This is a genomic window from Microbispora sp. H11081 (assembly GCF_012999535.1).
Classification (GTDB): domain Bacteria; phylum Actinomycetota; class Actinomycetes; order Streptosporangiales; family Streptosporangiaceae; genus Microbispora.
The window spans coordinates 109,201-224,207 of the sequence record NZ_JABBWV010000007.1 but is presented as its reverse complement, the minus strand read 5'-3'; the positions used below and the strand labels follow the sequence as shown (position 1 = coordinate 224,207).

Sequence of the window (115,007 nt, the reverse complement as noted above, 5' to 3'; positions counted from 1 at the left end):
GTAGTGGAAGGACAGCAGCGTCGAGTTGAAGCGGCTGTCGTTGCAGATGTCCCGGAGGTCCTGGCTGAAGCCGGTGCCGCCGATGAGCACCCGGCCGGGCACCGCCGAGGTGTGAGTGCTGAGCCAGTTGGCCGCTACGTTGCGCCACTCCGCCGATGAGTAGCCGTGCGGCTCGTTCATCGGCTCGAAGTAGACGTTGCCGTTCGAGCCGTACGTGCTGATCACACTGGACCACATCGAGTTCCACGCGGCGAGGTTCGTGATCCTGCCACCGGAGGCGGCGCCGTCTTCCCAATAGGCGAGGATGACCTTGAATCCACGGTCGGCGGCGGCGTCGATGGCGCCGCGGTAGGCGTTCCACCAGGTCGTGTTGGCCACAGTGTGGGTGTTGATGGGCAACCGGACGGTGTTGACCCCCATGACGTATTCCATGACGTCGTAGAGCGCGTTGGCCTTGGCCCGCACTGTCGCGTTGCTGTCGGACTGGCTCAGGCCCTGCACCACGAGCGTGCCGGTGCTGAAGTTGTCGCCCAGCACGGCCCAGTTCATGCCTCGGAAGTGGTTGGTGGCGGCATTGGCCGACGAGGAGGGGACGAGGGCTGCCATTGTGGTGAGCGCGGTCACCACCAGGGCGATCAGCAACCCGCGTAACGACCGGCTGCTCCGCGAGGGTCCTGATGAGTGACCATCAGGCGCCATGCTCAGTGCCATGAAATGTCCCATCGCTAGATCTGAATGGCTGGGTCACGCTTTCACTCGCGCCTATTGTTAGCGTTAACATTCATGTGCCGATCACCCACGGAGGCTTCACGCTAGGGAGGAGGCGGAAGTGCGTCAACCGAAAAGGGGGGCGGCTTACTCGAACCGCTGGCCCGTGACGGACACCGCTGTAAATTTCAGGCAGACCTTCTGGTCACGCCAACGCCCCGACGGCGCCAACGCGATTCCACCGCACCATGCAGAACCAAGTGAAGCGGACGAAAGTCCTGGCTGACATGCGGTGCCGGAGGCGCGCTCGCTACGCTCCGGCACCGCGACACCGTTGGCTCGGCGGCACGCCGGCGGGGTGAATGTCAGGCGGTCAACTGCCGGAGCATCTCAGCCGAATCATGCAGCGCCGTCATCTGCACGAATCGGCCGTCCTCGACCTTGTAGATGGCGTACTCCACGATCTCGAACGAGGCGCCGGAAGGCGGGACACCGAGCCATTCCTTCACCGGAGTGCCGGTGTTGACGGCGCGCACCGCGATGCGGTCTCGGTCGAACAGTAGCTCCTTGACTTCCCAATGGAGGTCCGGGACGGCATCGATGTCGTGCTTCTGAACCGCGATGACGTCGTCTCTGGTACCGGGCTCTCCGTTCAAAATGACCTGGTCGTTGATGAACTCATCCATACCGTCGAACTCGTGCGCGTTGAGTGCGGCCACGTAACGCAGGTACCAGGCGCGCAGGTTGTTGTCTGTCATCGGATTCTCCTCACCGTCTTGCGAAGCCGACGGTCCATTTTTGTACCGATCGGTTGCTGCTCCGCCACACTAGCAGGTTCTGTACCGATCGGTTGCAATGTGGCGCGCGAATCTGCACCGATCGGTATCGCGACTGGCGAGGAGCGCCGCTGCCCTGAGGCGTGCGTACTCGGCCGGCACGGGCGACCGACGCCGGTCGCGGGTGCGCAGGTGGACAAGCCTTAGCGGGGGCGCGTACGGGGCAGCACCATGAGGACATGAGCCCCAGGCGGTTGGATCGTTGACGGGGGTCCTGGCCTAATCCGGCCCGAGGGCGTGCGGTGACGCGCCGGCCTGGCCGTCGGTGCGCTGGGCGCAGGTCTTGGGCAGTACGGCGGCGACCCCGCCGCCGACGACGACGGCGGTGTCGAAGGCTACGCCTCGGCGGTCTCCGCCGCTGGGGTGACCGGACTCCCCGAGGGCAGGTAAGCGGCGACCGCCCGCAATGCGACGTCCACCGCGGCCTGCAGATCCTCACGCCCCGCGCCGGCCGCGGCATGGACGGCCAGACCCTGACCCAGGGTCACAACGAAACGGGCCAGAGCCGCGGTGTCGGTGCCGGGCGCGAGGTCACCCTCCTTCTCCGCCCGGGCCAGCCGCTGCGCGAGCTCACCTTCGAAGACCGCCCGGAAACCGGCCAGGTGCTCGGAGATACCGCTGTTCGACGGCGCGCAGGACAGACCACCCTGGATGGTCAGGCAGCCCGGTGGGTGATCGCTGCCGGTCAGAGCATCGACAGCGGCGCGCAGATAGCTCTCGATCACGGCATACGCGGTCGGCTCCTCCAAGGTGCCCGCCGCGTACGCCACGTAGGTGTCCCTGTAGCGGGCGACGGCACGCTTGAACAGCTCTTCCTTGCTGCCGAACACGATGTACAGGCTCGGCTTGTTGATGCCCATGGCCGCGGTGAGGTCACTCAGGGAAGCGCCCTCATAACCGTGCTCCCAGAAGACCCGGATCGCCCGGTCGAGCGCCTCGTCCTCCGCGAAAGCGCGTGGGCGTCCCCTGCCGCGATAGGAAGCGGTGCTGCTCATGCGCCGAGCCTACCATCCGGTACAAAAATCCGGCCTCCATGCAACCGATCGGTACAGAAAGCTGCTAGCGTGGCTCTGCAACCGAACGGTTCAAAAAAGGAGTCACCTCATGGGACAGCTCGACGGCAAGACCGCCCTCGTCACCGGCGCCACCTCCGGCATCGGCCTGGCGTCGGCTCGGACGCTCGCGGCCGAGGGTGCGTACGTCTTCCTGACCGGGCGGCGCAAGGAGAAGCTGGACGAGGTCGTGGCCGAGATCGGCGCCGACAAGGCGACCGGAATCCAGGCCGACGTCACCGACCTCGCGGACCTCGACCGGGTCATGGCGGCCGTCGCGGAGACCGGCCGGGGCCTCGACATCCTGTTCGCCAACGCGGGCATCGCCGAAACCGCCCCGCTGGATCAGATCACCTGGGAGCACTACACGACCACGTTCAACACCAACGTCGGCGGCATCGTGTTCACCCTCCAGAAGGCGCTGCCGCTGCTGAAGGACGGCTCGTCGGTCGTCCTCTGCGGTTCCAACGTCGCCATCAAGGCGTCGCCGGCGATGAGCGTCTACGCCGCCACCAAGGCCGCCATCCGCTCCCTCGGCCGCACCTATGCCGCGGAGCTGACCGGCCGGGGCATCCGCGTCAACACCATCGCCCCCGGGCCCACCGAGACCCCCGGCCTGCTCGGGGTGACGGGTCACAGCGATGAGCGGCGCGCGGGTGTGATCGCGAGCGTCCCCATGAAGCGCCTTGCCCGGCCCGAGGAGACCGCCGACGTCGTGACCTTCCTCGCCTCCGAGCGCAGCAGCTTCATGACCGGCACGGAAGTCCACGTCGACGGCGGCGCCAGCCAGTTCTGACGCGACGGCAGCGCTGGCCTCGCGGGAACACGCGGCCGGGCCGCAACCCGGCTGATGCCGGCCCCGTCGCCGGCGTGCCCGTCGGCGCCTGCTGGTCGGTTTTGTCCCCGCGCACGGCCGCCCGGCCGAAACCAGGCCGGGCGGCGGCGCGATCGTCCCACCGGAAGTCGAGGTAAGGATCCATGACCGTAATCGGCATCATCGGCGCAGGTGAGGTCGGCAGTACGCTCGCGCGTGCGGCGATCGAGCACGGCTACGACGTCGTCATCGCCAATTCCCGCGGCCCGCAGACACTGACCCGGCTCATCGCCGAACTCGGCCCCTCAGCGCGCGCCGCGACCGCCGCCGGCGCCGCCGCGGCGGCTGACTTCGCCATCGTGGCGGTCCCGCTCAAACTGGTCAACAACATGCCCGTGACACAGCTTGCGGGCAAGATCGTGCTCGACACGAACAACTACATGCCCTGGCGCGACGGCCACTTCCCCGTCGTCGACTCGGGTGAGAAGACCGTGCACGAACTGCGTCAGGAGCAGCTTCCCACCTCGAAGGTGGCGAAGGCCTTCACGCACATCCAGGCCCCACGGCTCTTCGCCTCGGGCAGCCCGGCGGGCACTCCCGGCCGCCACGCGCTGTCCGTGTCGAGCGACTTCCCCGAGGCCGTGGAACTGGTCACGCGCCTGTACGACGAGTTCGGCTTCGACACCGTCGACAACAGCCCGCTGAGCGAGTCGTGGCGCAGCGGCCCCGGCCAGCCCGCATGGAACGCGCACCTACACCAGACACGTGAGGAACTGGCCGCCCATCTCGCCCAGGCGCGTCCGATCGTGGCCCGACCCCGCCGTACTGGGAACCCCAGATGACCAACCTCGGCCCAACCGGCTGAAACGCCGGCTGCGGCCGACGAGGCGGGAGACCTCTTGTAGGGAAGGCTGGCCTCTCGACTATGGACCGGACAACGAGGCCCTCGCCATGCGCGAGTTCGAGCGCGCGGCACAGGAATGGCTGGACATGCCGCGTACGGAACGGCATCAGGGAGTATGTGCACCGGTGGAAGATGCGCATAGCTCGGGACAACCGGCCGGCACCCGGGGGAGTCCACCGGCGGCAGCGGCGGGCCCTGCCCGACTGAATCTTGATCGAATCTGTCAGTCGGGATCGCTAGAGTGAGCGCCTCGTCTTCCCTGCTCGATCACCTGGATATAACGCGTGAGCCGTTATTGGCCGATCCTTCCCGCCGTTCTCGTGACCGGTGGATATGTGACGGCGCTGGTGGTCGCCGCCGTGCTCGCGCTGACCGGTGGCGACGTCGGCTTCCTGTGGCGGCTGTCGCTGTTCTCCACAGCGGACGACGACATAGCGGCCACGTGGGCGAACGTGCTCATCCTCGTCCTCGCCGGCGCACTGTGGGCCTGGGCGCTGTGGCAGACCCTGCGGGGCCTGCCGTACTGGAAGCCTCTCTCAGTCGACCTCGAGACCCGCGCGCTACGAAGGGCGCTGTACGCGACGGTGGCATTCTGGGCGTTCTACGCGCTCATGCCGATCTGGCCGTGGTGGGCGGTGGTGCTCGACGCGCTCCTGATCTCGGCGGTCGTGGTGCTGTTCCACCCGGTGCTGCGCCGCACCATACGCCACGCCGATCTCGCCCTGGGCGCCGGCCTGCTGGCCCTGACGAGCCTGGCGGCGACCGAGGTGTTCGACGTGCTCGACTGGCACAGGGCGGAGCGGGTGGCGGCGCTCGGCGGGTTCGCCGAGGCCGGAAGTCTGGTGTGGTCCGTGCTGGTGCTCGTGGCGCAGTGGCGCGACGGCCGCTGGGGGCGGACGACCGTGTGGTACGGCATCGCCTCCCTGGCGGTGCCTGCCGTGCTCCTCGTCGTGGGCCTACCGCTGAGCGGCGCCGGCGACCTCCACGACGTCTACGACGAGGCCATCACGGCCGCCGACGCCCTGTTCGTGATCTGGCTGGCCCGATCCGCCCACGAACTCGGCGGCACACCCAGCCAGCCTGCGCCGTACGTCCTGCCAGCCGGCCGAGGGGCCTCGTTCACAATCGCGGCCCGCCTCACCGCGTGCCTGGTCCTGCTCCTCCCCCCGCTGGCCAACCGCCATCCGGCGTGGATCAGCCCGCACGTGTCGGTCGAGCGGCTGTCCCGTGTCCTGGATGGCGCGCTGGGGGTCGCGTTCACGACGCTCTGGCACGCTTTCGAGCTGTTCGTCGGCATCGGCGGCCTGGCCGTACTGGTGCTCGTCGCCCTGCACCGGCGGGCCGTGTTCTGGGTGGCCATGAGCGGTCTGCTGCTCACCGCGCTCGGCGGGCTCGCCGCCGTGTCCCTGGCCGACCGGCGCGCCCTCGGCCTCCCCGGCGGCTGGTTTCTCACCCGGCCGGGCGACCTGTACGGGATGACCATGGTCTTTTCGCGGCCGACCGTCTCCCCGTTGTGGTTCACCGCCGCCTGCCTGGTCTCGGCCGCCCTGCTCTGGTGGTCACGCCGGCCCGCTCACCGCGCCGAGCCGGGCACGCGTTCGCCGCTTCCACCGCGCGAGGCGGCCTCCTGACACCTGTCGCCCGACCAGCCCGATTCGGGCCGCGCGCTCAGGCGGGGCACCAGCGATTCATGAAACCGACACTCACCATCTTTCCGTCGCCCGCGTCGGGCGGAGAAGAACGCGCGCGGAAAATGGCGCGGGTGGCCGAGCGGTGCGGCTACCTCGTTCGCGTCAGCGAGGAGACCGACATCACCGCGGGTGTGCGGGCGGCCTTCTCCGACACGGCCGTCATCTACGACCTTCCGCCGCACGAAGGGCCGTTCTCCCCGCTCGACATCGGGGGGTACGGCAAGCTCGCCGGGGCGAACATGTTCCACCACGTCCTGATCGTCAGCACCGGCTATCTGCCGCTGAACGTGGCGCCCGCTCGCAGAGGCGGTAGCCCGGCCTACCCCTTCCCCCATCGGCGCCTGCCCGACGGGACGGTGGTCGACCCGATCCGGACACCGGGACCGCCGCCGGCTCGGACAGGTGGGTCGCCGAGGACGACCGGACCATCCTGGAATGGGTGGAGCGGCAGCTTCGTGGCGTGTGGAGCGCACACTGTTCAGGCTCGGGCTGGGCGGCGCCTACCTGCGGTTGATGCGCAAGGCGATGACCTCGGAGAGCACACAGGAGTTACGCCGGGTCATCGACGGCATTGCCGCACCGGAGGGGGATGACCCGCAGGAGTTGCTGGCCGCACACGTCCGTGACCGGAAGGCGTACTGGGCACGCATCAACCACCCGTCGCACCGCCCCGAGTTCTGGAAGGACCTGCTGCTCGCTCCCTCGGGGCCGTCCGCCAGGAGCCTGTCACCCACCGTCGAGGCGTTCATCGGCGCGCTCGGCGAGATGGTCCGCGTTCCCGGCAAGGAGGCGGCCGCCGCGGTCGCCGGGGGAAGGCCTGCCAGGGCCAGGGACGGCTCGCGCGTGACATCGTCGAGTTCGCCCCGCGTCACCTCTGGCACCCGGCACGGATGGGCGGTCTCCTGGGCGGCCGGATCGAACGGCTCCCGACGTACTACGCGCTCTGACGTCGCCGTCGGAAGCGGAAGTCGTGGCCGGCCATCAGTGAACACAACCGCTCTGGTACGCCTGTCACCTTTTTGCTTTGCTGATGGCATGGAGATCCAGCGCCGACCGGCATGGCGGTTCCTGCTGGTGCTGCTCGTGGTGACGCTGATCGCGAGCGTCGCCCTCAGCGTGGGGGTGGTGTGGCTGCTGACGCTGACCCGCGATTGGCTGCTGGGGCAGATAGCGATCGTGCCCTTCGACCCGCACTGGTAGACGGCGGATCATGCGTGCGACGGCTTCTCAGGCCGGGTACGCGTGGGTCTCCGTGGCCTTGACGGCGGCCCAGATCTCCTGGCCGGGGGTGAGATCCAGGTCGGCGGCGGCCGACGGGGTGACGTCGGCGGCCAGCGGGATCGGCCCGTGGAGGTGCACGCGGACGTTGTCGCCGTGTCGTTCTATGCCATCGATGGTGGCCCTCCACAGGTTGCGGGGGCTGCCGTCGGGCCTTGTCCGGTAGAGGGCGACGGCGGACGGCGGGAAGGCGACGAAAACGGGTCCGGTCAGGCGTTCCGCGCTGCTGAAACGCGCCTCGCCCACGGTGACGTGGTTTCCTTCTGCCTCGCCCCGGTAGAGGTTCAGGCCGACGAGGCGGGCCACGTAGTCCGTACGGGGGTGGCGGGCGATCTCGCTCGGGGTGCCGGTCTGGACGACGGCGCCGTTCTCGATGACCACGAGCCGGTGGGCCAGGACCATCGCGTCGAGCGGATCGTGGGTGACCAGGACGGTCGCGCCGTCGAAGGCGGCCAGGTGGCGGCGGAGTTCGGCGCGGATCTCCAGACGGGTGTGGGCGTCCAGGGCGGCCAGCGGCTCGTCCAGCAGCAGCAGGCGGGGCCGTACGGCCAGGGCGCGGGCGAGGGCGACGCGCTGCGCCTGACCCCCGGACAAGTGTGCGGGCCGGGCGTGGGCATGGTCGGCGAGGCCGACGCGGTCGAGCAGTTCGGCGGCCACGCGGCGGGCGGCGGCCCTGCGCAGACCCTGGCACCGCGGCCCGAATGCGACGTTGTCGAGGGCCGACAGGTGCGGGAACAGCAGGTAGTCCTGGAAGACGACGCCGATCCTGCGGCGTTCCGCCGGCAGCCGGTGCACCTCCGCGCCGTCCAGTTCTACGCGTCCGCCGCTCAGGGGGGTGAGCCCGGCGAGGCCGCGCAGCGCGGTCGTCTTGCCCGCGCCGTTGGGGCCGAGCAGCGCCACCACCTCGCCCGCCGCGGCCCGCAGTTCGACGTCCAGGCGGAAGCCGGGACGTTCGACGACCAGGTGGGAGTCTAGGCTCATGCCGTGCCCGTCCAGCGGTCGCGCAGCCCGGCCAGCACGATCACCGACACCGCGAGCAGCACCAGGCTGAGCACGATGGCGGCGTCCGGGTCGGTCTCCAGCGCCAGGTAGACGGCGAGCGGCATGGTCTGCGTCCGGCCGGGGAAGTTGCCGGCGAAGGTGATGGTCGCGCCGAACTCGCCGAGCGCGCGGGCCCAGCACAGGACGGCTCCCGCGAGCACGCCGGGGGCGACCATGGGCAGGGTCACGCGGTGGAAGACCGTCCATCGGGAGGCGCCCAGGGTCGCGGCGGCCTCCTCGTAGCGCTGGTCGGCCGCGCGCAGCGCCCCCTCCACCGCGATGACGAGGAACGGCATGGCGACGAACGCCTCCGCGAGGACGACTCCCGCCGTGGTGAAGGGCAGGGAGACGCCGAAGGCGTCGTACAGCCACTGCCCGGCGAGCCCGCGGCGGCCGAGCACGAGCAGCAGCGCGACGCCGCCGACGACCGGCGGCAGGACGAGCGGCACGGTCACCAGCGCGCGCAGCACACGCCGTCCCGGCAGGGTCGTACGGGCGAGCAGCCAGGCCAGCGGCACGCCGAGCAGCAGGCAGACGGCGGTCGCGATGGTCGCGGTCACCAGGGAGAGCCGCAGGGCCTCCAGCACCCGCGGTTCGGCCAGCCGTTGCGGCAGGGACTGCCAGGGTGCGCGGGCCAGCAGCCCGGCGAGCGGCAGGACGAGGAAGGCCAGTCCGGCGAGCGCGGGCACCAGCAGCGGCCACGGCATGCGCGCCCGCGGCGTCCGCGCTCGTACGGGCCCGGTCACGGCACCTGGAAACCGGCCGTGGTCAGCACGTCCCTGCCCTCCCGCGACAGCACGAGATCGACGAACTGCCTGGCCAGATCGGCTGCGGGGGCCTCGGTGAGCGCCGCGATCGGATAGTCGTTGACCGCCTGGTTCGCTTCTGGGAAGTCGATGCCCCTGACCTTCCCCCCGGAGGCGATCACATCGGTGCGGTAGACGAGCGCCGCGTCGACCTCGCCGAGCCTGACCTTGGTGAGCGTCGCCTTGGCGTCCTGCTCAAGGGTGACCGGCGTGACCTCGACGCCGGCCGCGTCCAGGGCCTTGACCGCCGCGGCGCCGCACGGCACCTGCTCGGCGCACAGGGCGACCTTGACCTGCGGGCCGGCCAGGTCGCCGAGCGACTCGATCTTGGCGGGGTTGTCCTCGGGCACGGCGATCTGGAGGGTGTTCCTGGCGAACACGGCGGGCGCGGAGGCCAGCCCGGCGTCGGTGACCGTCTTCATCGTGGCCGGGCTCGCGGCGGCGAAGACGTCGGCGGGGGCGCCCTGCGTGATCTGCTGCGCCAGCGTCGCGCTGGAGCCGAAGCTGAAGGTGACCTCCGTCCCCGAATGGGCGCTCTCGAACCGTCTGCCCAGCTCGGTGAACGTCTCTGTGAGGGACGCCGCGGCGAACACCGTCAACGACGCGGGACCCCCGGATCCGGACGCGGGAGCGGCCGTGCCCGGGGAGGAGCCGCACGCCGTCAGGCACGACACCGCGACGAGAACGGCGGCGACGGCGGGGAACAGACGGGTGAGCACCACAGCTCCTTCTACTGACTCGCGACGCGCGCGTGGTCGGGGATCTCGACGACGACGTTGGTGGACTTGACCACGGCCACCGCCATCACCCCCGGCTCGAGACCGAGCTCGTCGGCCGCCTGACGGCTCATCAGCGAGACCACGCGGAACGGCCCCGCGGCGATCTCCACCTGGGCCATCACCGCGTCCCTGATCACCTCGGTCACGATCCCGCGCAGACGGTTGCGCGCCGATGACGCCCCGGTGCGCTCGTCCGCCTCGGTCCGCTCCCGGGCGAACGCGGCCAGGTCGGCCCCGGCGATCAGGCGGTGGCCGTTGTCGTCGCGGTGCGCGGCGAGCCTGCCTCCGTCGACGAGACGCCGTACGGTGTCGGCGCTGACCCCGAGCACCGCGGCGGCCTCGCTGATCCGGAACATCGTCACGGGCACCACCCTAAGCCGCAGCCGCGAATCTGGCGAGCTGGATTCCATCGCGAGTGCATCATCATCTAGCGCTTGATCCTCTCATCTGCGAGCCAGCGCCAGATAGCGCTCATCCGTGTCGTCGATGGCGACCAGGGTCCATCCGGCGCTGTCCAGCAGCGGACGGATGTTGTGCCGGGCCCGTATGTCGTCGGAGGTCAGGGCGCGGCCCCGCCGCGCCGCGAGCACCGCCCGGCCCACGGGATGGAACAGCGCCAGCTTTCCGCCGGGCCGGGTCACCCGGGCCAGCTCCGACAGCAGAGCGACCGGCCGGAGGACATGGGAGATCAGCCCGGACGCCAGCACGCCGTCGGCCACCCCGTCGCGGAGCGGAAGCCGCCCGGCGTCGGCGACCAGCAGCCTGCCGTACTCGCCGCGTCCCCGGTCGCGGGCCGACCGGATCATCTCCGGGGTGACGTCGACGCCCACCACGCGTCCTGCCGTACCGACCGCGTCCCGCAGCAGGGGAAGGGCGCGGGCCGTTCCACAGCCGGCGTCGAGGGCCAGCCCTCCGGCCGGCAGGTCCATCTCGGCGATCGCGGCGGTGAAGGCCGGGCCGTCGTCGGGATACTTCTCCTCCCAGGTGGCCGCCCTCGCGGCGAAGAACTCCCTGGTTTCCCTGAGGGATCGCTGGTTCATGGTCTTCGTCTCCTCTGCGGAAGAGGTGGAGGAACGATTCGACCACGAAGTCCTCCCCCGCACCTGGGCGGCCCGCACCGCTGAGCTCGTACGGACAGGTGGGGCAGGTCGTCCCCATCTGGCCGGTTTCCAGGTGGTGGCCTGACGGCCGCGGAACCCCGCCCCCGGTCTTGATCGTTCAGGGGGCGGCGGACACACCCATCAAGCCTCACAGGGAGAGACACGTGGTCTTCAAGCGGATGCTCGGCGCCTTCGGAGTGGGCGCCCCGTCGGTGGACACCGTACTGGCCGCTTCGCGGGTCCGGCCGGGCGGCGTGCTCACCGGCGAGGTGAGACTGAGCGGCGGCGACTTCGACGCCGAGATCGAAGAGATCACCATCGGCCTCGTCGCCGGAGTGGAGCTCGAGCACGGCGACGGCCAGAGCTCGGGGATCGGGGAGTTCGCCCGCGCCCGCGTGTCGGAGCCGTTCACCCTGCGCGAGGGCGAGAACCGGACCATCCCCTTCCAGATCCCGATGCCGTGGGAGGCGCCGATCAGCGAGATCGCCGGGCAGCACCTGACCGGCATGGCACTCGGCGTACGCACCGAGGTGGCCATCGCCAAGGCCGTCGACAAGGGCGACCTCGACCCCGTCGCCGTCGAGCCGCTCCCCTCCCAGCTGCGCGTCCTTGAGGCGTTCCTCCAGCTCGGCTTCGTCTTCAAGTCGGCCGACCTGGAGGCGGGCCACCTGCACGGCGTACGCCAGGAACTGCCGTTCTACCAGGAGATCGAGTTCTACCCGCCGCCGCGGCAGACCGGTGTGGTCGGGGAGGTGGAGCTCACCTTCGTCGCCGACCCCGTGGGTCTGGAGGTGATCCTGGAGGCCGACAAGCGCGCCGGACACTACTCCGTGGACGCCATCGGCCGTTTCCGCGTCAGCCACGAGGACGCCGTACGCATGGACTGGGCCGGGGAGATCGAGCGCTGGCTGACCGGGCTGGTCCAGTACGGCGACCCGTACGGCGGCCAGGGCGGCCCCGGCGGCTACGGCGGTTACGGGCACGAGGCCCACCATGGGGGCCACTACGGCGACCACTACGGCGACCACTACGGAGGCCACCACGAGCAGCGCAGCGGTCCTGGCTGGGGCGCGGTGGCCGCAGCCGGCGCCGCCGGAGTGGTCGGCGGCCTGGTAGCGGGCGAAATCATCGAAGAGGTCTTCGAGGACGACGAAGACGAGGGCTAGACGACCGGTGGGTTCCGCCCACCGCCTCTCCGGCCCCTGCCGGGACGTCTCGGGTGCGAGGTCCGCCGGACACCCGAGGCGCCCCGCCCGGGCACCGCCGCCCGGTGCGCTGTCCGGTGCGCTGTCCGGGGGAACCTCTCCGCCGGGAAGGCGGAAGGCCGCCCGCGACATTGCCGTCGCTTGAGGTGTCGCCGTCCATAAGCGTGATCGTCGGCGTTGTACCGTGTCAGCGGTCACAACAAGTGACATCCACGCAACTGGAGGTTACGCATGATTACGCGACTGCTCCTGGCCGGCGCTGCCTGCGCCGCCGGACTCGTCGTCATGGCGCCGATCGCCGCCTCGGCCGAGACGGCCGCTCCGCAGCAGGTGGCGACGACCACACAGGCCGGCGCTCCGGCCCACGCCTCCGACTGGGGCCGCGGGTGGGGACGCGGCTGGGGTTACCCTGCGGGTCACCGTTGGGGCGGCGGCTACTGGGGCCGGCCGCTCGGCTACTTCAGCCGTCCGCTGGCCTACTACAGCGCCCCGGTGGTTCTGGTGAACAGCGCGCCCGTCAGCGACTGCGGGGTCGTCGACCCTTACCTCGGCACCGTCGGCACCGTCGGCACCGTCGCCACGGTCGCCACCCCCTGCGGCTGATCCACCGCCACAGGGGCGCCGTGATGCAGCGTCCCTGAGAGTCGCCGGTCAACCCTCGATCGAGCACGCACTCGACGAGGGATTTTAAAACCCCAGGTTGTCAGCAGATTCTGCTGACAACCTGGGGCCAAACCCGGCCGGGATCTCCAGATCTTCGGATACCGTTCGTAGTCATTACGTCTCTCTTCGTGCATGACACGACTTCCCCGGATCCGGAGCACGTGATGAACGGCCAGGACAGACCACGCCCGCACCACCCCAGGAGGCGGGCCCCCTACGGTCCCGCCCGCGCGGCCGGGCCCAAGCCGCCGCCGTACCCGCTCCCTCCTCCCGGACGGCACCGGGGCGCCGACGGCGGCCCTCCCAGCCGGCCCGGCAGCGATTCGAAGCCCACCCCTTCCTCGCCGCCGGGCCGGCATCGCTCCCTACCCCGCCCCAAGCTCATCCGTTCCGTGCTCGTGACCGGGTTGGCGGTCCTGGCCGCCGTGAGCGTCTGGGCGAGCACCGACGCCGCCGGCCCCACGCCGGGCACGCCTCCGCCCGGCGCCGTCGTGGCCACGACGGCTCAGGCTGGAACGTTCCAGCCGATGACCGCTCCGTCGAGCCCCGCCCAGCCCACGGCCGAGGACGACACCCGTTCGAGGCGTGAAGAGAGAACCCGGCCGGCGAAAGCCCGGCGGCGCCACGGCCCCGCACACTCGTCCAGGCGCACCCGGCCCCCCTCCGCGGGCCCCCACCCCCGCCCGGCCGGCGTCTGCCGCCTGCTCCCCCCGCACCGGTGGCCGGCCTGCGGCAGCGCGCCGAAGCGCTGACACCGCCGGTCTCGCCGGCCGGGACCGGCGACCCTGTCGCACCCCGAGGCACCCCGCCAGGCGCGGCATCGGCGTTCCGGGGCTCATTGCGTACGCCGGACGAAGGCGCGGGTGACCGCGGTACCGGCCTCACTCAGGTAGGCGGCGAGCTCCTCCGTGATGAGCGTCTTCTCGACGCCGACCGTGATCTCCTCTGTCGCGAACTCGGCCACCGCGAGCTCGTGGCCGAGATCTCCGCTTCTCCTGACCCGGACGCGGAGCGCCGGCACCGGGCGCGTGTCCTCGACCGGTTGGAGCCGCTGCAGCGTCGCCGTGCCGATCTCGTCCATGGGGATCGTCAGCTCGGGGGCGAACTGTCGCTCATCGACATAGGCGATGATCCGGTTTTCCTCTAGGGCATGGACGATTACCGCGGGACAGCTGTGCAGCAACTTGGTGCGACGGAATTCCACTGATGGTTGCGAGGGCGATGACACGAATCATCCACCATATCCTTTCCGGCAATCACGTCCCCGATCGTTTCGCTGCTCATTGCCAGGAAAGTTTGACGCATCATCCCCACCGAAGGCGACCGCACATCCGGAACATCACCTTTCCTCCCTTTCTGGATCGGCCGGCTCGCTATTGATCGCGTGCATGAGTTGATCGGCCAGCTGGGTGCACTGTTCGCTCGTGTACCCCTTGGGCACGCGGAAGATCAGTCGCTCTCCCCCTGTGCGGACGTCGGCGATGTCCCAGCCGATCCACTGGCTGATGGCCAGCGCCTTGACGCTGTCCGGGTCCATCTCCAGGCCGGCCGCGAGAGCCTCCAGACGCCAGAGGTCAGGCATCCGCGAAACCCGTCCACTCAGCACGTCGGTTATCCATTGGGCGGTGAGGGATTGACCTGTGCTTCCGCTCACCGACCTCAGGGCGAGCGTACGGATGCTCACCCCTCGGTCCGCCACATAGTCGCGGATGCAGTCGCTCAGGGGGGCAGGGGGTTGCTCGGGTGTCACGCGCTGCGACGGCATTCGGTTGTCAGCTCCTCAGATGTTTCTTGCCGCGATGCCCCCCATCATGCCCGCTAGATCCTGACGACATGGAGCAAACCTCGACGGAGGAGGGGATTGCCTCTGTCAACAAGATGCGTCATATAAAGCACTCGCGTTCAAGATTTATTCGCGGGAACCTTCGTTTCACGTGCGGCCGTACGCTCGTGCGGATTAGAGTGCGACCTGCAGTCGAGACGTCAGCAGAATCTGATGATGCAGTTTCCATCGGAGAGGTTCGCTATGGCGGGAAAGCCGCAGATGCACCTTCGGAGTGTGGCGCTCTTGCGCGCCTTGATGGTCGGTCACAGTCGTAGCGTGGCCGATTTCGCTCGCCGGGCGGCACTTACCAGACAGTGCATCGACGGTCTGCTCAAACGAGGCACGTGCCGCCGTACCACGGCGGACGCCATCGCGGCGGCAGCGGGGGTGCGAACCCTCGACCTGTTCAAACCCTCCGTGTCGTCAAAATTCGCTGACACAGAAGAGAGTTCGTGACCCCTTTCCATGTCCCCGGTCGGGGGTCACCCCCTGATCCTCTTCGGAGGCTCTCACGGGGAACCCGGCTCGAATCACCTCGACTGCGGTCCTGCGCGTCCCGCTCGCCGGCACCACATCGCCGGCTGCCGGGGTGCGTGTTCGATCCGAAAGCAGCACATCTCAGGAAAGGAATCGTCATCTTGACGATGAAGAAAGCCCTCCTCACGGGGGCACTCGCCACCGCTTCCTTGATCACCCCAGCGGTGCTGGCCACCCAAGCCGCGAACGCGGCGAGCACGGCGTCGCAGGCGACGAGCACCATCTCCCGCCCGGGCGACAACATCAGGCGAGGACCGGATCCGCGCGCGGACATCCGCGTCCACCACTTCGTCCTGAAGGGCAAGACCTACGTCCTCCCCAGCTGCCAGTACGTCGTGAACGGCGGGATCTACGTCTCGCCGTCCTGCGGCGCCGGCCTGACCCGGCCGGTCTACATCCAGGCCGGCCGCACCCTCGCCCTGCCGGGCGAGTGGTGCGACCAGGTCGTCAGCGGCCTGCCCGGCCGCTGGTACGGTCTGCCCGGCTACCAGCTCGGCACCGGCGTCCACGAGTACGTCGTGGGCACCCGCACCTACGTGCTCCCCAGCTGCCAGTACGTCGTCAACGGCGGGGTCTACGTCTCGCCGTCCTGCGGGGCCGGCCTCACCACGCCGGTCTACATCCTCAACGGGCGCCGCTACCCCCTCCCCGGCAGCTGGTGCGACCAGTCCGTGGGGCTGCCGGGCCGCTGGTACGGCCTCCCCGGACGCGGCTTCGGTAACCCGGGCCACAACTGGGGCGGCAGCCACTGGGGCGGCCGTTGGGGCGGCGGCCTTCCCAGTCGCGGGCCCGGCGGTCCGAGGGGTGGTTCCTGGGGCGGCCACGGGGGCCCGGGCCAGGGCTTCCCCGGCGGCAACCACGGCGGTCCGGGTCAGGGCGGTCCCGGCGGCGGCAACCACGGCGGTCCGGGTCAGGGCGGCCCCGGCGGTCCGGGCACTCCGGGTCAGGGCGGCCCCGGCGGTCCGGGCACTCCGGGTCAGGGCGGCCCCGGCGGCGGACGCGGTCCGGGCCAGGGCGGCCCCGCGGGCCCCGGCGGCACCGGTGCTGCCGGCCACAGCGTCGCCGCGGGCGCCAGCTGGGGTGGCCCCAGCGGCCCCGGCGGCTGGCACCGCCGCTAACCGCTCGCCCTGACGTCGCCGGCGCGGTGAACGGACTCCCACCGCGCCGGCGACGGCAGCACCACGAAGCTCTCGGCGGATGCGCGCCATCCCCGAGAACGACGAGGGGCGTGGGGGTAGCTAGTGGACGTCCCTCGTCCAATCCGCGGCGTAGCCGCCGTCCGGGACACCGGATGGTCGTTTCCATCCACACCCCGCCACCTGGGGCAGGGGCGGGGTGGAAACACGCCGCAAGAGAGCGGCTGCGACCGGCATCGTCGCAGCCGCTCTCCTTTGTTCCGTCTCACCTCGGTCCGTCTCCCCCCGTGCCCTTCTCCCCGGCTCCGTCTCTCACCTGCGTGTTCTCCCCCGTATCTGACTCACCTGTGGACCGTACCCGCGGCCCGTTCCGCCACCTCCGCCACGCGGCGGCCTGACGACCGGCGGCCGAGCCTCCCGCCCGGGGACGAATCCCCGTACGGCCTGCGACGAAGGGAAGCCCCCGATGACTCTCGACTGGTGCGTCGAGGTGGCGCTGCTGAGCCTGCTCACCTTCTCGGCCTGGCCTCCACCCCGTGCCGGCCTGGTCCGGCGGCAGCCGCGCCTGCTCAGCGACGTCGCCGAGGCCGAGTTCGACCGGCACACGCGCCTGTACGTGCTGACGCACGTCCGCGCGGGAGGCCCCACCACCACCACACCGCTCGTCGCCACCTGGGACCAGGTCACGGCGTACGCCGCGCACTGCTCCACCGAGGCCGACACCCTCTATGTGTGCGTGCTGCACGGCCTGCGGAAGTGGTACTGGCAGTGCGGCCTGACGATCGACGCCCCGGTCGACCTGACCGGGGGCGCACGGCCAGGGAGCAGGCCGCACGCGAAGCCTTACGAGTGCCTGCACAAGATCGACGCGGTGCTCGAGGCGCTGGAGGACCGGCGTGCCCCCCAGGCCTGCCGGTTCCGCCGGCGCCCCAGACCCATCGGATGACGGACGCGCCGCCGCAGCCGTCGCCTCACGCGCCTCTCGCGTGGCCTTCCGTCAGGCGTCGAGCAGCGCGGCGACCGCGCCGGTCGTCGCCGGGTGCCGGGCGAGCAGGGCCGCCACCTCGCCGGTCCTCTGCCCGGTGCTCCCCCACTCCTCCGTACAGCCGAGCAGTGCCGCGACGGCGTCGCACGCCCCCGGATGGCGGGCCAGCAGCGCGGACACCGGCCCGCTCGGCGCGGGCACCGCGCGAGCCTCACGAGGCGGCGCGGCAGGCCGTTCCCACGGCGGGGTCCAGGCGTCCAGCTCGGCCAGAGTGCCGGGGAAGGTCCGTCCGGCCTCCCGGACGAGCACGGGGACCAGCTCCGGCGCGTGCTGCCGCAACGTGCGGATCAACATCGGCAGCCACGGCAGCAGGACGGGGTCGGGCAGCCGCGCGAACGCCTTCGACAGCGCCTCCACCACGAACGGCGCGAGACCCGGCACGGGTTCGAGCGCCTGGACGAAGCCGCTCACGTAGAGCGGGTACGCCGGCACGACGAGCGGGTTGGCCAGCAGCTCGTCACACCGGACGCGCAGCTCGTCCCTGGTCACCAGGCCGAGTTGCGTCTGCGCCGCCCACAGCAGTGCGACCTTGGCCGGCTCACCGGGATGCGACTGCCGTACGGCCAGTTCGAGCTGGGCCCGGTCGCAGCCGAGCGAGAGCGCGAGGCTCTCCAGCGTGAACAGGAAGCCGAGCATGGCCCCGACCTGGCGCACGCCGGTGTCCTCCCCGGCGAAGGCGCTGGGCAGCAGCGTGCAGTAGTGCGCGTAGCCGGCCGTGACGAAGGCCTCGCACCAGGCGGGCAGCGCCGGCTCGCTCGCGCGGTAGTAGGTCAGCAGCCGCCTGATCCGGCGCAGCACCTCGGGAGCGTCGTCGACGGTGCGTTCGGCGGCCAGCAACTCGACGGCGCGGGCGCCGAGCTCGCCCGGCAGGCGGCGGCCGCCCACATGGAGGATGGCGTCCTCGACGGCCGCTAGCGCCGCCCCGGCCGTGGCCTGGGGGTCCCACGCCATGCGGCGCAGCCGCTGCTCAAGCACCTGCTCGACCGTGACGCCCTCGTAGCCCAGCTCGACGATCTCCCGCTGGTGCCGGCCGAGCGCCACGTCCCAGCTCTCCTGGATCGGCCGCTCGCCGAGGCGGCGCTCCCCCATGATCGGCCGGAGCGCGCCGTCGGGCAGCAGGTAGCGCAGCGTCCACAGCAGGTCGGAGCACGGCTCAAGCTCCGGGTCGGCCCTGAGATCGAGCAGCACCCGCTGCTGGGTGCGCCTCGTCAGGTCCAGCCCGAGGGGCTCCAGCCGGTCGTACACGTCGCGAGCCAGCGGGGGCAGCGCCTCGTAACCGACCATCCCGATCTTGTCGCCGCCGAGCAGGATCTCGCAGAGGCGCCGGACGTCCCGGCGGCCAGGCACGACGTCCTTCTCGATGCAGGTGACGGCGGCGTCGGCGAAGTCGTACGGCGTGGGCCTGGCCCTGCCGCGCACCCCGGCGAGCAGGATCGACGTCTCGAACACCGAGATGGCGTCGGCCGTGCTGGCCAGGTAGCCGTTGCGGCGGGCCAGTCGCACGATGTCGACGCACCATCCGCGTAGTTCGTCCTCGTCCAGGCCGTCGAGCGCGGGCGGGGTGGCGAGGAATCCCGACAGCCGGTCGGCCGCAGGCTCGGCCGCGACGGGCGGCTTGGCCTTCAGGGCCTGCCTGCCGCGGCCGGTCCGCTGCCCCTCCAGCCGGTACGGCGTGACGCCTCCGCGCCTGACGGCCTTGGCCCAGGTGGCGGCGGCGATGGACACCGAGCCCTGGGCCAGGCCGAACTGCGCCTCGATCGCCGAGTGGCTGGAGGGGATCAGCCCGTAGAGCCACCGGGTGCCCGTGCGCGGAGCGATGGCGTACGGCGGCGCCTCGGACCGCAGGCCGAACTCCGCGACGGTGCTGACGGCGTGGAAGGCTCCGCAGACGTACAGGCAGTCGGCGGGGTCCGCGCCCGACTCCGCGAGGTGCTCGCGGATGCGCGTCCACATGTGGCGCTCGCGTTCCTCGTCCACCGTCAGGTGGGCGTCCCCGTCGGGGCGGAGCCGCCGGAACAGGCTGCCGATCAGCGCCATCGCCTGGCGGTAGGTGTCGTGGTCGGCCCCGGTCAGCGGCTGTTCCACGTACTGGTCCCACCACTCCGACCAGTGCCGCACCTTGCCGTGGTGCAGCAGGTGCTTCTCCAGTTCTGCGAAGCGCGGCCGCAGGTCGCCGATCTCGACGCCGACCGCGTCGCCATGCAGCGCCGCGTCGTCACTGTGCGGGGCCGCCTCGTCGCCCTGGCCGGCCTGCTCCTGCGGAGACGGGTCGTCCGTCTCCTGGGGCAGCCACTGGAAGACGTGGTCCACCGAGCGGTCGACCAGCACGATCTCGACGCCGGGGGTGTCGAGCGCGTACGCGATCGCCTGGTACTCGGCCGACGCCTCCGTGACCGGCGCGATCACGCTGAGCGGCCCGGCTCCGGCCGGGAACCCGTCCAGCGCGGTGGCGAACGCCTGCAGCGCCACCGGCAGTTTGCAGTTGCGCAGTTCGTCGAGGAGCGGGCGCAGGTCCTCGCACAGCTCCAGGTAGACGACCTTGGGCCGCTTGTCGCGCAGCCGCCGGGTCATGGCCAGTGCGGAGGCGGGCGAGTGGTGGCAGACCGGGAAGATCTCCAGTTCCTCGCGGAGCATGCGGTCGACGTCGCCGACCATGCCGGTCAGGATGCCGGCGAGGGCGTCCCCTCCTCCGGAGAACGCCTCGGCGGCGTTGAGAAGCTGCCCGCGCAGGGCGTCGAAGGGGCTCATGACAGCGTCGAGATCGCCTGACGGCCGCCGTCGAGGAAGCGTGTCCACTCGCCTCCGTCGTTCCTGCTGCGTGGTTCGACCACCCCGTGCCAGTACTTGTTGAGGATGGCGAGGTCCTCGGGGGCACGCCTGGCCAGGGAGCCGACCAGCGCGCCGGCCAGCGTCTCGGCGCGCAGCGTGCGGTCGCCGAAGAAGTTGCTGTGCAGGATGGCGTCCTCCAGCACGCCGATCTGCTCGGCGGTGGACAGGGCCGACTCCAGCTTCTCGTCCTCGCTCGTCGCGGAGGCCGCCGCGGCGCGCAGGTCGGCGAAGCTCTGCAGCAGGATGTCCAGCAGCGCGGGCGGCACGTCCAGTTCGATGCGGTGGCGGCGCAGCAGTTCCGTGGTGCGGAAGCGGACGATCTCCGCCTCGCTGGCCTTGCTCGTCACCACCGGGATGCGGACGAAGTTGAACCGCCGCTTCAGCGCGGAGGACAGGTCGTTGACGCCCCGGTCGCGGCTGTTGGCGGTGGCGATGATCGAGAACCCGGGCCTGGCGAACACCGTGTTGTCGGTGTCCAGCTCGGGAATGGAGACGTACTTCTCCGAGAGGATCGAGATCAGCGCGTCCTGCACGTCGCTGGTGGCGCGGGTCAGCTCCTCGAACCGGCCGATCATGCCCTGCTCCATCGCCGTCATGATCGGTGAGGGGATCATCGACTCGCGGGACTGGCCCTTGGCGATCACCATCGAGACGTTCCACGAATACTTGATGTGGTCCTCGGTGGTGCCCGCCGTTCCCTGCACGACCAGGGTGGAGTTTCGGCAGATGGCGGCGGACAGCAGTTCGGCCAGCCAGCTCTTGCCGGTGCCCGGGTCGCCGATCAGCAGCAGGCCGCGGTCGGAGGCGAGCGTCACGATGCTGCGCTCGACGAAGCTCCGGTCGCCGAACCACTTCTGCGAGATCTCGCGGTCCAGTCCGTCGGACCGCTCGCTGCCCAGCACGAACAGCCGGACCATCCGGGGGCTGAGCCGCCAGGAGAACGGCTTGGGGCCGTCGTCGATCGACTCCAGCCAGTCGAGCTCCTCGGCGAACTTCACCTCGGCGGGCGCGCGGAGCATCTCGTTGGTCATGTGGGGGTCTCCTAGGCGAGGAAGTTCTTCAGTTCGAACACGAGCTTGCGAATGTGGCCGGAGATGACGGGCGTGCCGAGGTCCTTGAGCTTCTGCCGGAACCACGGGTTCACGCTCTGGTGACCCGAGCTGTTCACCGAGCCGACCGGGATGAACTTGACCCCGGAGCGGTGCACCGCCTGGATGGCGTCGAAGAGCGGCTGCGACCGGTCGAACTCGTAGAAGTCCGAGATCCACACCATCACCGTGTTGCGCGGGTCGGCGATCTTCGGCTGGGCCATGGCCATCGCGACGGGGCCGTCGTTGCCACCGCCCAGGTTGGTGCGCAGCAGCACCTCGAACGGGTCGTGCACCCACGGCGTGAGATCGAGCGCCCTCGTGTCGTACGCGATCAGGTGGACGTCCACCTTGGGCAGCCCTGCGAAGATCGACGCGAGGATCGTGCAGTTGACCATGGAGTCGACCATCGACCCCGACTGGTCGACCACGACGATCAGCCGGGCCGGGGTGGTCCGGCGGGCGGTGTGCCGGTAGTAGAGCCGGTCGACGTAGAGCCGCTGGTCCTCGGGGCTGTAGTTGGTGAGGTTCTTCCAGATCGTCCGGTCGAGATCCAGGTTGCGGAACACCCGCTTGGGCGGCACCGACCTGTCGATCGTGCCCGCGCCGGCCTTCTCGACCTGGGTGCGCAGCACCTCCGCGACCTCGTCGACGAACCTGCGGATCAGCGCCTTGGCGTTGGCGAGCGCCACCCCCGAGAGGTTGGCCTTGTCGCGCAGCAACTGCTCGACCAGCGACATGCTGGGCGTGAGCCGCCTCGCCAGGGCCGGGTCCGCCAGCACCTCGCGCAGGCGCATGCGGCTGACCAGCCCGGCCTCGATGTCGGCCAGCACCTTGGCCAGGTCGCCGCTCAGTCCCGCGTCGATCTCACGGCCGGTCCCGCCGCCGGGACCCTGCCCGGACCCGGCCGCAGGTCCGGCATCCGGCCCGGTCCCGGCCGCCGCGCCGGACGCGCCGCCCGGCTCTCCGGCATCCGTTCCCAGGCCCGCGCCCGCTCCCGGTCCTGGCACCGGCCCCGCGCACAGGGCGCGCTTGAGCCAGGCGGCGTCCTGCTGCCAGGTGGCGAGCTGGGTGGCGCTGACGTCGCCCGCACCGGTGGCGAAGACGTTGAGCAGCAGCTTCGAGACCAGCGCCGCCCTGCGGACCTCACCGCCCTCCGCGTGCTCCATCGGCGCGCGCAGGCTCTCGAACTCGGCGGCGAGTTCGGGGAAGCGCTGCACCAGCGAGTCGACAGACACGGCCGGGTCGAGCAGCCCTGCGGGCAGGCCAAGGTCGCCGACGACCGCGACGCTCGCGGTCTCCAGAGCGGGCTGCTCCTCGTGGTCGAACAAGCGGGCCAGCAGCCGCCAGTAGAGCAGCTGACGCCGGTTCCTGTCGGCGTTCGCCCGGCCGTCCCCCGCCGTGGAGACGACCGGTGACACGGACCCGTGGGCGTTTGTGGAGATGTCGTCGCTCATCGTCTCAGCAACCGCCCCGCTCGCTCCCGCAGCACGGCCACCGCGTCCGCGGCCCTGGCCTCGGCCTTGGCCGCCTTGGGGTCGGTGGGGCCGAGCGCCCAGTCGCCGGTGGCGACGACCATGGCCTCCCGCTTGACCTTCGTCCGCACGGCCAGCGGTTGCAGCGTCCAGTGGCCGCCGTCCCACCGGACCAGCCCCACGCACGCCGACGAGGCCGCCACCAGCCTGGGCGTGAGCGGGCCGCAGTCGGGCAGCCGTTCCGTGTCCACGGCGACGACCGTTCCGCCGAGGTCGAAGGAGCCGTCCTTGGTGACCTTGTAGCCCTCCACGAGCACGGGTTCCGCGATCCGCACCGGCGCCCGTTCGAGGGGCGGCACCGCAGGGGCGAGCACCCCTGGCAGGCACAGCCGGGCCGTGGCCAGCGGGTCCGCCGACTCGCCCAGGGCCGCGCGGTCGTCGTCCCAGACGAGGTCGCCGCTGTCGAGCAGGGGCAGGTCCGTGATCTCGACGCTGCGGCTTCCCGCCAGCGCCGCCAGCAGCACCTTGTGGCGCCACGGCAGCTTCCACAGCGAGGGCCCGGCGATCGTGTCGACCTTGGCCACCGTGACGGAGGTGCGCACCAGCCGGGACCGGCCGCCGTCGGCGGGCTCCAGGACGGCGTGCACCTGGAACTGGACGGCGGTGCCGTGCTCGTGGACGTCGACGCCGAGCAGCAGCAGCCGTCCCGACACCGTGGCGGCGGGGGCGGGCTCATCGGTCAGGACGCCGTCCTGCGACAGCAGCACGGCCCGGGCCCACAGGTCGGCCCAGCGCCGTACAGGCAGGTGCTCCGCCGAGCCGATCGGGCAGGACGCGCGCAGTTCGGCGGCGAAACCGTCCAGCAGCACCGCGAGCCTGCGCAGCGCCGGAGTGCCGAGCAGCGCCCCGATGACCTGGTCCGCCGTGGAGACGAGGTCGTGGTCTACGCCGCGCCAGCCGGTGATGGCCAGCTCGCGCAGCCACGACCGGACCCCGTCGAGCGCGGCTACGGCCGGCTCGGCGGCGGAACCGCCGGACGTCGACGGCCACTCCGCGCGCTCCCGCCCCAGGGCGGCGTCCAGGCCGCCGAGCAGGGCGTCGTGCACCGCGCCTGACAACGCGATCCGGCCGCCCGCCAGGGCCGTGAGATGCTCCTGGGCGATCGATCCGGACACGACCGCGCCGGCGGCCTCCGCCAGCCGGCCGCCGAGGGGAGTCGCGGCGAACGCCGCGGCCAGCGCGGCCACCGCGTCCGCGCGTTCGTCGGCGAGCCGGGCGAGGCCGTGCACCAGGGCGTCGTCGAATCCGTCCAGCAGGGCGAGCGCCTCCCCGGTCCCCTCGCCGGAGCCGCCCGGGCCGCCCGCGTCGCCGAGCAGGGCGGCGGCCTGTACGGCGAGCATCAGCGCACCGCCCCGGTGGCGGGGAACCAGTGCAGCTCCGGGATGGGCAGGGTGGTGTCTGGCACCTCCAGGTAGGCCAGGTGACGCAGGAACCGGCTGAACACGACCGCGGCGGGGGCGGGCTCGTGGACGCCGTGCAGGCAGTCGGCCAGCTCCGCACCCTCGGGGACCTCGGCCCGCAGATAGCGGGCCACGCGGCCGGTGCCGTACTGCACGACGGCCTCGGCGACCAGGGCCCGCAGGTGCTTGCACGGCGAGCCGTACAGGCCGCCGCAGGGGCGGTTGTTGTTGGTGCTGCAGTTGTAGTTGTGGGTGCCGGCGGCGATGGAGGACACGTAGACCCGTTCGATGTCCGAGCCGCTCGACACCACACCCTGCAGCCGGCCGTCCGCCAACTCGACGAAGGGGACCTTCGCCAGCTTGCGCGGCTGGACCGGCGGCACTACCCGCAGCCTGCTGTTTCGCGCCCAGACGAGCGCGCCGTCGGGGGAACGGTCTGTCATGATCCGGAACGTATCCGAGCCGTCCGACAAAACCGTACGCCCACGGCGCGAGCCCTGATCAGGCGAGCGGAATGCCCGCGCCGTGTTCCGACTCGGGGCGCGGGCCGCGGATGCGCCGCTCGCTCTCCTCGATCGGCACGTCGTTGATGCTCGCCTCCCTGCGGCTCATCAGGCCCTCCGCGGTGAACTCCCACAGCTCGTTGCCGTAGCTGCGCCACCAGCGGCCTTCCGCGTCGTGCCACTCGTACTGGAACCGCACGGCGATGCGGTCGCCGCCGAACGTCCACAGGTCCTTGCGCAGGGCGTAGTCCCGCTCGCGCTCCCACTTGCGGCGCAGGAAGGCGACGATCTCCGCACGTCCGGTCACGAACTCCGACCGGTTGCGCCACACCGAGTCCTCCGTGTACGCGAGCGCGACGCGTTCAGGGTCTCTGCTGTTCCAGGCGTCCTCGGCGGCCTGCACCTTCTGCCTGGCGGTCTCCTCGGTGAACGGCGGAAGCGGCGGGCGTGTGCTCATGGTGGGTTACCTCCCGTACGACAACGAGAACGATCGTTCTCTCGACGTATTGTAGAGAACGATCGTTTTCCTTGGCGAGGAGGGGATGGTGGACGGAATCCGGCGCGGCCGGATGGACGCGGACGAGGCGCGCCGCCGCGTCCTCGACGCCGCCGAGCGCCTGTTCTACGCGCGCGGCATCCAGGCCGTGGGCATGGACGAGGTCCGGGACGCGGCCGGGGTCTCGCTCAAGCGGCTCTACCAGTGCTACGCCTCCAAGGACGCGCTGGTGGGGGCGTATCTGGAACATCGAGACCTGCGGTGGAACGCGGCCCTGGCCGATCACGTCGGCCGTGTCGCCGATCCCCGCGAGCGCGTGCTCGCCGTCTTCGAATTCCTGTCCGAGTGGTTCCGCACGGCCGACTTCCGCGGCTGCGCCTTCATCAACGCCTTCGGTGAGCTCGGCCCCGCGTCGCCGCCCGTCGCGGCGGCGGCACGGGGGCACAAGGGCGCGCTGCGGGCCCGGCTCCGCGCGCTCGCCGCCGAGGCGGGCGCGGCCGACCCCGACCTGCTCGCGGACCAGCTCCTGCTGCTGACGGAGGGTGCCATCGTCGCCGCCGCCATGGGCACGGCCGACCGCCCGGCGGAGCGCGCCAGGTCGGCCGCGAAGGCGCTGCTCGACGCCGCGACCATGTCCGATCAGCCCCTCAGCGCGCGCCGGCCCGGCTGAGGGCCCCGCAGGTCCCGGAAGACGACGGGGAGGCGTCGCCGGTGCCGCCTGCGGTCACGTCCGGCTCTCAGGTCGCCTCGCCTCCGGCCCGCCTGCGGGAAGACCCGGGAAGCGGGCGGATCGGGGTCGGGCCCGGCCCGTGGGAGACGGATGGTGAAGACGGCTCCGGCGCCAGGCCGCCCGTCGATCTCGATCTCGCCGCCGTGCGCGTCCATCACCTCGCTCACGAGAGCCAGACCGATGCCCAGACCTCCGGCGTGGGGCGCGCCGACATGTCTGGTCAGCAGGCGGTCGCCGTCACGCGGGTCCAGGCCCGTGCCGTCGTCCCGCACGCCGAGCCGGATGGTCTCCGGCTCCGAGCGCACGGTCACCCAGATGTGGCCACCGGCGGGAGTGTGGCGGAGCGCGTTGTCGAGCAGCGCGGAGATCACCCGGCGCAGCGCGGACGGCGCTCCGTACACGACGTGATCGCCAGGATCCCGGCGCAGGGCGATCGTCACCCCCTGCTGCCCGGCCCGGGCCGCCTCGGCGTCGGCCGACTCCTCGGCGAGCGCGGCCAGGTCCACCGGCCGGAACGACCGCCGTCGCTGCCTGAGCTCGTTCGACAGCAACAGGTCCTCGATCACCTCGCCCAGTTGCCCGATGCCGGTGGCGAGCCGGTCGACGTCGCTCACGGCGACGAGAGGATCGGCCTCCCGCCGCATGCGCCGGGCGGTGAGCTGCGCGCGGACGTGCAGGCGGGCCAGCGGACTGCGCAGTTCGTGGCTGACGTCGGCGGTGAACCTGCGCTGCCGGTCGAGTGCCTCGCCCAGCGGCTCGATCGCCCTGCGGGCGAGGACCTCGCCGATCAGGAACGCCGCGAGCAGGGCCGCCACCTCGGCCGCGCAGAGCGTGCGCAGCAGGCGCTCCCGTTCCCTGAGGGGGAAGTACAGGTCCATCGCCGCCTGCGTGGGCATGTCCCCGCGCCACTGCGTACGGACCAGGTACGTCTGGCCGCCGGCCTCCACGACGTCGACCCGGGTGCGTCTGTCGGCGGCGACCAGGTCGAGGGTCTCGCGCACCGGAAGGCCCTCAGGCGCCCCCAGGGTGCCCCGCACCGTGCCCGCCCGGAGTTCGAACAGCCAGACGCAGGGCGGCGGGTGGTCCATCGGCGCCGACACCGCGGCCACGGCCAGGTCGCGCTGGGCGGTGGCGTTCTGCTGGTCGACCACGAGGCCGTAGACCAGCGCACCCAGCAGGGCGATCGCGAGCGAGAACACGGCCGCCACCTGGGCGGTGATCCGGCGGCGGGCGTGGGCCAGCAGGCGCCGCTCCGGATCGAAGGCCCGTGTCTCCGTCACAGCTCACCCAACCGGTATCCCACGCCCCGCACGGTGCGTACGACGCCGGGCCCCAGCTTGTTGCGCAGGTAGTAGACGTAGGTGTCGACGATGGCCTCGGTCCTGGCTCCGTCGAAGACGCGCTGCCGCAGCGACGCCCGCGTGTGCACCTGCCTGGGCCTGGCCGCCAGCGCGTGCAGCAGCCGGGACTCCCGCCCCGACAGCGTCACCTGCTCGCCGGACGGCAGCCGTACGGTGGAGGACGCGGAGTCGAGCCAGCCATCGCCGAGCGGCAGCAGCGCGGCCTGGTCCAGGTTCCTGCGGTGCAGGGCACGAACCCTGGCCAGCAGTTCGTCGATCTCGAACGGCTTGACCAGGTAGTCCTCGGCGCCCGCGTCGAGTCCCGCGACCCGGTCGGCGAGGTCGCCGAAGGCGGTGAGCATCAGCACCGGCACGGCGACCGCCTGCCTGCGCAGCCGCCGCAGCAGGTCGAGCCCGTCGACCACGGGCAGCCCGCGATCGATGATCAACGCGTCGTATCGGCGGCTCAGCGCCAGGTGCAGGCCACGCTGGCCCTCCAGTGCCCGCTCGACCGTGTATCCCTGGTCGACGAACACCTCGGCCAGCATGTCTCCCAGCTCGCGGTCGTCCTCCACGAGCAGCAGGCGCAGTGAGCGCGGTTCGGATGTCCCCGGTATCCGTGCCACCGGCCAACCGTGGCACCGCGCCGGGGAGATTTCCAGAGACCGGTACGCCGCCCCCGGGAACCTCCCCGTGTTCTGCGGGTTTTCGAACGCACGGATGAAACTAGTTGAAACTGGAATCGCTGGCGGCGGTCACGGGGGTCGCCGCGGGCTCCGCGCGTGCCACGCCGGCCCGCTCGTGACGCTCCGGCAGCGCGAGTTTGTACAGCGGCATGGCCGCCGCGGTGGTGATCACGGCCACGAGGACGAGAATCGCGAAGAGCTCCTGCGTGATCATGCCCTGCGCCAGGCCGATGTTGATGAAGATGAGGATCATCAGCCCGCGGGCGTTCATCATCGCGCCCATGGCCCAGGATTCTCGCCAGCCGAACCCGAGGCCCCGCGTCACCAGCGCGCAGCCGAAGTACTTCCCGCAGAAGGCCACGCCCAGGATCAGCGCGAACGCCATGAGCGTGGAGCCGCCGGCGATGCCTTCGAGGTGGGTGTTCAGCCCGGAGAACGCGAAGAAGACGGGGAGCAGGAGGGTCGATACGACATCCATCATCTTGGCGTGCAGGGCGGCGCGGAACTCCGGCTGACGCGGCATGGCCAGCCCCGCGAGGAAGCCGCCGAACACCGAGTAGACGCCGATCGCGTCGGTGATCCACCCGGCCACGAGCGGCACCAGGACGACCACGTACACGGCGCCGCTGCCGAGGGTCCCGGTCCGCGCGACGCGGCGGCCCAGGGGGCGAAGCAGCGGAGCCACCACCCCGAGCATCACCACCGCGAACCCCGCGGCGAGTGCGATGGTGCGCAGGGTGTCGCCGGCACCCCCGCCCAGGTGCACCGCCGACAGCGCCGCGAGCAGGCACCAGGCCACGGCGTCGTCGAGGGAGGCGGCCAGCAGGGCGACCCTGCCGATCCGGGTGTGCTGCAGCCCGCGTTCGTACAGGATCCTGGCGAGCATGGGGAACGCGGTCAGCGACAGCGCGCCCCCGAGGAACAGGGCGAACTCCACCCGGCCGACGTCGGGGCGGGAGAGGCGCTCCCACAGGACGAGACCGGCGGCGCCGCCGAGGAGCAGCGGCGAGAGGATCCCCGACGTCGCCAGCACGCTCGCCTTGCGCAGTTCGCCCGGCGCCCGGGCGTCGTGGTCGATCCCCGCCCCGACGAGGAACATGTAGAGCGTCAGGCCCAGGGTGCTCAGCACGTACAGGACCGGCCTGACGTCGGCGGGGAACAGGGCCGCCTGCGCCTCGGGGAACAGCGCGCCGAGCAGCGTCGGGCCGAGCAGCACGCCGGCGACCATCTCGCCGACGACGCGCGGCTGCATCACGAGGAGCGCGAGCCGGCCGCACAGCGCCGCGGCCAGCAGGATGACGGCCAGAGCCGGCAGAACCTTGAGGACCAGAGTCAGGTTGGGGTCGGCGGCCTGCGCCGCGGCCGAGACGGAAACGGGGACAGAAGCAGGGAGAAGAGCCGGAACGGGCACGGCTGCGCCTCCGTTCGAGGTCGGGGAATCCGGGAACGGCCTACGCGCCCTTGGGGCGGGCGTCGCCGCTGAAGTGGCGCTCGCACAGCCGCAGCCGGCGCGCGTCCCACACCATGTACGTACCGAGAACGAGTTGCACGAAGCTGAGCCAGACGGCCTCCCATCCGTCCCTGAGCCGCATGGACAGCAGTGTCAGGCGCCGTCCGGGACCGCGCCGCGCGCCCACCGGGGTGAGGAGACACGGCCCCCGGTTGGGCATCGACCGGGTGTGCGCCACGGTGGATTCGAGCTCGTACGCCCGCAGGACCTCCCGCACCGCGACCCGCATGGCGAGCGGCGCGAGCCGCCACGCCGGGCAGGGTCGGTTGGCCGGCATGCCGAACGGGATGTGGTTGAGCTCTCTGACCGGGGCGTGCCCGGGGGCGAAGCGTTCGGGATCGAAGCGGTCGGGATCGGGGAAGCCCGCCCGGTGGAACGCGGGGTAGTCGAAGCACAGCACGGAGCCGGCCGGGATGGCGGTCCCCTCGCCGAGGGGGATGTCGCCCTTGGTGACGCGATGGGCGATGCCGAAGAGGGGGTAGAGCCGCAGCGTCTCCGAGATCACCTGGTCGAGGTAGCGGTCGTCGCCGTCCCGCACCCTGGCCTGTACGTCCGGGTGCTTGGCCAGGGCGAGCAGCACGTGCGCCGTCGCCTCGGACATCTGCACGACCGCGGTGGTGTAGAAGGCCCCGTGGAGATAGAGCGCCTGCTCCCTGGGCGTCAGGCCCGCGGGGAGCTCGTGCCTCACCCTGGGCAACGACTCGAGGAGATAGGCGGTCAGCCGGTCGCGCCGGTCCATGTGCCGCAGGCCGCAGCACTTGAGCGCGGTCGAGACGTCGTCGGCGTTGCCGACGATGAGGTCGCGGGCGTGCGGCGGGCACCGCTCGCCGAAGACGAGTTCGTAGGAGAACTCGGCCCAGGCCGGCATGATCAGGTCACGCAGCCGGACCACTCCGCGCCTGCCCTCCAGGGCCCGGCCGACGCACCGGCGGGTGAGCTCCTCCACCTGTTCCTTCGGCAGGGAGAGGATGCGGCGAGTGGCCAGGGCGACGGCGTCGTACCGCTCCCCCGGCTCCAGGTGCTCCTGGTGCATCTCGGGCCCCGGCGACAGCCAGTACCAGAACAGGTCGGAAAGGACGGCGCCCTCGCTCCGGCCGGAGGCCGCCGGGTGGGAGTAGACCTCCCTGAACCGGTCCACGCCGACCACGTCGCCGGGGACCGCGATGCTCTCCTCACCGTTGATCCTGGTGAACACCCATCCGCGCAGGGCGATGACCCGCCCGGGAAGCCACCGGGGCAGGCTGATCACAACGGCGGCCACGGCCGCCCACACCACCTTCAGCATGGCCGCACCAGCCCCGGCTCCAGGTCGCCCAGCGAGGCGAGGCCGCACAGGGTGAGCGTGTGCTCGATCTCGTCCCGCAGCAGGCCGAGCACGCGGGCCACGCCGCACTCGCCGCCCGCCGCCAGGCCCCAGACGACCGGGCGGCCGACCGCGACGGCGGACGCGCCGAGCGCCAGCGCCTTGACCACGTCGGTGCCCCGCCTGATCCCTCCGTCCACCAGCACCGGTACGGCCCCGCCGACGGCGGCCACGATCTCCGGCAGCAGGTCGACGGCGGCGGGAACGGTGTCGAGCTGGCGTCCGCCGTGGTTGGAGACGTACAGCGCCGACACGCCGTGGTCCAGGGCGAGGCGCGCGTCGGCGGGATGCGTGACGCCCTTCAGCACGATCGGCAGCCTCGTCATCCGCCGCAGCAGGTCGACGTGCTCCCAGGAGATCGCGGGCGACATCACGATCGGCCGCGCCTGCTCGTGGTCGCCGTCGCGCATGTTCTCGCAGCACAGGCCGTCGGGCAGGTCGTCGAAGCCGTGGCGGACGTCCCTGTACCGGCGTCCGTGGGCGGGAGAGTCCACAGTGACGACCAGCGCCGTGCACCCGGCCGCCTCGGCCCGCCGGACGATCGCCTCGGTGAAGGCCATGTCGGGCTGGATGTAGAGCTGGAACCACAGGGTGGCGCCCGGCGCGGCGGCCGCGACGTCCTCGACGGCGACCGTGGCGGCCATGCTCACGATCATGATGGTCTGCGCGGCCGCCGCCGCGCGGGCCGTGGCCTTCTCACCCTCGGGGTCGGCGAGCCGGTGGAAGGCGGTCGGCGCGACCAGCACCGGCATCGCCACGCGACTGCCGAGCAGGGTGACCCCGATCCGCGGGCTCCCCGCGCCGCACAGGACCCGCGGCAGCAGCGCGAGCCGGGCGAACGCCGCCTCGTTGGCCTTCACCGTGACCTCGTCGCCGGCCCCGCCCGCGAAGTAGTCGTAGTGGACGGGGTCCAGCCGGTCGCGGGCCACCGCCTCGAACTCCCGGATGCTCGTCAGCACGGTCGTCACACCGAGGCCGGGAAGGTCTGACGCTTGAAGAAGTCCCTGAGCGGGCGCAGGTGCACCTCTTCCGAGGTCCAGTCGTTCTCCAGGTTCTCCGTGATGTGGTGGACGGCCTCCACCACGTCGCCCCGGCGGTGCCGTACGACCGGGTGGAGGTAGTGGCCCTCGTGTGCGCGCTCCGCGTCGCTCTGACTGGGCCGCCCCACCGAGAGGTCGAAGGGGTCGACCTGGTCGTGGTGCGGGCCGTACTCCAGGGTGATCGTGAAGTGGCCCGCGTCGCCGATCGGCGGGCCCTGCAGGCCGATCGGCAACTCCTCCAGGTAGCGCATGCCGCCGGGCCCGTCAGGGACGATCACGTCGGCCAGCAGCCCGAACTGCTGCCACAGCGCCGAACTGCGGTTGACCCGTTCGAGCACGGCCGCCGCCAGCGCGTCGGGATCGGCGGGCAGGTCGCGGCCCGGCCAGGGGACGCCGTGATGCCGCTGCTCCAGCAGCCGGTGCAGGGCGCGGACGCCGTACCGGAAACCGTGGATGAACCCGCTGGTGCCACGCTTGAAGTCGAGCGACTGCGTGATCGTCCCCGCGCAGTGGAGATCGGGCACGTTGACCGACTCGTACGCCGGGGTCAGCGCCGGGAACCTGCCCCCGATCGTCATCTCGGGACGGCACTCGGGCGCGAAGACGGAGTCGTCGAACCGGAACCCGGCACAGACGATCACCCGGTCGTACGGGATGTCCTTGGTCACCTCGTCGGCCCTGACGAAGGCCACCGTCACCAGGTAGGTGCCGTCGGCCTGGCGCTCGATGCGCCTGACGTCCCCGTCCAGCACGGCGTTCTGCGACTTGAGCTGATAGGTGTCGAGGAAGTTGTTGTTGACCGCGCGCAGGTGCCCGACGAAGTGGGTCCGCCACGCCAGGCGCAGCGGGCGAGGTCCGGCCACGTGGACGACCGCGGCCGTCTCCATGAGGTTGTCGGCGGTCTCGAAGGCCGAGTTGCCCTTGCCGATGACGAGCACCCGCATGTTCGTGTAGTCCGCGGGGTCGGTCGAGTGGGTGCCGTACTGCTCGGCGGTCTCGATGCCGGGGATGGGCGGGATGTTGGGCCGGGACACCCCCGTCGCGACGATCACCCGCCGTGCCCGGTACGTCCGGCCGTGCGCGTCGGTCACGACGAACGGGCCCTCGGCGTCCGGGCGTGCTACCTCGGCCACCCGCGCGTCGTACGTGACGTGCAGGCCGTGCGCGGCGGCGAAGTCCCCGAGGTAGCGGACCATGTCATCGGCGGCGGGGAAGTAACGGTCGCTGTAGCGGGTGAAAAGGAGACCGGGGTCGTCCGACAGCAGCGAGTTCCAATCCATCCGGAGGTTGAGCTCCGGGTCGTCCCATCCGGTGTACTTCTTGTTGATGGAGATGAGCGTGCGATGGCGGGGGAAGGTGCGGAAGAACGCGCCGGGCTCTGGCGCCGCCTCGAGAATCCGGTAGCCGCGTCCCGTCCGGTGCAGGAAGTGGCCCATCTGCAGACCCGCCGGCCCGGCACCGATCACCAGGTAGTCCAGGATGTTGTCGTCCGGCACTGACGCCTCCCTCACTGAGCTGGTCGAAGTTTCACCAGTGTTGGCGGGCGATTCTCAGAGACGGATCAGAATGCTGTCGGCAGATGCCGTTCGACCAGGGCACGCTTGTCCGGCTTTCCGCTCGGCGCGACCGGCACGGAGGACACCGTCGTGATCGTCTGAGGGACGCTGTCCGCGCCGAGTTCGGCGCGTACCAGCTCCGACAGGGCGGCGTGGTCCGGAGCGCGGCCGGGAGCGGGGACGACGAACGCGTGGACGGCCTCCCCTGTCCGCTCGTCCGGCGCGCCGGTCACGTACGCCTCGGCCACGTCGGGATGGTCCGCCAGCACCCGCTCGATCGGCCCCGCGTAGACGACGATCGCGTTCACGATGACGACGTCCCTGGTCCGGCCGGCGAGGTACAGCAGGCCGGTCTCGTCGAGACGCCCGAGATCACGGGTGCGCAGCCGGCCGTCCCGCAGCACCTCGCGGGTCTCCTCCGGCTGGTCCAGGTAGCCCGCCATCAGGAAGGGCCCGCGTACGTGGATCTCGCCGGTGCCTCCCGCCTCGACCGGGCGGCCCTGCTCGTCGCGGACGCTGATCTCGACGGCGGGGTGCGGGCGGCCGACCGAGGCGGGCGCGTCGCGGGCCTCCCCGGGATGGAGCATGGAGATGACGCCGGCCTCGGTCGCGCCGTACCCGACGTAGACGACGGGGCCCAGCCGGTCGAGCGCCTCGATCAGCCGGCGCGGGCTGATCGGCGATCCCGCGACCGTCAGCGCGCGCAGGCTGCCGACGTCGACGCGCTCCTCGCGGAGCAGGTCGAGCATCTGGCACAGCTTGGGCACGGTCACGATCGCGCCGGTGATCCCGTGCCGCTCGATCGCGTACGGGAACAGCGGCCGGCCGTCCTCGCCGGGGATGACCGCGGTGCCGCCGCCGAGCAGGCACGGCACGAGGAAGTCCAGCACCACCGAGCTCGACAGGGTGCCGAACAGCATGTAGCGCTCGAACGACTCGACGAACCCGGGCAGGATCGACGACCAGCCGAGATGGGCGGACCAGCGCGCGCCCAGCGCACGGTAGGTGAGCACGCAGCCCTTCGGCCTGCCCGTGCTGCCACTGGTGAAGCTGAGCAGGGCCGCGTCGTCAGGGCGGGCCGTGACGGCGGGGAAACGGTCGTCGCCGCCGCGGGTCAGGAGGTCGGCCGCCCCCGCGACCGGCCCGAGCGACAGCAGCGTGGCCGCCCCGGCGGCGTGGAACAGTTCCGGTGCCGCCGTCGACGGGTCGAGGACCACGGCGTCCACTCCCGCGCCGAGCACGTCGGCGAGCTGACCCGGCGTGTATCCGGGCTTCACGCTCACCACGCGGCAGCCAAGCACGTGGGCGGCCACCTGGGCGGCGAAGGCCTCCGGCGACAGACCGGTGCGGACGGCGACCCCCGTGCCGGGGCCGAGCCCCGCGTCGCGCATCGCGCCGGCCATCCGCCCGACGAGCTCCAGCAACTCGCCCCTGGAGACGATCCTGCCGTCCTGTTCGAAGGCGGGCGTGCCGGGCGAGGCGCGCAGCGCGTCGAGCAGCGAGCCGGGGAACGCGGCGTCGTCGTCCACGGGCCCTGGGTGAAACTCGGGGCGTTCGTGGTGCGTGGCGCTGGGTTCGCGCATGTCCGGCTCCTTCGTCTCGCGAGGCACGCGCCCGCGGCGACGGCCGGCACGACCGGCCAGGCCGCGGCGCGTGCGCCGGTGTCCCACCGGCTGTCGCGACGGTAGTCGGCCCAGATCAGAGCCGGATCAGAGCCGGATCAGAGCGGGACGAGACCCCTGCGCGCCGGGGGTTCAGCCCATCGCGAGCATCATCGGGGCGAACACGCGGGTCCGGTCGCCGGGGAGCGGCCTGCCGCCGTGCACCATGAAGGACGTCGAGAACGCCTGTGCCGCACCCCGCTCGCCGAGCCACGCCAGCAGGCCGGGCCGGCTCCGGTCCATCTCGATCCGCACCAGGCCACTCGCGTGCCGCGTCAGGTCGGTGACGAGTGCGCGGGCGCCCGCCTCGTCATCCGCGACCACAGGCCCGATGAACAGGGTGCTGCCGCTGAGCCACGACACGGCGTAGCCGGTCGGCCCCGTCTCGTCCTCGGTGACCCTGACCTCCTCGGCCATGGCGAAGAGCCGCCCGAGCAGCGCGGCCCGGTCGGCGCCGAACGCCTGCCTGTCGAGCGCGAGCAGGGCGCCGAGATCGGCGTCGAGATCGGCCGGCCTCGACAGGACGGGGGCGTCCCCGGGGCGAAGGCGCCCCACGCGCGCCTCCGTCACGCCCAGCGTCTCGAACCCGAGCTTCTCGTACAGCGGCCGGCCGAGTTCGGTCGCCCAGAGGAAGACGGTCGCGTCGCCGGCCGTGCCGAGCACGTGCGTCATCAGCCGGCGGCCAAGCCCGCGTCCGCCGTACCGGGTGGCGACGAGCATCATGCCGACGCCCGCCGCGGCCGTGCCGTACCTGGTCAGCGTGACCGTGGCCGCCAGTTCCCCCGACGGGGCGTCGATCGCGTGGACCTCGGTGTTCTCCAGGAGGAACAGCCACTTGCGCTCCTCCCGTGCCCAGGACCTGTCCTGGCTCAGGGCGAGGCACCGATCCAGGTCCTCGGGCCCGAGCCGGCGTACGGGCAACTCGGCGGCCGGGGTGCTGAGCGGGTCGAGCATGCGCGGGTGTCCTTGTCCGCGCCGGTTCACGTCACCGGCGCCTGGTGGCGGCATCCGAGGCTAGCCGCATCCGCCGTCCTGCCGATACCGGTTTTCCCCTGGCCACGGCCCGGGGAAAACCGGTGTCCGGCATGCTCCGCGTCTTGCCAGGATCGAGTCATGCGACATTGGCCGATCTTCGCGCTCCGACTGACGACGCCGCGGCTGGAACTGCGCCTGCCCGGCCTGGACGACCTGGACGAACTCGCCGACGTGGCGGCCGAAGGCGTCCACGACCCGGGCGAGATGCCGTTCGGCGAGCCCTGGACGGACGCCCCGCCGCACGAGCGCGCCCGCTCGACCGTCCAAATCCACTTCCGGCAGTGGGGCACCTGGTCTCCCGGCGACTGGGCGTGCTCGTTCGTGACCGTGTGGGAGGGCCAGGTGGTCGGCGTGCAGGAGATGCGGGCCGTCGACTTCGCCGTCACCCGGGAGGTCGCCACCGGCTCGTGGCTCGGCAGGCGCTTCCACGGCAGGGGCATCGGCACCGAGATGCGCGCGGCCGTCCTGCACCTCGCCTTCGCCGGACTCGGCGCGCGGTACGCCCGGTCGTCCGCCTTCGCCGACAATCCACGGTCCCTGGCGATCTCCCGCAAGCTCGGTTACCGGGACGACGGGATCGCCATGTTCAACCGCAAGGGCGAGGCCGTCCCGCAGCAGCGGGTGCGCCTGTCCCGCGACGAGTGGACGGCTCCCGGCGGGTTCGAGATCCACGGCCTCGCGCCCTGCCTCCCCCTGTTCGGAGCCTCGGAGGGGATCACGGATGCAGGGGGAGCCCTTTGAGCGTCTTGTCCACGGCGTTCTTCGGGCCGTACACGGCCAGCCCGACGAGCGGCATCTCCTCGGCCGTGACGGCCCGTACGGCTGCCCGGTTGTCCACGTCGTTGCCGGTCTTGAACATCTCCTCGATGTAGACGGCCACGGCGAGCCCTCGCTCGACGGCGCGGGCGCGGACCCGGGCGAGCGCGGCGGGGCCGGCGGCGTAGACGAGCACGGGCTGGCGGAACATCGGCAGGTAGGAGGTGCCCGAGCCGTCCTCGTACCGCTCCCCGATCACCTCGGGGGCTCCTCCCGCGACCGCGCTGGCCAGGAACGCCGTCACGTTCAGCTTCTGCCACACGGCCAGGTCCTCCCGGACCACGATGCCGATCTTGGTGTCGAAACGCATGCGAACCAGGCTGCCCCGGGGCGCGCGGGCCGTCTTGTACGCTCGTGCGCCGCCGATCCGCGCACAATGGGGGCGTGGCACAGGACTGGTCCCGATACTGGCGGTCCCCCGACCGGACTCTTGAGGCGATGCACGCCCACTTCACCCGGCACGTCTACCACCGGCACAGCCACGAGACGTACTCCTTCGGCGTCACCGAGGAGGGCAGCCAGGCGTTCACCTGCCGCGGGGCCGCGCACACCAGCGTGACGGGCATGGTCATGGCGTTCAACCCGGAGGACCCGCACGACGGGCACGCCGCCGACCCCCTCGGCTTCACCTACCGGATCGTGCACATCGGGCCGGAACTGGTCACCGGCGTCCTGGGCGACGTGACCGGGCGGGAGACGGGACCTCCCCTGTTTCCCCACCCCGTCGTACGCGACCCGGCGCTCGCGGCCGGGCTCGGGGCGCTGCACAGGGCCCTGCTCGGGGGCGCGTCCGCGCTCCGGCGGGACGAGTTGCTGACCGGCGTCGTCTCCTCGATCGTCCGGCGGGCCGCCACCCGGCCGGTGCGGGCGCGGGAGGCCGCCTCCGCGGACGCCCGCCGCATCGCCGAGCGGGTGCGCGGTCACCTGCATGACGCTCCCCTCGCGGAGGTGACCGCCGACGACCTCGCCTCCCTGACCGGGCGCAGCAGGTTCGCCGTCTACCGCGCGTTCCGTTCTGTGTACGGCATGGCGCCCAGCGACTACCAGCGGCTGCTCCGGCTGCGTACGGCCAGGCGGCTGATCGCGGAGGGCCGCGCGCTGGGCCAGGCGGCGGCCGAGGCCGGATTCGCCGACCAGAGCCACCTCGCCCGGTGGTTCGTCCGCTGTTACGGCATGAGTCCGGGGGAGTACCGGGCCGCCGCGCACACGCCTCAGGCCAGACGGGCCGGGAATCCGCCGGTGGCGATCGGCCCCCAGGACGTGGGCGTGATCCGCACCAGCGACTTGCCCTGACGGATCATGGCCGCGCGGTACTCCTCCCAGTCCGGGTGCTCGCCTGAGATCGAGCGGTAGTACTCGACCAGCGGCTCCAGGGCCTCCGGCAGGTCGAGCACCTCGGCGGCGCCGTCCACCTGCACCCACGGCCCGTCGAAGTCGTCCGACAGCACGACCACGCTCGCCCTCGGGTCGCGGCGGGCGTTGCGGGTCTTGGCCCGCTCGGGGTAGGTCGACACGACGATGCGGCCTTCGGCGTCGACTCCGCAGGTCACCGGGGATGCCTGAGGGCCTCCGCCACTCCTTGTCGTGATCAGGATCGCCCGGTGGCGATCACGGACGAAGTCGAGCAACTGCTCGCGGGAGACCTTCTCTGCGGTCGCGATCCTCGGACTCATGCGCCCACTTTAATCACCGTTCTGAGGCACGCTCCGCTCCACCAGGCAGGTGACGCCGTCGAGCAGGAGCCGCATGCCGAGCTCGAACAGGTCGTCGAGGCGGAAGTCGTACCCGTCCTCGCCCAGCTCGCCGAGGACCTTGGCGAAGGCCGGGTAGCGCCCCGACCCCGCGATGGCGCTCAGCGCCGGTCCCTGAACGTCCATCCACTGGTCCTCCGACAATCCGGTCGCCGCCGCGATCTGCGCCTCGCGTTCCAGGTTGATCGCGAGGCCCTGCACGTGGCTGTAGAGCAGGATGTGGAGGTCGAGCGCGGTCGCGGAGTCGAGGCCGAGGCCGTCGAGCGTGGCCAGCGCCCAGTCGGCGTGCGCGGCCAGTCCGGGCAGCGGCAGCGGCCTGCCGAGCGGGCTGAGCTGCGCCAGCCAGGGATGCCGCCGGAAGATCGCCCACAGCGTCCGGCCCGCGATCTCCAGCCGTTCCCGCCAGCCCTCAGGGTGATCGCCGGGATAGCCCAGCTCGCCGAAGGCCGCGTCCGCCATGAGCAGGATCAGGTCGTCCTTGCCTCCCACGTACCGGTACGGCGACATGGCCGCGACCCCGAGCCGGGCCGCCACACCGCGCATCGACAGCGCCTGCAGCCCTTCGGCGTCGGCGATCTCGATCGCCGCCCGCACGACCCTCTCGCGGGTCAGTTCGCGTTCGGCCCCCGCGCCGGGCCGCCGCCGCGCCGCCGCCGCATCGCGTGCGGGTGGCGCCTCAAGGCGCGCCCGATCTCCCGGCCGCGTGACGGCTCCCGGCGGGGGCGGGAGGGCCGGGGGCGGCTCCGCGACGACCGTGCCGACGCGGGGTTCGGCCCGGACCAGCCCTTCCCTGCGCAGCTCGGCGAGCGCCCTCGTCGCGGTGGCGAGCGCGACTCCCCACTGCGCGGCCACCTGCCGGGTCGAGGGCACCCGGTCGCCGGGCGCCAGCTCGCCCTTGATGATCCTGCGCCTGAGGTCGGCGGCGATCCTCGCGTACGGCGGCGGCACGTCGATCTCCTTTCTGTACTAGGACACAACCTAGCTGTCCTAGTACAAATTTCCCCCATAATCGCAGCTTGCATGCGCTTGCGCTTACACCGTACATTCACCGCATACGGCATCCACACCCCTAGGGAGCTTCCATGACCGACGTGCTCGTCTCCGGCGCCGGTGTCGCGGGGATCACACTCGCCTCCTGGCTGCACCGCCGCGGCTTCGCCCCGACTGTGGTGGAGCGCGCGCCCGGCCTCCGCGCCGGAGGGCAGGCGATCGACATACGCGGCGTCGCACTGGAGGTCGCCGGCCGCACCGGCGTACTCGACGAGGCGCGGCGCCTGCGCACCGGCCACCGCGGCATGTCCGTGTACGACGGCGAGGGCAACGAGATCATGCGCTCGGAGGAGTCGACCTACAGCAGCGGCCGTATCGACAACGACGACATCGAGTTGCTGCGCGAGGACCTCACCCGCCTGCTGTACGAGCGGACGCGCGGAGAGGTCACATTCCTGTTCGGCGACTCGATCACCGCGCTGGAGCAGGACGAGCAGGGCGTGCTGGCCCGGTTCGAGCACGCCGAGCCGCGCCGATATGACCTCGTGGTGGGCGCGGACGGACTGCACTCCACGGTCCGGCGGCTGGCCTTCGGGCCCGAGCGGGAGTTCGTCCACCACCTGGGGACCTACCTGGCCGTCTTCGGCATGGACAACTTCCTCGGGCTGGAGGACTGGCAGGTCTGGATGCAGGACGCGGAGCGCGGGTACGGCGTCTTCCCGGTCCGGGGCAACACCGAGCTGCGAATCACCCTCGGCTTCCAGTCCGAGCCGCTCGACCACCACGACCCCGCGCGGCTGCGGGCGGCCGTGGCCGAGGCGTTCGCGGGCGCGGGCGGGGAGACGCCGAGGCTGCTGAAGGGCATGGAGGAGGCGAGCGACTTCTACTGCGACTCGATGGCCCAGATCCACCTGGACCGGTGGTCGTCGGGACGGATCACACTCGTCGGCGACGCCGCCTACTGCCCTTCCCCTCTGTCGGGCCAGGGCACGAGCCTCGCCCTCGTGGGCGCGTACGTGCTGGCCGCCGAACTGGCGGCGGCGGGAGGCGCGCACGAGGCCGCCTTCGCCCGCTACGAGCGGCGGATGCGGCCCTTCGTGGCGCTCAACCAGGCGCTGGCCACGGAAAACCCGGGCCGTGGGGCATCCGAGGAGTCGGTCGATCGAGCCAAGGACGCGATCTCCCTGGACGAGTAAGGAGCCTCGAAGCGCTTTACCTTTCTTCGAACCGGCCCCCACCCAGTACGTACGTATCCCTGGAACAGGTATCGATATGGGTGTTTTCCCCCTCCTCTCCCCAAGGCATGAGAAGGCAGTCTGAGAACGTCTAGAAGAGCGCATGAGAGTCAGGGGGACCGATCATGTGCCAGCACCACCCTCAGTGCCCGTCGGCGGACGCACCCGACCGCGACGCGGCCTGCCTGATCGCCTTCCACCCCGAGCAGGGATGGGGCCTCCTCTGCAACGGCGTCGTGCTGTTCGACGACAGCGGTGAGCTCATGCCCGACGGCCGCAGCATCCCGGCCCGCGTGGCTCTGGGATGTGCCGCATGACCGAGCCGACCAGGGCCCACGGCCCGGCGCGGACGCCGCTTCGGAACGAAGGCGAGAAGAAGGGATGAGCATCATGTACTGCCCCGTCACGGACACACCGCGGACGCTCGCCCACGGCGGCGACACGCCCTGGCACCGCGCGGTCCTCCAACGCTGGGAGACCCTGGTGCAGCGGGTCGGCGACCTCGCGATCCGGCTCGTGGACGAGCCCGACATCGAGGCGGCGACCTGGCGGCTGCCCGCCGAGCCCGCCTCGGTCGGGCTGGCCAGGCGGCTGACCAGCGAGCGCCTGAGCGCATGGGACCTGGAGAAGCTGTCCGACGTGACGGAACTGCTGGTGAGCGAACTGGTCACCAACGTGTTGCGCCACACCGGCTGCGGCGACCTCGTCGTACGGCTTTCGGTCGTCGAGGGGCTGCTGCGCTGCGAGGTGGAGGACTCCGACGACTCGCTCCCGGATGTGGCCAGGCCCACCACCGGCGACGAGAGCGGCCGCGGACTGCTGCTGCTCGACTCCCTCGCCTGCTGCTGGGGCGCGCAGCGCACCCGCAGCGGCAAGATCATATGGTTCGAGTTGCCGGCGTGCGCCCTTCGCTGACCTGCCCGTCCGCGCCCGGCCGCTGATCCGGCTGTTCCATGATCCAGGCGGCCACCTGGGCGCGGGACTTGAAACCGAGCTTGTCGAGGATGTGTTCGATGTGGCCCTCCGCGGTGCGCTGGGAGATGGTCAGCCGGCCGGCGATGTCCTTGTTGCTCAGTCCCTCGGCGACAAGGCGGGCGATCTCCGTCTCCCGGCGCGTCAGCGGCGCGATCCGGCCCTCGTGGGGCGTCGCCTCGCGGGCGGGCGCGCGTTCCCGCATGGCGTAGGCCAGGGCCTCCTCCCGTGTCAGGGCCGCTCCCCGGCCCGTCTCCGCCCGGAAGCCGCGCTCGCCCAGCGCCTCGCTAGTGGCCGCCGCGCACTCGTCGTGGCAGACGCTCATGTAGCGGAACTCCCCCAGCCGCGAGCCTGCGGCCTGCCAGGAGGTGCGTACGGCGCCGAGCAGCCGGGCCGCCCGCTCGTACTCGCGCTCGGCCGCCGCCAGCCAGGCGTGGAGCTCCAGGTTTATCCCCATCCCGATCTGGTCGCCCGCGGTCGTCACGTAGCGCAGGCTCTCGTCGCTCATCTCCCGGGCCGCCCGCATGTCACCCCTGCGCCAGGCGTCGATCGCCAGCGCCAGCAGCGCGTACGCCCGGTGCCAGCCCTCGCCGTACAGGTCGCACAGGGCCACGCACTCCTCGCCGAGGTCGCGGGCGACCGGCCTGCCCAGGAACGCGTTGGCCATGGAGAGCCGGTTGAGGGCCAGCGCCATGCCGATGGGGTTGCCGATCGCGCGGTGGGCGGCCGCGGCCTCCTCGTATCCGCGCATGCCGGTCTCCAGGTCACCCGCGCAGACGGCCGTCATGCCCGTCAGGAACGCGATGTAGCCGAGCGTCACCCGCAGCCCGAGCCGCCCGGCGATCTCCGCGGCCTCCTCCAGGCGCGCGCACGCCGTGGCGTGGTCGTCCTGGAGCAGGGCCATCCAGGCGCCCGCCCACAGCGCGTGGGCCCGCGCCTCGCCGGGTTTTTTCGCCGCGGCCAGGCTCCGGTCGAACCAGCCCGATCCCTCCGACAGGTGGTAGCCGCTCCAGTGGTAGAGCAGCTCCGCGGTCATCGCGAGGCCTGTCTCCGCCTCTCCAGGCTCCCGCAGCGACCAGTCCAGGGCCTTGCGGAGGTTGGCGTGCTCCCGCCGCAGGCGCTGCACCCACGCCTGCTGGCCTGCGCCGAACAACTCCGCCCAGGCCCGTGACGTGATCTTCCGGTAGTAGTCGCGGTGCCGCCGGTGCAGCGTCGCCTCATCCCCCGAGGCGGCGAGCAGCTCACGCCCGAACTGCTGCACGGTGTCGAGCAGGCCGTAGCGGACCATCCCGTGGCACTCCCGCCGGAGCAGCACGGACTTGTCGACCAGTCCCGCGACGATCTCGAGCACCTCCTCAGGGGCGATGCCGTCGCCCGCGCACACGTGCTCGGCCGCCTCCAGGTCCAGGCCACCAGCGAAGACCGAGACGCGCTGCCACAGCAGCCGCTCCTGCTCCGTGCACAGCTCGTAGCTCCACTCGAACAGCGCGCGCAGCGTACGCTGCCGGGGCAGCGCGGCCCGTGAGCCCCCGGTGAGCAGCCGGAACCGGTCGTCCAGCCGCTCCAGCACCTGCCGCGCCGACAGGGCGCGCAGCCGTACGGCGGCCATCTCGATCGCCAGGGGCACTCCGTCGAGGCGGCGGCAGATCTCGGCCACCACCTCCTCGTTCTCCCCGGTCACCTCGAACTCGGGCACGACCGCCGCGGCCCGCTCGGCGAACAGCCGGACCGCGTCCGACTCGCCGGGCGGCACCGCCCGGTCGCCGCAAGGGGAGGGCGTCGGCAGCGGCGCCAACTCGACGATCCGCTCGCCGTCGATGCCGAGCGCCTGCCTGCTGGTGGCGAGCACGCGAAGGCCGGGAAGCGCACGGACCAGCGTGTCCACGAGCGTCGCGCACGCGGCGAGTATGTGCTCGCAGTTGTCCAGCACGATCAGGGTCTGCCGGTCCCGCAGGCGCTCCACGAGCGCGTCCAGCGGCGGCCGGGCCGAGCAGAGGGTGACCGACAGCGCCTCGCCGACGGCCTGCGTGACAAGGCCGGGATCCCCGAGCGCGGCGAGCTCGACCAGTTGCACGCCGCCGGGGAAGCTCCTGCGGACCTCCTCGGCCGCCCGCAGCGCGAGACGGGTCTTGCCCACCCCGCCCGCGCCGATCACGGTGACCACGTGCGCGGTCCCCAGCAGGCGTTTGAGCTCGCCCAGTTCGTGCCTGCGCCCGACGAAGCTCGTCACCTCGGCGGGCAGTCCCCCCGGTCCCCCGCCGGCGCCCTCCGTCCGCGTAGTGGTCATTCGCATAGCGGTCGTTCGCATAGCGGTCATGAGCCCACGCCGCCCCCGTCGTCCGGTGCGCCACGCGCCGTGGCACATACCACCGTACAAACCGGGGCCCCGGACCTTCCTGAGCACCCCGGCGGAGCTCAGCCCTTCATCCGCCGCAGGATCTGCTCACGCCTGACCTGCAGGTCGTCGATGAGCGCCTCCTGCTGCTCGACGTTGGTCAGCAGGACGGATCTCTCCGCCATGTCCATCGGCCCGTCCCAGCGCTGCCCGATCTCCTCGCGCATCTGCGCGGCCTGCTCACGCAGGCGCTCGATCTGCGCGTCCACCTCCTCGAGTTCCTTGCCGAGCTCGGGGTCGTCCATGCCTCACCGTCCTTTGCGTCGCCCGTGTTCGCGATGGCGTGTTCGTCCACCACATTCCACGAGGACGGCGAACTATTCGGCGACGGCGGCGGGTAGATAGACGGTTTCGCCGGTGTCGCGGGCCCGCTGGGCGGCGGTCAGCCGGGCCACCAGATAGGCCGGCATGAGGGAGACGGCCTGCGCGGCGGTGAAGAACCCGTAGTCGTCCAGCTCCTCCCGCTGCAGTACGACGCCCGTTCCGTCCTGGAACGTCCCGCAGTCGAACAGGAAATGGACCAGCGGGACCGGCCGGTCGTCCAGCGGCGGCACCCACTGGACCACGAGCAGGCGGCCAACCGGCCGGGTGAGGCCCAGCTCCTCGGCCAGCTCCCGGCCGCAGGCCGCCTCGGGCGACTCGCCCTCGTCCACGTGACCGCCCGGCCAGCCCCAGTGGTCGCGGTAGCCCGGCTTCACGAGCAGGACCCGGCCCGAGGAGTCCGTGATGAAACCGGCCGCCGCGGCGGCCACCTTGAACAGCCCCGCGTAGAAGGCGTCCGCGGGGATCATCGAGGCTCCGATCTCATGCCCCGAGCCTAGGTCATCTCCCCTGTCGGGGATGTCCCCTAGATCGCGGGGATGAGAGGCGTACGCCTCCGGCAGTACCCGCGATCTGGTCTGTGCGTCCGATGTGCCGCCCTTGATCGGCTCCTACCGTCGAAGCAGACGTAAAGGGGAGGTCATGGGAAGCCGCAGGAACATCGCCGCCACCATCGGTGGCTGGAGCGCACGCCACCGGTGGTGGGCGCTGCTCATCTGGGTCGCCTTCGTCGCCGTCGCGACCGTCGCGGGCAACGCCGTGGGCACGGCCGAGATGCGTGGCTACGAGTCCGCCAACGGCGACTCGCGCCAGGCCGAGCAGATCCTCGACGGCGCCGGCTTCCCGGACGTGGCCGGCGAGGTCGTGCTGGTCCAGTCGCGTACGGAGACGCTGACGGTGGCGGATCCGGCCTTCCGCCGGGCGGTCGAGGACGTCAGGACGGCCGTCGAGGCCACCGGCCAGGTCGAGAACGTGCGCACGCCGTACGACAAGGAGCCCTCGCCGGTGACGCCGGACGGGCGTACGACGCTGGTCCAGTTCGACATGAAGGGCGACGGCGGAACGGCGGACGAACGGATCCAGCCGGTTCTCGACGCGGTGGCCGGGGTGCAGGGGGCGCACCCCGGCCTCCGGGTGGAGGAGGCCGGAGCGGCCAGCTCGACGAAGCTGGTCGGTGAGGCGATCGACAAGGACTTCGTCCGCGCCGAGCAGCTCTCGCTGCCCATCACGCTCGGCATCCTGCTCGCGGCGTTCGGCGCGCTGCTGGCGGCGGTCGTCCCGGTCGCGCTGGCGATGACGGCGATCTTCGCGGCCACCGGCCTGCTGGCATTCACCAGCCAGATCCTGCACGTCGACTCGGCCACCAGCAACGTCATGCTGCTGATCGGCCTGGCCGTGGGCGTCGACTACAGCCTCTTCTACATCATGCGGGAGAGGGAGGAGAGGTCGAAGGGACGCGACAAGAAGCGGTCCCTGGAGATCGCGGCGGCCACCTCCGGACGTGCCGTGCTCATCTCCGGCGTCACCGTCATCGTCGCCATGGCGGGCATGTTCCTCACCGGCAACGGCGTCTTCATGGGCTTCGCCGAGGGCACGATCCTCGTGGTGCTCACGGCCGTGGTCGGCTCGCTGACCGTGCTGCCCGCGCTGCTCTCGCTGATCGGCGACAAGATCGACGCGCGGCTGATCCACGGCACGGCACGCGTCCTCACCGGCGGCCGGGTCACCTGGCGGCGGATCCTCGGCGTGCGCGGCGGCGAGAGCCGCGTGTGGGGGGCGATCCTGAAGCCGGTGCTGCGGCACCCGCTCGTCTCCGCGCTCCTCGCGGGCGGACTGCTCGTCGGCCTGGCGATCCCCGCCCTCGGCCTGAAGACCGGCCCCCAGACGATCGACGACCTCCAGGGCGACTACCAGATCGCCGAGACGTTCAAGCGGATCGACGAGGCGTTCCCCGGCGGGAACCAGCCGGCCGTGATCGTGGTCAAGGCGGCCGACGTGACGACGCCGGCGTTCACCGCCAAGATCGAGGAGTTCAAGCGGCAGGCGCTGGCCACGGGCGAGGCCAACGAGCCCTTCGGCGTCGCCGTCAACCCGGACAAGACCGTCGCCAAGATCAGCATCGGCGTCAAGGGCACGGGAACCGACGAAGTCTCCGAGCACGCCGTCCGCACCCTGCGGGAGAAGGTCGTCCCGGCCACGCTGCCCGGCGCCCACGTCACCGGCGCCACGGCGGGCTCGATGGACTTCAACGAGCAACTCGGCCGCCGCATCCCGCTCGTGTTCGGGTTCGTGCTGCTGCTGGCGTTCGTGCTGCTGCTGGTCTCGTTCCGCTCACTGGTCGTCGCGCTCAAGGCCATCGTGCTCAACCTGCTGTCCGTGGCCGCGGCGTACGGCGTGCTCGTGCTGGTCTTCCAGCGGGGGTACGGCGAGAGCCTGCTGGGCTTCGAGTCGACAGGGACGATCACCGACTGGCTGCCGCTGTTCCTGTTCGTGATCCTCTTCGGGCTGTCGATGGACTACCACGTCTTCATCCTGAGCCGGATCAGGGAGGCGTACGACAAGGGCATGAGCACCGAGGACGCCGTGTCGTACGGCATCAGGAGCACGGCGGCCGTGGTGACCAGCGCCGCGCTCATCATGGTGGCGGTGTTCGCGACGTTCGCCACGCTGTCGCTGCTGACGTTCATGCAACTGGGCATCGGCCTGGCGGCGGCCGTGCTCATCGACGCGACGATCGTCCGCGCGGTGCTGCTGCCCGCGACGATGAAGCTGCTCGGCGACTGGAACTGGTATCTGCCGCGCTGGCTGAACTGGCTGCCGCGGTTGTCCCACGGCGACGACGCCCCCGAGGAGGTTCCCGAGGAGCGGGTCCCCGCCCTCGTCTGATCCTCAGCTCCTCGGCCACGCCGGAGCGGTGCCGTGTCTCCTGACACTGGCGCCGTTCCGGCGCTTTGCCGTTCACGGGCTCTGTTATGTGGACCGTTCTCACGCGAAATTCCCGGTAAGTTACCGCCGACGGGGCGCGTGAATCAGGGCAGCGACGGAGGCGTCATGACGGGGAACGGCCCGACCGAAAATGCGGAAAAGGACTTCTTCGTCACCTATAACGGCAAGGACGAGAGCTGGGCGACCTGGATCGCGCGAACCCTCGAGGACGCCGGCCACACCACCGTCATCCAGGCCTGGGACTTCCGGCCGGGGGACGACTTCATGGCGGGGATGGACAAGGCGCTGTCCGCCTGCCGGCATGTTCTGGGCGTGCTGTCTCCCCATTATCTGAGCTCCATGTTCACGCAGGCGGAATGGACTGCGGCCTATCGTCGGACGCTGCTCGGCAGAGAACGCGGATTCATCCCGGTGCGGGTGGCCGAATGCGACGTCGCCCCGCTGCTCGGACCGCTGGTCTACATCGACCTGGTCGAAGTCGACGAGGCCGAGGCGCGGGAGCGCCTCCTGTCCGGGGTCTCCCCCTCAGTGCGCCGGGCCCGCCACGCCTGACTCCGTACGCGGATCCGCCTGCCTGACGGAGTGCGGCGAGTACGGTCACGCCATGAGCGCGCAGCCGGTTCATGATCCACGGTTCGATCCGCAGACAATTCTTCAGGCGCTGCCGGAGAGGTGGCGGCCGGTTTTCCTCGCGCGGTATCAAGAGGCATGGGAGGCGGCCCGGGAGCCGGGTGAGTACCACCGGCTACCCGAGCTTCTTGATCTGTGGTGGCTGAACTCGATCGCGTTCGCCGATCCCTCGTATGAGGAGCGCGCGCAGGAAGCGGCTAGTGAGGCCGGCGAGTTCGTCTCCCTGCAGGAGGCCGTCCCCGATTGGGAAGAGCGAGTGGCACGGGCTCGTCGCTCCTGACCTGCCCGTATGCCTTGCCGCGACCGCCTCGCCCAGGCGATGGCCCCTCCACCTGCGGACCCCAGCCGTGGGGGCACTCGGAGGGCTAAAAGTGCATAAGGGTAAAATACGTGCACGTGGTGCACAGCGGTAATAATGGTCGCAAACTTCTGATCTATTGGGCCGCCGGTGTGCTCGCGTACATGGTCGCGGTCTTCCAGCGGCAGTCGGTCGGCGTGACGGGCATCGAGGCCGCGGCGAGGTTCGGGGTCGGGGCGACGGCGCTGTCCACGCTCGCCATGCTGCAACTGCTCGTCTACGCGGCCATGCAGATCCCCGTCGGCGTCCTGGTCGACCGCCTGGGGTCCAAGCGCATGCTGCTCGTCGGCGCGGCGGTCATGGCACTCGGACAACTCCTGTTCGCCTTCTCGACCAGCCTCCTGCCCGCCGCCGCTGGGAGGGTGCTGGTCGGCTGCGGCGACGCGATGACGTTCATCAGCGTGATCCGGGTGGTCAACGTCTGGTTCCCGCCCCGCCGCAACCCGCTGATCGTGCAACTCACCAGCATCATCGGGCAGCTCGGCGCGGTCGGGGCGGCCGTGCCGTTGATCAGCTCCCTGCACGCGTACGGCTGGACGCCGACCTTCCTGTGGGCCGCGGGCCTCGCGGTGGTGGCGCTGGCCGTCGTCGCCGCCGCGCTCCGCGACCGCAGACCGGAGCGCGCACCGGCGGCGTCCGGAGTGCGGGCGGCCTGGGCCGAGCCGGGCACCCGCCTCGGGATGTGGACCCACGCCGCCACCCAGTCCTCGGCCGCCGCCTTCACGATGCTGTGGGGCTACCCCTTCCTCGTGCAGGGTCATGGCCTGTCCCCGAACACGGCCGGGGTGCTGCTGAGCGCGCTGACACTGCTCGGGATGGCCTGCGGGCCGCTGCTCGGCTATCTGGCCGGGCGCTTCCCGTTGCGCCGCTCGCGGATGGTGCTCACGATCATCGCCATCACGGCGGGCGCGTGGACGCTCGTCCTGCTGTGGCCCGGTGGCCATGCCCCGCTGTGGACGCTGGGGCTGCTCACGGTGGCCCTCGCGACGAACGGGCCCGGCGCGGTGATCGGCTTCGACTACGCCCGCACGTTCAACCCGGCCGAGCGCATCGGCGTCGCCACCGGCATCGTCAACGGCGGCGGGTTCGCCGCCACCATGTGCCTGATCGCGCTCCTCGGGATCATCATGGACCTGCAGGGCGACTTCCGCTGGGCGTTCGCCGTGCAGTATCCGATCTGGCTGCTCGGTGCCGTACAGGTGATCCGTTACCGCGCCCGCGCCCGCCGCGCGGCCCTGCGCACTCCCGCCGTCCCGGCCACCGCCCCGGCCTGACTCGGAGCCCGAGCGGCGGGCTACCTCAGCGGGACGAACGGTTCGGGGAAGTGGGAGGGAGCGAGGACGACGGCCCTGGCGAGCAGGTCCTCCCGGGTCCGTACGGCGAGATCGGGGTCCTCGTCGTAGACGTAGGTGATGGTGGGATCGGCGACCTGGACGGGGTGGAGCACGGCGTCGCCGCTCATGATCACGTCTCCCACCTCGACGCACTGGTGGCCGGGGGTGTGGCCGGGCGTGTGCAGCACCCGGACCCCCGGCACGGGCTCGGCGTCGCCGTCGACGACGTCGAGCCTGTCCCGCAGGGGATCGAGGATCAGCTCGCGCACCGGGCCGGACGCCCACTCGGTCTCCGACCGCTGCAACACGTAGCGGGCCCTGGGGAAGGCGGGAGCGCCGTCCACGACCGCGCCGCCCGCGTGGTCGCTGTGCAGATGGGTCAGCACGACCACATCGACGTCGGCGGGGTCGGCCCCGGCGCCGGCCAGCGCCCCGCCGAGCCGTCCGGGCAGCGGCGCCCAGGTCGCCGGCGAGTGCGCGCCGCCGATCCCGGTGTCCACCAGGACCGTACGGCCCGCCGCCCGCAGCAGGTAGCAGTGGAAGTGCAGCACCCACTCCTCGCCGGCGGCGAAAGCGGCGCCGGGGAACATCTCGGGCAGTGGTTTGCGGACCGGCTCCTTCATCGGCCCCACGGCATCACAGAGGGGGATGATCTCGACACCGGACACGATTCTCGGCTCATGGTGCGGCATCGCCTCACACTAGAAGATCCCGAAAGCCCGCGAAGCCCACCCCCGGACAGCCGGCCGTCCGTACGGCTCACGCGACGGGGTGGATGATTGACGGGTGGATGATTGACGGGTGCTCGCCGACGTCATCCACCATCTCGCCTGCCCGGCCTGCGGGACGGCCGTCCAGCTCTCCGGCGGATCGGTCAGGTGCGCGCACGGCCACTCCTTCGACGTGGCGCGCCAGGGATACGTGAACATGCTCACCCGCCCGGCCGGCACGGCCGACACGCCCGCCATGGTGGCCGCGCGGGCGCGCTTCCTTGAGGCGGGCCACTACGCCCCGCTGGCCGGCCGCCTCGCCCGGCTGTGCGAGGGCGCCGCCGTGGTCGCCGACGCCGGCGCTGGCACCGGCTACTACCTGGCCGCGGCGCTCGGCGACGCCGCGGCGGGCATCGCGCTCGACGTGTCGAAGCACGCGCTGAAGCGGGCGGCCCGCGCGCATCCCCGCATCGGCGCCGTCGTGGCGGACGTGTGGCGGCCGATCCCCGTCGGCGACGGCCGCGTGGACGTGCTGCTCAACGTCTTCGCGCCGCGCAACGCGGAGGAGTTCGCCCGGGTGCTGCGGCCGGGCGGCTCCCTGGTCGTCGTCACGCCCGGCCCCGGCCACCTGAGCCCGCTCGTCGAGCGGCTCGGCCTGCTCAGCGTGGACGAGGACAAGGACCGCCGCCTGGAAGACGCCCTGGGCGGCCGGTTCACCCGCACCGCGGAGGAGACCGAGGAGGTCGCGCTTTCGCTGCGCCACGACGAGGTAGAGGCGGTGGTCGCCATGGGCCCGAGCGCCTGGCACACCCACCCGGAGGAACTGGCCGCGAAGATCGCCGCGCTGCCCAGCCCCGTGCCGGTGACCGCGTCCTTCCACATCAGCCGCTGGGCTCTGTCCACGTGACCCTGCGCGACGCCTGCCGTGCATGCCGGAGGTGAGCGGAGGGCCGCCCGCACGCGGATCGCCGGCTTGCACAGTTCCCGACCGGCGCTCGCGCCGATTTGTGGCCCGACATCGCCCATTTGTCAGCCATTTGCGCCCCTCTCGATACATACTGAACCCGACCCCGTAGGAGCGCAGGGGAGGGCCGGTATGAAGGCCGAGGAACGCTGGCAGGCCAGGTTCCGGGCACCGCGCGTGACCCTGCCCACGTGGGCGCGTCAGGCTCCGCACCGCGCCGTCTACCGCGGCGACGCCTCCGGCTCGTGGGAGATCTACGCCTGGGACCGGTCGAGCGGGCTGATCCGCCAGGTCACCGACGGCGCCCGCGGCGTCCGCCATGGCGCGATCGACCCCGCCGGCCGGTGGATCTGGTGGTTCGGCGACGCGGACAGCGACACAACCGGCGGCGGGTACGGCGTGTGGTCGCGCCAGCCGTTCCACGGCGGCCCTGACGAGCCCCTGGCCATACCGCCCGGCCACCCCTGCGGGCTCGCGCTCGCCTCGGACGGCGCGGCCGCCGTCGGCCGCTCATCCCGGGACGGCTTCGAGATCCTGCTGGCCCGGCCGGGCAGCGAACCGGTCACGTTGTACCGCCACGACGAGTACGCCGCGGTCGCGGACATCTCCCTCGACGGCACGCTCATCGCCGTCAACCACAGCGAGCACGGTGACGCCCTGCACCCGGCCGTACGGGTGATCAGGGCGAACGGCTCGACGGTCGCCGAACTGCACGATGGACCGGGCAGAGGGGTGACCGGCTGCAGGTTCGCCCCTGTCCCCGGCGATCGCCGACTGCTCGTCCTGCACGAGCGCAGGGGCCGCCGCGAACCGCTCGTGTGGGACCCGGTGACCGGCGAGCAGCGGGAGATCTGGCTGCGGGTGCGCGGCGAGATCTCCGCCGACTGGTACGACGACGGCCGGGCCCTGCTCATCATCCACAACGAGCGGGGACGCACGGAACTGCTGCGCTACGACCTCGCCGGCGGCGGCCTCACCCCGATCCAGAGCCCGCACGGGGTGATCGAGGCGGCGGCGCCGCGCCCTGACGGCACCATCGAGTACGCATGGTCGAGCGCCGCCCACCCACCGGTGGTCAGGTCGAGCAACGGCCACGTGGTCTTCAGCCCGGGGCGCACGCCGCCGCCGTCCGTGCCGCTGGAGGACATCGACGTGGAGGGGCCGGCCGGGCGCATCCACGCCCTCGTGTCCCGGCCCGAGCGGGTGGCGGCGCCGTACCCGACGGTGTTCCTCCTGCGCGACACGCCGCCGGGGTTCTGCGGCGGCACGGACGGCCAGGACGACGACTCGTTCCATCCGCAGGCCGCGGCCTGGGTCGACAGCGGTTTCGCGGTGATCCGGGTGAACCACCGGGGGTCGGCCGGGTACGGCTCGGCCTGGCGGAACGCCCCGCGCGGCGGCGTCGGCCACGTGGAACTGGCCGACGTGGCGGCGGTGCGCGACTGGGCCGTGGAGCGGGGCATCGCCGACCCGGACCGCCTCGTGCTCACCGGCGCGGAGTGGGGCGGCTACCTGACCCTGCTGGCGCTCGGCACCCAGCCCAAGTCGTGGGCGGCGGGGATCGCCGCCGCGCCCATAGCCGACCACGCGGCGGCGTACGAGGACGAGCCTGGGTGCATGCGCGCGGTGCACCGGGCGCTGCTGGGCGGTTCGCCCGCCGAGGTGCCCGAGCGGTACGCCGCGTCCTCCCCGATCACGTACGCCGACATGGTGGAGGCGCCGCTGCTGATCCTCGCGGGGACGAACGGCCCGCTCCGCCCGGACTCACAGATCGAGCGCTACGCACGGGCCCTGGCCGACCTCGGCGGGGAGGTGTCCGTGTGCCGGTACGACGCCGGCCCGGGGGCGCGGGTCGTCGAGGAAGGGGTGCGCAGGATGGCCGCGTCGATCGACTTCGCCGTACGCGCGCTGGACTCCCGCCGCTAGGGAGCGTCTGACAAATGCTGTCTGTGCGATTCAGGGTGCGCGCAGGACGAGGATGGCCAGGTCGTCGGCGCTCGGCACGGGCGCGAAGTCCTGCACGGCGCGGCGGATGCGCTCGGCCACCGCGCGGGCGGACAGGTCCACGCACTCCGCGAGAAGCTTGGCCAGGCCGCCGTCGTCGTCGAGCAGCCGGTTGCCCGACCGCCGCTCGGTGACCCCGTCGGTCACGCCCAGCAGCACGTCGCCCTGGGTGAGCCGCAGGCTGTCCTCCTGGAACTTCGCCTCGGGGAACACCCCGAGCAGCGACTGCGGCGAGGCCACGACCTCGACGTCGCCGTTCGGCCGCAGGCGCAGGGCCTCCGGATGCCCGGCGGAGACGAGGCGGATGTCGAGCCCCTCCGGCATGACCGTGATCTGGCCGTGCAGCAGCGTCAGGAAGCGGGCGCGCTCCCCCTCCTCCAGGATGGCCTGGTTGAGCCGGCCCACGACGGCGGCCACGCCGTACCCCTCGCGGGCGAGCAGCCGGAGCGTGTGCCGGGCCAGCCCGGTGACCGCGGCGGCCTCGGGCCCGGTGCCGCAGACGTCGCCGATCGCGAAGCGCCAGACGCCGTCCGAGATCGGGAACAGGTCGTAGAAGTCTCCGCCGACCTCGTTGTTCTCCCCAGCCGGCTCGTAGATCACGTGGAAGTCGAGCCCCGGGGTGGTGGGCTCGTCCGGCGGCAGGAGGCTGCGCTGGAGCGCCCGGTTGGCCGCCGCCTGCTGGGCGTACAGCCGCGCGTTGTCGAGCGCCAGCGCCGCGCGGCGGCCGAGGTCCTCGGCGATCTGCATGGCCTCGTCGGGGAAGCGGTCGCGCCGGCCCAGGCACATGACGCCGAGCCGCCGCCCCCGCGCGGTCAGCGGGTACGCCAGCGCCTGCCACTCGCCCATCGGCAGCACGGCCGGGTCGTCGTCGGCAGGCAGCGTGATCTCCTCCAGTTCGTCGCGCATGGCGTCGATCTGGGTCTCGTCCGCGTGCCAGAGATAGGCGGGCCGCAGGTCCCCCGACCCGTCCTGGGCCGTGTAGACGGCGCACCAGCTCGCCAGGCGCGGCACCACGATCTGCGCGACGATCGCCGGCACCATCTCCGGGTTGAGCGTGCCCGCGAGCAGGTCGCTCGCGTCGGCGAGAAAGCCGAGCCAGCCGGGGCCGTGCGCGGCCTCCAGCAGCCACTCGTCACTCTGCACCGGCTCCCCGCCCGGCAGTTCAAGGCGGGCCCAGCGGGTGCGCAGCGACGAGGTGAACGTCACACCCCAGGTGGCGACGTCGGCAGGCGGCCCGAAATCCTGGCCGTCCGCCTTCTCCTTGACCTCCAGCTGGATGGACTCGCCGTGGTGGAGCCACACCACCTCGAAGGGCGCACCGGACGCCTGGACGACGAGCTCCTCCACCAGTCGCTCGGCCTCGGGGCACACCGACATCGCGGCCCACGCCGTCATGACCTCACGCGTGAACCGCTTCGCTTCGGGTACGGCCGTCTCTCCCGGCGTGAACGACGCAGCCAGGACGGCTCGAGGGGTAATTGCCACCATCATTGTGCTTACCACACTTCCGGCTGACCGCGGGTCAGGCAAGGGGCCCCGCAACGCGTCGAACGTGACAGACTGGCATGGAGTCCGCGGCTGGACGGCCGTGTTGGGCCTATGCCTTGGTCGCGTCAGCCCCGATCGGGGTAAAGGAGGCTAAATGTCGCCCGCCAACGCCGAGCTGGCCGAGACCGAACGGGTTTATCGCGAATCGGATCTTGTCCCCTTCCTCGAGACGCTCATCACATGGCGGGACGGTGACTTCCGCCGCCGTGTGTCCCACGCCCCTCCTGGAGTCCTCAGTGAGATCAGGCTGCTGCTGAACGAGGTGGCGGACCGGCGGGAGCACCTCGCCAACGAGCTGGCGCGGGTGCGGCGCGAGATCGTCAAGGAGGGCCGCTTCACCGAGCGGCTCAGCCCCGGTCCCGGCGTCGGCGCGTGGGCGGAGAGCGTGGGCTCGGTCAACGACCTGATCGACGCCATCGTGACTCCGGTCAGCGGGGCCGCGGACGTCATAGACGCCGTCGCCAAGGGCGACCTGTCCCGCCGGATCGACCTGGATCGCGCGGCCCGGGGCGAGGTACGCAGGCTGGGCAAGGCCATCAACGGCATGGTCGACCAGCTTTCGCTGTTCACCTCGGAGGTCACGCGGGTCACCCGCGACCTCGGCACCGAGGGCAAGCTGGGCGGCCGCGCCAACCTGCGCGGCATGTCGGGAAGCTGGCGCGACCTCACCGAGGCCGTGAACACGATGTCCGACCGCGTCTCCGCGCAGGTCCGCGACATCGCCGAGGTGACCACCGGCGTCGCCCGAGGCGACCTGAGCCGCAAGGTCACCGTCGACGCCGTCGGCGAGATGCTGGAGCTGAAGCACACCGTCAACACGATGGTCGACCAGCTCTCCGCGTTCGCCGAGGAGGTCACCAGGGTGGCCCGCGAGGTCGGCACCGAGGGCAAGCTGGGCGGCCAGGCGCAGGTGCGCGGCGTGTCGGGCGTCTGGAAGGACCTCACCGACAACGTCAACTTCATGGCCAACAACCTGACCTCGCAGGTGCGGCAGATCGCCGTCGTCTCCACCGCCGTGGCCAAGGGCGACCTGTCCAGGAAGATCACGGTGGACGCCCAGGGCGAGATCCTGGAGCTCAAGGAGACCCTCAACACGATGGTCGACCAGCTCTCCGCGTTCGCCGACGAGGTGACGCGCGTCGCCCGCGAGGTCGGCACCGAGGGCAAGCTGGGCGGGCGCGCCGAGGTGAAGGGCGTGTCGGGCGTCTGGAAAGACCTCACCGACAACGTCAACTCGATGGCGAACAACCTGACCTACCAGGTGCGCAACATCGCCCAGGTCACCACCGCCGTCGCCAACGGCGACTTCACCCGCAAGATCGACGTCGACGCCCAGGGCGAGATGCTCGAACTCAAGAGCACCATGAACACCATGGTGGACCAGCTCTCGTCCTTCGCCTCCGAGGTGACCCGCGTCGCCCGCGAGGTCGGCACCGAGGGACGGCTGGGCGGCCAGGCGCAGGTACGCGGTGTGTCGGGCATCTGGAAAGACCTCACCGACAACGTCAACTTCATGGCCAACAACCTGACCTCGCAGATCCGGCAGATCGCCGTCGTCTCCACCGCCGTGGCGCAGGGCAACCTCTCCAAGAAGATCACCGTGGACGCCCAGGGCGAGATCCTGGAGCTCAAGGACACGATGAACACGATGGTGGACCAGCTGTCCGCCTTCGCCGACGAGGTCACCCGCGTCGCCCGCGAGGTCGGCACCGAGGGACGGCTGGGCGGCCAGGCGCGCGTCCCCGGCGTGTCGGGCGTCTGGAAGGACCTCACCGACAACGTCAACTCGATGGCGAGCAACTTCACCTACCAGGTGCGCAACATCGCCCAGGTCACCACCGCCGTCGCCAACGGCGACCTGACCCGCAAGATCGACGTCGACGCCCAAGGCGAGATCCTCCAGCTCAAGAGCACCATGAACACCATGGTCGACCAGCTCTCGTCCTTCGCCTCCGAGGTGACCCGCGTCGCCCGCGAGGTCGGCTCGGAGGGCCAGCTCGGCGGCCAGGCACGGGTCGAGGGCGTCGAGGGCACCTGGAAGCGGCTCACCGAGAGCGTGAACGAGCTGGCAGGCAACCTGACCACGCAGGTGCGCGCGATCGCCGAGGTGACCAGCGCGGTCGCCAGGGGCGACCTCACCCGGTCGATCACCGTCGAGGCGCCGGGCGAGCTGGCCCAGCTCAAGGACAACATCAACACGATGGTCGCCACCCTGCGCGAGACGACCAAGACCAACCAGGAGCAGGACTGGCTCAAGTCCCACCTGGCCAGGATCTCGCGCCTGATGCAGGGCCACCGCGACCTGATGGAGGTCGCCCGGCTGATCATGAGCGAGCTCACGCCGCTCGTCTCGGCCAGCCACGGCGCCTGCTACCTCTACGACGACGGCAGGCTCGACCTCATCGCCGGGTACGGCATCCAGCCGGGCTCGGCTCCCAAGCCGAGCTTCGAGCTGGGCGAGGGCATCATCGGCCAGGCCGCGCTGGAGGCCGAGCAGATCATCCTGGAGGGCGTGCCGGTCGACTCGATCACCGTCGAGACCGGGCTGAGCCGGTCGAACCCGGCCCAGATCGTCGTGCTGCCGATCCTCTTCGAGAACAAGGTGCTCGGCGTCCTCGAGATGGCCTCGTTCCGGCAGTTCAGCGAGGTCCACCTGGCGTTCCTCACCCAGCTCGTCGAGACCATCGGCGTCACGATCAACACGATCATGGCCAACTCCCGCACCGAGGACCTGCTCACCGAGTCGCAGCGGCTCGCGATCGAGCTGCAGGAGCGCTCCGACGAGCTCCAGCGCCAGCAGGAGGAGCTGCGCAGGTCCAACGCCGAACTGGAGGACAAGGCGGCGCTGCTGGCCAAGCAGAACCGCGCCATCGAGATCCAGAACTTCCAGATCGAGCAGGCCAGGCGGACGCTGGAGGAACGGGCCGAGCAGCTCGCGGTCTCCTCGCGCTACAAGTCCGAGTTCCTCGCGAACATGTCCCACGAGCTGCGCACCCCGCTCAACAGCCTGCTCGTGCTCGCCAAGCTGCTCACGGAGAACGCCGAGGGCAACCTCACCCCGCAACAGGTGGAGTTCGCCCGGACGATCCACGACGCGGGTTCCGCGCTGCTGCAGCTGATCAACGACATCCTCGACCTGTCGAAGGTCGAGGCGGGCCGCATGGACATCCACCCGCAGGGGATGTCGCTGTCCGCGCTGGTCGACTACATGGAGGCGACGTTCGCCCCGCTCGCGCAGGACAAGGGCCTGTCGTTCGCGGTCCAGATCGACCCGTCCGTGCCGGACGAGGTGCGCAGCGACGAGCAGCGGCTGCAGCAGGTGCTGCGCAACCTGCTGTCCAACGCGGTGAAGTTCACCCACCATGGCGAGGTCAGGCTGGAGGTGACCCGGGCACCGGCCGACGTCCCCTACGTGGACGAGAAGCTGCAGGGCTCGCCCGAGGACATGCTGGCCTTCCGGGTCGTGGACACCGGCATCGGCATCGCGCCCGACAAGCTCGAAGTGATCTTCGAGCAGTTCCGTCAGGCCGACGGCACGACCAGCCGCAAGTACGGCGGCACCGGCCTCGGCCTGTCGATCTGCCGGGAGATCGCCCGCCTGCTCGGCGGCGAGATCCACGTCCAGAGCACCCCAGGGGAGGGCAGCACGTTCACGCTGTATCTGCCCCCGGACTACTCGGGGCCGCTCGCCGCACCCGACGGCGGGGCGATCGCCACGCTCGCGGAGCCCGAGGGACGCGAGGACGAGCTCCCCGACCTGCACATCAAGGACATCCTCCCGGAGATCCCGCTCCCGACCGACCTGCCGGTCCCCCAGTACACACCGCTGGTGGACGCCCACGACTGGCAGGGCGACGACCCGCTGTCCGGGGCCAAGATCCTCATCGTGGACGACGACATCCGCAACGTCTTCGCGCTGACCAGCGTGCTGGAGCGGCACGGCTCGACCGTCGTGTACGCGGAGAACGGCCGCGAGGGCATCGAGCAGCTCGAACGCAACGAAGACGTGGCGCTCGTGCTGATGGACATCATGATGCCCGAGATGGACGGCTGGGCGACGACCTCCGCGATCCGTACGATGCCGCAGTTCGCCGGCCTGCCGATCATCGCGCTGACGGCCAAGGTCATGCGCGGGGACCGCGAGAAGAGCATCTCGTCCGGCGCGTCCGACTACGTGCCCAAGCCCGTCGACGTCGACCGGCTGCTCGAACGGCTCCGCGGATGGCTCGTGCGCGGGCGTGGCGGAAGCGCAGAACGTACGAGGGGCGTGCCCGCCCCCGAGTCCCGAGACGCCCAGGAGACGTGATCGATGGCTGACCGTGCCAAGGTCCTGCTGGTCGACGACCGTGAGGAGAATCTGATCGCCCTGGAGGCGATCCTCAGCTCGCTGGACGTCGTGCCCGTGCGGGCCCGGTCCGGAGAGGAGGCACTGAAAGCCCTCCTGTCGAGCGACTTCGCCCTGATCCTGCTCGACGTGCGCATGCCCGGCATGGACGGCTTCGAGACCGCCGCGCACATCAAACGGAGAGAGCGCACCAGGAACATCCCGATCATCTTCCTGACCGTCGTCGACAGCGCCCCCGACTACGCCTTCCGCGGGTACGCCGCAGGTGCGGTGGACTACCTCACCAAGCCGTTCGACCCCTGGGTGCTGCGCGCCAAGGTCGCCGTGTTCGTGGAGCTCTACTCGATGAACCGCCGGCTCGCCGAGCAGGCGGCACTGCTGCGGGAACGCCTGTCGAGCGAGTTGCCGGACGGCGGCGACCACACCTCCGTGCTGGGCGAACTGGCCGGCCGCGTCACCGCCGTCGAGGACGAGCTACGGCGGGTGCGCGAACTGGCGGAGAAGTCCGCCGACGGACCCCTCGGCGGCGCGGTAGCCGAACTGGGCGAACGCGTCGCCCACCTGCGGGCCGGCTTCGACGCGCTCGGCTGAGCCGCGCGCGGCGTCACGTATCGTGATCGGCGCCGTGTGCCCTGATCGGCCTCACGGAGCGTGACCAGCGGCCCCGGCAAGGACCGCCAGGTCAGCGGCGGGCGCGCTCGAGCGCGTCCCAGAAGCCGCGGCGCAGGGCGTGCCTGACCTCGTCGTGCAGCAGGAAGTCGATCGGCAGCGAGGACCCCTGGAGAAGGCGGGCCTCCAGGTCGGACGGCATCCGGGGCTTGCGGGCGAGCACGGCCTCCAGCCACAGGGCAGGGGCGTCGCGAGCGACCGACTCGCCGAAGTCGTGGCCCTCCTTGTGCGCCGCCTTGACCGCCTCGGCGAGCGTCGTGGTGCCTCCGGACTGCATCGGCACCGGAGCGGGCTGAGGACCTGTGTAAGGACCCAGCTGGGAGGGCGCGTAGCCGGTGGGGCCGGAGCCGTACTGCTGCTGGCCCTGTGCCTGGCTCGTGTGTGCCTGGCTCGTTTGTGCCTGGCTCGTCTGTGCCTGGCTCGTGTGTGCCTGGCCGGTCTGAGCCGGGGTGCCCGACGGGGGTTGCGCCCCCGTGGGCGGCGCCGGGGGGCTGACCGGCGGGGGAGCCGACAGTGGTGCGCTCACGGGCGGCTGAGCCTGGCGTGGCGCAGCGGGCTGCTGCGACTCGGGCCCGTAGCCGTTGTAGACGGGTGGGGACGGCTGGGCCGGCAGAGCGGGACGCGCGTGGGCGGCGGAGGACCGCCCGCCGCTGTGCGCCCCCGTGCCCTCTGTCCCAGTCCCGTGCGACCCAGTCCCGTGCGACCCAGTCCCTTGTGGCCCAGCCCCTTGTGACCCATGGGCGCCGGTCCCGTGGGAGCCCGCGCTGTGGGAGCCTGCGCTGTGAGAGCCCGTCCCGTAGGAGCCGGTGGCTTCCAAGCCGCCGGCGTGGGCGCTAGGGGACTGGGTGCTCGTGGTTTGGGGGCTCGTGGTTGGGGGGCCCGTGGTTTGGGAGCTCGTGGACTCGGCGCCCGTGCTCTGCGGGTCCGTGCGGTGGGAGCCCGCGCCCTGGTAACCCGCCCCTTGGAAGCCTGAACCCTGGAAGCCTGAACCCTGGAAGCCCGGGCTCTGAGAACCCGCACCCTGAGAACCCGCGCCCTGGGAGCCCGTGCTGTGAGCGGCGCCTCCCTGGGAGCCCACACCGTGCGACCCGGCGCTGTGGCTTCCCGTGCCGGATGCGCCCTGGTGCGTGCCCGAGTGTGTGCCCGAGGGGTGCGGCTGGGTGGCGTTCGAGACCGTTCCGGGGGCGCTCATGCCCTGCGGCGGAGTGTCGTGCGCGCCCGTCACCGCCCCGTTGTGCTGGCCGGCGGCGTGGCTGCCCTGCGACAGCGTCCCGTTGTGCTGCCCGTGGGGCTGCGTCCCGTGGGGCTGCGTCCCGTTGTGCGGTGTCCCGTTGTGCGGTGTGCCGTTGTGGGGGGTGCCGTTGTGCTGGGAACCGTTGAGGTGGGTCCCGTTGGACGACGTCCCGTTGCCGTAGGGGACGAGGCCGTTGCCGGGGCCCGGGTCCGCCCCGGTGAGCATCGAGACGAACGACCGGAGATGGCCGCTCCCGATCTCGATGAGGTCGTCGCACTCCTGGCGCAGGGTGCGGGCCGCCGACCACGCGCCGTCGGTGGCGATCTGCATGACGGTCACCCGGATGCCGAGGTCCTGCGCGTCGCTCACCACCTGGGTGAGATCCTCGTCGCCGCTGACCACGACCGCGTCGCAGACCGCGTTGTTGCGCGCCAGCGTCATGAGGTCACGGTGGACCTGGGCGTCCACGCCTTCCCTGCGGCCCGGCCGGATGCGGCCGAGACGGAGCTTGAGCCCGGGGATGTCCGCCAGCACGTCGTGCTCCGGCGTACGGCGGCCCTCGACGGTCGCCTCGTACCAGTAGCAGCGCAGCAACGGCAGGCCCGTCCGCTCCCTCGACAGGGTCGTCAGGAACTGCAGGAGGCCCGGGTAGTCCCAGGAGACGGCCTCGCGATGGCGGGTCCCATGGACGGCCATCGCGCCGTCTGCCAGCAAGTAGCCGGCGTCAACGAACAGCGCGCAGCGATCCACGCGACACCGCCCTTCCTACGTGGCCCTCTCAGGGTAGTCAAGCGTGTGTTCCCGCGAGGCTGATTCCCGGCGATTCAGCCCTTGCCAGCCTGGTGGGGGATCGGGACGCCAACGGCCCTGGGGTGGGAAGTCCTCACGCCGACCGTACCAGTTTGTCCAAGTATCTCCCCCTACCAATTTGTTATCGCACGGCCGCACCGCCGGGGGCCGCGGAGCCGGTGGACACCCGCAGAACGCGCGTCCCGGACCGGCGTCCCTGGCCAGCGAACCCTCACGACCACGTTCGTGCGCTCACGACCGCGACGCCGAAGAAAACGGGGTCGTTTCTGGTGGCGAGTTGGAGGGCGGGGCTGGGCCCCAGGAGGGCGTGCAGCGTGTCGACCGCGACGCCCCCGGCGTCCGCGTCGCCGAGGACGCCGGAACCACGCCGGTCTTCACCATCCCGCGTGGTCACAACACCCGCCCTGACCCCCTCGCCGTTCCACACCATCAGGTCGATCCGCGCGGGCCCGCCGCCCGGGGCGAGCCCGTCGAGCGGAAGCCGCAGGGCCTTCTCCCCGGTTCCGATCACCGCCGCGGCGTCCAGCACCACCGCACGCGTGTACGGCTGCCGCGCGTCCGTGACCATCACCACCAGGCCCCAGGCGGAGTGCCTGACCGTACCCGCACGCGCGGGGGCGCCCGCGACCCACCAGCGCCCCGATCCCGCCGTACGGACGAGAGAGGTCACGTCGGCGAACGCCTGATAACCGGAGCCGCTCGGCAGATCCCGCCGGGCGACCTCGGCGGCCGGCACGGTCGCGTACCCGGGCCTTCCCGGAGCGCGCACCCGGATGTCCCGGGAGGGAACCGCCCCCCGGCCCACGCCCGCCCAGTAGAGGCCCGCCCACATCACCTGGCCTCCGGGCGGCAGGTGGAGATCGGCCTGGCTGGACGTGCCCGCCGAGGGGTCCCTGTCGAGGTCGACCGGCACGCTGACGCCCGGGCTCAGGCCCCGGCCGTCCGGGACGGATCCGCGCGGGCCGGACCTCGCGGGAGTGCCCACGAGCACGTTGCCGACCACCCGGGCGGCCAGGTGGCCGTCCGCGGCGAAGCGAGCCGCCGCCCCCGAGGCGCGCGCCCCCACGGTGGACTCCGCGGTCTTCTCCAGCCCTCCCGCCCGCACCCGCACCGTGAAGACCCGTCCAGCGGGCGCGTCCGCGGCCACCGCGACCCGCAGGAAGATCGCCGTGACCTCACCGGCGGCCAGCGGTCCACGGGCGCACCGCACCAGACGTCCCGACGCCGCACACGACCACCCGTCGCCCGCGCCCCGCCGCGTGCGCGTGCCGTCCGCACTCCCACCCGCCGCAGGCTCCTGACCGGCGTCACCGCGCGCGGCGTCACCCCGGCCGCCGCGCCCGTCCTGGTCCAGGTAGCGGACGCCGGGAGGCAGGGTCACCGTCGCGGTGATGTCACCGGTGGCGGCGTCCCCCGTGTTGCGGAGCCGTACGGCGACGAGCCCCGACTGCCCGCGCAGCAGCGAACCGAGCGGATCGACGGCGACGGAGAGCGCCGCTTTCCCCTTCCCTTTGCCGTCTCCCGGCTTCCCCGGTGCACCCGCGCCCTTCTGCGCTCCCCCGGCCTTCTGCGCTCCTACTCCCTTGTGAGCTCCCCCGGCCTTCTGGGATCCCGCCTTCCCCGGGGCGCCCGAGGCCTTGTGAGCGCCCGAGGCCTTGTGAGTCCCCGCGGCCTTCCGCGCTCCCGCGCCCTTCTGGGCACCCGCGTCGCGCCGGCCTGCCGCGCCGGAGTGCTCACGAGCCGCACGACTCGGCTCCCCCGCCCGCGAGCCGCCCTGCCGTCCGAGTGGGGTGCGCCCCGTGGCCGCTCCGCGTGCCTGTGTCTCGCGCCGGTCACGCGCCGCGCCCTGCTCCTGCCGGGTCCCCGCCCGCAGGCTCTCTCGCTCCCCCGCCCGCGCGCCGTCCCGCGCCTGGAACCGGGCACCGCCCTGGGCACGAGCACCGCCCTGGGACCGGGCCTGCTCGGACGATTCCTGGTAGGGGTGCCGGGAGAGCCGACCCCGCACCCGTTGCCGTTCTGGCACCTGCTCCCGTGAGGCGTCCGCGTGGCGGGAGCCCTGCTCGGGGCGCGGGAGGGCCACGACCACCTCGGGCTCCCGCACCGGGCGGCCGCTCGCCGGGCCCCGGTCCACCTGTCCTCCGCCGCCTCGGCCGGCGCCCGTGTGCTCCCCGCCCCCACGCCCGGGGCGATCCTCACCCGCGCCGCCGGCAGCGGGCGGCGCTCCCGTGGCCTCCTCGCGCGGTGGCCGCGCGCCCGGGGTGACCCTGCCGGTGATCTCGGGCAGGCCGAGCGCGACGCCGGCGCCGGGCGGCTCGGCAGCGCTCCCCGGCGTCCACGGGCGCGGCCTCGGCCGGTCGTACGGGAACGGGATCCCCACCGGTCCGCTCTCGCCGGCGGTCGGGGAAGAGGCGGCGTCGTATTGTGGCCGCCCACGGTCCGGGCTCCGCTGCCCTGAGCCGCCCGCGGTCAGCATGCTCGCCGGCTCGGCGACGAGCAGGAAGGCGGCGGTCGCGAGCCCGGCCACGGCGATGCCCCCCAGCACCGCCCGATGGGACGTCGGCACGCTCCGCACCAGCGCGGACAGCCGCGCCAGCGCCGCCCGCACCCGGACGTACCCCGCCCTCGGCAGCCCGCTGAGCTTCCCGTACACGCGCCGCGTGGTCGACCGCGCCCGGATGTAGCCCGCGCTCGGAAGCGCGCTCAGCTTCCGGCACGCGCGCCGCGTGGTCGTCCCCGCTCGCACGTACGCCCCTCCGAGCAGCGCGGACGCCCGCCCCGCCGGCCGGTCCCGCGCAGTCCGCAGGACCCCTCGCACGCGCCGGTCAGCGCGGCTCCGCAACGCCCCCACGCGCCGCCGGGCGGCCTCCAGCCGCGCCCGCGCCCCGCCGTACGACCGGGAGCCCCTGGTCGTGGCGGCGAGGTCGGCGAGGTAGTCGTACACGGCGGGCCCCGCGACGAGCTGGCCGACGACGGCCCGCAGTTCCTGCGTGAGATCGACCAACTGCAGGAAGACCGACCGGCAGTCGATGCACTCGGCCACGTGGGCGTCGACCTCGGCGGCCTCCTCCTTGGGCAGGCCGTTCTCCAGATAGCGCAGGATCGTCGACACGACCGGGCGGCACTCGGCCCGGGGACCGTCCTCCAGGTGCAGCCGCACGTACGCCTCCCGCAGGCCCCGGCGGGCCCTGTGGGTGAGCTCGGCCGCGGCCTTGCCCGGCAGGCCGATCAGGGGGCCCGCGTCGGCGGGCCTGCCGCCCTCGATCTCCACGTGCCACAGCAGCGTGCGCCAGCGCTCGGGCAGCGAGCGGTAGGCCCGGGCGAGCGGCGAGCGCTCCAGGCCGGCGAGTTCCGGATCCACGTACAGCGAGTCGCCGTCGGCCAGGTCGGCCACGCCCGCGACGGCGTAGCGGCGCAGCGACGCGAGCAGGTAGGGCCGGAACGCGGAGGCGGGCCCGCCGCCACGCCGGACCACGTCGAGGACTCTCGCGAAGGTCTCCGCGAGGAGGTCCTCCACCTCGTTCTCGCTCTGTGCGATCCGCCGCGCCAGTGTTCGCGCGGCGACCGAGTGCCGCCGGTAGAGCGTCCCGAAGGCCGCCGTGTCGCCTCCCCGTACGGCCTCGAGGAGTTCCATGTCGGTATGCCGGACTTCTCTACGCATTGCGACCTCGCGATTACGATGAGTTGCACGGCCATACATTCCGCAGTCCATGTCCTGGCTAAACCGCTGAGCGCTCTTTACTCTCCGTAGTATTCGCACGCCACGTCCGGCGGCGGGGCCCGTACGGCCCGACCGGCGTGACCGGCCGTACGCTGAGCCTCATGAGTGACCGCGAGAGACTGCTTGACGAGATCAAGAACAAGGGCATCGTGCACGGCCGGGTCGTGCTGTCCTCGGGCAAGGAGGCCGACTGGTACGTCGACCTGCGCCGCATCACCCTCGACGGGGTGGCGGCGCCGCTCGTGGGCCGGGTGATGCTCGATCTGACCGAGGACCTGGATTACGAGGCGGTCGGTGGTCTCACGCTCGGCGCCGACCCCGTCGCGACGGCGATGCTGCACGCCGCGGCGGCCCGGGGACGCACGCTGGACGCGTTCGTGGTGCGCAAGGCGGGCAAGGCGCACGGCCTGCAGCGCAGGGTCGAGGGCCCCGACGTCGCGGGACGCCGGGTGCTGGCGGTGGAGGACACCACCACCACGGGCGGGTCGGTGCTCACCGCCGTGGAGGCGCTGCGCGAGGCGGGCGCCGAGGTCGTGGGCATCGCGACGATCGTGCACCGGGGCGGCGACGAGGCGCTGGCCGCCACTGGGGTGCCGTATCGCTCGGCCTACTCCCTCACTGACCTGGGGCTCTCTTAACGCTGAACGCCTGCCGCTCGCCGGGCGACCCGGGGGACCTGGCGGTTCCGTTCTCGAAGACCTCGACCGTTCCTGCGTCGTCGAGGACGACGTCGAGTTCGGGCTGGAAGTAGGCCGCCTGCTCACCCCGGGTCAGGTCCCTGTCGATGAGCACGTCGCCGCCGGGCACCCGGACGAACACGGGGCACCTGTCGGCCTGGCACACCACGCGCACGGTCGGCACGTCGGGCGCGCCGGGCGTGGCGGGCCCGGCGGACGGCTCCGCGGAGGGCCCGGCCGAGGACGGCGCGGACGGGGTGGAGGACCCGCCGGCCGCCGGCTCTCCCGAGCCGAACGTGGACAGCAGCCCCTTCGCCCCGATCACGACGACGGCGAGCAGCAGCAGGACCGCCAGGCCGACCAGCGCCAGCCTGGCGACACCGACGGGATCAGACCTGTGGCGTCCCACAACCCGGAGGGTAGCGCCTGTGAGGCGTGTCCCAGCACTCGTCTGTCACTTCTCGTACGGAGACTTCGCCGCAGGTCACCCGGGACGAGAGGGCGAGAGGGCGGTCACAGGTCGGCGTGGTGGCGACCCTTGGGGACCGCCCTGGCGGCCCTGCGGTTCTTCATCACCTCGCGCACGATCGGGATGACCGACAGCGCGACGATGACGAAGACACCGGGAAGGATGAACTTGTCGATGCCCTCGACCTTGCTGCCCAGGAAGTAGCCGAGCAGCAGCAGCGCCTCGACCCAGACGACGCCGCCGACGACGTTCCAGACGAAGAACCGTCGCGCGTCCATCTCGAGCACGCCGGCCACCGGGTTCATGAAGGTGCGGACGATCGGCATGAACCGCGCCACGACCACGGCCTTGGCCGGGCCGAACTTCTCGAAGTAGTACTCCGCCTTGTCGACGTGCTCCTTCTTGAACAGCCTCGAGTCGGGCTTGTCGAACATCTTCCTGCCGACCTTCACGCCCAGGAAGTGCCCGAGCTGCGCGCCCGCGATCGCCGCCAGCGGCGTGCCGATCAGCAGGACGGGCAGTGACAGGGGCGCGATTCCGAATCCCTGCGCCGCGGCCGCGGTACTGAAAATTCCAGCCGTCACCAACAGTGAGTCACCGGGCAGGAAGAACCCGACGAGTAGCCCCGTCTCTGCGAATACGATGGCGATGACGCCGATCGTCGCGAAGGCGCCGAGCATGCTCAGCCACCACTTCGGGTCAATAAGGTCCAAGAGCACGTCCACGGGGCGAGCCTACCTGTCCCCGATGAGATGAGACTGAGAAGCGGCAGAGCTGTGGAAAACCGTGAATCGCGGAATGACCGCGGCTTTCCCGGCGCCGCGAACCGGCCCGGCTTTCCGGATCGGCCCGGCCTTCGGGATACTTGCCACGCCGCATACCGTCAGAAGGAGATGACTTCTCATGCCTATCGCGACTCCTGAGGTCTACGCCGAGATGCTCGACCGTGCCAAAGCGGGCGGTTTCGCGTACCCGGCGATCAACGTGACCTCGTCGCAGACCCTGCACGCCGCGCTGCGCGGCTTCGCGGAGGCGGAAAGTGACGGGATCATCCAGGTGTCCACCGGCGGCGCGGAGTTCCTCTCCGGCACCACGGTGAAGGACATGGTCACCGGGTCCGTGGCGTTCGCCGAGTTCGCCCGCGTGGTCGCCGAGAAGTACCCGGTGACGGTCGCGCTGCACACCGACCACTGCCCGAAGGACAAGCTCGGCTCGTTCGTCCGCCCGCTGCTGGAGATCTCCGCCGAGCGCGTCGCGCGCGGCCAGGACCCGCTGTTCCAGTCGCACATGTGGGACGGCTCCGCCGTGCCGCTGGACGAGAACCTCCAGATCGCCTCCGAACTGCTCGACAAGACGGCCGCCGCCAAGATCGTGCTGGAGATCGAGATCGGTGTCGTCGGCGGCGAGGAGGACGGCGTCGTCGGCGAGATCAACGAGAAGCTCTACACGACGCCGGAGGACGCGCTGGCCGTCGCCGAGACCCTCGGGCTGGGCGAGCGCGGCCGCTACATCGTGGCCGCCACCTTCGGCAACGTCCACGGCGTGTACAAGCCGGGCCACGTCAAGCTGCGCCCGAGCGTGCTCAAGGAGATCCAGGACGCCGTCGGCGCCAAGTACGGCAAGGAGAAGCCGTTCTCGCTGGTCTTCCACGGCGGCTCCGGCTCCGCCCTGGAGGAGATCCACGAGGCGATCTCGTACGGCGTGGTGAAGATGAACATCGACACCGACACGCAGTACGCCTTCACCCGCCCGATCGTGGACCACATCTTCCGCAACTACGACGGCGTGCTGAAGGTCGACGGCGAGGTCGGCAACAAGAAGGCCTACGACCCCCGTGCGTACGGCAAGTCGGCCGAGGCCGGCATGGCCGAGCGCGTGGCCGAGGCTTGCCGGCAGCTCAAGTCCGCGGGCACCAAGCTCAAGTGACGCTCTCCCGGCCGTGAGCCGGGGGTCCGCGCCACCCTGTCCGGGGCGCTGGACCTGGGAAAAGGCGGGAACGGAAGATCCATTCCGGTATCGATCTCCGTTCCCGCCCGATGCCCCATACCCGTGCGCGGTGTCGGGCAGGTAGAACTGTGCCATGGAAACGCACGAGAACCTCCTCGCCGGCCCGCCGCCCACCCTGCTGCCCGACAACGTTGAGGCACGGCAGATGCTCGAGTCGGGCGCCAAGGCGGCCGACGTGGCCGCGCGCTTCCCCGCCCACTCGGCGGCCTGGGCCGCCCTGGCGGACGACTACTTCGCGGCCGGCCACGCCGTCACCTCGTACGCCTTCGCGCGTACCGGCTACCACCGGGGCCTCGACCAGCTCCGCAGGGCCGGCTGGAAGGGCCACGGGCCGATCCCCTGGGAGCACGAGCCGAACCAGGGGTTCCTGCGTTGCCTGAACGCCCTCGCCAGGGCCGCGCAGGCCATCGGCGAGAAGGACGAGGCCGAGCGGTGCGCCCAGTTCCTTCGTGACAGCAGCACGGCGGCCGCCGAGGCGCTCGCGCCCAACCACTGACGGACCCCTTGCGCACGGAGCACCGGCCACGGCCCGTCTCGCGTGTTAAGACCACGTTCACCCGCGGCGCGCCCCTCGGGTAGTCTCTGTGTGCAAGAGGCCCCTGTCGCGCTTGCGTCAGGGGCTTTCGTCTTGGTGCGGGAGTTAGACCATGCCGGCTGTCGTTCTCGTTGGCGCCCAGTGGGGCGATGAGGGCAAGGGGAAGGCCACCGACCTGCTGGGTGGTGACGTCGACTACGTCGTGCGCTACCAGGGTGGCAACAACGCGGGTCACACGGTCGTCATCGGCGACCAGAAGTACGCGTTGCACCTGCTTCCGACGGGTGTGCTTTCGCCCGAAGTGGTGCCGGTCATCGGCAACGGCGTGGTCGTGGATCCCGGCGTGCTGCTGAGCGAGATCGACGGGCTGGCCGATCGGGGCATCACCTGTGAGCGGCTGCTGATCTCCGCCAACGCGCATTTGATCATGCCGCAGCACAAGGCCATCGACAAGGTCAGCGAGCGTTTCCTCGGCAAGGCCAAGATCGGCACGACCGGCCGCGGCATCGGCCCGGCGTACGGCGACAAGATCTACCGCATGGGCATCCGGGTCCAGGACCTGCTCGACCCCGGCATCCTCGCCAAGAAGATCGAGGCTTCGCTGGGCGAGAAGAACCAGATCCTCACCAAGATCTACAACCGCCGGGGGCTCGACCCGGCTAAGGTCCTGGAGGAGTACCTCGGCTACGCCGAGCGGCTGCGTCCCCACATCGCCGACACCTCGCTCGTGCTCTCCCAGGCGCTCGACCAGGACAAGTTCGTCCTGCTGGAGGGCGGACAGGGCACGCTGCTCGACATCGACCACGGCACCTATCCCTTCGTCACCTCCAGCTCGCCCACCTCGGGTGGCGCCTGCGCCGGCTCGGGCATCCCGCCGACCCGCCTGACCAGGATCATCGGCATCCTCAAGGCGTACACGACCCGTGTGGGCTCCGGGCCTTTCCCGACCGAACTGCTGGACGAGCAGGGCGAGTGGCTGCGCCAGACCGGCGGCGAGTACGGCGTGACCACCGGCCGCAACCGCCGCTGCGGCTGGTTCGACGCGGTCATCGCGCGGTACGCCGCCCGGATCAACGGCGTGACCGACTTCTTCCTGACCAAGCTCGACGTGCTGTCCGGGCTGGAGCGGATCCCGGTCTGCGTGGCGTACGACGTCGACGGCGTCCGCCACGACGAGATCCCGATGACGCAGACCGAGTTCCACCACGCCACGCCGGTCTACGAGGAGCTGCCCGGCTGGCAGGAGGACATCACCAGCGCGAAGACGTTCGACGACCTGCCGCCCAACGCGCAGGCGTACGTCAAGGCGCTGGAGGAGATGAGCGGCGCCCCGATCTCGGCCATCGGTGTCGGCCCGGGCCGCACGCAGACCATCCAGATTCGTTCCCTCATCTGATGATTCGTGGCGTACGCGCCCGGAACCGGAGGTTTCCGGGCCGCGTACGGGCGAGGCGGTAAGGTACGCCGCTGTGCATGGATACGTTGAGCTGCACGGGCACCGCGGAGCCCGGGGCCTGAGGCCTGAGAACACCCTGCCCGGCCTGGCCTTCGCGCTGGAGCTGGGGGTAGACGCGCTGGAGTTCGACGTCGCCATGTCCGCGGACGGGCAGATCGTGCTCACCCACGATCTGCACGTGTCCCCGGTGACCAGCGCCGACACGGGCATGGCCGCACCGGGGGACGAGATGTTCCCCTACGTCGGCAAACCGGTCATCGAGCTCACGCTGCCCCAGTTGCGGACCCTCGACGTCGGCGTACGGCTGCCCGAGCGGCCGGACGACCGCTTCGCGCTCACGCAGGTGCCGCTGCCGGACACCAGGATGCCGACGCTCGGAGCGGTGCTCGGCCTGATCGGCGCGCTCGGCGCGGACCACGTGCGCCTCCACGTCGAGCTGAAGTCCGACCCCACCCGTCCCGACCTGTGCGCCGACCCGCGCAGGTTCGTCGAGGACGTCGTAAGCGAACTCGACCGGCACGACCGGCTGTCCAGGGCGGCCCTGCTCAGCTTCGACTGGCGCATCCTGGAGATCGCCAGGCCGATGGTCGAGCGGCGCTACGCCCTGGTCGAGCGCGACACCATGACCCCCGCGTGGATGAACGGCATCCGCCTCGGCGAGGCCGGCGGCGACCTCGCGGCGGCGGCCGCGGCGGTGGGGGCGACGACGCTGTCCCCCGACCGCGTGCTCGTCGACGAGGCCCTGATGACCGGGGCGGCCCGGCAGGGCCTGCCGGTCGTGGTGTGGACGGTCAACGACCCCGACGAGGCAGGCCGCCTGATCGACATGGGCGTGGCCGGCATCGTGACCGACTACCCCGACCGTATGCGCCGCCTGTGGAAGGCCCGCGGCCTGCCGCTGCCCGACCCGGTGACCCCGCTGAGGCCAGTGGGGGCCTGAAGACCGCCCCTTCCTCCGCGGATCGCGGCCGGACAGGGAAGAGCCCCGCACCGGGCCTCGGCGGCCGGAACGGGGCTCCAGGGTCACCCACAAGAATGGCTTCAACAGCCGTTTACCACCCAACAGCATCGGACGGTGCCCGTCAAGTAGCGGAGCGTCACCCGGCCCGGCGTGTCGCGCGCGCTCACTCCTCCACGGACAGCGCGCCGGACGGGCAGAGCTGAACGGCCCTCCGCACGGCGGGCCCGAGGGCGGTCGGGGGGCCGGGGTCGAGCACCACGACCGTCCCGTCGTCCTCGCTCTGGTCGAACACCTCGGGCAGCGTGAGCGCGCACATCCCCGCGCCGACGCAACGGCCGGTGTCCGCCTTTATCTTCATCGTTCCCCCACTGACTCGCTCACCAGAGCACCGGCAGGCGGTGCACCCCGTAGATCGCCATATTGGACCGCAGCGGCACCTCCCGCGCCGGCACGGCGAGGCGCAGGTTGGGAAAGCGGCGCAGCAGGGCGGGATAGGCGATGCGCATCTCGATCCGGGCGAGCTGCTGGCCCAGGCACTGGTGGATGCCGTGCCCGAAGCTCAGGTGCCCGTGCGCCGGCCGGGTCACGTCGAGGGTGTCACCACCCTCGAACCGTCCGGGGTCGCGGTTCGCCGCCGCCAGCGACAGCGTCACCGCCTCGCCCGCCCTGATCAGGGCGTCGCCGACCATCACGTCCGCCAGGGCCGTACGGGTCGGCCCGATGTGCACGATGCTGAGATAACGCAGCAGTTCCTCCACCGCGTTGTCCACGGCGGCGGGGTCGTCCCGCACGAGGGCGAGCTGTCCCGGGTTGGTCAGCAACGCGAACGTGCCGAGGCCGAGCATGTTGGCGGTCGTCTCGTGCCCCGCGATCAGCAGCAGCAGCGCCACGCCGCCGAGCTCCTCCGTCGTCAGCTCCCCGCCCGCGACGAGCCCGCTCAACAGGTCGTCGTCCGGCTCCTTCGCCTTGAGCTCGACGAGGCCGTGCAGGTAGGCGAACAGGTCCTGCACCGCAGCCCGTACGTCCTCCATCGACGAGTCGAGGTTGACCAGCACCGCGGAGTCGCGCTGGAACTTCTCCCTGTCCTCGTACGGCACGCCGAGCATCTCGCAGATCACCAGCGAGGGGATCGGCAGGGCGAAGGACTCGACGAGGTCGGCGGGGGCGCCCTCGCGCTCCATGGCGTCGAGCCTGCTCTCGGTGATCTCGTGGATCCTCGGTTCGAGCTCCTTCATCCGCCGTACGGTGAACTGGCCGGTCAGGAGGCGGCGATAGCGGGTGTGCTCGGGGGCGTCCATGCGGACGAAGAACCCCGGCGTCAGCGGCTCCTCGTTGAGCTCGCCGCGCTGGGCGATCGGCGAGTGCAGCAACTCCGGGCGGGTGCTGAAACGGCTGTCCGCCAGGATCGCGCGCGCCTCTGCGTAGCCGGTCACCAGCCAGCCCTCGTGCCCGTCCGGGTACAGCATCCGCTGGACCGGCGCCTCGGCGCGGCAGCGCGTCAGTTCGTCCGGTGGATCGAAGGCACGTTCACGCGCCAGGGGAAAAGTCACCACCCGGGGTGTCGCCTCTGTCATGACACGCTCCTGCGAGAGTGGAAACGGTCGATGTGTCGAGCGGCCCGCTCCACCCACCTAACAACATCATTTGACATCCCGCAATGACTGGTTGTTCATGATTGCGGTCATGAAGCGTACGCGTGGTGACAGGACGCCGGAGGCGGCGTCCCGGGGGAAAAGCGGTTAGAGCCAGCCGTTGCGGCGGAAGGCGCGGTGCAGGAGCGTGCAGGCGACGACCATCACGCCGAGCACGACCGGGTAGCCGTACACGGACCTGATCTCGGGCATGTGGTCGAAGTTCATGCCGTAGATGCCGGCGATCATCGTGGGGACGGAGATGATCGCCACCCAGGAGGAGATCTTGCGCATGTCCTCGTTCGCGAGGGCGTTCGAGCGCGCCAGCGCGGCCTGGAGGATCGAGTCGGACAGTTCGTTGGACGACTGGACCTGCTCGCAGACGCGGGACAGGTGGTCGCCGACGTCGCGGAAGTACTCGCGCATGTCCGAGGGGATGCTGCGCCGCTGGGGAAGGGCGTTGAAGGGGGTCAAGAGAGGGCCGACCGCCCGCTTGAGCTCCAGCATCTCGCGCTTGAGCTGGTAGATCCTGTTGATGTCGCGGGAGCTGACCTCGGCGAAGACGGCCGCCTCGACCTCTTCGAGCTCGGCCTGCATGAGGTCGGCCACGTGCAGGTACTTGTCCACGACGTGGTCGGCGATGGCGTGCAGGACACCCGCCGGGCCGCGGTTGATCAGCTTCGGCTTCGCCTCGAGCTTCTCGCGGATCTCGCCGAGCGGGCAGTAGCGGCCGTGCCGTACGGTCACCACGAAGTCGGGGCCGACGAACACCATGATCTCGCCGGTGCCGATGATCTCGCTGGTGGCCGCCGACACCTCGTGGTCGAGGAACTCGACGGTCTTGAGCACGACGAACAGCGAGTCGCCGTACCGCTCCACCTTGGGCCGCTGGTGCGCCTTGATCGCGTCCTCGACGGCGAGCGGGTGCAGGCCGAACACCTCGGCCAGCCACTCGACCTCGGGCGCGGCGGGCTCGTGCAGACCGACCCAGACGTACGCGTCGGGCACTTCGTTGGCCTCGTTGTGCTCGCGGACCAGCCGCACGGCCTCCGGTATGCCACCGGCGGCGACCTTCTCGCCCCCGACGTACGCGCCGAACTCGACGAGCGACGCGCTCGGCGGCACGCAGCGGATGACGGAATCGGCACTCACCGGAGCGGCGCCCAGGTGCGCGGGCAGGACACGACTGTGCCTGCTGATGCGAGGAAAGAGCAGAGAGGAGCGCATGGCGGTGCCTTCCCGCCCGAGCCGGCACGCCCTACGCGCGACGTGATGTCACCCCTTCATACAGGCGTGAGCTGCCTCTCGGGCTTCAGTTTCGGAGTGGTCGGGAATGCGCACGACGTACGTGCGCCAGCACGTACTGACAGGATCACCAGAATTCATTCCAGACCACCTCCAATCACCACGAGACAGCGCGAAGCCTGTCTAACTTACCACATTGCCGCTCGGCGACCTTTCCAGAGTACCCGCGTCAAGTGCCGCCGATCATGCACTTCTTGCCAAAAACAGCCCGAACAAACTAGTCATCTATGTGTATCTCTGCCTAAAAAGGGCATTCCCCCGTGCCCGCAACGGGCGGACCGGAACCGGTCCCCGCCGGCTCCCGGAGACCGCGAGGCGGCGAAACACTGCGACAATGGTCCGGTGCGCGTACTTGTCATCGGTTCCGGGGGCCGGGAGCACGCTCTGTGCCGGGCCCTGCGGCTCGACCCCGCCGTCGTAGAGGTCCACTGCGCCCCCGGCAACGCCGGCATCGCGGAGGTGGCCACCCTCCACCAGGTCACGCCGACCGACGGCGCGGCGGTGACCGCGCTCGCGGAGCGCCTGGGCGCCGACCTCGTCGTGATCGGCGCGGAGGCGCCGCTGGTCGCCGGCGTCGCTGACGCCGTCAGGGACGCCGGGATCGCCTGTTTCGGCCCGTCGGCGCGGGCGGCGCAGATCGAGGGGTCCAAGGCGTTCGCGAAGGACGTGATGACCGCCGCCGGGGTGCCGACCGCGCGGGCGCACACCTGCACCACCGAGGACGAGGCCGCGGCGGCGCTCGACGCGTTCGGCGCGCCGTACGTCGTGAAGGACGACGGCCTGGCCGCGGGCAAGGGCGTGGTCGTGACCGACAGCCGCGAGGAGGCCCTGGAGCACGCCAGGGCGTGCGGGCGGGTCGTCATCGAGGAGTATCTCGACGGTCCCGAGGTGTCGCTGTTCGCGCTGTGCGACGGGACGAGCGCCGTGGCGCTGCAGCCCGCCCAGGACTTCAAGCGGGCCTACGACGGCGACAAGGGCCCCAACACCGGCGGCATGGGGGCCTACACCCCGCTGCCCTGGGCGCCGGAGGACCTGTCCGAGCGCGTCATGGAAGAGGTCGTGCGCCCGACCATGGCCGAGATGGCCAGGCGCGGCATGCCGTACACGGGAGTGCTGTACGCCGGGCTGGCGCTGACCTCGGCCGGCCCCCGGGTGATCGAGTTCAACGCGCGGTTCGGCGACCCGGAGACCCAGGTCGTGCTCGACCGGCTGGAGACCCCGCTCGGCGAACTGCTGCTCGCGTGCGCGACCGGCACGCTGGCCGGGCGCCCGCCGCTGCGGTGGCGTGACGGCGCCGCCGTGACCGTGGTGCTCGCCGCGGAGAACTACCCCGCCGACCCCGTGAAGGGCGACCCGATCGCCGGACTGCCGGTGACGGCCGAGGGCGCGTACGCGCTGCACGCGGGCACGGCCCTCGACGAGAACAACCGGCTCGTGTCGAACGGCGGGCGGGTGCTCAACGTGGTCGGCACTGGCACGGACGTCGCGGAGGCCAGGGCCCGGGCGTACGAGGCCCTGGAGCAGATCACCATGCGCGGCTCCCACCACCGCTCCGACATCGCGCTCGCCGCGTCCTCCTGACCCCTGACGATCGGTGATGTCCGCGTAACGGTTGGTGCACGACTCGTACGCGGACATACCATCTGATCAGCGAAGGGGGGCGGCGCATGGCGATGGTCTCGTCGTGGCCCTCGGTGCGGCGGGAGTGTCCGGTTCCCTCGTTCGTGGCCGGTCACATCGAGGCACGGCTACGGACTCTCCCCCTGCTCAAGTCACGGTGAGGGGCTGGGAAGATGGTCCTGTGAAGCACGTGCACTCCGGCAAGGTCCGCGACCTCTACGAAACTCCCGACGGGCTGCTGCTGATGGTCGCGTCGGACCGCATCTCGGCCTTCGACCACGTGCTCGAACCCGGCATCCCCGACAAGGGCGAGATCCTCACCCGGTTGTCGCTGTGGTGGTTCGAGCAGCTCAAGGACGTCGTTCCCCATCACGTGGTCTCGACCGACGTCCCGGCGGAGTTCGCCGGGCGCGGGGTGCTGTGCCGGAGGCTGCGGATGGTGCCGGTCGAGTGCGTGGCCCGCGGCTACCTCACCGGGTCCGGGCTCGTGGACTACCGCAGGGAGGGCGCAGTCTCCGGCGTACGGCTCCCCGAAGGGCTCACCGACGGCTCGCGGCTGCCCGAGCCGATCTTCACACCGTCGACCAAGGCTCCGATGGGCGAGCACGACGAGCCGATGACGTACGACGAGGTCGTGGCGGAGGTCGGCGCGGAGGTGGCCGAGCGGCTGCGCCGGATCACGCTCGACGTCTACACCCGCGGGGCCGAGATCGCGTTGGAGCGCGGCATCATCCTGGCCGACACGAAGATCGAGCTGGGCTACGACGCCGACGGCGTGCTGACGCTGGGAGACGAGGTGCTGACGCCCGACTCCTCCCGCTTCTGGCCGCTGGACCAGTGGGAGCCCGGCCACTCCCAGCCGTCGTTCGACAAGCAGTTCGTCAGAGACTGGCTACTGTCCCCCGAGTCGGGCTGGGACAGGTCGTCAGGTGAGGCGCCCCCGCCGCTCCCTGACGAGATCGTCGAGCGCACCCGCAGCCGCTACGTGGAGGCGTACGAGCGGCTCACCGGGGAGCGTTTCCGAGGGTGAACCGCGGCTGAACCGCGGCTGAACCCGGGCCGAATCACACAGGTCACGCCAGTAATCTCAAGTGACCCGTTCCCCCGCGCGTTCCGGGGGTAGTTCCACCCCGAAACTCCCGGTACAGCGGCTACTCTAGGCCGGTCGTCCTCGCGGACGACTCGGCCGCCGGCTGACGGGAGTCTCCCGCCCTTCCCCCATACATAGGAGTCGAACCCATGGTCCGTTACCGCGTGCGCGGTGGCAATGTACTGCGTGGAACCGCCTTCATCCAGGGCGCGAAGAACGCCGTACTGCCCATGATCGGGGCGGCGCTGCTCGCGTCCGAGGGCCGTACGGTCCTCAGGAACGTGCCCGTCATCGAGGACGTGCGCCGGGCTGTCGAGCTCGCCCAGGCCGTGGGCGCCAAGGTGGAGTTCCACGAGACCGAGCGGACGCTCGTCATCGACGCCTCCCGCCTGACCAGCCCGGTCCTGCCCGCTGAGATCGCCCGCCGGTTCCGTGGATCGGTGCTGTTCGTCCCCGCGCTGCTCCACCGTCTCGGCGAGGCGATCATCGAGGGCATCGGCGGGTGCAACCTCGGCAGCCGCAACCTCGACTTCCACTACCTGGGTTACAAGCGCCTCGGCGCGATGGTGGACGAGGGCGAGGCCGTCATCCACATCAAGGCCGCCGGCCTGATCGGCGCGCCGCTCTACCTCGACACCCCCTCGCACACCGGCACGGAGAACCTGATCATGGCCGCCGCGCTGGCGCGGGGCACCACCATCATCGAGAACGCGGCCCTCGAACCCGAGGTGCTCGACGTCATCACGATGCTGAGCCGGATGGGCGCGCGCATCAGCGGCGGCGGCACGGGCTTCATCACGGTCGAGGGCGTGGACGAACTGACCGCGGTCGAGCACACGGTCATGCCCGACCGCCTCGACGCGGGCGTGTTCGCGATGGGCGCGGCCATCACGGGCGGCGAGGTGAGCCTGGTCGGCGCCTCGCTTGAGCACCTCGGCGTGGTCCGGTGGAAGCTGGAGCAGATGGGCGTGGAGTTCGAGAACCACGGCGCGGTACTCCAGGTCCGCCGCAACCGCCCGCTGCGCCCGATCAACGTCATCACCGACACCTATCCCGGCTTCGCGACCGACCTGCAGTCGCCGCTGATGACCGTGGCCTGCCTGGCGGAGGGCTCCAGCTACATCCACGAGCGCATCTTCGACGGCCGCTTCGCGCTCGCGGGCGAGCTGAACAAGATGGGCGCGAACGTCGAGGTCGAGGGCAACCGGGCGGTCGTGCACGGCCCGACGCCGCTGCGGGGCGCCGACGTGACGGCCCATGACCTTCGGTCGGGGATCGCCCTCGTGCTCGCCGGCCTCGCGGCGGAGGGCGAGACGACCATCGGGTCCGGTTATCTCATCGACCGCGGGCACGCCGCGCTCGCCCAGCGTATGCAGGCCCTCGGCGCGGATGTGGTGCGTGAAATTTCCACTTCCGACGAGGGCTGAGGCCGGAAACCTTTACTAATGGCCTGACCAGGGGAGACCGTCCGAATTACGGAACCGCCAGGACTACCCAGAATGCTATTCCGGTAAATCTGGGCGTGACATTACGGCCTTAACCAGCGATCGTTCCAAAGAGAAGCCACAACAACGAGGGCGACGTGGGATGGGACGAACATTGGTCGAGCGCACGGAAGACACTCCGCGCGGGTCACGTTTGGGCACGGTGACACCCGACCTCACCATCGGCGTGGTGGGGTCGCACGATCTGGTCGAGCGGGTGATGCTCATGGGGCACTCGGCTGCCCCGGTGCCCTGCCGGCTGGTCGCCGCCGCGTACCGGGATGAGCAGGAGGCGGCGGACAAGGTGACCAGGCTCGGGCCGGGTGTGGACGCGTGCCTGTTCGCGAGCCCGGTGCCATTCGAGCTCGCACGGCGTGCCGGGGTGTTGACGATGCCCGCCACGCACGTGCAGCTCGGCGGGGCCGCGCTCGTGGCGGCGGTCGCGCGGGCCGCGCTGGACGAGCGGATCGATCCGCGCCGGGTGAGCGTCGACGTGCTCGGCAGGCCGGAGATCGACGAGGTGTACGCGGACCTCAACCTCTCCTCCGGGGAGGTGCACAGCCGGGACGAGCCGGGGCCGGTCGGCACCATCACGGCCTTCCATGAGCGGTTACTCCGTCAGGGGGCCACCACGGGCGCGCTCACCTGCGTCCAGGGCGTGGCCGACCGGCTGACCTCCGCCGGGCTGCCGGTGGTGCCGATACGGCCGACCTCCGCGGCCGTCCGTACGGCGCTGCACACGGCGGCGCTGCTCGGCGCACGCCACCGGCTGGAGGAGTCGCAGCTCACGGTCGTGCTGGTCGAGGTGCCGACGCTGCGCGAGCCCGTACGGCGGGCCGCGCCGCGCTACTGGCGGGACGAGCTACGGCTGTCGCTGCACCGGCTGCTCGTGCAGGAGGCCAACCGGATCAACGCGAGCGTGTGGCCGATCGACGACCACAGCTATCTGGTGGTCGCCACCAAGGGCTCGATCGCGACGGCCACGGACGGGTTCCGAATCCTGCCGTTCGCCGCCAGGATCCGCGAGGAGCTGGGCCTGGCCGTCGAGGTGGGTGTTGGCATGGGCCGCACCACGCACGAGGCCGAGACGCACGCGAGGGGCGCGCTCGCCCGCACCCAGGGCGGCAAGCAGCCGCAGGGGTTCGCGGTGGACAGGGAGGGCCGCGCACTGGTGCCGCCGCCCAGGATGCCGCCCCAGCCCGGCGGCCCGATCAAGCCCAAGGGTGTCGAGGTTCTGGCACGCCTGGCCGCCAAGCTGGAGGGCGGGGACACGGTCGTGGACGCGGAGGGCGCCGGGCGCATGCTCGGGGTGACTCCGCGTACGGCCAGACGGTTGCTGCGCACGCTGGTTGACGAGGGACTCGCGTGGCCGCTTCCGCCGAACCGCACTCCCCAGCCCGGGCGGCCGCGGCAGCTCTACCGGCTCATCGTGGAGAAGCTGAACCGGTGATAGGCGTCTAAAAGGGACGCTCTATTGTCATGACCCATGGAACGGAACGGTCATGACGTACGGGTGTGGCTGGCGTTGGCCGCCGTATACGTGGTGTGGGGCTCGACGTATCTCGGCATAGCCATCGCCATCCGCACCCTTCCGCCGATGACGAGCGGCGGGCTCCGTTTCGTCGCGGCGGCGCTGATCCTCGGCGTGGTCCTGCTCGTCAGGGGCGTGCCGTTCAGGATGAGATGGCGGGAGTTCGGCGGCGCCGCGCTGGTCGGGCTCCTGCTACTCACCGGAGGCAACGGCATGGTCGCCGTGGCCGAGCAGCACATCTCCAGCGGCCTGGCCGCGCTGCTCGTCGCCTCCATCCCGCTGTGGCTGATCGTGCTCAGGATGGTCTGCCGCGACCGGCCGCACGTGCTGACGGTGGCCGGGGTGCTGGTCGGCTTCGCCGGCGTGGCCTTCCTCTCGCTGCACGGCGGCAGCGCGTCGGGCAGCGGGGCGGGCATCATCGTGGTGCTGCTGGGCTCGCTGTCGTGGTCGCTCGGGTCGTTCCTCTCACCGCGGATCCCGATGCCGGCCAACCCGTTCGTGGCCAGCACGATCGAGATGGCGGCCGGCGGCGCCGCGCTGCTCGCGCTGGGCGCCGCGCAGGGCGAGCGGCTGCATCTCGGCGCCGTGAGCGGGGAGTCGTGGGCGGCCCTCGCCTACCTGGTGGTGGCGGGCTCCCTGGTCGGCTTCACGTCGTACGTCTGGCTGCTCGGCCACGCGCCGATCTCGCTCGTGTCCACCTACGCGTACGTGAACCCGGTGGTGGCGGTGATCCTCGGCGCGGCGATCCTGGCGGAGCCGGTCACCGCGGCCATGCTCGTCGCGGGAGGCCTGATCGTCGTGGGCGTGGCGCTCGTGGTGTCCACGGAGCGCCGCGGACCCGCCGTCCAGGTGCCCGCGGCCGACGGCGGGCCGGAACGCGTCCCCGATCCCCAGCCGAACGCGTAGGAGGCCGGTCGCCCTGGGCCGTGGCGGCGTTCGCGGTGGCCGCCGGGTGATCCTCAGCCTGCGCTGAGCCGCCGGAACGCCTCGGCGGCGGCGAGGAAGACGTCGTTGGCCTCGGAGTCGCCGATCGAGATCCTGGCCCCCTCGCCCGCGAAGGGGCGCACCGCGACCCCCACGGCCGCGCACTGTGCCGCGAACTCCATCGTGCGCTCGCCGAGGCGCAACCAGACGAAGTTGGCCTCGGTGGGCGGGACGGTCCAGCCCTGCGACAGCAGCGCCTCCCTGACGCGAGCCCGCTCCTTGATCACGTTCTCGACCCGCTCCTGCAACTCGTCCTCCGCCTCCAGGGAGGCGATGGCCGCGGCCTGGGCGAGGTGGTTGACCGCGAAGGGCAGCAGCGTCTTGCGGACGGCGGCGGCGACCGGCTCGTGCCCGATCAGGTAGCCGACCCGCAGCCCCGCCAGGCCGTACGCCTTGGAGAACGTGCGCAGCACGGCGACGTTGGGGCGGTCGCGGTAGAACGTGAGGCCGTCGGGCACGTCCTCGTCCCTGACGTACTCCCGGTAGGCCTCGTCGAGGACGACGGTGACGTTCTCCGGCACGCGGTCGAGGAAGCGCGCGATCTCCTCTGTCCGGTTCACCGTGCCGGTCGGGTTGTTTGGGTTGCACACGAAGACCAGCCGCGTCTCTGGCGTGATGGCCTCGGCCATCGCGTCGAGGTCGTGCGTCTCGTCGCGCAGCGGCACCTCGACGGCGTTGGCGCCGGACAGGCCGACCAGAAGCGGGTATGCCTCGAAGGAACGCCAGGCGTAGACCACGTCGGCGCCCGGCTCGCCCACCGCTTCGAGGATCTGCTGGGCGACCGCCACCGATCCGGCGCCGAGCGCCACGTGGTCGTAGGGCACCCCGAGCCGCTCCGCGAGCGTCTCGGTGAGCCGGACGGCACCGGGGTCGGGATAACGGTGGATCTCCGTCGCCGCCCGGGCGATCGCCTCCACCACCGACGGCAGCGGCCCGAACGGGCTCTCGTTGGAGGACAGTTTGTAGGACCGGCCGTCCGGGGAGACCACGGCCTTGCCGGGCTTGTAGGCCGGCATGGTGTCGAGGATCGAGCGGAATCGAGGCATGCCCCCACGATAGGAGATGCACCGGTCGAGGCGGCACCCCGCACACCCCCTGCGGACGGCCCGCGGCGTCCCTACTTGTAGTAGGCGTACAGCGTCTTCCAGCTGCCGGCGTACTGGCAGTTGAGCGACGGCTTGGCGGCCTTGGTCTCGGAGCAGACCTTCAGCTCGACCTCGCCGACCTTCTTGATGGTGAAGGAGAACTTCTTCTTCGCGCCGTACGAGCAGACCCGGTAGTTGCGGTACGCCAGGTGCGGCGTGTTGGCGGAGTCGAAGTAGCTGACGCGGAACAGGGCCCAGCCGCAGGCGGTCGACTTGCGGTTCAGGCTGGTGACGGTGCCCGCGACCTTGACGTACGGCGCCGGCGAGCTGAGGTCCTTCTTGGCGGCGGCGGTCAGCGAGCCGGTCACCTTGGCCTTCGACCCGGCGGCGTAGTAAGGACCCCAGGACTTGGCGGCGGCGGCCTGGACGGCGCCGGCCTGCGTGGTCCCGGCCTGCGTGGTCCCGGCCTGGGCGGCGGTCGCGGTCGCGAGCGGGGCGAGAGCCAGGATGCCGGCCGCGAGCGAGATGCCGGCGAGGGAGCGGGTGAGGGTCATGGCTGGGGTTCCTTTCCTTTGTTCGTCGCACGCAGTCTGCGCCGGGACGCTTTCAATCCCCTTGACGCCCGCTGAACCTCGCCGGATCACCTGGGCGATCGCACGATGCCCGGGGCGACTGCCGTGGCGGGCGCGCGGGCCCGCCACGGCCGTTCACTCCCGATGCGCGGGCAGTTCCGGCCGGTCGTCGGTCCAGCCGATCGCCTGGTAGGAGGTCGAGGAACGCAGCTCCGCCCGCCGCCCGTCCGCGAGCGTGGTCGTGTTCGTCCTCACCTCGGCGAGAGGCAGGCCGGTGGCGGGGTCGACCACGAGCAGGACCCGGGTGAACAGGCCCGGCTCGATCTCCTGCCGGTAGCCGAGCGCCTGCCCGCGCCGGCCGAGCGGGTCTGTCGTCTCGCCCTCGGCCCGGATGCCGGGCAGCGACGCGAGGATCCGGTAGGCCGACGCACGGGCCTCGGGCGAGGCGGGCAGGCGGCTGATGACGTCCAGGCAGCCTTGCAGAAGGAGTTGCGCCCTCGACTCCTCCGCGTCCGCGCCGGGGTCGGGGTCCGCCGCCAGCCGCCGGGCGGCGCGCTCTTCCAGGTAGCTCCGGAGGGCGCCGGGCTCACCGGGGATGGCCTTCACCTCCTGCCAGGTCACCAGTTCCCCGGTGAGTTCACCCGCCGTCCCCTTCCACCTGCCGTGCAGCCGAGCGGCGGTGCGCTCACCGGCCGCCGCCTCCAGCGGCCCGAACGGGACGGCGAACAGCTGCTCCGTCTTCATGTCCTTGGGGTAGCGCCAGCTGGTAGGCGCCCCCGCCGCCCGCCAGGCGGCCTCGTCCCGCGGGGTCGCGGGCTTGACGCCGAGCTCCTGCCAGATGCTCCAGCTCCGCAGATCAGGCCGCTTCGCCAGCCATCGCTCTTCTGAACGCCCTTCCTGGAGCACGTACGCACGGGTGGGGTCGGTCAGCATCACCTGAGTGACCATCCCTATGCGCCAGTAGGCGCCGTCCGCCGGGGCGCGCTCCATGGCGACGGCGGCGGCGAGCAGGATCTGCCGGGCGGTCGGCCCGGCCGTCGCGGGCACCGACGTGGCAGTCACCGACGTGGTGGGCCAAGGCTCGACGGAGATCGTGCTCCCGGACAGCACGGCGGGGACGGCGACCGCCGCCGCGGCGGCCACGGCCAGGCTCAGCCCGGCGCCGACCAGGCGGCCTCGGAGCCTCTTCCGCCCGGGTCCTGGATCGCTGACCGTGGCGGTCGCCGCCGCTTCGGCCAGCAGCCGGGCACGGCCCGCCTCGACCACTGCGAGTGGGGGTTCATGCGTCCCCAGCAGCAGGAGCACCGCGTCCACGTGGCGCGGTTCGACCAGATGACGGGAGTCCTGGTCATCGTGCAGCTCATCCATCGGATCCTCCGGATTCAGCAGTGAGGTCGTCCAGCGCCGCGCGCAGCCTCCCGCGCACCCGGTGGAGCCGGGAGGCCACGGTGCCCGGGGGGATGTCGAGCGCCTGCGCGATCTCCTCGTAACTGAGATCGCCGTATGCGACGAGAAACAGCACGTCTCGCTCGCCGTCGGGCAGCCGGCTGAGCTCCGCGGCGAGCCGGCGCCCGGCGCCCGCCGCGCTCACCCGCGCCGCGACGCGGTCCGCGTGCTCGCCCTCTGCCGGGTTCTCCACCGGCACCCTGGCCAGCGCCTCCAGCCTCCGGGCCTCGCTGCGGCGATGACCGGCCAGGAGATTGGTGGCGATCCCGTACAACCAGTGGCGTACGACGCCACGGCCGGGATCGAAATGATGTCGTTTGCGGAACGCGACCAGGAACGTCTCGGACGCGAGGTCGTCGGCGGCCTGCGCTCCTACTCGTGCCGCGACATAGCGGTAGATGTCCGCGAAGTAGCGGTCGTACAGCGTGGCGAAAGACTCGGGCCGATGCCGTGACTGCTCGATGAGCGCGGCGTCGTCAAGTCTTCCTGGCGAATCGGGGGGAGCGGTCATCCGCATGGCGTCCCTTCTTTCAGGTACACCGTCAATCCGCCGCAGCGTCCGATCCACTTCGCGCCCGTGCGAGGGCGGGGATCGCACCTATAAAGCTGTCCTCCTCATCGTTCACGTCCGGAATTTCGGATTAGAGACCAGTAAGATCCAGCGGCATGTGGCGGAAAGCGAGAATCGTGATGGCCGGTGTCTGCGTGGCCGGCGTGAGCGTCGTACCCGCCGCGGCCGGGTCCGCGACCGCCGCCACCGCGCGGACGGCCCCCGCGACCGTGAAAGCCGCGGCCCTTACCGAGGTCGAGAAGGCCGGGGCGGAGCAGAGCGGGGCGAAGAAGGCCGGCGCGAAGGGCAAGCCGTACTGCGCCCGCTACAAGTGCATCGCCCTCACCTTCGACGACGGCCCGTGGCCCTACACCCCTGCGCTGCTCGACACGCTGAAGAAGCACAAGGCGAAGGCCACCTTCTTCCTGCTCGGCAGGAAGGTGGAACACCGCCCGGAGCTCACCCGCCGGATCCACGAGGAGGGGCACGACATCGGCAACCACACGTGGACCCACCCCTCCCTCACCACACTGACCGACGGTGAGGTGTTCGAGGAGATCTCGACCACCTCGGAGATCATCTACCGGACGATCGGCGAGCGGCCCGAATACATGCGCCCGCCGAACGGCGCGACCAACTCCAGGGTCTCCGCTCTGATGGCCGACCTTGGGCTGCCGCAGATCCTGTGGACGGGGTCCACGCTCGACTGGCAGGCCCGCGACACCAAGGTGATCGCCAAGCGCACGCTGAAGCTCGCCAAGCGCAACGGCGTGATCCTGCTGCACGACATCGTCCCCGAGACGGTCAAGGCCATGCCGGGTGTGCTCACCGCGCTGGAGAAGGAGCACTACAAGTTCGTCACGCTGACGACCCTGCTCCAGGGCCGCACGCTGCGTCCCGGCCAGATCTACCCGCCGCGCGGCAAGTAGCCGGATTCGGGCGCCGTCCGCGGGTACGGCGCCGGGGGCGTCAGCGCGGGTCCTGGCATCGAGGGCGCGGGAGGGAGCGCCGCCGTCTCCGGTGGGGCGACGCGGGCGGCGTCGGCCGTGAGCGAGCGCTCCAGCGCCGCGCGCATCCGCGGTTGCAGGGGCCGCTCGACCAACCGGTGCACGCCGTACGCGACCACGACCACCGCGGCCACGGCCACGGCCAGCGTGAGGCGGTTGCCCAGCACCGGGTGGAGCCACTGGATCAGCAGGAAGCCCACATGGTGGTGGAAGAGATAGAGCGGGTAGGTCAGCGTGCCGAGGAAGGTGAGCCACCGCCAGTCGAGCCCGTCGAACACGCCGACCGCCACGAGGATCATCACCAGGAAGATCAGCGAGATCACGCCCACCACGAGCGCCGAGCCCAGCGCCTGCCCGAACTTCCGGAACGCCGCCGGCTCCCCGGCGAGCGCCGAGTGGAGCCCGAGCGCCCAGCCCACGGCCACGAACAGCCAGGGGAACAGCGACCCGCCGAATCGGTGGACGAGATAGAGCGCCATCCCCGCGATGAAGTAGGGCGCGCCGAACGGGACGAGCAACTGCTTCAGCAGGCCGGCGTCCGCGCGGTCGGCGATCGCGAGCAGGATCACCCACGTCCCCATGAACGCCAGGCACCTGCGGTAGGTGATCCCCACGGCCGCGAGGCACGCGATGAGGGCGTAGAAGACCAGTTCCTGCCACAGCGTCCAGTAGACGATCTCCAGGTCGCGCACGCCGAAGCCGTGCTGGAGCATGGTCATGTTGACGAGCAGTTCCGTGAGGCTCGGCCGGTGGTCGGTGATCAGTCCGCCGACGGCCAGGCCGCCGAGGACGAGCACGCTCGCCCAGTACGCGGGGAACAGCCGGGAGATCCGCGACGCCGCGAAGTGACCGGGGGTCTGGCCCCAGGCGCTCATCAGGATCACGAATCCACTGATCAGGAAGAACAGGCACACGCCGTACAGGCCGAACGTGGTCACCGCGCTCATCGCGGGGAAGGCGTTGGACGTGCCCCAGGCACGGGTCTCGCCGAAGTGGAACAGGACGACGCCGAGTGCCGCGCAGAACCGCAGAAGGTCGACCACGCGCAGCCGGGACGGTCCGGGGAGGTTGGCCGGCGCATCCGAGATGCGGGGGGCCGCAGCCAGCATAGGCCGGAATATATCCTGAAAGATTCCTGAGAGTTGCGACTTCTGCGCCGACCTCCCGAAACGGGCACTTTCTCGCGTTCCGCCCCCGGGCGCACGCCGTCAGGTGCGGAGCATGGGCGGGTGCAGCAGCACGGCGGGGCCGCGGCGGTAGAGCATGGCGGGCCTTCCGCCGTCCCGGGTCGTGGTGCGCCCGGTGGGCATCAGGAAGCCCTCCGTCTTGGTGACCTTCCGGTGGAAGTTGCGCGGATCGAGGGGTCGTCCCCAGACGATCTCGTAGACACGGCGCAACTCGGCGACGGTGAACTCGGACGGGCAGAACGCGGCGCCGAGCGAGGTGTATTCGAGCTTGCCCCTGGCCCGCTCCACGCCGTCGAGCATGATCCTTCGGTGGTCGAAGGCCATCTCGGTCAGCTCCGCCACCGGCTGCCAGCTCATGTGGGCCTCGGTGGAGGCGGGCAGGTCGGGGGCGAGGCCCAGATAGGCCACGCTGACGACCCGCTGGCGCGGATCGCGGTCGGGGTAGCCGTAGGTCTGGAGCTGCTCCAGGTGGACCGGCGCGCCCGGCAGGCCGGCCCGTTCCGCCAGCACGCGGGCCGCCGCGGCGGGCAGGTCCTCTTCGAGCTTGATGAAACCGCCGGAAAGCGCCCACCGGCCTTCGCACGGCGGCCTGTCCCTGCGCCAGACGAGGGCGCTGAGCTGCTGGGACCTGACGGTGAGCACGACGAGATCCACGCTGACGGGAATACGCGGGATCATGCCCAGCACGCTACAGGACGCGGGCCGCACCTCGAGCCTCACCTCGGGCCGTACGCAGCGGCCCTGGCCCGAGGTCATGGGGTGTCTCTCCCCTGACGTCGCCCGGGCCGGCGCGGTCGGGCGCCGGGCGACGTGCCGCCGGGAGCGTCAGAGCGCCTGCGTGGGCTTGACGTAGGTCACCCGGAGGTTCAGGTAGGTCGCCACGCCGGCGTCGTGGGCGCGGACGGCCAGCAGGTTGCAGCAGTCCAGGTCGGCCACGGGCACGACGACGTCGATCGCCCCGGCGGCGCACTTGCCGCTCTTGACGGTCTGCAGCAGGTCTCCGTTGAAGTAGACCTCCGCGTCGTTGTCCACCGTGCCCTGGATGCGCACCTGCTGCGCGTCACGCGGCAGGTGCACCCAGTGCCGGACCAGGAGATCCGTGTTGACCGCCCACGGCGTCTTGACGCTGGTCTTGTTGTTCCACGAGCAGGTGCCGTTCGTGGTGCCGAAGCCCGCCTGTCCGGTCGGCCAGGCGCTGTCGTCGAATCCCCGCCCTGCGAAGCCCGGCACCTGGGTCGTGGCGGGCACCTGGCGGTACGTCCAGCCCGTGCTGTCGTAGCCGAGCGCCGTGACGACGGTCGCACGCTCGCTCGGGGCCTGTGCGGCGGTGGCCGCGGGGGCGGCCAGGACCGTCGCGGCCACCAGCGCGCCCGCCGCGAGACCGGCGGGCAGGTGACGGAGTCGGTTCATGGGCGGTCTCCTTGTCGATCGTCCGATGCCCTGATGCGAGGGGCATCTCGAAGCCGGCGTGAGCCGGCCTGGGGTCGCTCCGGCCCGTGCGGCAAGATCCGCCGGGCGGCGCAGGCAGCAGGAGATCAGCGGGCGGGATCGGCCGCGCGGACGGCCCGCCGGGACATTGTCCGTTCCTTGCGCGGACATTGCCGGGCGCGGGCATGGGCGGGGAACGCACCACCCGGTGCCGTCGCGTCGGCCCACGCGTCCGGCCCACGCGTCCGGTTCAGGCGTCACGCCCGGCCATGGCCGGCGGGATGACCGGTCAGCCGGAGTTGCGGTAGTAGACGGGCTCGGCGGACTTCCTGCCGTCGGCGGAGGTGACCTCCACCCGTATCCACACGTCCTTCGGGACGGTGTCCCAGTCGACCGGGATCCAGATCTGCTCCGTGCCCGCCGGGAGCCCCGGGATCGGCGTGGGGTCGTGCCAGCCGACCGTGGCCGAGTCGACGACCCTGGGGGTGTCCAGGTCCGGCCAGCTCAGCGTGACCTTGGCCGAGCCGAGATGGTAGCCGCGGATCTCCAGGCCGTCCTGGATCTGCCGCGCCCGCCGCTGCGCCTCGACGGGGATCGGCCGGTCCCAGTCGGCCGCGATCTCCTCCGCCAGCGACGGCGAGCCGCAGGTGAAGAAGTCGCTCCACATGTACGAGATGATCTTCGAGACGTACGGCGCGGCGAGCGTCACCTGGGTGTCGAGCCTGGGCTTGTCCGTACGCCCGCGGGTGCCCTGCCGGCCGCACGTCTCGGTCGAGGTGGACGGCTCGAACGCCTCCACGTTGGCCCACAGCTCGACCTGGACGCCCTCCTGGACCAGCTCCTGCCTGGCCAGCGACATCGCCCGGTAGTAGTCCCTGGTGCTGCCGTAGTAGGCCGTGGCGTACGTGCTCTCGCCGACGACCGGCTTGAGCTCGTCGTCAACCGGCTTGTTCTTCCAGTTGGGCCAGAACAGGCCGACCTTGCCCGTGCCCCGGCCGTCCTGCGGCGCGATGATCTCCACGCCGGTGCGCGCCAGGGCCTTGAAACCCTGGGCCACCTGGCTGGGCGTGGAGGTGTACTTCACCCGCCTGCGGCTGTCGATGTACGGGCTCACCATGATCGGCTTGTCCGGCAGCACCTGCTCGACGATCAGGTGCTGCTCGGCGTACACCTGGAGCGTCTGGACCTTGCTCGGGTCGGGCCAGTCCCGCAGTTGCAGTTCGAACGGCTGGTAGACGCCGCCCAGCGAGTCGCGGCCCTTGAAGCGGTCGCCGTAGTCCTGGAGGACCCGCCGGGTCAGGGTGGTGAGCGTGCCGATGTGCCGGGGGTCGGCCCGGGTGGACTCCTCGGGGTCGCGCGGCGCGAGCGGCAGTGCGGGGAAGACCTTGATGCCGAACCGGTCGCCGAGGTCGAGCAGTTCCGTGAGGCTGTCCTTGACGCCCGCCGAGATGAGGATCAGGTGGTAGCCGCGCCCCTCGCGGGCGAAGTCGCAGGTGGGGTCGTCCGAGCCGTCGTCGGGCACGACGAGCCGGAAGAAGACGGCGTCCCCCACGACGATCTCGCGCTCCATCTGGGGGCAGCGGAGGATGCCGGGGCCGAACCGCTCGTCCGTGCGGTAGACGTACGTCCCGGTGATCTCGTTTTCGGGGTTGGCGGCCTTGAGATCCCTGTCGGCCGCCTGCGGGCAGGTGAGCCCGTCCTCCGTGCAGCGGGCGTACCTGCCGTCGGGCTTGGGATCCTTCCCCTCGGGGGCCGACGCCTCGAGGACCTGGCCCGCGTCGTCGGTCTCGCGCGGCGACAGGCCGAACCCGAGGCGTACGACCGTGTCCCCGCCGAGCCGGTGGATGGCCTCCAACTGGTGACGCCAGGTGCAGGGATCGGAGGTCGGGATGAGCCAGTAGCCGGCCACGGCGTACGGCGTCGTCGCCGTGGTTCCGAACGTCCCGCAGGGGTCGGTGAACTCGCTGTGCGCGGGCGACCCGATCATGGGGCTCGCGGGGGCGGTCTGTCCGGCGCTGGCGGTGCCGGACCCGGTGCTCCCGTCACGGAAGACGATCACCACTGATGCGACACCGGCGAGAATCGCCACACCGAGGATCAGAGTGAGCCAGCGTACTTTCAGGACACTACCGCCCGTCGTTCAAATGATCTTGCTGCTCCCCCAGCCTACCCGGATGTCGCACTCCGCGGTCGCCGCCAGGAGCGGTGTTCACCGCGCGTTCAGCTCTTGACGCCCGCCCAGGCTTCGAGTTGCGCGACGAACCGGCGTGCGGAGTTGGGCCAGTGGTGATGCGCCCGCGCGGCGGCGTAGCCGCGGCCGCCCGTCCCATGCCGTTCGAAGGGGTTGTCCCTGAGCTGGAGCACCGCCCGCGCCACCGCCTGGGGGTCCTCCCAGGGCACGACAAGCCCGCACCGGTAGCGCTCGACGAGCTCGACGGCCCGCGGCGACGGGGTGGTGATGACCGGGATGCCGTGCGCCATGTATTCGATGATCTTGGTGGGCATCGAGTGGCGGTAGTTGGGCTCGTCGCGCAGCAGCGAGAGCCCGGCGAGCGCGCCGTCGAGCCGCTTGAGCGCCTCGTCGTTCGGCATGAAGTCGCGCCACTCCAGCAGGCCCTGTGCGACGGCCTCGTTCAGCAGGGGGCGGCTCTGCGGGTCGGCGTAGCCGATCAGCTCGACGGCGACGCGCTGCGGCTGGAGCAGGCGGGCCACCTCGACGGCCTCCTTGACGCCCCTGGCCTCCGACAGCCAGCCGAGATAGACGATGCGGTCGTCCCCGGGCCGGCTGACCGTGTCGGGCACCCATGTCTCGTTCGGCACCACGAGGTGCTGCTGCTTGAACCGGCCCGCGTACGCCGTCTCGGCCAGCAGCAGGTGCAGCCTGCGCTCCGCGGTGGTTTCGAGCAGCCGGGCGAGGAACCGGGTCGGCGGGCGCAGGAACGCCGGCAGCCACGGTTTGAGCGACAGCGTCGCGGGGGTGTCCTCGTGGACGTCCCAGACGACCGGCGGCCTCCGGCGCACTCCGGCGACCGCGAACAGCAACTCGGGGTCGTGGATGAGGGCCAGATCGACCCTGCCGCGCATGCTCTTGAAGAGCTTTCGGGCGGCCCGCACCGCCGACAGGCGGCGCCGCTCGGCCGCCCTGGGCAGGTCGACGCCCGTCACGAAAGAACGCGGCACGACCCCGCGGGCCGTGTACGGCGCGGCGTACGTGACCTCATGACCGGCGTCGACGAGCGCGCGGATCTGCCGGTGCAGGATCCGGGCGTCCTCGGGGTGATGCACCACCGTCATGACGAGCACGTGCACGCGCGGGACCCTTCCTACAACCGCTCGACGCGTTCGCTCGTGGCCAGCACGCCGCGAGTGTCCAGCACGAGAGAGGCTCTCTCCTCCACCACGTCCAGGTCGAAGATCGAATGCTGTTGGAGCAGGACCACCACGTCGGCGGCGGCCACGGCCTCGGCCAGGTCCTCCCCGCGGGGGATCGCCCTGCCCTCGACCGACCACTCCTTGACGTACGGGTCGCAGAACGACAGCTCGGCGCCCAGCTCGAGCAGGGCCTCGGCGACGGGTATCGCCGGCGTCTCCCGCTCGTCCGCGATGTCCGGCTTGTACGTCACGCCGAGGAGCAGCACGCGGGAGCCGTTCACCGGCTTGCGCGCCCGGTTGAGCAGCCGCTGCACGCGGGCCACCACGTACGACGGCATCCGCTCGTTGATCTCCTGGGCCAGCTCGACGAACCGGAACGGGTAGCCGAGCTTGCGCACCGTGTACGACAGGTACGACGGGTCGACGGGGATGCAGTGCCCGCCGACTCCGGGGCCCGGCAGGAACTTCTGGAAGCCGAACGGCTTGGTCGAGGCCGCCTCGATGGCCTCCCACAGGTTCACGCCGAGCTCGTCGCAGAAGATCGCCATCTCGTTGACGAGGGCGATGTTCACATGCCGGTAGGTGTTCTCCAGCAGCTTGGCCATCTCGGCCTCGCGGGTGCCGCTGACCGGCACGACCCGCTCGACGAACTGGGCGTAGAAGGAGGCGGCCCGCTCCTTGCACGCGGGGGTGTAGCCGCCGACGACCTTGGGAGTGTTGCGCAGGCCGAACTTCGGGTTGCCCGGGTCGATCCGCTCGGGCGAGAACGCCAGGTGGAAGTCCTTGCCCGCCGTCAGCCCCGACTGCTCCAGGATCGGCCGTACGAGCTCGTCGGTGGTGCCGGGCCACGTGGTGGACTCCAGCACGACGAGCGTGCCCGCCTGGAGGTAGCGGGCGACGGTCCTGGCGGCGCCCTCGACGGCCGAGAGGTCGGGACGGTGGTCCTCGTCCAGCGGCGTCGGGACGCAGATGACGATCGCGCGCGACCGCGACAGCACGGACGCGTCCAGCGTGGCCGTGAAGCCGCTGGAGAGCATCCTGTCGAGGTCGGCGTCGGTCAGGTCGTCGATGTAGGAGCGGCCGGTGTTGAGCGCGTCGACCTTGCGGGGGTCGACGTCCAGGCCGGCCACCCGCAGGCCCGCCGCCGTGGCCTCCTTGGCCAGCGGCATGCCCACGTACCCCAGCCCGATGATCGTCAGATCGAAGGCTGTCACGATGTGGCCTGATGGCGGAAACAACACTTCATGGTGGCAAAGGTTATCTCAACTCGGCACCAAGCATGCCTGATGCATCACATCCGACATTCTGCTGTTTATCGAGTTTCGGTCAACGACTGGTAGATCCCTTGGTAGGTGCGGGCCAGGCTGCTCCACGTCCGGTGCGCCGCGACCTCGGCCCTGCCCGCCTCACCCATGGCCCGGCGGCGCTCCGGATCCTCGCGCAGCGCGGCCAGCGCCTTCGCCAGTTCGGCCGGGTCTCCCGGCGGCACCAGCAGACCGGCCCCCTCGCCGCCGACGAGTTCCGCGAGCGCGGGCAGGTCGCTCAGCACGACCGGCTTGCCCAGCGCCATCGCCTCCACCGGCTTCAGCGGCGTGACGAGGCGGCAGACCCGCAGGTCCTCACGCGGGCAGACGAAGATGTCGATGGCCGCCTGCGCCTGCAACGCCTCGTCCGGGCCCACCCGTCCGGGCAGGATCGCGTCCTTCAGGCCGAGCCGTTCGACCTGTTCGAGCAGCGCGGGCCGTTCCGCCCCGTCACCGACGAGCAGGACCTTCACCGGGGTCCCCGCGTCGCGCAGCAGCGCGGCGGCGCTCAGCAGCGTGGCGAAGCCCTCGTAGCCGACGATGCTCGACACCGAGCCCACGACGATCTCGTCCCTGCCGATGCCGAACCGCTCGCGGAACGCCTCGCCGTCGTAGTCGGCCGTCAGCAGGGAGTCGTCCACGGCGTTGGGCGCGAGGAAGATACGCTCCCTCGGCACCCCGCGCTCGACGATCTCGGCCGCCATCGTCTCCGCGAGCGTGACGACCGCGTCGGCCTCGCGCATGATCTGCGCCTCGCGCTCACGCTGCAGCCTGTGCCGCTCGCTGCCGACCCGGGCGGGATCCCGGGAGACCCAGGTCTCCTCGAGGAAGCCGCGCACCTCGTACACGAAGGGCGTGTTCGTCCGCTCGCGCACCGCGAGCGCGACCGAGCCGTTGCGGTGGTCGGTCGCCGCGTGCAGGACCTGCGGGCGCAGCGTCCTGACGAGCTCCGACACGTCCGCGGCGCCGCGGATCATCCGCCCCCGGCTCTCGAAGGGCACCTCGTCCTTCGGCAGCAGCCGGTAGTAGGGAATCCCGTCGATCTCCTCGTACGGCTCCGCGTCGGTGTGCCCCTGGAGCATGGGCCAGCCCCAGCTCGTCACGACGTGCGGGTCGAGCCCCGCCGCCTGCTGCGCCGTGACGATGCGGTGGGTGCGCACGGTGTAACCCGCCTGCGTGTACGGCAGGGCGTTGGTGACCATGTGCAGCACCCGGCCGGGCACCCGCTCACCCATGATGATCTTGGCCTTGGGCGGGATCGGGTTCGGCCCGAGCGCGGCCTTCTCACCCTCGTAATAGGCCATCCTGCGGCGCACGAACGGCCACCGGGCCTGCGCCTCCAGCACCTGGGCCGCCTCGGTGAGCCGGCCGGCGTCGAAGTGGGCCTTGGCGTCCCGCAGCGGGCCCTTGGCCGCGCGCTGCAGGATCTTGCGGGTCCTGACCTTCACGAACCGGGCCGCGGGCCAGGCCACGCGGCCGACGACCGGACGCACGCCGGGCGGTATCGCGTCGGCGGCGGCCTGGGCCACCCGCATGGGGTCAGACTTGACCTTGCTCACGACGATCCGGGAGACGAGGACCGGGTTCCTCGCGAACCCCCGGAGGAAGCCGCCGAGGCCGGCCTTCGCGGACGCGGCGGACACGGCCTTTACGGGCTTGTTGGCCTCGGATTCCACGGCGCGACCGTACCATAGGCAACGTTTGTCCCAGGTCCGAGAAAGGGCGAAAGGCGAGGTAGATGAGAGACAACCCCCTCGTCCTGCATGTGCTGGGCGCCCGGCCCAACTTCGTCAAGGCGGCCCCGGTCGTCAGGGGGTTGGCCGAGCTCGGCATCCGGCAGGGCATCATCCACACAGGCCAGCACTACGACGCGCTGATGTCGGACGTGTTCTTCGCCGACCTCGGCCTGCCCGAGCCCGTCGCGAACCTCGGCGTCGGCAGCGGCACCCACGCCCGGCAGACGGCCGCCCTGCTCACGGGGCTGGAAGACGTCGTGCTCGAACACCGCCCCGCGCTCGTCGTCGTCTACGGCGACGTGAACTCCACCCTCGCGGCGATCCTCGTCTGCGCCAAGCTGCACGTGCCGACCGCGCACGTGGAGGCGGGCCTGCGCTCCTTCGACCGCGAGATGCCAGAAGAGGTCAACCGGGTCGTGACCGACGCGCTGTCCGACCTGCTGTTCGCCACCTCGCCCGAGGCGCTCTCCCACCTCGCCAACGAGGGCGTGAACCCGGCCAAGGTGCACCTCGTCGGCAACCCCATGATCGACAGCCTGTTCGCGGCGCTGCCGAAGCTCGACCCGGCGCCCGTACGGGAACGCCTCGGGATCGAGGGCGCGTACGCGGTCGCCACGCTGCACCGCCCGGCCAACGTCGACGACCCTGAGGCGGCCCGCGAACTGGTCGACGCCGTGCTCGGGGTGGCCGAGCAGGTGCCAGTCGTCGTACCGCTCCACCCGCGCGGCCGACAGCGGCTCGCGGAGGCCGGGCTCGTGGACCGGCCGAATCTGAAGATCGTGGACCCGCTCGGTTATGTGGACTTCCTGTCGCTGGTCAGGGGCGCCGCCCTCGTGGTGACGGACTCGGGTGGCGTACAGGAGGAGACGACCATGCTGGGCGTCCCCTGCCTGACCGTCCGGCCCAACACCGAGCGGCCGGTCACCGTGACCCACGGCACCAACCGGCTCGTCACGCCCGCCTCGCTGCCCGCCGCGGCGTCCAAGGCGCTGGCGGACGGGGCCGCCACGCCGAGCGGGGAACTGCCGCCCCTGTGGGACGGCGCGGCCGGGCCGAGGATCGCCCGTGTCATCGAAGCCTGGCTCCGCGGCGACAACCTCTCCCCCGCCGCCCAATCCCGCGTGATCTTGGAGTAAGTCGCACGCATGCCGTCCGACCTGCACTTCGACCCGTCGTGATCTTGCAGTTAGTCGCACGTGTGCCGCCGACCTGCGCTTGAACCTTTCGTGATCATGCACGGAATCGATGCGCGGCCCCACCGACCAGCCAGGACGCATTTCGTGATCTTGCAGTGTGGACTGCATGATCACGGAGTGTGAAACCGCAGGCCAGGGACGTCGTACGCGGTACTACTGCATGATCACGGAGCGCGGACGCCCAGGTGAGGCACCACGCCTGCGACAAACTACAAGATCACGGCGGGGGGTTGGGGGGGGTTGTGGACAAAGGGACACAAAGGTGTGGGTATCGGCCCTACCATTGGGCCTCTGTCAAGCTCCTCACTCTCATGGTCCTCAAGGGGGCGAAACATGGCTGAGACCGACGAGACTCCTGAGGCTTCGGACGGCCCGCGTTTCCAGCGGCTGGGGCCGGTGAACTGGCTGCCCGAGGAGCGCAAGCACGTCGAACAGTACGAGCAGCGCATCCGCGACCTGGAGAACCGGCTCGCCTACCAGGAGGCCCGTGCCGACTACGCGCTGTGGAGGCTGCAGGCCACCCAGACCCAGAAGCCCTACCGGGTCGCGCAGGTGCTGACGAACGCGGCGAAGCCCAAGAAGATCGTCCGGCTGCCCCGAGACCTCAGCAAGGCGATGAAGGACGGCAAGAAGGCCCCGAAGGCGCCGCCCTCCGCGATCGAGGTCGCCGCCGCCGCGGAGGCGCGCGGCCCCGAGGTCAAGATCCCGGGTCTCAAGTGGCCCGACGGCCCGGTCGTACGGCCGGACATGCCCGTCGCGGTGATCCTCGACGACTTCTCCCGCATGGCGTTCAAGTACGAGTGGGACCAGATCGAGTTCGGGCTGCAGGACTGGCGGGAGATCTTCGCCGAGAAGCGGCCGGAGATGCTGTTCTGCGAGTCGGCCTGGCACGGCAACCAGGGCCGCTGGCGCTACCAGATGACCGGGACGAACGCGCCCAAGCAGGAGCTGCGCGACCTGATCGCCTGGTGCAGGGACGAGGGCATCCCCACGGTCTTCTGGAACAAGGAGGACCCGCCCAACTTCGACTTCTTCATCGAGACGGCCAAGCTGTTCGACTACGTGTACACGTGCGACGGCGACATGATCCCGAACTATCGCGAGGTTCTGGGTCATGACCGGGTGGGTGTGCTGCAGTTCGCCGCCCAGCCCCGGATCCACAACCCGATCCAGACCAAGCAGGGCCGGCCGTACGACATCGTCTTCGCGGGGATGTACTTCCGCGACAAGCACCCCGAGCGGCGTGAGCAGATGGAGACGATCCTCGCGCCCGTACGCCCGCTCGGCCTGCACATCTTCGCCAGGAACGGCTCGGTGGCCGACAAGTACGCCTGGCCGGAGGAGTACCGCCCGCACATCGCCGGCGAACTGCCGTACGAGCAGATGCTGGCCGCGTACAAGATGTACAAGGTCTTCCTCAACGTCAACTCGGTGATCGACTCGCCGACCATGTGCGCGCGCCGGGTCTTCGAGCTGTCGGCCTGCGCGACCACGGTGCTGTCGGGGTGGTCGCGGGCCATCGAGGAGACGTTCGGCCCGCTCATCCCGGTGGCGCACTCCCAGGAGGAGGCCTACAACCGGGCCATCTACCTGATCAACAGCCCGGAGCTGCGGTCCCGCCAGGGTCACCTGGCGATGCGCGAGGTGTTCGACAAGCACCTGTTCTCCCACCGGGTCGACCAGATCCTCTCCGACCTCGGCCTGCCGGTCAGGTCCCGTACGCGGTCGATCTCCGTGGTGTTGCCGACCAACCGGGCCGGGCAGCTCGAACACGCCATCAGCCAGGTGGCGCGGCAGCGGCACCGCGACCTGGAACTGGTGCTGGTCATGCACGGCCTGTCGGAGGACCCGGCGGTCGTGCGCGACAAGGCGCTCGCGGCGGGCATCCCGGCCGTGAAGGTGCTGACCGCCGACCCGTCCTGGACGCTCGGCGAGGTGCTCAACCACGGCATCGCCCACGCCGAGGGCGAGCTGATCTCCAAGATGGACGACGACAACATCTACGGCGAGCACTACCTGTCCGACCTGGTCCGCTCCTTCGACTACGCCGACGCCGAGATGGTCGGCAAGGGCGCGCACTACACGTACTTCCCCGACCAGGACGTCACGATCTTCCGCCTGCCCGGGCTGGAGCACCGCTACGCCCACCTCATCCAGGGGGCGACGATCCTGGCCAAGGCCGACCTGCTGCGGGCGCTCCCGTTCGAGGCGGTCAACGCGGGCGAGGACACCCGGCTCGTACGGCGCTGCAAGGAGGAGGGCGTCCGGATCTACTCGGCCGACCGGTACAACTTCATCTACATGCGCGGCTCGGACGCCACCGCCCACACCTGGCAGGCGGCGGACTACAAGCTGACCCGCAACGCGCAGTTCTGCTTCGCCGGCAATCCTGAGCCGCACGTGCTCATCTGAGCGGGACGGACCGCCGGGGCCCGTCATCGTCCCCGGCGGTCGTCCCCGGCGGTCGTCTCCGGCCCCGCAGCCTCCGGCCTGTCGCGGTCCCCGGCGGTCGTCTCCGGCCCGACGACGCTCCGACCTGGTCGTTCTCGCCCTTGGTACCCCTGGCTATACCTCGATTTGGGGCGTACGCGGGAACGACCTGGAGGGCCTACGACTGGTGTGCTGATCACTGTCAGTCAAGCGTTCCTCGCAGGAGACAGTGAAATGACAGTCGACAGCCGGCCGGCGCCCGAGCGCCACACGGGCCGGAGCGGGCTTCGGGGCCTTATCAGCCGCTATCCCCTGATCAGCTTCTTCGTCCTGGCCAACCTCATGAGCTGGGTCGCGTGGACGCCCTTCATCCTCTCGTCGACCGGCCTCGGAGTCTGGGACTTCACGTTCCCCGAGCCCGGGCAGATCACCGGGATGCTGCCCGGCGCCTATCTCGGCCCCATCTTCTCCGCGTACATCGTGACCAGGGTCGCGGACGGCAAGGAGGGCGTCCGCCGGTGGCTCCGGGGGATGACCAAGTGGCGGGTCAACTGGGTCTGGTACGTCGTGGCCATCTTCGCGGTGCCCGTCTCCATCATCGCCGCCTCGGCGGCGCTCTCCGACGAACCCGCCCGCATGCCGTCCCTCGTCATCCTGGCCGCCTACGTGCCCGGACTGCTGATCCAGATGGTCACCACCGGTCTCGCCGAGGAGCCCGGCTGGCGTGACTTCGCCCTGCCCCGCATGCAGCGCCGGTTCGGCCCGCTGGGCGGCACCGCCATCCTCGGCATGATGTGGAGCATCTGGCACCTGCCGCTGTTCATGAGCGAGTGGGGCGGGTGGCCGGACGTCACCGTCATGCGAGTCGGCGAGTTCGTCGTCTTCTGCTGCGCCTTCAGCGTGGTCGTCACCTGGCTCTTCAACCGGACCGGCCAGAGCCTGCCGCTGGTCATGCTGCTGCACGTGAGCGCCAACAACTTCATGTCGATGGTCTACTCGGAGATGTTCCCGTCGATCAGCACCGCCGAGCAGGCCAGCCGTGTCGTCCTGCTGGCGGCCACCACGGCGGCGATCGTGCTGCTCATCGCGACCCGCGGCCGTCTCGGTTACCGCCCCGCCGAGGAGCCCGCGCCCGCGCTCGCCCCCCAGCGCTGAACCCCACGCTGAACCACCACGCCGCCGAAGACCCTAAGATCACTTGCCCGAGGGGGTGCGTGATGGAGCCGCCGGAGACCCGCGAAGACGCCCGTACGGACATCCGGCGCGCCCCGGCCGGCAACGCGCGGAGGGGTCTCACCGCACACGCCCGTCGCCTCCTCGACGCCGTCGAACACCTCGTCAGCGGTCTCGCCACCGCGCTGCTTGCGTTCGCCGGTCTGCTGTGGCTCGTCCTGGTCGCACTCACCTGCCTGATCGGGGTGGGCCTGCTCCTGGCGCCCACCGTGCCGCGCGTCGTGCGGTCCGTCGCCGAACGGGAGCGTGACCGGTTGTCCCGCTGGGGGCCGGAGATCGTCCGGCTGGGGCCGGCGCCGGACGGCGTACGCGCCGCGCTCGCCGACCGGGCCGTACGGCGGGAGGTGGGCTGGCTCCTCGTGCACAGCACGCTGGGCCTGTTCCTCAGCCTGTCCGGGCTTACGATGGTGGCGAACTCCGTGCAGGACGTCACCTACCCCCTGTGGTGGCGGATGCTGCCCCCGGACGATGTCACTCCCGGCCTGGTGTTCTGGGACGTGCGCGCCCCCGGGGGCGTCCTGGCCGTCGCGCTCTTCGGCGTGGGGCTGGCCGTCTGCTTCCTGCTGCTCGGACCGGGGATGGCGTGGGCGCAGGCGTGGCCGGGGCGCCGGCTCCTGACGCCCACCGCGGACATGGACCTGTCCCTGCGCGTCGCGCAGTTGTCGGCCACCCGCGCGGCGGCGCTGGACGCCCACGCCGCGGAGTTGCGCAGGATCGAGCGGTCGCTGCACGACGGGGCGCAGAACCGGCTGGTCGCGGTCACCGTGCTGCTCGGCGCGGCGCACCGAGCGCTGGCGCAGAACCGGCCGGGCGCGGAGGAGATGCTCGAACGCGCCCAGGAGACCGCCGAGCAGGCGCTGGCCGAGTTGCGCACGGTCGTGCGCAGCATCCTGCCGCCGGTGCTGAGCGACCGTGGGCTCACCGACGCGCTCTCCGGGCTCGCGGCGAACTGCGCGGTGCCCTGCCGGGTCGACATCGACGCGTCCGGCAGGTGCGCCGTATCGATCGAGGCCACCGCCTACTTCGTGGTCGCCGAGGCGCTGACCAACATCTCCAGGCACAGCGGGGCCCGGCACGCCACGGTGACCGTACGCCGTGCGGGCGGCCTGTTGTCCCTGCGCGTCGAGGACGACGGCGTCGGCGGCGCGGACGAACGGCACGGCTCCGGGCTCACCGGCATGCGCAGCCGGATCGAGGCGCACGACGGGCGGCTCACCCTGTCCAGCCCACCCGGTGGGCCCACCATCCTCGACGTGGAGTTGCCGTGCGGATTGTGATAGCCGAGGACGACCCGCTGCTGCGTGAGGGGGTCGCGCTGCTGCTGCGGGCGGAGTCCCTCGACGTGGTGGCCACGACCGGCTCACCGGACGCCTTCCTGCAGGCCGTCGACGTCCACCGGCCCGACGTGGCCATCGTCGACGTGCGGATGCCGCCGACCCACACCACCGAGGGCATCGCCGCGGCCGTGGAGGCGAGGCGCCGTCAGCCCGGCCTCGCGGTGCTCGTGCTGTCGGCCTACGTGGAGCAGGCGTTCGCCACCGAACTGCTCGCCGCGGGAACCGACCGGCTCGGATATCTGCTCAAGGAGAGGGTCGGCCGCGTCGGCCAGTTCCTCGACGCCCTGCACCGGGTGGCCGCCGGAGGCACGGCCATCGACCCCGAGGTCGTCGCGCAGTTGCTGACGCGCACCCGCTCCGACAGCGGGCTCGAGCGGCTGACCGCAAGGGAACGCGACGTGCTCGCCCTCATGGCCGAGGGCCTGGGCAACGCCGCCATCTCCGAGCGGCTTTTCGTCAGCGAGGGCGCGGTGCACAAGCACATCCGCAGCATCTTCGCCAAGCTCGACCTGGCGCCCACCGACCGCGCGGACCGGAGGGTCACCGCCGTCCTGCGCTACCTGGAGGAGACCCAGCGCCGCGGCTGACGCCGTACCCGCCACACCCCGTCGCACCTCGCCGCGCCTCGCCGCACCCCGCCATACCTCGCCGCGCCTCGCCACGCCGCACCCCGCCATACCTCGCCGCCTGCCGAGACCGGCAGCGCGTGATCCTGCCGTGCGACGACGCGGAATTTCTGGTTGCCCTGTAACGGGACTTCCCGCCCACGAGCGGGCGGGTCCCGTGTGCGCGCGTGCCGGACGCGCAGGGGGCCTCTCACATGACCACGACGACATCGAAAGGCACGCCCCATGAGATCCAGATCCGGCCCGCTCGCGCTCGTCGGGGCGGCCGTCCTGTGGGGGACCGCGGGAACCGTGGGCACGCTCGCCACCGCCGGCTCCGTCTCGCTGGCCGCGGCCCGCCTCGTGCTCGGGGGGACACTGCTGGGCGTGCTGGCGCTGGTCACGCAGCGCAGGGCCCGCCGTACGGGTCGGGGGAGCGTTCCGGTGGCCGGGGCCGCGACACGCTGGCCGCTGGCGCCCGCAGTCGTCGCCGTCGCGGGCTACCAGCTGTGCTACTTCGCGGCGGTCGGCAGGACCGGCGTGGCGATCGGCACGGTGGTGGCCATGGGCAGCGGGCCGGTCTTCACCGGGTTCCTGTCGTGGGTCATCGGCCGCGAGCGGCCGAGCGGGCGCTGGGCACTCGCCACGGCCGCCGCCGTCGCCGGCTGCGCCGTACTGGTCACCGACGGGTCCGGGGGAGCGGACGGCGCGGACGCGGCGGGCATCGCGCTCGCCCTCCTCGCCGGTCTCATGTACGCCTTCTACGCGGTCGTGGCGGCCCGGGCCATCGGCGGGGGCATGGAGTCGGGGATCGTCATGGGCGTGCTCTTCGGCGGCGCGGCCGTGCTCATGCTGCCGGTCCTCGCGCTGACCGGGCCTGCCTGGCTCGCGCACCCGGGCGGCCTGCTGACCGCGCTCTACCTCGGCTGCGCCACGACGGGACTGGCCTATCTCCTGTACGGCCGGGGCCTGCGCACGACCCCGGTCGCCACGGCGGCCACGCTCACGCTGGCCGAGCCGGCCGTCGCAGCGCTGCTCGGCGTCGTGGCGCTGCACGAGCACCTGTCCCCCGTCTCGTGGGCCGGCCTCGTGCTGCTCGCCCTGGGACTGGTCGTCGTGGCGCTGCCCCGCCGGGTCGCGCACACCGGACGCCACCGCATCCGGGACACCGCGGGTGCCGGCCGCCGGCACATGGCCTCAGCGAGCTCGGCTCCGTGACCACGCTGAGGCCCCGTCTCCACCGTGGAGACGCCGTACGGGACGAGCGCTCGCGCGGCCTTCGCCCTCGAATGTGTCATATGTGCGGCTAATTGCGGAATGTCGGAAGGGTTCAACTAGTTGGACCCTTCCGGGATCTTGCCCGTCGGCCGGGTCCGGTCCCGTGTACGCGCACGCACGCCGAGGGGAGCCTCCTACGTGACCACGACGACTTCCAAGGGCATCGGCTTACGGTCGGAGCGCGGTCCCGTGCTCGCCGCCATCATGCTCTGCACCTCTCTTGTGGCGCTGGACAGCACGATCATCGCCACCGCGGTGCCGTCCGTCGTCAGCGACCTCGGCGGGTTCTCCCAGTTCCCCTGGCTGTTCTCGATCTACCTGCTCACCCAGGCCGTGACCGTCCCGATCTACGGCAAGCTCGCCGACGTGTTCGGGCGCAAACCGGTGATCTTCTTCGGCATCGGGGCGTTCCTGCTCGGGTCCGTGCTGTGCGGGATCGCCTGGAGCATGCCCGCGCTGATCGCCTTCCGGGCGATCCAGGGCATCGGGGCCGGCGCGGTGCAGCCGATCAGCATGACGATGGTCGGCGACCTGTACACGGTCGAGGAGCGGGCCCGCGTGCAGGGCTACCTCGCCAGCGTGTGGGGCATGTCGTCCGTCGTCGGCCCGACGGTCGGCGGCCTGTTCTCCGAGTACGTCTCCTGGCGCTGGATCTTCTTCATCAACCTGCCGCTCGGCGCGGTGGCCGCCTGGATGCTGGCCAGGCGCTTCAAGGAGCGGGTGAAGCGGGGCTCCCACCGCATCGACTACGCGGGCGCGGCCCTCCTCACCGGCGGCTCCTCGCTGCTCATCCTCGGCCTGCTGGAGGGCGGCGTCGCCTGGGACTGGAACTCGGCGCCCAGCCTGCTGATCTTCGCGGCGGGACTGCTCATGATCGTCACCTTCGTGCTCGTGGAGCGCCGCGCGGCCGAGCCGGTGCTGCCGCTGTGGGTCTTCCGCCGCCGCACGCTGACCGGCGGCAACCTGACCTCGCTCGGCATCGGCGCCCTCACGATCGGGCTCACCTCGTTCGTCCCGACGTACGCGCAGGGCGTGCTGGGGACCGGCGCGCTGGTGGCGGGGTTCGCCCTGGCCGCGCTCACCGTCGGCTGGCCGCTCGCGGCGACGTTCTCCGGCCGTTTCTACATGCGCATCGGCTTCCGCGACACCGCGCTGATCGGCATGGTCGTGGTCGTCGCCGGCTCCGTGCTGACCACGCTGCTCGGGCCGCACGCGATGATCTGGCAGGTCGCCGCCGCCTGCTTCGTCGTCGGCGTCGGCCTCGGGCTGTCGGCCAGCCCCACGCTGGTCGCGGTGCAGTCGGTCGTCGGCTGGGAGCGCCGCGGCGTGGTGACCGCGACCAACATGTTCTTCCGCTCGATCGGCAGCACGGTCGGGGCCGCGGTGCTCGGCGCCATCGCCAACGCGACGTTGTCGGACCGCTTCGCCCACCCGCCCGCCGACGTCGCGGGACGGCTGCCGGACAGCCTCGACGCCACGAGCCTGGTGCTCAAGGCGCAGGGCGCGCCGCAGGCCGACTCGGCCGCCGCGACCTTCGTGCGGGGCGCGTTGTACGACGCCGTCCACCACGTCTTCCTTGCGCTCGTCGTCGTGGCCGTGCTGAGCGTCGGCGTCCTGCTGCTCATGCCCCGCCGTACGACCGAGTTGTCGTTCGACTGACCGGGCGCTCCCAGCCGGGACGTCAGGCGGCCGAGCGTTCGCCAAGGGGGCGGCGGCGCGGGCTCGTCCCCTGGAGAGCCGGCGGCACGTACGCCTGGTCGAGCACGCCGACGTCGGTGCCGGGCGGGACGATCGCGTCGATCCGGTCGAGGATGTCGTCGGACAGCGCGACGTCGACGCCCGCGAGCAGGTCGTCGAGGTGGCTCATCGTGCGCGGCCCGAGGATGGCGCTGGTCACGCCGGGATGAGCGATGGCGAAGGCCATGGCGAGGTGGGTCAGCGGCAGACCCGCCTCCTGGGCGAGCGAGACGAACCGCTCGACGGCCTCGATCCGGTGCTCGTCGTTGACGTGCTTGAGGAAGCCGGCGCGGCGGAGTTCGTTCCGCCGCCCCTTGCGAACCTGTCCGGTGAGCATTCCCTGCCCGAGCGGACCCCAGACGAGCGTGCCCATTCCGTAGCGCTGCGCGGCCGGCAGCATCTCGCGTTCGATGCCGCGGTTGAGCAGCGAGTATGGCGGCTGCTCGGTGCGGAACCGCTCCAGCCCGCGCCGCTCGGCGACCCACTGGGCCTCGACGATGTCGGACGCCGGCATGGCGGACGTCCCGATCGCGCGGACCTTCCCGCTGTGGATCAGGTCCGAGAGCGCGGAGAGCGTCTCCTCGATGTCCGTGTCGGGGTCCGGCCGGTGGATCTGGTAGAGGTCGATGTGGTCGGTTCGCAGGCGGCGCAGCGAGTTCTCCACGGCGGTCATGATCCAGCGCCGCGAGGCGCCCTGCTGATTGGGATCGTCACCGACCGGGCGGCTCACCTTGGTCGCGAGCACGACGTTGTCCCGCCGTCCCTTGAGCGCCCTGCCGACGATCTCCTCCGAGTCACCGTAGGCGTCGGCGGTGTCGATGAGGTTGATCCCCGCGTCCAGCGCTTTGTGGATGATGCGGGCCGAGTCGCCGGGATCGGGGTTGCCGATGGACGTGGCGAACATCAGCGCGCCGAGCCCATAGGGGCTGACCTTGATACCGGTGCGGCCGAGCGTGCGGTACTGCATGCGAAACCATGCCTTCCTTCGTCGAACGATCGGCTCCAGCCTCCGGCGGCGCGGGCGTGAGCGGGAGAGACGCCCTTATCCGGGGACAGGCCGTCCCTGGCGACGTCCGGCGTTGCGGGGGCATGGTGAGAGGCATGGTGAAGGGTGTGGACAGAACCGAACTGGCCGACTTCCTGCGTCACTGCCGTGCCCGGGTCACCCCCGCCGACGTGGGGCTGTCGCACGGCGCGCGGCGGCGCACCCCGGGGCTGCGCCGCGAGGAGGTCGCGCAACTGGCGGGCATGTCCACCGACCACTACACGCGGCTCGAACAGGCCAGGGGCTCGCACCCGTCCCGCCAGATGCTCGCCGCCGTCGCCCGCGCGCTGCGGCTGACCGGCGACGAACGTGACCACCTCTTCCACCTGGCCGGCGAGGAGCCGCCGCGGGACCGGCCGGCCACGGAGCACGTCAGGCCCGGCCTGCTGCTCATCCTCGACCGGCTGATCGACACCCCCGCCCAGGTGGTGAACGACCGCGGCGACGTCCTCGCGCAGAACTCGATGGACAGAGCACTTCACGGTGACGTGTCCGCCCGCCCCGAGGCGGAGCGGAACCTCATCTGGCGCTACTTCACCGACCCGTCCGCGCGGGAGCTCTTCCCCGCCGGCGAACGTGACCACGCCGCCCGCACGGCGGTGGCGGATCTGCGCGCCGCATCCGCCCGCCGCCCCGACGACGCCCGGCTGGCAGAGCTCGTACGCAGGCTCCGCGCCCGCAGCGAGGAGTTCTCCGCGCTGTGGAACGCCCACGACGTCGCCGTACGCCGCGTCGACGTCAAGCGCTTCCAGCACCCGGTCGTCGGCCTGCTGGAGCTGGACTGCGAGGTGATGCTGAGCCCGGAGCACGACCAGCGGCTGGTCGTCTACACCGCCCGCCCGGGCAGCGAGTCCCACGAGCGGCTGGAGCTGCTGCGCGTGGTCGGCCTCCAGAACCTGATCAGCGGCTGAGGCACGAGACGTCCGTCCCCGCCGGGGTGACGGGAACGGACGCCGGCCGGGTGTCAGGACGTGGTGTCGACGGCGTTCTTCGCCGGGGGCTCGGCGCCGTTGACGCCGGCGGGGACGGCGCTCTGGGCGGCGCCGCCGGACAGCAGGGAGCGGGCCAGGCCGAGCCCGGTGCCGCCCAGCGTCAGCGCCTTGGCCAGCATCTCCTCGATGCCCTGAGCGCCGTTGAGAACCACCATGTGGTCGACGTTGCCGAACGCCTTGGAGCCGGCCTCCACGATCTGCGGCCAGTTCTCGGCGAGCTGCTGGGCGATGACGGCCTCCTGGTTCTCGCTCAGCGCCTCGGAGCGGGCCCGGATGGCCTCGGCCTCCGCGAGACCCTTGGCCCTGGCCGCCTCGGCCTCCGCGAGACCCTTCGCCTTGGCCGCCTCGGCCTCCGCGAAACCGCGCGCCTTGGCCGCCTCGGCCTCACCGAGACCGGTCGCCCTGGTCGCCGCCGCGGACGCCTCACCGCGCAGCCGCACCGACTCGGCGTCGGCCGCGGCGGCCTGCTTGACCTGGGACGCCTGCGCGGCGGCGCGCAGCTCGGTCTCCCTGGCCTCCGCCTCGGCCTGGGCGATGCGCGCGTCGCGCTCGGCCTGGGACAGCGTGACGGTCTCGTACGCCTTGGCGTCGGCGGGCTTGCGCACCTGCGACTGGAGCCGCTGCTCGGCGAGCTGGGCCTCCAGCTCCGCGGCCCTGGTCTCCTGGACCACGACCTCCTGGCGCGCGGTGGCCTCAGACAGCGGGCCGGCCTGCCTGGCCTTGGCCGCCGCCTGGTCCACCTCGGCCTGGTAACCGGCCTGCTGGATCTGCGACTCGCGGATCGCGGCGGCCTTCTTGGCGGCCGCGATCTGCTCGGCCTCGGTGGCCTCCTGGTCGCGCTGCGCCTCCGCGATCCGCGCGGAGGCGGCGATCTTCGCGGCGTGCGGCTTGCCCAGGTTCGTGATGTAGCCGGTCTCGTCCTCGATCTCCTGGATCTGCAGGGAGTCGACCACGAGGCCGAGCTTGCTCATCTCGTCGGCCGCGGAGCTGCGGGTCTCGCTGGTGAGCCGCTCGCGGTTGAGGATGAGGTCCTCGACGGTCAGGTTGCCGATGATCGAGCGCAGGTGACCGGTGAACAGCTCGTGTATGGCGCCGTTCATCGAGTCCTGCTGGTCGAGGAAGCGCCGGGCGGCGTTCGCGATGCTGGAGAAGTCGTCGCCGACCTTGTAGATGATCACACCGCGCACCTGTACCGGGATGCCCTGCTGCGTCACACAGTTGACCTGCAGGTTCGTGGCCCGGCTGTCGAGCCGCAGCCGCCGGGCGGTCTGGAATCCGGGCAGCACCGCGGTGCCCTTGCCCGTGACGATCTTGAAGCCGAGACTGTCGGCCAGTTCGTTCCTCGTGTGGGCGCCGAGGCCCGAGATGATGAGCGCCTCGTTCGGCTCGGCCACCCGCCAGATGGCCTTGAACAGGAGTATGAGCACGATGATCGCGACAACGGCCACACCGGCCACGACCAGGATCTCCGGGGACATGGGAGCCTCCGTGTGGTGGGGGGAAAGGGAAAAAGCGAGCGAGGGAGCGAGTCAGATGACCGCGCGAGCGACGTAGATGCTGCGCGGGGGCGAATACTCCACGACGACGACGATCGATCCCACCGGGATCTCCTCGTCGGGGACGCTCGGATAGGCGTAGAACGCCTCGACACCCCCGCGGATGGGCACCATCACCTCGCCGACAAGACCGGGCCCGATCTTGCCGGTCACCCTGCCCTGCCTGCCGACCACCCGCGTCACCCCGTCGTTTCCACCACTCCTGGCCGCACCGCGAATGCGCACGTTACCCCGTATCACCGTGCCGTGACAGAGCCTTTTCCCGTGACCCGTCCCGGCCGGATGTGCGATTCGCCCAACTCTGCACCATCACCTCACAGAACGGTGAGCCCTGGGGAGAAGTTCCGTCATGTCGTGCCGGACTTTCGTCTTCACCGGCCGGCGCAGTCGTGTGAAGGCCCAGGAGACGTCGGGCTCCACCGCCCATCGGAACGCCCTGCGCACCGGTGACGTGCAGAGCAGGGCCGCCAGGACGGCTCCGGACGCCGCCATGGCGGCGACGCCCAGCGGGTTGACGAGGGCGTCGTGGAAGCGCTCGGCGACCTTCACCACGAACCCGTGCAGCAGATAGGCGTACATCGTGGCGGCGCCCAGGCCGGTGAACCAGGTGCGGCGCCTCGGGGTGACCGCCAGGAACGCCGCCACCAGCAGGGCGCCGGCCGCCAGCATGGCGAGCCTGATCAGCGTGCCGGTCAGGTCGTCCACGCCGATCTGGTGGTTGGCGTGCCGCCAGCGGATCCACTCCGTCGGGACGAGCCTGTGCACGGCGAACGCCCCCGCGAGCGCCGTCGCGAGCACGGCAGCGCCCGCGATCCTCGCCCGCCGTCCGCGCAGGAGGTCGAGGTGCTCCGGGGTGAGCATCAGGCCGAGCACGTAGAACGGCAGCAGGCCGAACGTCCGGTTCATCGACAACTCGTCGGGCAGCGCGCTGGTGCCCGACAGCAGGCTGAGCCCGACCGCGACCACCAGGGGGTGGCGCAACTGCTGCCAGACCGGCGTGGACAGCCGCCACAGGAACAGCGACATCAGGAACCAGGTCAGGTAGTAAGGGTCGAGCAGGCTGATTTCGAGCTTGCCGTACAGGAAAAGGCGAGGCAGCGAGTAGGCCACCTCGAAGATGACGTACGGCACGGCGAGGCCGCTGATGAGCTTGCGCGCCTTACCAGGAGAAAACGTGAAATTTCGGGATAAATAGCCGCTGACGACGATGAAGAGCGGCATGTGGAAGAGGTAGACGAAGAAGTAGAGCGCGTGCGCCGCGGGGACGTCCCTCAGATCCTCGACGAGATGCCCGGAGACGACGAGGACCATGGCGAGGAACTTGGCGTTGTCCAGCAGCGGGTCGCGGGCGACGGCCGCACCGGTGGGGCGGTCGGGAGCGGTCACGGTCATGCGGCCGGACCCTAGTCAGCCGTCCGTGAGCACCGGCGCAACCGCGGGCGAACTCTGCCCCAACTCTTCGGATCGCCGGCCCCGGCCCGCCATCGTCGTCCCGGCCCCCTCCGCCCCGCGACGAAGATTTCCCGCGTGATGTCGAAACGGCCGTCCGCTCGTTCGACGGTTGGCTGAGAAGGCCCGCCCGGCGCAGAGCCCCGGGCCGGCAGCGTACGGATGAGGAGACGGCATGAAGGTCATGGTCATGATCAAGGTCAGCGGCGCGGACGAGCACAGGATCTCCCCGACGCCGGAGATGGTGGCAGCCATGGACGCCTACAACGAGAAGCTGATCAAAGCGGGCATCGTGCTCGACGGCGGGGGTCTCAAGCCGAGCTCCGAGGGGGCGCAGGTCGTGTTCGAGGGAGGCGCCACGTCAGTCGTCGACGGTCCGTTCACCGAGTCCAAGGAGATCATCGCCGGCTACTGGATCTGGCAGGTCAGCTCCCTCGACATGGCCGTCGAGTGGGCGCGCCAGTGCCCCGGCAACCCTGACAGCAGCTTGCGCGAGGTCCTGGAGATCCGCCCCTACTACGAGGATGCGGACTTCGAGAACCTGGACGCGCGGGGCTGAGGACCAGGCGGAGCGCGAGGAGGGCCCGATGGACGTGCGGCGCACGATCGAGGCGGTGTGGCGGATCGAGTCCGCGCGCCTGGTGGCCTTCCTGGCCCGGCTGGTCCAGGACGTCGGGCTGGCCGAGGAGATCGCGCAGGACGCCTTCGCGATCGCTCTGGAGCAGTGGCCGCGCCAGGGCGTCCCGGACAACCCCGGGGCGTGGCTGACCACCACGGCCAGGCGGCGGGCGATCGACCTGATCCGGCGCGAACAGGTGCGGGACCACAAGTACGCCCGGCTGGCCGCCGGTCTCCAGGAGCCGGACCCGAGGTCCGGCCCGGAGAACGGGGGCGGGACGGACGCGGAGCTGTTGTCGCTGATCTTCGTCGCCTGCCACCCGGTCCTGTCCCGCGAGTCACGCGCGGCGCTGGCGCTCCGCCTGGTCGGCGGGCTCACCACCGAGGAGGTCGCCCGCGCGTTCCTGGTGCCCGCCGCCACGATGGGGCAGCGCATCAGCCGGGCCAAGCGGACGCTGTCCGAGGCGCAGGTGCCGTTCGAGGCGCCCACCGGCGACGAGCTGCCCGCGCGGCTCTCCGCGGTGCTGGAGGTCGTCTACCTCGTCTTCAACGAGGGGTACGCGGGGACGTCGTGCGAGGAGTGGGTGCGCCGCGACCTCGCGGAGGACGCCATGCGCCTCGGGCGCATCCTGGCCGGGCTGATGCCCCGCGAGCCCGAGGTGCACGGGCTCGTGGCGCTGATGGAACTGCAGGCCTCCCGTTTCCGCGCCCGCATCGGCCCGGACGGCGATCCCGTCCTGCTCCAGCACCAGGACCGGTCCCGCTGGGACCGCACGCTGATCGCCCACGGGCTGGCCGAGCTCGGGCGCGCCAAGGCGGCGGGCAAGCCCCTGGGGCCGTACACGGTGCAGGCGGCCATCGCGGCGTGCCACGCCCGCGCCCCCCGCTTCGAGGAGACCGACTGGGAGGCGGTCGTCGCACTGTACGACGCCCTCGCCCAGCTCGCGCCCTCACCGGTGGTGGAGCTCAACCGCGCGGTCGCGCTGCTCCACGCGGACGGGCCGTCGGCGGCGCTGGCGGCGCTCGACGCCATCGGGGACGACCCCCGCATGGCCCGCTATCACCTGCTCGGCGCCATACGCGGCGACGTCCTGCTGCGCCTGGGCCGGCCCAGGGAGGCGGTCGCGGAACTGGAGCGGGCGGCCGGCCTGGCGCCGACGGCACGCGAGCGCGACCTGCTGAGGGCACGGGCGGCCGCCGCGGCGTCCCCGCCGGATGAGCCGCCGTCACCGTCGCCTGCGGCCCTCACCGGGCAGGGGCCCGTGCGCTGACCGGGCAGGGCCCCTGCGCTGACCGCCGGACCGCTCGGGGTCAGGCGGACAGGCCGGTGGCGGTGAGGCTCGCGTCCCACAGGGCGGCGGCGAGGGCGGGGTCGGACATCCTCTTCGGCGCCTGTACGGGAGCCTTCTTGACGAAGTACCGGCCCGGGTGGTCGACGCCGTCCGAGTGGGTGGCGAGATGGACGATCCGCTCCGCCCCTGCCTCGACCGGCTCCCCCATCCCCGGCAGATGCCACACCATCTTCATGAGGAACGTGCCCTCGGCGAACCCGGTCTTCAGGACGCCCGGGTGCAGGCACGTGGCGGCCAGGCCGCGCTCGGCGAGCGACACCGTGAACAACGCGTTGGCCTGCTTCGAGTCGCCGTACTGAAGCCAGCCGTTCCAGCGCCGCCGCTCCCTGGACAGGTCCGAGGGGTCGAGGCGGCCCGACTTCGCGGCCCGGGACGAGGTGGTGACGACGCGGGCGGACGACGCCGTGAGCCGGTCGAGGAGCAGGTCCGTCAGCAGGAACGGCGCCAGGTGGTTGACCTGCATCATCCACTCGTGGCCGTCCACGGTCGTACGGCGGTCGGGCGTCATGACGCCGGCGTTGTTGATCAGCACGTCGATGCGCTCGTACCGCGCCAGCAGTTCGGCCGCCAGCCTGCGCACCTGGTCGAGTGAGGAGAAATCCGCGACGAGCGTGTCCGGCCGGCCGCCGCCGTCCCGTTCCGCCCGGTCGGCGACCGCCCGGAGCTTCTCAGGGGTGCGTCCCACCAACACGATTTGGTGACCTCGCCGGGCGAGTTCAAGCGCAGAAGCTGCACCGATTCCGGCACCGGCCCCAGTTATCACAGTAATCATCGAATCCTCCCACTGCGCCAGAACTGTATCGGTGCTAGCCTGCTGTGCGATCTTCCGGAGGTGCATTCCCCCATAAATGCGGCGCGAGCCTCCAGCACTGCAGGAGTGGCCATGGGTTCGAAAAACCGGTCGATTCGGTTCAAGATCTTCTCGTTGCTGCTCCTGCCATTGCTGATGCTGAGTGCTATGTGGGGGTTTGCCCTAAAGCTCACGGTTGGCGATGGCGTCGTCCTCCTCAACTCGAAGACGCTGTACGACACCATCGGGGTCACCTCCACCGACCTCGGGCTCCAGATCCAGGCCGAGCGCGCGCTGACCGTCGGCGTCCTCAGCAGCGGCCAGGTCGGCTCCCCCGCGCTCACCGCCCAGCAGCTGAAGACCATCGCCTCGGCGGACAAGTTCAAGCGGACCGCCCAGGAGGATGCCGCCCGCGACGCCATGGGCGACGACCTCGTGGAGCCCCTGGAGTCCCTGCTGGCCTCCCTCGACCGCCTGCCCTCGATCCGGGAGTCCGTCGCGCTCGGCCAGGCCGACAGGCTGTACACGATCAACGCGTACAGCGCGATCATGGACGAGCTGTTCGCGCTGTACGAGCGGCTCGTCTCCGTTCCCGACCTGGCCATCTTCCAGCAGGCCAGCGCGATGCAGGGGATGGGCAACGCGCACGAGATGATCAGCCGTGAGGACGCCCTCGTCCGGGGCGCGCTCATCAGCGGCACGATGACGGCCCAGGAGCAGAACGCCTTCGGCACATGGGTCGCCACGCGGCGGTTCCTCTACGCCAAGAACCGGCCGATCCTCAGCGGCGAGGAGCGCGCGCCGTACGAGCAGGTGCTCACCTCGCCGCTGTTCGACCGCTTCTCCGCCCTGGAGAACCTGGTCGTCAACCAGGTGCGCACCAACGGGTCGCTGCCGTCCGGGATCGAGAGGTGGTCGCCCACCGTCGACCAGCTGATCATCAAGCTCGACTCGGCCCGGGTGAAGGCATCGGACGCGCTCAACGCCTCGGCCATGTCGGTCGCCACCGGCGTCATGCTCCGCATCCTGGTCGCCGGTGGCCTCGGCCTCGTGGTCATCATCATCACGATCATCTTCTCCGTGCGGTTCGGCCGGCGTCTCGCCCGTGACCTCGCGAGCCTGCGCGACGCCGCGCTCGAACTCGCCGACGTACGGCTGCCGCGGGTCGTCGAGAAGCTGCGACTGGGCGAGGACGTCGACGTCGAGGCGGAGGCGCCCCCGATCAAGGCGACGGGGGCCAACGAGGTCGAGGACGTCGCCCACGCGTTCAGCTCGGTCCAGCGCACGGCCGTGGAGGCCGCCGTCGGCCAGGCCGCCCTCCGCCGCGGCATCAGCCAGGTCTTCCTCAACCTGGCCCGCCGCAAGCAGACCCTGCTGCACCGCCAGCTCACGCTGCTCGACACGATGCAGCGCCGCACCGAGGACCCGGAGAGCCTGGAGGACCTGTTCCGGCTCGACCACCTGACCACCCGCATGCGCCGCCACGCGGAGAGCCTGATCATCCTGTCCGGCTCCGCTCCCGGACGGTCCTGGCGCAAGCCGGTGCCGCTCGTCGACGTGGTCCGCGCCGCGATCTCCGAGGTTGAGGACTACACCCGCGTCTCGATGGCCCCGATCCCGGACGCCGCGCTCACCGGCACCGCCGTGGCCGACGTGGTGCACCTGATCGCCGAGCTGGTGGAGAACGCCACGATCTTCTCGCCCCCGCAGACGAAGGTGGCGGTGCGCGCGGAGATCGTCGCCAACGGGCTCGCCGTGGAGATCGAGGACCGTGGTCTCGGCCTGATGCCCCACGAGTACGACGAGATCAACACACGGCTGGCCAACCCGCCGGAGTTCGACCTGGCGGACAGCGACCGGCTCGGGCTCTTCGTCGTCGGCCAGCTCGCCGCCCGCCACGAGATCGGCGTGATCCTGCGGGGCTCGCCGTACGGCGGGACGACGGCCATCGTGCTCATCCCCCGGGCCCTGATGGTGGAGGAGGGCTCGCCCGCGGCGCTCGCGGGCAGC

Annotated in this window: 99 protein-coding genes (2 of these 99 only partly in view); 44 read left to right on the top strand and 55 right to left on the bottom strand. The window is 71.3% G+C overall.

Annotation, left to right across the window (positions count from 1 at the left end):
- From HHX31_RS19925 to HHX31_RS19915, 3 genes are all read right to left on the bottom strand, one after another.
- Nucleotides 1–711 carry the 5' end (the start) of an RICIN domain-containing protein gene (locus HHX31_RS19925; RefSeq protein ID WP_211589994.1) on the bottom strand. The gene continues 834 nt to the left of window position 1, outside the view, so the window shows 711 of its 1,545 coding nt (coding positions 1–711); its start codon is at nt 709–711; its stop codon lies beyond the left edge, outside the window.
- 362 nt (nt 712–1,073) lie between these two features.
- Complete coding sequence (locus HHX31_RS19920; RefSeq protein WP_169949808.1) at nt 1,074–1,466, bottom strand: ester cyclase; 393 nt, start codon at nt 1,464–1,466, stop codon at nt 1,074–1,076.
- 413 nt (nt 1,467–1,879) lie between these two features.
- Nucleotides 1,880–2,539 carry a TetR/AcrR family transcriptional regulator gene (locus HHX31_RS19915; RefSeq protein ID WP_169949807.1) on the bottom strand — a complete coding sequence of 220 codons (660 nt, stop codon included), beginning with the start codon at nt 2,537–2,539 and terminating at the stop codon, nt 1,880–1,882.
- A 109-nt stretch (nt 2,540–2,648) separates the two neighbouring features.
- Here HHX31_RS19915 and HHX31_RS19910 point away from each other — a divergent pair, with 109 nt between their 5' ends.
- From HHX31_RS19910 to HHX31_RS19895, 4 genes are all read left to right on the top strand, one after another.
- Nucleotides 2,649–3,392: an SDR family NAD(P)-dependent oxidoreductase gene (locus HHX31_RS19910; protein WP_169949806.1), complete on the top strand. Its 744-nt coding sequence runs from the start codon at nt 2,649–2,651 to the stop codon at nt 3,390–3,392.
- A 182-nt stretch (nt 3,393–3,574) separates the two neighbouring features.
- A complete protein-coding gene (locus tag HHX31_RS19905) occupies nt 3,575–4,252 on the top strand; it encodes an NADPH-dependent F420 reductase (protein ID WP_169949805.1) in 678 nt (225 codons plus the stop codon).
- Nucleotides 4,253–4,598: 346 nt separating this feature from the next.
- The gene (locus HHX31_RS19900) at nt 4,599–5,945 is read left to right on the top strand and encodes a hypothetical protein (protein WP_169949804.1); all 1,347 of its coding nucleotides are present in this window, start codon (nt 4,599–4,601) and stop codon (nt 5,943–5,945) included.
- A gap of 522 nt (nt 5,946–6,467) precedes the next feature.
- Entirely contained in the window at nt 6,468–7,205 is a 738-nt protein-coding gene (locus HHX31_RS19895) for a hypothetical protein (RefSeq protein WP_169949803.1), read from the top strand.
- A 27-nt stretch (nt 7,206–7,232) separates the two neighbouring features.
- Here the strand turns inward: HHX31_RS19895 and HHX31_RS19890 are convergent, their stop codons facing one another.
- The 5 genes from HHX31_RS19890 to HHX31_RS19870 form a co-directional block, all read right to left on the bottom strand.
- Nucleotides 7,233–8,264, bottom strand: a complete 1,032-nt coding sequence (locus tag HHX31_RS19890) for an ABC transporter ATP-binding protein (protein ID WP_169949802.1) — start codon at nt 8,262–8,264, stop codon at nt 7,233–7,235.
- Nucleotides 8,261–9,031 (bottom strand): molybdate ABC transporter permease subunit, encoded by a 771-nt coding sequence (gene modB, locus HHX31_RS19885; RefSeq protein ID WP_169949953.1) that lies wholly within the window; start codon nt 9,029–9,031, stop codon nt 8,261–8,263. Before modB ends, HHX31_RS19890 begins: the two co-directional genes overlap by 4 nt.
- 35 nt (nt 9,032–9,066) lie before the next feature.
- Nucleotides 9,067–9,852 (bottom strand): molybdate ABC transporter substrate-binding protein, encoded by a 786-nt coding sequence (modA, locus tag HHX31_RS19880; RefSeq protein WP_169949801.1) that lies wholly within the window; start codon nt 9,850–9,852, stop codon nt 9,067–9,069.
- A gap of 8 nt (nt 9,853–9,860) precedes the next feature.
- Entirely contained in the window at nt 9,861–10,271 is a 411-nt protein-coding gene (locus tag HHX31_RS19875) for a molybdopterin-binding protein (RefSeq protein ID WP_169949800.1), read from the bottom strand.
- Between the two features lie 81 nt (nt 10,272–10,352).
- Nucleotides 10,353–10,949 (bottom strand): class I SAM-dependent methyltransferase, encoded by a 597-nt coding sequence (locus tag HHX31_RS19870; RefSeq protein WP_169949799.1) that lies wholly within the window; start codon nt 10,947–10,949, stop codon nt 10,353–10,355.
- A gap of 224 nt (nt 10,950–11,173) precedes the next feature.
- Between HHX31_RS19870 and HHX31_RS19865 the strand changes: the two genes are divergently transcribed.
- Nucleotides 11,174–12,175: a sporulation protein gene (locus HHX31_RS19865; protein WP_169949798.1), complete on the top strand. Its 1,002-nt coding sequence runs from the start codon at nt 11,174–11,176 to the stop codon at nt 12,173–12,175.
- Between the two features lie 270 nt (nt 12,176–12,445).
- The gene (locus HHX31_RS19860) at nt 12,446–12,817 is read left to right on the top strand and encodes a hypothetical protein (RefSeq protein ID WP_169949797.1); all 372 of its coding nucleotides are present in this window, start codon (nt 12,446–12,448) and stop codon (nt 12,815–12,817) included.
- A gap of 895 nt (nt 12,818–13,712) precedes the next feature.
- Here the strand turns inward: HHX31_RS19860 and HHX31_RS19855 are convergent.
- Both HHX31_RS19855 and HHX31_RS19850 read right to left on the bottom strand, forming a co-directional pair.
- Nucleotides 13,713–14,081 (bottom strand): hypothetical protein, encoded by a 369-nt coding sequence (locus HHX31_RS19855; RefSeq protein WP_169949796.1) that lies wholly within the window; start codon nt 14,079–14,081, stop codon nt 13,713–13,715.
- A 135-nt stretch (nt 14,082–14,216) separates the two neighbouring features.
- Nucleotides 14,217–14,459 carry a hypothetical protein gene (locus tag HHX31_RS19850; protein ID WP_169949795.1) on the bottom strand — a complete coding sequence of 81 codons (243 nt, stop codon included), beginning with the start codon at nt 14,457–14,459 and terminating at the stop codon, nt 14,217–14,219.
- A gap of 887 nt (nt 14,460–15,346) precedes the next feature.
- On the opposite strand from HHX31_RS19850, the gene HHX31_RS33740 reads away from it, so the two are divergent.
- Together HHX31_RS33740 and HHX31_RS19840 are read left to right on the top strand one after the other, a co-directional pair.
- Nucleotides 15,347–16,357: a hypothetical protein gene (locus tag HHX31_RS33740; RefSeq protein WP_211589991.1), complete on the top strand. Its 1,011-nt coding sequence runs from the start codon at nt 15,347–15,349 to the stop codon at nt 16,355–16,357.
- 484 nt (nt 16,358–16,841) lie between these two features.
- Nucleotides 16,842–17,321 (top strand): hypothetical protein, encoded by a 480-nt coding sequence (locus tag HHX31_RS19840; protein WP_169949794.1) that lies wholly within the window; start codon nt 16,842–16,844, stop codon nt 17,319–17,321.
- 51 nt (nt 17,322–17,372) lie between these two features.
- Here HHX31_RS19840 and HHX31_RS19835 read toward each other — a convergent pair whose 3' ends face one another.
- Genes HHX31_RS19835 through HHX31_RS19810 form a run of 6 tightly spaced genes read right to left on the bottom strand, consistent with a single transcriptional unit; the run spans nt 17,373 to nt 25,232 of the window.
- On the bottom strand, nt 17,373–20,168 hold the full coding sequence (locus HHX31_RS19835) for a hypothetical protein (RefSeq protein ID WP_169949793.1): 2,796 nt from the start codon (nt 20,166–20,168) through the stop codon (nt 17,373–17,375).
- On the bottom strand, nt 20,165–21,280 hold the full coding sequence (locus tag HHX31_RS19830; protein WP_169949792.1) for an AAA family ATPase: 1,116 nt from the start codon (nt 21,278–21,280) through the stop codon (nt 20,165–20,167). The genes HHX31_RS19835 and HHX31_RS19830 overlap by 4 nt, the downstream gene beginning before the upstream one ends.
- 11 nt (nt 21,281–21,291) lie before the next feature.
- Nucleotides 21,292–22,794: a VWA domain-containing protein gene (locus HHX31_RS19825; protein WP_211589989.1), complete on the bottom strand. Its 1,503-nt coding sequence runs from the start codon at nt 22,792–22,794 to the stop codon at nt 21,292–21,294.
- The gene (locus HHX31_RS19820) at nt 22,791–24,212 is read right to left on the bottom strand and encodes a hypothetical protein (RefSeq protein ID WP_211589987.1); all 1,422 of its coding nucleotides are present in this window, start codon (nt 24,210–24,212) and stop codon (nt 22,791–22,793) included. The genes HHX31_RS19825 and HHX31_RS19820 overlap by 4 nt, the downstream gene beginning before the upstream one ends.
- Nucleotides 24,212–24,715 carry a hypothetical protein gene (locus tag HHX31_RS19815; RefSeq protein ID WP_169949791.1) on the bottom strand — a complete coding sequence of 168 codons (504 nt, stop codon included), beginning with the start codon at nt 24,713–24,715 and terminating at the stop codon, nt 24,212–24,214. Before HHX31_RS19815 ends, HHX31_RS19820 begins: the two co-directional genes overlap by 1 nt.
- A gap of 58 nt (nt 24,716–24,773) precedes the next feature.
- A complete protein-coding gene (locus HHX31_RS19810) occupies nt 24,774–25,232 on the bottom strand; it encodes a nuclear transport factor 2 family protein (protein ID WP_169949790.1) in 459 nt (152 codons plus the stop codon).
- 85 nt (nt 25,233–25,317) lie between these two features.
- Here HHX31_RS19810 and HHX31_RS19805 point away from each other — a divergent pair, with 85 nt between their 5' ends.
- Nucleotides 25,318–25,941 carry a TetR/AcrR family transcriptional regulator gene (locus HHX31_RS19805; protein ID WP_249346167.1) on the top strand — a complete coding sequence of 208 codons (624 nt, stop codon included), beginning with the start codon at nt 25,318–25,320 and terminating at the stop codon, nt 25,939–25,941.
- On the opposite strand, the gene HHX31_RS19800 is transcribed toward HHX31_RS19805, so the two are convergent.
- The 8 genes from HHX31_RS19800 to HHX31_RS19765 all read right to left on the bottom strand — a co-directional run bounded on the left by HHX31_RS19800 (nt 25,911) and on the right by HHX31_RS19765 (nt 36,111).
- Nucleotides 25,911–27,281, bottom strand: coding sequence for a HAMP domain-containing sensor histidine kinase (locus HHX31_RS19800; protein ID WP_169949789.1), 1,371 nt, complete (start codon nt 27,279–27,281; stop codon nt 25,911–25,913). The two genes, HHX31_RS19805 and HHX31_RS19800, sit on opposite strands and share 31 nt — an antisense overlap.
- Entirely contained in the window at nt 27,278–27,967 is a 690-nt protein-coding gene (locus tag HHX31_RS19795) for a response regulator transcription factor (RefSeq protein ID WP_211589986.1), read from the bottom strand. Before HHX31_RS19795 ends, HHX31_RS19800 begins: the two co-directional genes overlap by 4 nt.
- Before the next feature lie 100 nt (nt 27,968–28,067).
- Nucleotides 28,068–29,438 carry a cation:proton antiporter gene (locus HHX31_RS19790; RefSeq protein ID WP_169949788.1) on the bottom strand — a complete coding sequence of 457 codons (1,371 nt, stop codon included), beginning with the start codon at nt 29,436–29,438 and terminating at the stop codon, nt 28,068–28,070.
- A 40-nt stretch (nt 29,439–29,478) separates the two neighbouring features.
- On the bottom strand, nt 29,479–30,822 hold the full coding sequence (locus tag HHX31_RS19785) for a cytochrome P450 (protein ID WP_169949787.1): 1,344 nt from the start codon (nt 30,820–30,822) through the stop codon (nt 29,479–29,481).
- Nucleotides 30,816–31,859 (bottom strand): alpha-hydroxy acid oxidase, encoded by a 1,044-nt coding sequence (locus HHX31_RS19780; RefSeq protein WP_211589984.1) that lies wholly within the window; start codon nt 31,857–31,859, stop codon nt 30,816–30,818. The genes HHX31_RS19785 and HHX31_RS19780 overlap by 7 nt, the downstream gene beginning before the upstream one ends.
- A 5-nt stretch (nt 31,860–31,864) precedes the next feature.
- Nucleotides 31,865–33,436, bottom strand: a complete 1,572-nt coding sequence (locus HHX31_RS19775; RefSeq protein ID WP_169949786.1) for an NAD(P)-binding domain-containing protein — start codon at nt 33,434–33,436, stop codon at nt 31,865–31,867.
- Between the two features lie 65 nt (nt 33,437–33,501).
- On the bottom strand, nt 33,502–35,079 hold the full coding sequence (locus HHX31_RS19770) for a class I adenylate-forming enzyme family protein (protein ID WP_169949785.1): 1,578 nt from the start codon (nt 35,077–35,079) through the stop codon (nt 33,502–33,504).
- Between the two features lie 171 nt (nt 35,080–35,250).
- Entirely contained in the window at nt 35,251–36,111 is an 861-nt protein-coding gene (locus HHX31_RS19765) for a GNAT family N-acetyltransferase (protein ID WP_169949784.1), read from the bottom strand.
- 159 nt (nt 36,112–36,270) lie between these two features.
- Between HHX31_RS19765 and HHX31_RS19760 the strand changes: the two genes are divergently transcribed.
- Nucleotides 36,271–36,933: a GNAT family N-acetyltransferase gene (locus HHX31_RS19760; protein ID WP_169949783.1), complete on the top strand. Its 663-nt coding sequence runs from the start codon at nt 36,271–36,273 to the stop codon at nt 36,931–36,933.
- On the opposite strand, the gene HHX31_RS19755 is transcribed toward HHX31_RS19760, so the two are convergent.
- A complete protein-coding gene (locus tag HHX31_RS19755) occupies nt 36,908–37,318 on the bottom strand; it encodes a DUF2000 domain-containing protein (protein ID WP_169949782.1) in 411 nt (136 codons plus the stop codon). The two genes, HHX31_RS19760 and HHX31_RS19755, sit on opposite strands and share 26 nt — an antisense overlap.
- A 74-nt stretch (nt 37,319–37,392) precedes the next feature.
- Here HHX31_RS19755 and HHX31_RS19750 point away from each other — a divergent pair, with 74 nt between their 5' ends.
- Nucleotides 37,393–38,301 carry an AraC family transcriptional regulator gene (locus HHX31_RS19750; RefSeq protein ID WP_311932084.1) on the top strand — a complete coding sequence of 303 codons (909 nt, stop codon included), beginning with the start codon at nt 37,393–37,395 and terminating at the stop codon, nt 38,299–38,301.
- Here HHX31_RS19750 and HHX31_RS19745 read toward each other — a convergent pair.
- Together HHX31_RS19745 and HHX31_RS35755 are read right to left on the bottom strand one after the other, a co-directional pair.
- Nucleotides 38,220–38,681, bottom strand: a complete 462-nt coding sequence (locus HHX31_RS19745) for a PPOX class F420-dependent oxidoreductase (protein WP_169949781.1) — start codon at nt 38,679–38,681, stop codon at nt 38,220–38,222. The two genes, HHX31_RS19750 and HHX31_RS19745, sit on opposite strands and share 82 nt — an antisense overlap.
- A 9-nt stretch (nt 38,682–38,690) precedes the next feature.
- The gene (locus HHX31_RS35755) at nt 38,691–39,707 is read right to left on the bottom strand and encodes a GntR family transcriptional regulator (RefSeq protein ID WP_311932082.1); all 1,017 of its coding nucleotides are present in this window, start codon (nt 39,705–39,707) and stop codon (nt 38,691–38,693) included.
- 134 nt (nt 39,708–39,841) lie between these two features.
- Between HHX31_RS35755 and HHX31_RS19735 the strand changes: the two genes are divergently transcribed.
- The 3 genes from HHX31_RS19735 (at nt 39,842) to HHX31_RS19725 (ending at nt 41,899) form a co-directional block, all read left to right on the top strand.
- Entirely contained in the window at nt 39,842–40,945 is a 1,104-nt protein-coding gene (locus HHX31_RS19735) for an FAD-dependent monooxygenase (protein ID WP_169949780.1), read from the top strand.
- 164 nt (nt 40,946–41,109) lie between these two features.
- Complete coding sequence (locus HHX31_RS19730; protein WP_169949779.1) at nt 41,110–41,301, top strand: DUF5999 family protein; 192 nt, start codon at nt 41,110–41,112, stop codon at nt 41,299–41,301.
- Nucleotides 41,302–41,365: 64 nt separating this feature from the next.
- Nucleotides 41,366–41,899, top strand: coding sequence for an ATP-binding protein (locus HHX31_RS19725; RefSeq protein ID WP_169949778.1), 534 nt, complete (start codon nt 41,366–41,368; stop codon nt 41,897–41,899).
- On the opposite strand, the gene HHX31_RS19720 is transcribed toward HHX31_RS19725, so the two are convergent.
- The 3 genes from HHX31_RS19720 to HHX31_RS19710 all read right to left on the bottom strand — a co-directional run bounded on the left by HHX31_RS19720 (nt 41,862) and on the right by HHX31_RS19710 (nt 45,142).
- Nucleotides 41,862–44,243 (bottom strand): LuxR C-terminal-related transcriptional regulator, encoded by a 2,382-nt coding sequence (locus HHX31_RS19720; RefSeq protein WP_169949777.1) that lies wholly within the window; start codon nt 44,241–44,243, stop codon nt 41,862–41,864. The genes HHX31_RS19725 and HHX31_RS19720 overlap by 38 nt on opposite strands.
- 128 nt (nt 44,244–44,371) lie before the next feature.
- A complete protein-coding gene (locus HHX31_RS19715; protein WP_169949776.1) occupies nt 44,372–44,596 on the bottom strand; it encodes a hypothetical protein in 225 nt (74 codons plus the stop codon).
- Between the two features lie 72 nt (nt 44,597–44,668).
- Nucleotides 44,669–45,142, bottom strand: a complete 474-nt coding sequence (locus HHX31_RS19710; RefSeq protein WP_169949775.1) for an NUDIX hydrolase — start codon at nt 45,140–45,142, stop codon at nt 44,669–44,671.
- Nucleotides 45,143–45,314: 172 nt separating this feature from the next.
- On the opposite strand from HHX31_RS19710, the gene HHX31_RS19705 reads away from it, so the two are divergent.
- The 4 genes from HHX31_RS19705 (at nt 45,315) to HHX31_RS19690 (ending at nt 49,880) form a co-directional block, all read left to right on the top strand.
- Nucleotides 45,315–47,558 (top strand): MMPL family transporter, encoded by a 2,244-nt coding sequence (locus HHX31_RS19705; RefSeq protein WP_169949774.1) that lies wholly within the window; start codon nt 45,315–45,317, stop codon nt 47,556–47,558.
- A 165-nt stretch (nt 47,559–47,723) separates the two neighbouring features.
- Nucleotides 47,724–48,170, top strand: coding sequence for a toll/interleukin-1 receptor domain-containing protein (locus HHX31_RS19700; RefSeq protein ID WP_169949773.1), 447 nt, complete (start codon nt 47,724–47,726; stop codon nt 48,168–48,170).
- A gap of 52 nt (nt 48,171–48,222) precedes the next feature.
- Nucleotides 48,223–48,528: a DUF6247 family protein gene (locus HHX31_RS19695; protein WP_169949772.1), complete on the top strand. Its 306-nt coding sequence runs from the start codon at nt 48,223–48,225 to the stop codon at nt 48,526–48,528.
- Between the two features lie 110 nt (nt 48,529–48,638).
- Complete coding sequence (locus HHX31_RS19690; RefSeq protein WP_311932077.1) at nt 48,639–49,880, top strand: MFS transporter; 1,242 nt, start codon at nt 48,639–48,641, stop codon at nt 49,878–49,880.
- 20 nt (nt 49,881–49,900) lie between these two features.
- Here the strand turns inward: HHX31_RS19690 and HHX31_RS19685 are convergent, their stop codons facing one another.
- A complete protein-coding gene (locus HHX31_RS19685; RefSeq protein ID WP_249346166.1) occupies nt 49,901–50,563 on the bottom strand; it encodes an MBL fold metallo-hydrolase in 663 nt (220 codons plus the stop codon).
- A 178-nt stretch (nt 50,564–50,741) separates the two neighbouring features.
- Here HHX31_RS19685 and HHX31_RS19680 point away from each other — a divergent pair, with 178 nt between their 5' ends.
- Nucleotides 50,742–51,557, top strand: a complete 816-nt coding sequence (locus HHX31_RS19680; protein WP_169949770.1) for a putative RNA methyltransferase — start codon at nt 50,742–50,744, stop codon at nt 51,555–51,557.
- Nucleotides 51,558–51,746: 189 nt separating this feature from the next.
- Nucleotides 51,747–53,540 (top strand): prolyl oligopeptidase family serine peptidase, encoded by a 1,794-nt coding sequence (locus HHX31_RS19675; RefSeq protein WP_169949769.1) that lies wholly within the window; start codon nt 51,747–51,749, stop codon nt 53,538–53,540.
- A 30-nt stretch (nt 53,541–53,570) separates the two neighbouring features.
- Here HHX31_RS19675 and HHX31_RS19670 read toward each other — a convergent pair whose 3' ends face one another.
- Nucleotides 53,571–55,013, bottom strand: a complete 1,443-nt coding sequence (locus tag HHX31_RS19670; protein WP_249346165.1) for a PP2C family protein-serine/threonine phosphatase — start codon at nt 55,011–55,013, stop codon at nt 53,571–53,573.
- A gap of 247 nt (nt 55,014–55,260) precedes the next feature.
- Here HHX31_RS19670 and HHX31_RS19665 point away from each other — a divergent pair, with 247 nt between their 5' ends.
- Together HHX31_RS19665 and HHX31_RS19660 are read left to right on the top strand one after the other, a co-directional pair.
- Nucleotides 55,261–59,472 (top strand): HAMP domain-containing protein, encoded by a 4,212-nt coding sequence (locus HHX31_RS19665; protein WP_169949768.1) that lies wholly within the window; start codon nt 55,261–55,263, stop codon nt 59,470–59,472.
- A gap of 3 nt (nt 59,473–59,475) precedes the next feature.
- A complete protein-coding gene (locus HHX31_RS19660) occupies nt 59,476–60,102 on the top strand; it encodes a two-component system response regulator (RefSeq protein WP_169949767.1) in 627 nt (208 codons plus the stop codon).
- Between the two features lie 91 nt (nt 60,103–60,193).
- Here HHX31_RS19660 and HHX31_RS19655 read toward each other — a convergent pair whose 3' ends face one another.
- Both HHX31_RS19655 and HHX31_RS19650 read right to left on the bottom strand, forming a co-directional pair.
- On the bottom strand, nt 60,194–62,164 hold the full coding sequence (locus tag HHX31_RS19655; RefSeq protein ID WP_169949766.1) for an NYN domain-containing protein: 1,971 nt from the start codon (nt 62,162–62,164) through the stop codon (nt 60,194–60,196).
- A 271-nt stretch (nt 62,165–62,435) separates the two neighbouring features.
- A complete protein-coding gene (locus HHX31_RS19650; RefSeq protein ID WP_169949765.1) occupies nt 62,436–65,855 on the bottom strand; it encodes a sigma factor in 3,420 nt (1,139 codons plus the stop codon).
- A gap of 188 nt (nt 65,856–66,043) precedes the next feature.
- On the opposite strand from HHX31_RS19650, the gene HHX31_RS19645 reads away from it, so the two are divergent.
- Nucleotides 66,044–66,580: an orotate phosphoribosyltransferase gene (locus tag HHX31_RS19645; RefSeq protein ID WP_169949764.1), complete on the top strand. Its 537-nt coding sequence runs from the start codon at nt 66,044–66,046 to the stop codon at nt 66,578–66,580.
- Here the strand turns inward: HHX31_RS19645 and HHX31_RS19640 are convergent.
- A complete protein-coding gene (locus HHX31_RS19640; RefSeq protein ID WP_169949763.1) occupies nt 66,558–67,028 on the bottom strand; it encodes a hypothetical protein in 471 nt (156 codons plus the stop codon). The two genes, HHX31_RS19645 and HHX31_RS19640, sit on opposite strands and share 23 nt — an antisense overlap.
- A 104-nt stretch (nt 67,029–67,132) precedes the next feature.
- Nucleotides 67,133–67,813 (bottom strand): DedA family protein, encoded by a 681-nt coding sequence (locus tag HHX31_RS19635; RefSeq protein WP_311932075.1) that lies wholly within the window; start codon nt 67,811–67,813, stop codon nt 67,133–67,135.
- A gap of 178 nt (nt 67,814–67,991) precedes the next feature.
- On the opposite strand from HHX31_RS19635, the gene fbaA reads away from it, so the two are divergent.
- The 4 genes from fbaA to HHX31_RS19615 all read left to right on the top strand — a co-directional run bounded on the left by fbaA (nt 67,992) and on the right by HHX31_RS19615 (nt 72,026).
- Nucleotides 67,992–69,014, top strand: a complete 1,023-nt coding sequence (gene fbaA / locus HHX31_RS19630; protein ID WP_169949762.1) for a class II fructose-bisphosphate aldolase — start codon at nt 67,992–67,994, stop codon at nt 69,012–69,014.
- A 154-nt stretch (nt 69,015–69,168) separates the two neighbouring features.
- Entirely contained in the window at nt 69,169–69,591 is a 423-nt protein-coding gene (locus HHX31_RS19625; protein ID WP_169949761.1) for a DUF3151 domain-containing protein, read from the top strand.
- 151 nt (nt 69,592–69,742) lie between these two features.
- On the top strand, nt 69,743–71,026 hold the full coding sequence (locus tag HHX31_RS19620; protein WP_169949760.1) for an adenylosuccinate synthase: 1,284 nt from the start codon (nt 69,743–69,745) through the stop codon (nt 71,024–71,026).
- Between the two features lie 73 nt (nt 71,027–71,099).
- Nucleotides 71,100–72,026: a glycerophosphodiester phosphodiesterase family protein gene (locus HHX31_RS19615; RefSeq protein ID WP_169949759.1), complete on the top strand. Its 927-nt coding sequence runs from the start codon at nt 71,100–71,102 to the stop codon at nt 72,024–72,026.
- Between the two features lie 184 nt (nt 72,027–72,210).
- Here HHX31_RS19615 and HHX31_RS19610 read toward each other — a convergent pair whose 3' ends face one another.
- The 3 genes from HHX31_RS19610 to HHX31_RS19600 form a co-directional block, all read right to left on the bottom strand.
- Complete coding sequence (locus HHX31_RS19610) at nt 72,211–72,405, bottom strand: ferredoxin (protein WP_169949758.1); 195 nt, start codon at nt 72,403–72,405, stop codon at nt 72,211–72,213.
- Between the two features lie 19 nt (nt 72,406–72,424).
- Nucleotides 72,425–73,621, bottom strand: coding sequence for a cytochrome P450 (locus HHX31_RS19605; protein WP_169949757.1), 1,197 nt, complete (start codon nt 73,619–73,621; stop codon nt 72,425–72,427).
- Nucleotides 73,622–73,786: 165 nt separating this feature from the next.
- On the bottom strand, nt 73,787–74,830 hold the full coding sequence (locus tag HHX31_RS19600) for a magnesium and cobalt transport protein CorA (protein ID WP_311932073.1): 1,044 nt from the start codon (nt 74,828–74,830) through the stop codon (nt 73,787–73,789).
- Between the two features lie 495 nt (nt 74,831–75,325).
- Between HHX31_RS19600 and purD the strand changes: the two genes are divergently transcribed.
- The 5 genes from purD (at nt 75,326) to HHX31_RS19575 (ending at nt 81,614) form a co-directional block, all read left to right on the top strand.
- Nucleotides 75,326–76,564: a phosphoribosylamine--glycine ligase gene (gene purD, locus HHX31_RS19595; RefSeq protein WP_169949755.1), complete on the top strand. Its 1,239-nt coding sequence runs from the start codon at nt 75,326–75,328 to the stop codon at nt 76,562–76,564.
- Between the two features lie 196 nt (nt 76,565–76,760).
- The gene (locus HHX31_RS19590; protein WP_396711302.1) at nt 76,761–77,633 is read left to right on the top strand and encodes a phosphoribosylaminoimidazolesuccinocarboxamide synthase; all 873 of its coding nucleotides are present in this window, start codon (nt 76,761–76,763) and stop codon (nt 77,631–77,633) included.
- A gap of 209 nt (nt 77,634–77,842) precedes the next feature.
- Complete coding sequence (gene murA, locus HHX31_RS19585; RefSeq protein WP_169949753.1) at nt 77,843–79,120, top strand: UDP-N-acetylglucosamine 1-carboxyvinyltransferase; 1,278 nt, start codon at nt 77,843–77,845, stop codon at nt 79,118–79,120.
- Between the two features lie 262 nt (nt 79,121–79,382).
- Nucleotides 79,383–80,627 (top strand): transcriptional regulator, encoded by a 1,245-nt coding sequence (locus HHX31_RS19580; RefSeq protein WP_169949942.1) that lies wholly within the window; start codon nt 79,383–79,385, stop codon nt 80,625–80,627.
- A 36-nt stretch (nt 80,628–80,663) separates the two neighbouring features.
- Nucleotides 80,664–81,614: an EamA family transporter gene (locus HHX31_RS19575; protein ID WP_169949752.1), complete on the top strand. Its 951-nt coding sequence runs from the start codon at nt 80,664–80,666 to the stop codon at nt 81,612–81,614.
- Nucleotides 81,615–81,667: 53 nt separating this feature from the next.
- Here HHX31_RS19575 and hisC read toward each other — a convergent pair whose 3' ends face one another.
- From hisC to HHX31_RS19555, 4 genes are all read right to left on the bottom strand, one after another.
- Nucleotides 81,668–82,738, bottom strand: coding sequence for a histidinol-phosphate transaminase (hisC, locus tag HHX31_RS19570; protein ID WP_169949751.1), 1,071 nt, complete (start codon nt 82,736–82,738; stop codon nt 81,668–81,670).
- A 71-nt stretch (nt 82,739–82,809) separates the two neighbouring features.
- Nucleotides 82,810–83,331, bottom strand: coding sequence for a hypothetical protein (locus tag HHX31_RS19565; RefSeq protein WP_169949750.1), 522 nt, complete (start codon nt 83,329–83,331; stop codon nt 82,810–82,812).
- A gap of 153 nt (nt 83,332–83,484) precedes the next feature.
- Nucleotides 83,485–84,717, bottom strand: coding sequence for a CU044_5270 family protein (locus HHX31_RS19560; RefSeq protein ID WP_169949749.1), 1,233 nt, complete (start codon nt 84,715–84,717; stop codon nt 83,485–83,487).
- Nucleotides 84,710–85,312 carry an RNA polymerase sigma factor gene (locus HHX31_RS19555; RefSeq protein WP_311932072.1) on the bottom strand — a complete coding sequence of 201 codons (603 nt, stop codon included), beginning with the start codon at nt 85,310–85,312 and terminating at the stop codon, nt 84,710–84,712. Before HHX31_RS19555 ends, HHX31_RS19560 begins: the two co-directional genes overlap by 8 nt.
- 197 nt (nt 85,313–85,509) lie before the next feature.
- Here HHX31_RS19555 and HHX31_RS19550 point away from each other — a divergent pair, with 197 nt between their 5' ends.
- Nucleotides 85,510–86,274: a polysaccharide deacetylase family protein gene (locus HHX31_RS19550; protein WP_169949748.1), complete on the top strand. Its 765-nt coding sequence runs from the start codon at nt 85,510–85,512 to the stop codon at nt 86,272–86,274.
- Here HHX31_RS19550 and HHX31_RS19545 read toward each other — a convergent pair.
- From HHX31_RS19545 to HHX31_RS19515, 7 genes are all read right to left on the bottom strand, one after another.
- On the bottom strand, nt 86,253–87,461 hold the full coding sequence (locus HHX31_RS19545) for an acyltransferase (protein ID WP_169949747.1): 1,209 nt from the start codon (nt 87,459–87,461) through the stop codon (nt 86,253–86,255). The genes HHX31_RS19550 and HHX31_RS19545 overlap by 22 nt on opposite strands.
- A gap of 99 nt (nt 87,462–87,560) precedes the next feature.
- On the bottom strand, nt 87,561–88,217 hold the full coding sequence (locus tag HHX31_RS19540; RefSeq protein ID WP_169949940.1) for an NrtR DNA-binding winged helix domain-containing protein: 657 nt from the start codon (nt 88,215–88,217) through the stop codon (nt 87,561–87,563).
- A gap of 147 nt (nt 88,218–88,364) precedes the next feature.
- A complete protein-coding gene (locus HHX31_RS19535; RefSeq protein WP_169949746.1) occupies nt 88,365–88,949 on the bottom strand; it encodes a hypothetical protein in 585 nt (194 codons plus the stop codon).
- Nucleotides 88,950–89,256: 307 nt separating this feature from the next.
- Complete coding sequence (locus HHX31_RS19530; RefSeq protein WP_311932070.1) at nt 89,257–91,056, bottom strand: DUF4434 domain-containing protein; 1,800 nt, start codon at nt 91,054–91,056, stop codon at nt 89,257–89,259.
- Nucleotides 91,057–91,187: 131 nt separating this feature from the next.
- On the bottom strand, nt 91,188–92,276 hold the full coding sequence (locus tag HHX31_RS19525; RefSeq protein WP_169949745.1) for a glycosyltransferase: 1,089 nt from the start codon (nt 92,274–92,276) through the stop codon (nt 91,188–91,190).
- Nucleotides 92,277–92,290: 14 nt separating this feature from the next.
- Complete coding sequence (locus HHX31_RS19520) at nt 92,291–93,553, bottom strand: nucleotide sugar dehydrogenase (protein WP_169949744.1); 1,263 nt, start codon at nt 93,551–93,553, stop codon at nt 92,291–92,293.
- 98 nt (nt 93,554–93,651) lie between these two features.
- Complete coding sequence (locus tag HHX31_RS19515; RefSeq protein WP_169949743.1) at nt 93,652–95,319, bottom strand: glycosyltransferase family 4 protein; 1,668 nt, start codon at nt 95,317–95,319, stop codon at nt 93,652–93,654.
- 62 nt (nt 95,320–95,381) lie between these two features.
- Between HHX31_RS19515 and wecB the strand changes: the two genes are divergently transcribed.
- The 7 genes from wecB (at nt 95,382) to HHX31_RS19480 (ending at nt 105,117) form a co-directional block, all read left to right on the top strand.
- Nucleotides 95,382–96,515, top strand: a complete 1,134-nt coding sequence (wecB, locus tag HHX31_RS19510) for a non-hydrolyzing UDP-N-acetylglucosamine 2-epimerase (protein ID WP_169949742.1) — start codon at nt 95,382–95,384, stop codon at nt 96,513–96,515.
- Between the two features lie 393 nt (nt 96,516–96,908).
- Nucleotides 96,909–98,987, top strand: coding sequence for a glycosyltransferase (locus HHX31_RS19505; RefSeq protein WP_169949741.1), 2,079 nt, complete (start codon nt 96,909–96,911; stop codon nt 98,985–98,987).
- Between the two features lie 252 nt (nt 98,988–99,239).
- A complete protein-coding gene (locus HHX31_RS19500; RefSeq protein WP_169949740.1) occupies nt 99,240–100,160 on the top strand; it encodes a CPBP family intramembrane glutamic endopeptidase in 921 nt (306 codons plus the stop codon).
- Nucleotides 100,161–100,222: 62 nt separating this feature from the next.
- Nucleotides 100,223–101,515, top strand: coding sequence for a sensor histidine kinase (locus tag HHX31_RS34505; RefSeq protein ID WP_169949739.1), 1,293 nt, complete (start codon nt 100,223–100,225; stop codon nt 101,513–101,515).
- Entirely contained in the window at nt 101,503–102,162 is a 660-nt protein-coding gene (locus HHX31_RS19490) for a response regulator transcription factor (RefSeq protein WP_169949738.1), read from the top strand. Before HHX31_RS34505 ends, HHX31_RS19490 begins: the two co-directional genes overlap by 13 nt.
- A 264-nt stretch (nt 102,163–102,426) precedes the next feature.
- Complete coding sequence (locus tag HHX31_RS19485; RefSeq protein WP_169949737.1) at nt 102,427–103,398, top strand: DMT family transporter; 972 nt, start codon at nt 102,427–102,429, stop codon at nt 103,396–103,398.
- A 198-nt stretch (nt 103,399–103,596) separates the two neighbouring features.
- A complete protein-coding gene (locus HHX31_RS19480) occupies nt 103,597–105,117 on the top strand; it encodes an MDR family MFS transporter (protein ID WP_211589980.1) in 1,521 nt (506 codons plus the stop codon).
- A 22-nt stretch (nt 105,118–105,139) separates the two neighbouring features.
- Here HHX31_RS19480 and HHX31_RS19475 read toward each other — a convergent pair whose 3' ends face one another.
- On the bottom strand, nt 105,140–106,162 hold the full coding sequence (locus HHX31_RS19475) for an aldo/keto reductase (RefSeq protein ID WP_169949736.1): 1,023 nt from the start codon (nt 106,160–106,162) through the stop codon (nt 105,140–105,142).
- 134 nt (nt 106,163–106,296) lie between these two features.
- Here HHX31_RS19475 and HHX31_RS19470 point away from each other — a divergent pair, with 134 nt between their 5' ends.
- Complete coding sequence (locus HHX31_RS19470) at nt 106,297–107,151, top strand: helix-turn-helix transcriptional regulator (protein ID WP_211589978.1); 855 nt, start codon at nt 106,297–106,299, stop codon at nt 107,149–107,151.
- A 53-nt stretch (nt 107,152–107,204) separates the two neighbouring features.
- Here the strand turns inward: HHX31_RS19470 and HHX31_RS19465 are convergent, their stop codons facing one another.
- From HHX31_RS19465 to HHX31_RS19455, 3 genes are all read right to left on the bottom strand, one after another.
- Entirely contained in the window at nt 107,205–108,710 is a 1,506-nt protein-coding gene (locus HHX31_RS19465; protein WP_169949734.1) for a flotillin family protein, read from the bottom strand.
- Between the two features lie 51 nt (nt 108,711–108,761).
- Nucleotides 108,762–108,971, bottom strand: a complete 210-nt coding sequence (locus HHX31_RS19460) for a hypothetical protein (RefSeq protein WP_211590092.1) — start codon at nt 108,969–108,971, stop codon at nt 108,762–108,764.
- Between the two features lie 126 nt (nt 108,972–109,097).
- Nucleotides 109,098–110,180 carry an acyltransferase family protein gene (locus HHX31_RS19455; RefSeq protein ID WP_169949733.1) on the bottom strand — a complete coding sequence of 361 codons (1,083 nt, stop codon included), beginning with the start codon at nt 110,178–110,180 and terminating at the stop codon, nt 109,098–109,100.
- Between the two features lie 232 nt (nt 110,181–110,412).
- Here HHX31_RS19455 and HHX31_RS19450 point away from each other — a divergent pair, with 232 nt between their 5' ends.
- On the top strand, nt 110,413–110,796 hold the full coding sequence (locus tag HHX31_RS19450) for a YciI family protein (protein ID WP_169949732.1): 384 nt from the start codon (nt 110,413–110,415) through the stop codon (nt 110,794–110,796).
- Between the two features lie 28 nt (nt 110,797–110,824).
- The gene (locus tag HHX31_RS19445; protein ID WP_169949731.1) at nt 110,825–112,126 is read left to right on the top strand and encodes an RNA polymerase sigma factor; all 1,302 of its coding nucleotides are present in this window, start codon (nt 110,825–110,827) and stop codon (nt 112,124–112,126) included.
- A 40-nt stretch (nt 112,127–112,166) separates the two neighbouring features.
- On the opposite strand, the gene HHX31_RS19440 is transcribed toward HHX31_RS19445, so the two are convergent.
- Nucleotides 112,167–112,979 (bottom strand): SDR family NAD(P)-dependent oxidoreductase, encoded by an 813-nt coding sequence (locus HHX31_RS19440; protein WP_169949730.1) that lies wholly within the window; start codon nt 112,977–112,979, stop codon nt 112,167–112,169.
- Between the two features lie 111 nt (nt 112,980–113,090).
- Between HHX31_RS19440 and HHX31_RS35205 the strand changes: the two genes are divergently transcribed.
- Nucleotides 113,091–115,007, top strand: the 5' portion of a protein-coding gene (locus tag HHX31_RS35205; protein WP_169949729.1) for a nitrate- and nitrite sensing domain-containing protein. It continues 834 nt past the right edge of the window; the window shows 1,917 of its 2,751 coding nt (coding positions 1–1,917); its start codon is at nt 113,091–113,093; its stop codon lies beyond the right edge, outside the window.

What these genes read in the sequence shown, in the direction of transcription:
- HHX31_RS19650 (WP_169949765.1), bottom strand. Translation starts at nt 65,855, where the DNA reads ATGGAACTCCTCGAGGCCGTACGGGGAGGCGACACGGCGGCCTTCGGG.
- HHX31_RS19700 (WP_169949773.1), top strand. Translation starts at nt 47,724, where the DNA reads ATGACGGGGAACGGCCCGACCGAAAATGCGGAAAAGGACTTCTTCGTC.
- HHX31_RS19820 (WP_211589987.1), bottom strand. Translation starts at nt 24,212, where the DNA reads ATGCTCGCCGTACAGGCCGCCGCCCTGCTCGGCGACGCGGGCGGCCCG.
- HHX31_RS19485 (WP_169949737.1), top strand. Translation starts at nt 102,427, where the DNA reads ATGAGATCCAGATCCGGCCCGCTCGCGCTCGTCGGGGCGGCCGTCCTG.
- HHX31_RS19735 (WP_169949780.1), top strand. Translation starts at nt 39,842, where the DNA reads ATGACCGACGTGCTCGTCTCCGGCGCCGGTGTCGCGGGGATCACACTC.
- HHX31_RS19445 (WP_169949731.1), top strand. Translation starts at nt 110,825, where the DNA reads ATGGACGTGCGGCGCACGATCGAGGCGGTGTGGCGGATCGAGTCCGCG.
- murA (WP_169949753.1), top strand. Translation starts at nt 77,843, where the DNA reads ATGGTCCGTTACCGCGTGCGCGGTGGCAATGTACTGCGTGGAACCGCC.
- wecB (WP_169949742.1), top strand. Translation starts at nt 95,382, where the DNA reads ATGAGAGACAACCCCCTCGTCCTGCATGTGCTGGGCGCCCGGCCCAAC.
- HHX31_RS19915 (WP_169949807.1), bottom strand. Translation starts at nt 2,539, where the DNA reads ATGAGCAGCACCGCTTCCTATCGCGGCAGGGGACGCCCACGCGCTTTC.
- HHX31_RS19705 (WP_169949774.1), top strand. Translation starts at nt 45,315, where the DNA reads ATGGGAAGCCGCAGGAACATCGCCGCCACCATCGGTGGCTGGAGCGCA.
- HHX31_RS19810 (WP_169949790.1), bottom strand. Translation starts at nt 25,232, where the DNA reads ATGAGCACACGCCCGCCGCTTCCGCCGTTCACCGAGGAGACCGCCAGG.
- HHX31_RS19465 (WP_169949734.1), bottom strand. Translation starts at nt 108,710, where the DNA reads ATGTCCCCGGAGATCCTGGTCGTGGCCGGTGTGGCCGTTGTCGCGATC.
- HHX31_RS19575 (WP_169949752.1), top strand. Translation starts at nt 80,664, where the DNA reads ATGGAACGGAACGGTCATGACGTACGGGTGTGGCTGGCGTTGGCCGCC.
- HHX31_RS19535 (WP_169949746.1), bottom strand. Translation starts at nt 88,949, where the DNA reads ATGAACCGACTCCGTCACCTGCCCGCCGGTCTCGCGGCGGGCGCGCTG.
- HHX31_RS19545 (WP_169949747.1), bottom strand. Translation starts at nt 87,461, where the DNA reads ATGCTGGCTGCGGCCCCCCGCATCTCGGATGCGCCGGCCAACCTCCCC.
- HHX31_RS19860 (WP_169949797.1), top strand. Translation starts at nt 12,446, where the DNA reads ATGATTACGCGACTGCTCCTGGCCGGCGCTGCCTGCGCCGCCGGACTC.
- HHX31_RS19475 (WP_169949736.1), bottom strand. Translation starts at nt 106,162, where the DNA reads ATGCAGTACCGCACGCTCGGCCGCACCGGTATCAAGGTCAGCCCCTAT.
- HHX31_RS19695 (WP_169949772.1), top strand. Translation starts at nt 48,223, where the DNA reads ATGAGCGCGCAGCCGGTTCATGATCCACGGTTCGATCCGCAGACAATT.
- HHX31_RS19440 (WP_169949730.1), bottom strand. Translation starts at nt 112,979, where the DNA reads ATGATTACTGTGATAACTGGGGCCGGTGCCGGAATCGGTGCAGCTTCT.
- HHX31_RS19870 (WP_169949799.1), bottom strand. Translation starts at nt 10,949, where the DNA reads ATGAACCAGCGATCCCTCAGGGAAACCAGGGAGTTCTTCGCCGCGAGG.
- HHX31_RS19675 (WP_169949769.1), top strand. Translation starts at nt 51,747, where the DNA reads ATGAAGGCCGAGGAACGCTGGCAGGCCAGGTTCCGGGCACCGCGCGTG.
- HHX31_RS33740 (WP_211589991.1), top strand. Translation starts at nt 15,347, where the DNA reads ATGAAGAAAGCCCTCCTCACGGGGGCACTCGCCACCGCTTCCTTGATC.
- HHX31_RS19830 (WP_169949792.1), bottom strand. Translation starts at nt 21,280, where the DNA reads ATGACCAACGAGATGCTCCGCGCGCCCGCCGAGGTGAAGTTCGCCGAG.
- HHX31_RS19560 (WP_169949749.1), bottom strand. Translation starts at nt 84,717, where the DNA reads ATGGATGAGCTGCACGATGACCAGGACTCCCGTCATCTGGTCGAACCG.
- HHX31_RS19670 (WP_249346165.1), bottom strand. Translation starts at nt 55,013, where the DNA reads ATGACGGCGTGGGCCGCGATGTCGGTGTGCCCCGAGGCCGAGCGACTG.
- HHX31_RS19765 (WP_169949784.1), bottom strand. Translation starts at nt 36,111, where the DNA reads ATGCTCGACCCGCTCAGCACCCCGGCCGCCGAGTTGCCCGTACGCCGG.
- HHX31_RS19685 (WP_249346166.1), bottom strand. Translation starts at nt 50,563, where the DNA reads ATGAAGGAGCCGGTCCGCAAACCACTGCCCGAGATGTTCCCCGGCGCC.
- HHX31_RS19500 (WP_169949740.1), top strand. Translation starts at nt 99,240, where the DNA reads ATGACAGTCGACAGCCGGCCGGCGCCCGAGCGCCACACGGGCCGGAGC.
- HHX31_RS19910 (WP_169949806.1), top strand. Translation starts at nt 2,649, where the DNA reads ATGGGACAGCTCGACGGCAAGACCGCCCTCGTCACCGGCGCCACCTCC.
- HHX31_RS19840 (WP_169949794.1), top strand. Translation starts at nt 16,842, where the DNA reads ATGACTCTCGACTGGTGCGTCGAGGTGGCGCTGCTGAGCCTGCTCACC.
- HHX31_RS19920 (WP_169949808.1), bottom strand. Translation starts at nt 1,466, where the DNA reads ATGACAGACAACAACCTGCGCGCCTGGTACCTGCGTTACGTGGCCGCA.
- HHX31_RS19625 (WP_169949761.1), top strand. Translation starts at nt 69,169, where the DNA reads ATGGAAACGCACGAGAACCTCCTCGCCGGCCCGCCGCCCACCCTGCTG.
- HHX31_RS19605 (WP_169949757.1), bottom strand. Translation starts at nt 73,621, where the DNA reads ATGACAGAGGCGACACCCCGGGTGGTGACTTTTCCCCTGGCGCGTGAA.
- HHX31_RS19455 (WP_169949733.1), bottom strand. Translation starts at nt 110,180, where the DNA reads ATGACCGTGACCGCTCCCGACCGCCCCACCGGTGCGGCCGTCGCCCGC.
- HHX31_RS19450 (WP_169949732.1), top strand. Translation starts at nt 110,413, where the DNA reads ATGAAGGTCATGGTCATGATCAAGGTCAGCGGCGCGGACGAGCACAGG.
- HHX31_RS19805 (WP_249346167.1), top strand. Translation starts at nt 25,318, where the DNA reads ATGGTGGACGGAATCCGGCGCGGCCGGATGGACGCGGACGAGGCGCGC.
- HHX31_RS19835 (WP_169949793.1), bottom strand. Translation starts at nt 20,168, where the DNA reads ATGAGCCCCTTCGACGCCCTGCGCGGGCAGCTTCTCAACGCCGCCGAG.
- HHX31_RS19665 (WP_169949768.1), top strand. Translation starts at nt 55,261, where the DNA reads ATGTCGCCCGCCAACGCCGAGCTGGCCGAGACCGAACGGGTTTATCGC.
- fbaA (WP_169949762.1), top strand. Translation starts at nt 67,992, where the DNA reads ATGCCTATCGCGACTCCTGAGGTCTACGCCGAGATGCTCGACCGTGCC.
- HHX31_RS19610 (WP_169949758.1), bottom strand. Translation starts at nt 72,405, where the DNA reads ATGAAGATAAAGGCGGACACCGGCCGTTGCGTCGGCGCGGGGATGTGC.
- HHX31_RS19770 (WP_169949785.1), bottom strand. Translation starts at nt 35,079, where the DNA reads ATGCGCGAACCCAGCGCCACGCACCACGAACGCCCCGAGTTTCACCCA.
- HHX31_RS19660 (WP_169949767.1), top strand. Translation starts at nt 59,476, where the DNA reads ATGGCTGACCGTGCCAAGGTCCTGCTGGTCGACGACCGTGAGGAGAAT.
- HHX31_RS34505 (WP_169949739.1), top strand. Translation starts at nt 100,223, where the DNA reads ATGGAGCCGCCGGAGACCCGCGAAGACGCCCGTACGGACATCCGGCGC.
- hisC (WP_169949751.1), bottom strand. Translation starts at nt 82,738, where the DNA reads ATGCCTCGATTCCGCTCGATCCTCGACACCATGCCGGCCTACAAGCCC.
- HHX31_RS19565 (WP_169949750.1), bottom strand. Translation starts at nt 83,331, where the DNA reads ATGACCCTCACCCGCTCCCTCGCCGGCATCTCGCTCGCGGCCGGCATC.
- HHX31_RS19645 (WP_169949764.1), top strand. Translation starts at nt 66,044, where the DNA reads ATGAGTGACCGCGAGAGACTGCTTGACGAGATCAAGAACAAGGGCATC.
- HHX31_RS19905 (WP_169949805.1), top strand. Translation starts at nt 3,575, where the DNA reads ATGACCGTAATCGGCATCATCGGCGCAGGTGAGGTCGGCAGTACGCTC.
- HHX31_RS19540 (WP_169949940.1), bottom strand. Translation starts at nt 88,217, where the DNA reads ATGATCCCGCGTATTCCCGTCAGCGTGGATCTCGTCGTGCTCACCGTC.
- HHX31_RS19760 (WP_169949783.1), top strand. Translation starts at nt 36,271, where the DNA reads ATGCGACATTGGCCGATCTTCGCGCTCCGACTGACGACGCCGCGGCTG.
- HHX31_RS19815 (WP_169949791.1), bottom strand. Translation starts at nt 24,715, where the DNA reads ATGACAGACCGTTCCCCCGACGGCGCGCTCGTCTGGGCGCGAAACAGC.
- HHX31_RS19620 (WP_169949760.1), top strand. Translation starts at nt 69,743, where the DNA reads ATGCCGGCTGTCGTTCTCGTTGGCGCCCAGTGGGGCGATGAGGGCAAG.
- HHX31_RS19720 (WP_169949777.1), bottom strand. Translation starts at nt 44,243, where the DNA reads ATGACCACTACGCGGACGGAGGGCGCCGGCGGGGGACCGGGGGGACTG.
- HHX31_RS19470 (WP_211589978.1), top strand. Translation starts at nt 106,297, where the DNA reads ATGGTGAAGGGTGTGGACAGAACCGAACTGGCCGACTTCCTGCGTCAC.
- HHX31_RS19745 (WP_169949781.1), bottom strand. Translation starts at nt 38,681, where the DNA reads ATGAGTCCGAGGATCGCGACCGCAGAGAAGGTCTCCCGCGAGCAGTTG.
- modB (WP_169949953.1), bottom strand. Translation starts at nt 9,031, where the DNA reads ATGCCGTGGCCGCTGCTGGTGCCCGCGCTCGCCGGACTGGCCTTCCTC.
- HHX31_RS19725 (WP_169949778.1), top strand. Translation starts at nt 41,366, where the DNA reads ATGAGCATCATGTACTGCCCCGTCACGGACACACCGCGGACGCTCGCC.
- HHX31_RS19755 (WP_169949782.1), bottom strand. Translation starts at nt 37,318, where the DNA reads ATGCGTTTCGACACCAAGATCGGCATCGTGGTCCGGGAGGACCTGGCC.
- HHX31_RS19890 (WP_169949802.1), bottom strand. Translation starts at nt 8,264, where the DNA reads ATGAGCCTAGACTCCCACCTGGTCGTCGAACGTCCCGGCTTCCGCCTG.
- HHX31_RS19785 (WP_169949787.1), bottom strand. Translation starts at nt 30,822, where the DNA reads ATGCTGAAGGTGGTGTGGGCGGCCGTGGCCGCCGTTGTGATCAGCCTG.
- HHX31_RS19555 (WP_311932072.1), bottom strand. Translation starts at nt 85,312, where the DNA reads ATGCGGATGACCGCTCCCCCCGATTCGCCAGGAAGACTTGACGACGCC.
- HHX31_RS19850 (WP_169949795.1), bottom strand. Translation starts at nt 14,459, where the DNA reads ATGCCTGACCTCTGGCGTCTGGAGGCTCTCGCGGCCGGCCTGGAGATG.
- HHX31_RS19710 (WP_169949775.1), bottom strand. Translation starts at nt 45,142, where the DNA reads ATGATCCCCGCGGACGCCTTCTACGCGGGGCTGTTCAAGGTGGCCGCC.
- HHX31_RS19730 (WP_169949779.1), top strand. Translation starts at nt 41,110, where the DNA reads ATGTGCCAGCACCACCCTCAGTGCCCGTCGGCGGACGCACCCGACCGC.
- HHX31_RS19505 (WP_169949741.1), top strand. Translation starts at nt 96,909, where the DNA reads ATGGCTGAGACCGACGAGACTCCTGAGGCTTCGGACGGCCCGCGTTTC.
- HHX31_RS19715 (WP_169949776.1), bottom strand. Translation starts at nt 44,596, where the DNA reads ATGGACGACCCCGAGCTCGGCAAGGAACTCGAGGAGGTGGACGCGCAG.
- HHX31_RS19825 (WP_211589989.1), bottom strand. Translation starts at nt 22,794, where the DNA reads ATGAGCGACGACATCTCCACAAACGCCCACGGGTCCGTGTCACCGGTC.